Source organism: Rhodococcus sp. 06-1474-1B (assembly GCF_002258885.1).
Taxonomy (GTDB): Bacteria; Actinomycetota; Actinomycetes; order Mycobacteriales; family Mycobacteriaceae; genus Rhodococcoides; species Rhodococcoides fascians.
Genome location: NZ_NOYR01000027.1, coordinates 57,672 through 171,011, shown reverse-complemented (window position 1 = coordinate 171,011; position 113,340 = coordinate 57,672). Strand labels below are relative to the sequence as shown.

Below are 113,340 nucleotides of genomic sequence, written 5' to 3'. Positions count from 1 at the left end.
GAGGCCGACGCCTCCTCGGTATGTAGGAAGATTGCCGACCTGGCACAGACGTACGACATCGCGATCGGCACCGCCGAATCGCTGACCGCCGGAAATCTCGCGGCCATGCTCGGCAAGGCACCGTCCTCGGGGCAGTGGTACCGCGGCGGAATCGTCGCGTACCACGAGAGCGTGAAGCACACTCTGCTCGAGGTCCCCGACGGCCCGGTCGTCAGCGAACAGGCCGCGACGGCGATGGCTCGATCGACGGCGTCGCTGGTCGGCGCACATCTGACGATCGCCGTCACCGGCGAAGCCGGGCCGCAGAGCCAGGAAGACCAACCACCGGGGACGGTGTGGGCAGCGGTGTACGACCGTGGCGACGTGAGCACCGAATGCAAGCACTTCGACGGTGAACCGGAAGAAGTTCTGGCCCGGACCATGGCGTTTTCCCTCGATACCCTGCTGCGCCACGCGCGGAAACGGGCCCACGGGTAGCTGACGCCGGGGGAGTGCAGACAACTGTTCGTCAACGAGATCGGAGCGCAGTATGAGTACCGATTCCAGTATCCGAAGCCGTATTCAGCACGAGCTGGGTGTTCGGCCGTCGATCGATCCCGACGAGGAAATCCGCCGCCGGGTCGGTTTCCTCGCCGATTATTTGAGGGTCAGTGGCACAGCGGGTTTCGTGCTCGGCATCAGCGGGGGACAGGACAGCACCCTGGCCGGAAAGCTCGCTCGGCTGGCCGTTCGCGAGGCCGCGGAACTCGGTAACCAGGCCACATTCGTCGCGGTGCGTCTGCCGTACGGAACTCAGGCGGACGAAGCCGACGCCGTCGTCGCACTCGACTTCATCGAGCCGGACCGGACGGTCACTGTCGATATCCGCGACGCCGTCGACGCCTCGGCGCGCTCGGCCGCCTCGGCGCTGGATACTCCGCGTATCGCGGACTTCGTACGGGGCAACATCAAGGCGCGCGAACGCATGATCGCGCAGTACACGATCGCCGGCCAGGAGAATCTTCTGGTGGTGGGTACCGATCACGCGGCCGAGGCGGTGACGGGCTTCTTCACCAAATACGGTGACGGAGGCGCGGACGTCACTCCGCTGAGCGGTCTCACCAAAAGCCAAGGTGCGCAGCTCTTGCGGCACCTGAACGCACCGGAATCGACGTGGCGTAAAGTGCCGACAGCCGACCTCGAGGACGACCGTCCCGCGCTCCCGGACGAACAAGCACTCGGCGTCACCTACGCACAGATCGACGCATACCTGCAGGGCGGACCCGTCGACGGCGATGCGGTGGACACCATCGAGCGCTGGTTCGACAAGACCCGGCACAAGCGCGCCATGCCGGTGGGGCCGGACGATCGGTGGTGGCGCACGGCCGTCGACTGCCGGCCCTGAGGCACCGTCGACGAGACGTTATCGACGGCGGTGGATCCGGGGCAGTAGGAACCAGAACGCGACGGCCGTCGACGCCACGACAGCGGCCGCGGGGGCTGCGGCGCGCACACCGAGCACTATCTCGAACGTCAGGGCGGCAGCACCCACCAGTGTCACTCCCAACATGGCGAGACCGCTGATGGCGAGTATGTTGCCGACGCGCACTATGACCCCTATTGCACGCTGCCGGAACAGGAGTCGGTGCATGCTGACGGGAGCCACCAACAGGATCGTCGCAAGCATCGACGCCGACACCGTCGTCAGATAGACCACGTGGCCGGCCGTGGACAGCCCGTCGAAGCGGGCCTGGAACGGCAAGGTCAACAAGAACCCGGTCAGAAGTTGTACACCGGTCTGTACGACACGGAGTTCCTGTAGCAACGACGACCAATTGCGATCCAACTGCTGAGTGGGAGTTTCGTTGCGCGCTTTGTCGTTCCACGCACGGTGGTCCTCGTCCTCGTCCTCGTCCTCGTCCTCGTCACCCGTCGTCATCGACCAAGACTAGTGCGATCTCGACGGGTAGGCGGTGGAAATCGGACCGGTTCACGCAGTGTGTACATCTGCGGTCGACGTGCCGGTCGCACACTCTGGACACCCGGCACCGGACTCGGACGAGCCCGATGCTCCGGTTACGGACTTCCTCAGCGACGAACCGACGGACTCCAGGGCCGAATCGATATCGGTGAAAATCGGAATCGCAGCATCGAGTCCGACCAGATGCATCGGCCGCCCCGTGGTCGGCCCGGATGCGACCACCACCAACGAGGTTGAGCAGCATGCCTTTCGGCGAGCTGCGATGAGCACGCTCATGCCGACGGAGGCCAGGAAGGACACCCCCGAAAGATCGACGATCACGGCTGCCGGCGCTGCCGTGACCGCTTGTTCGATGTGGTGGGCGAGATCGGACGCGGTCGCGAGATCCACTTCTCCGTTGACCCGCAGAACAATTGCGTTGTCATGGTGTTCGCTGGCGATGCCGAGCCCGAGCAACTCGTTGTGTTTCATTGGGGGTCACCGTCCTTACCCTGTGCAGTGGCATGTCCGTCGAACAGCGCACTGCGGCGTAACCGAGACCGGCAAGGATTGCAGAACCGAGGCGAACCCGGTGCGAGCGGCGCTGTCGACTGCGGGCAGGGGCTACACCACGCTGTCCGAATCATACCCACTGTTCGTTTCTTCGTGCAGGCCGGTTCGAGAGCTCGAATGTTCGGCAACCGACTCGATCATCGCCGACGCAATCTCGCTGACCTTGATGTTTCTGTTCTGCGACTGCTCGGACAGCAGGGCGAACGCGTCGTCGGCGGAGATTCCGCGCATCGCCATGATGATTCCTTTCGCCTGGTCGATGTCAGCTCTCGTTTTCATCGCTGTCCGCAGGCCGGTGATTTCTCGTTCGGCCGACCGGGCGCGCTCGGTGATCGCGATGACGGTCTCGATCGAGGTGGCGAGCAGGGCCACCGAGACCTCGTCGAGTGGGTCGAAGCCGTCGGCACTCGTCCCGTAGATGTTCAGCGACCCGTGGCGGTGCTCGTCGGGCGTCAGCGGGGCCGACAAATAGCTGTGGACGCCCAGATCGGCCACTGCGGCAGCGAAGCGAGGCCAGCGAGCTACTGCCTCGTGCGCCTGTGCGCGAACCATACGTCCGCTGCGGATGGCGTGCAGGCAGGGGCCTTGACCAGCGCGATACTGGTCGGAATCGATGTCGTGCACAGCGGGGTCGGTGGACGCCACGGTTCGCGGTCGGCCGGTGTCGTCGAGCATGGTGATGCCGACGAGACCCGCGTCGGGAACCACGGCTGCGACCTCGGAGCACACGGCTTGAAGAACGGCATCGACGTCGGCACCGGTCAGTATCTTCCCCTTGATTCGGCGCAACGCTTGGATGTATTGCCCGATCCGGGCGAACGCCGAACCCGAGGCGTCCGGTGCGTCGTGAAGACGGTCGTCTTCGATGGAAAAGTCACTCATCTGGTGGGCTCGTTTCGGTCGGGCCCCCGCATGGACAGAAGGCAGCCACTCGTCAACTCCCGGCCCCGACTCGACCGAACGGGGTCATAATATACAGAGCCTCGCGGGTGCATTCGCACCTGTCCCGAGCCCACGCCAACGGCCCCGCCGAACGCAGGGGTGGTCGCGTCCAGGCCCGAGTCGAGGTATCCTACACAGTGATTGGGTGGAGACCACGCCCGCAGAATCGACTGCGGTACGAACCACGATCTTCCCCTGCCACAGTCTTCGATCTGTGGAGGTCAATGCCCATGATTCCCGAATCCTCGTCGTTTTCGATGTCCGTCGACCGCGGAGACGACGGCCCCATCGTCGTCTCGGTGCAGGGCGCACTCGAGATCCCCGGCAATACCCGCCTGTTGGCAGACTGCCTGGCGGGGTCCGTGCTCGCCGACCGACCGGTGGTGGTCGACCTGGTCGGTGTCACCGAGATCGGTGATGCCGCAACCAAGTACATCGTCGACGCAGCCCATCGGCTGTTGTGCCGTGGGTATCGCCTCACCGTCGTCCTGGCCACCTCCGCTGCCGACCGTAATGTGCGACGGCTCAGCGAACGTGTGCACGTCGAGCGTGCCGGCTCGCTCGGTCGGGTCGTCGGCGCGTCGACGACGCCTTCGCGACCTCGAGTCGCCGCAGTGGACGCACTGCAGGGGACTTACCTGTAGGTCGATCGAACCGCGGCCCTCGTGCGGACGGTGCTGCGGAAAGCCCTGTGTACCGGGATGTTCCGCCGGTGTCCGTCGTCGAGGCGTGGAGAAGTCGCGGTCCCGACCTGTGTATCGAGTTCTAAACCCTTGCAGTGCAAAGTGTTTGCTGGGAATTTCGGCGGGTAGCCGGATCGAGTCACCTGCTCGAACTTCGACCCGAACTGGAGTCCCTATGTTCCGACACACCGACTACCTACAATTCGATGCCAAGCCCGAGAAGCCGGATCCTGTGTACGCACACAAGCTTCAGGAGCTCATCGGTGGTGCATTCGGCGAGATGACCGTGACCATGCAGTATCTGTTCCAAGGCTGGAACTGTCGCATGGAGGGCAAGTACAAGGACCTGATCATGGACATCGCGACCGAAGAAATGGGTCACGTGGAGATGCTGGCCACCATGGTCGCTCGTCTGCTCGAAGGTGCACCGGCCACCGAGTCGACCAAAGCCGCTGCTACCGATCCCGTGGTAGCGGCAGTGATGGGCGGCATGGACCCGCAGCAGGCGATCGTGTCCGGCGGCGGCGCGCTCCCGGCGGATTCCAACGGCTACCCGTGGAACGGTCGGTACATCATCGCCAGTGGCAACCTGCTCGCAGATTTTCGTGCGAACGTTGCCGCCGAGGCGCAGGGGCGGCTGCAGACCGCTCGTCTGTACAACATGACCGACGACCCGGGCGTCAAGGCCATGCTGCAGTTCAATCTCGCTCGCGATACGCACCATCAGAACCTGTGGCTCGCTGCCATCGAGGAGCTGCAAGCCGACGGACTCGAGGACGTCGTAGCACCGAGTGCACTTCTCGACGAGGAGGCATCCGAGCACGCAACCGATCTGTGGCACCTCTCGGACGGTGAGTTCTCCTCGACCGGTGGCTGGGCGAATCGGCTTGCGCCCGACGGCAAACGGCAGATGGGGTTCCTCGCCGATCCGCAGCCTCTGGGCGGGAAGGCATCCGCGCCTGCACCGGATCCGAAGTTGTACGCGACGTACGACGGGGCCAAGGGAGATCCCGCGTCGGCCGCACTGGGTACCGAGAAGGGCGTCATGGGAAAGATCAAGGACGCCCTGGATCCCGACGAGAAGTAGGCCCGAACTCCCTGTGCCGCACAGCAGTTGCGACGCGAATATCGCGTCGCAACTGCTGCGGTCAGCTGACTACGTCCCGCAGAACGTTCGGAACCCCGCGCTGAAGTCGACGGGCGCGGGTCCGGCGTACTGCGACAGCTCGTCCCGACCGTCGAACGGATTCGTCACGACCGACAACAAGCGGTCGAAGGGCGCGAGGTCACCCTCGGTCGCTGCTGCCAGCGCCGCGTCGACCATGTGGTTTCGAGGAATGTACGCGGGGTTCACTCGGTCCATGGCGTCCGAGACGGACCGGAGGTCGTGGCCCCGCTCGAGCACCGCTGCGCGCCATCGTTCGAGCCACGGTGCAGCTGCCTCGTGCGGTACGAGTGACGCAAAATCTGCGTCGTTGTCCCGCAGATTCTCCGCCAACGCGCGGAAGGTCAGGGTCCAGTCGGCACGATGATCCCGCAGAAGCACATGCAGTTCGTCGAGGAGACTGCCGTCCGGTTCGATCGCATCGAGGCCGAGCTTGGCGGCCATCAGGTTCTCGTATTGCTGTCGGTAGCGATCACCGTAGGAGTCCAACACCGTCGTCAGCGCGCTGATGGCGCGGTCCGGAACCGAATCGACCAGCGGCAGTAGTGTTTCGCCGAATCGTGCCAGGTTCCAACCCAGGACGGCGGGTTGGTTGCCGTACGCGTAGCGGCCGCCGTGATCGATCGAGCTGAAGACCGTTGCAGGATCGTAGGCGTCGATGAACGCGCACGGCCCGTAGTCGATCGTCTCACCGGAGATCGTCGTGTTGTCGGTGTTCATGACGCCGTGCACGAAGCCGACGGACATCCACTGCGCCACCAACTGTGCTTGCTTGTCGACGACGGCCTCGAAGAATGCGAGGTATCGACTCTCCGCGCCCTCTGTCGGGAGGTCGGCGAGCTCGGGATAATGACGTGCGATGGCATAGTCGGCGAGGTTCTGCGCGAGACCCTCGCGGCGGGCCGCGAACTCGAAGGTACCTACGCGCAGGTGGCTCGAGGCAACCCGAGCCAGCACTGCGCCGGGCTGCGGACCTGCTTCCCGAACCACCTGCTCACCCGTCGTGACGACGGCCAAAGAGCGGGTGGTCGGGATGTGCAGAGCGTGCATGGCCTCACTGATCAGGTACTCGCGCAGCATCGCACTCACCACCGCGCGCCCGTCTCCGCCGCGGGAGAACGGCGTGGCACCGGAGCCCTTGAGATGCAGATCGACTCGTCGGCCGTGTTCGTCGTGCAGCTCGCCCAAAAGTAGTGCTCGACCGTCGCCCAGCAAAGGCACGAATCCGCCGAACTGATGACCGGCGTACGCCATCGCCGAGGGGGTCGAATCGGCCGGTGCGAGAGCCCCGGACAACACGCCTGCGCCCTGCTCGGAGCGCAGCATCGACGGGTCGAGCCCCAGTGACCTGGCGAGGTTCTCGTTGAGGATCAGCACCCGCGGATTCGGTGCAGGTGCGCCCTGCCATGGCACCGTGAAGCCGGGAACGTCGTCCACCAACGTCGACTCCAGTCCCCATGACGGCGGGACCGATGAAGGCGGATTGTCGGACGCAGCTACCGGTCCCGTCGCGATTTCACTCATACTCCAGGGGTACCACGAGATCGGGTAATCACACCGACCGTGCTCCGCGCATTACGAGCGCGCCGATATGTCGGGCGGGGACAGTGCGCGTTCGATACTCAGGGCGGCGGCCCGCAGCAACGGGGCGAGCATGTACGGGGCTGCGGTATCGGCATCGACGACGACCGAGACGGCCGCGCGGATCGTACGACTGCGGTCGAAGATCGGTGCGGCAACCGATACGGCGTCCGAGGTGATCTGTCTGTCGCTGACGGCGACACCGGTTCTCCGAATATCGGCCAGCGTGCGCCGCAGGATGTCCGGATCGCAGATGGTGTGCTCGGTGAATCTGGTCAACGGTGCCGAGCACACCTCCTCCTGAACGTGGGCGGGCGCGTGGGCCAGCAGCGCCAGACCGACTCCGGTGGGCGGCAACGCGAAACGGCCGCCGACGCGTGTGCGCAGGGCCACCGAGTCGCGGCTGCGAATTCTCTCGACGAACACGACCTCGTGACCGTCGCGTACTCCCAGCTGCACGTTCTCCTGGGTGACGTGGGCGAGATCTTCCATGACCGGTAACGCGCTTTCCCTGAGGACCAGTCCCCGCGGTGCGAGTGACGCGATCTCCCACAGTCGCAGACCGATGTGGAATCTGCCCGTCCGGTCATCGCGCTCGATCGCTCCCCACCCGACGAGATCGAGCGCGAGCCGGTGCGTGGTGGAGAGCGGGAACCCCGATCGTCGAGCGAGCTCGCTCAACGTCAAGGTCGGATGCTCTGGCGTGAACGCCTCCAGCAGTGTCAGCGCGCGTACGGCCACCGGACCGGTGCGAGCGGGGCCCTCGGCCGTCATGGAGTGCTTTCTTCGATTCGTCGGGCTTCGATTCGTAAGGAATGTCGTACAACGAGCTCTACAGTTCGAGAACGAGCCGGGGGCCCGTCGACCGGGACACACAGATCATCATGGTGTCGTTGGCACCGCGTTCCTCCTCGGTCAACAGTGTGTCCCGATGGTCGACGGTGCCGGCGAGAACGGCTGTTTCGCAGGTTCCGCACGTTCCCTCTCTGCACGACGAGAGCACCTGCACTCCCGAGTTCGTCACGGCGTCGAGCACCGATTCGTCCGGATGCACGGTGACGGTTCGTCGGCTCAGCGAAAGTTCGACTTCGAACGACGCACCCGATGTCGGCCGATCGAGTGTGTCGGCACGGAACCGTTCGAGGTGCACGCTTCCTTCGGGCCAGTGCCCCGCCCGTTCGGTCACGGCGTCCAGCAGGGGCCCCGGTCCGCAGCAGTAGACGGCCGTGCCGACGCGCGCAGTCCCGAGCAGATCGTCGAGATCGAGCAGTCCTTTTTCGTCTTGCGGGACCACGGTCGTGTTGCCGGGGTAGCGGGAAACGAGCTCGTCGACGAACGCCATACTGTCGCGGGACCGGCCGCCGTACGCCAGCGACCACCCGGCCCCACGCCGCTCGGCCTCGGCCACCATCGTGATGATGGGTGTGATTCCGATACCGCCGGCGATGAACAGATAGTTCTCGGATTCGGTCAACTCGAAGTGATTGCGCGGTCCACGGACACGGACGGTGTCGCCGACGGCAAGGGTGTCGTGGACATGGAGCGAACCACCGCGGGATGCCGGTTCTCGTAGGACTCCGATGCGCCAGGTGTCGCGGTCGGCCGGGCTTCCGCACAGCGAGTACTGGCGGGTGATGTCGGAAGTCAACTCCAGATCGATATGAGCTCCCGGCGTCCAGCTCGGCAGGTCTGTGCCGTCCGGCTTGCGCAACTGCAGCAGGGCAACGCCATCCGCGCCGCTGCACTTGTCCGAGACGATCAGATTCAGGTCGCACTCGGGGAGGTTTCGCGTCACTCGGCTCTCCCCACGTGACTGACGAGTTCGCCTCGCACCGAGGGCAACTCGGGATGGCCGGGGTCGACGGTCGAGAAGTGCCCGATGGGGTGCGCGAGCAACCACTCCCACAGCAGTGCCGGATCCTCCTCGAGCCGGGACGAGCCACAATGGCAGACGCCGCGCAGCCGGTCGGTACCCGGAACCCACACCACGCGCAGCACGTTGGGACCCTGCAGCATTCGATTCGGTTCCGGTGTCACGACACCACCTCGGCACCTGCTCGCGAGCCCTCGAGGAGCTTGCTCAGAAGCCGACGCGCACCGAGGCCGCCCGCATCGATGTTGATCGACAGTTCCTGGTAGCCGGCCTTTTCGGTGTCCAATGCTTGCTGAAGAATGTTCAGCGCCACCACGTCCTGCATGACCACTGTGCGATTGTTCTCGGCCAGAAACTGGGACACTTCGTTGTCGTCGATCGCGAAATCGCGAGCAACAGCCCAGAAGTCGTGTGTCGAGGTCTCGGTTTCCGGAGTGATCGCGTACACGATCTCGCTGTGGAACGCGTGGGCGTCGGAGCCGTCGTCCGCGGGTAGCGGTGATCCGAGCGGAGCGATGCGGCTGTGCAGTAGGTACAGGCACGGGGGCGTGTATTCGATGTCCTGCCAACGCGAGATGCGCGTGTCGATGCCGGTGGACTTCGAGTAGAACGGTGGGCATTCGGCGTCGTCCATGTGCCGCGAAACGTAGATGACGTTGCGGTCGTCGTCGATCTCGGTGGTGATCGGTGTGTCGGCGACTTCCGGAGTGCCGATGTAACCGCCGTGCAGGTAGGTCTCGTGCGAAAGGTCCATGAGGTTGTCGACGAGCAACCGATAGTTGCACGAGATCGGCTCCATTCCGCTCACCACGGCGTAATCCGGAGAGTCCATCCACGGGGCGCGAGGGATACGAGCGGTGTCACCGTCGATCGGATCGTCCGGGTCGGCAATCCACACCCAGACGAACGAATCCTGCTCGTACACCTGATAGGTGGTGAGCCTGGCCGTCCTCGGCACCCGCTTCTGCCCGGGAACGGAGACGCAGCCACCGTCGCTGCCGTACGTGAACCCGTGGTACCCGCAGACCACGGTGTCGCCATCGAGGTGGCTGGGGGCCGCGGAGAGTGGGTACCGCCGGTGCACACAACGATCGCTCATTGCGGTCACAGCCCCGGACTCGGTGCGCCACAACAGAATGGCCTCGCCGCAAATGGTGCGCGAGAACAGCTCTCGGCCCACTTCTCTGCTGTACGCCGCGACATACCACTGGTTACGGACGATTGTCGTCATCGATTCTCCTGAACACGTAGAAGTCGTTCGGTCGCTTGACGTCTCGTCAGCGCTCGTGACATCGAGTGTGTGGCACGCCACCCCGCCGGTGCGAGCGGACTTCCGGATGCCGGAAGCCCGGTCGGAATCCCGGTCAGAAGAGGAGGACCGGTTTGATCGACGCACCGCTGATCATGTCCGCCACCGCGGAGTTGATGTCGTCGAATCGGTAGTGAGTGATCAAGCGCTGCAGGGGTAATCGACCCGACACGACAAGATCCACCAGCACCGGAATCAGGGTCTGCGTTTCGCTGTCGCCGAGGGTCAGCCCCACGATGCGTCGGCCCGGCAGCATGGCGTTGACGTCGACCGGGACCTCGGTGCCGAAGGGCGGAGCGCCGACGACGACGGCGGTTCCACGAGGGGCCAGGGCATCGATCGCGGTACGCAGCACCCCTACGTTCCCGGTGGTTTCGATGGCTCCGTCGACGCCGGAGCCCTCGGTCAGTTCTGCCAACGCTGCCGCGGTGTCCTCGCGAGTGGCGTCGACGACGTGGGTCGCTCCCAACTCGGTGGCCAGTTCCAGGCGTTCGGCAACCCGATCGACCGCGATGATCTTGGCCGCGGGAGTGAGAGCGGCAGCCATGATGGCCGAAAGACCCACTGCGCCTGCGCCGGTCACCACGACGGTATCTCCCGGGCGTGGTCGCAGCACATTCCACACGGCACCGACTCCGGTCTGCACCCCGCAGCCCAGCGGTGCAAGGATCTCCAGCGGTGCGGAGGAATCGACCCGAACCAGGCTCCGCTCGTCCACGATCGCGTGATTCGCGAACGACGACTGGCCGAAGAAATGGCCTCCGAGCGCAGTGCCGTTGCGCGTGATCGGGCTGGAGCCGTCGGCGCGAGCCCCGCCGATGAGGTTGAGCGGCAACCACGTTGCGCAATAGGCGGGATGACCGGCTCGGCAGTTTCCGCAGGTACCGCACGAGGTGAACGACAGCAGAACGTGGTCACCTTCCTGCACGCCGGTGACTCCGGGACCGATGGCTTCGACGACCCCCGCACCCTCGTGGCCGAGGACGCCGGGAAGCGGAAACGGCAGCCCGCCCGCGGCGACGCCCAGATCGGTGTGGCACAAGCCGGCTGCGACGATGCGCACGCGCACTTCTCCGCTGCGGGGTTCGCCCAGTTCGACCGGGGACAATGTGAACGCGGCTCCGCCCGATTCGACTACTGCCGCTGTGGTTGTGGTCATGGCACTGCCCTTCGATTCGGTCGAGCCTTCGATTCAGTCGAGCGAGATGACGACGGATTTGACCTTGGTGTACGAGTCGAGGCCCTCGGGGCCGTACTCACGGCCGAAGCCGGAGTTCTTGACTCCGCCGAAGGGAACGGCCGGGTCGAGCATCGCCCAGTCGTTGACCCACACGATGCCGGCGTGCAGTCGTGCTGCAACACGATGTGCGCGAGCCACATTCGTCGTCTGCAGACCGGCAGCGAGGCCGTACTCGGTGCCGTTGGCCAGGCGGACCGCGTCGTCCTCGGTGTCGAACGGTTGTACCGTCAGAACGGGTCCGAAGATCTCTTCTCGAACGACCCGCGACGTGGCAGGCAAGTCTGCGATAACGGTGGGGGAGTAGAACGAGCCACCGGCGAGGGGCGTACCGGACAGGTCTGGACGGTGCCCGCCGACGACGATACGGCCGCCGTCGCGGCGGGCGATGTCCACGTACTCCTCGACCTTGTGCACGTGCCGCTCTCCGGCCATGGGTCCGACCACCGTGGCCGGATCGAACGGGTCGCCGACGGGAACACCGGGAACCGCCTGGGCCAGAATTTCCAACACCGTTTCGTATCGAGAGCGCTGGACGAGCAGGCGCGGGCCGCCCATGCAGAACTGCCCGGAGTTGAAGACGAACCCTTTGATGATCGCTCCGATCGCCTTGTCGATGTCGGCGTCCTCGAACACGATGTGCGCGGCGTTGCCACCCAGTTCCATCGTCACCGGTACCAGATTGCGGCCTGCGACCCCGGCAGCGTGCCTGCCCACGGCCGTTGACCCGGTGAATGCGATCTTGTCGACTCCCGGATGCTGCAGAAGTGCCTCTCCCGCAACGGAACCTGTTCCGGTGACAACGTTGATCACGCCTGGCGGTACGCCCGCCTCGGTCAATATTTCAGCCATCAGCAATGCGCTGAGCGGGGTGTCCTCGCTGGGTTTGTGGACCACGGTGTTACCCGCGGCGAGTGCAGGCGCGATCTTCGAACTCGACAAAATCAGCGGAAAGTTGAAGGGGGTGATCGCGGCGACCACACCGAGCGGTTCTCTGCGCGTGTACGCGTGCGCAGACAGCGGAGTGTCGCGATGCGATCCACCGAGCGTCTGAGCCAGTGCGGAGCAGTACTCGTACTGCTCCGCGGAGGTCAGTACGTCCACCGGGCGGCACAACGACACCGGCTTACCCACATCGGCGCTTTCGACGGCAACGATCTCGTCGGCGCGTTCGCGGATGAGCTGACCGGCTCGGTGCAGAATGCGTGCCCGTTCGCGTCCGGGCAGTGACGACCAGCGGCCGTCGTCGAAGGCGGTGCGAGCTGCGGACACTGCTGCGTCGACGTCTACAGCGGACGCCTCGGACACGGAGGTGAGCACCGCTCCCGTCGACGGATCGAGCACGTCGGATCGGCCACCTGCGGCAGCGTCACGCCAGTGACCGTCGACGAAGAGCCGTCCGGGAGTGACGTCGGGTCGGGTGAGAGTGACGCTGTCGTCGGTGATCGTCATGAACGCCTCGCTTCGATGGCCGGCTGTGACCTGATTAACAGGGTTCCTTATATACAACCTCGCGCATGCGCGGAAAGCAATAGGCGATCCAGGTGCCGGTCGGCGGCATTCGGTAATTAGGCTGCAGCCACACGCGAGTTCGGAAAGCGAGGTGGTGAACGTGGCATCGAGGCCGTCGTCGGCAGGCGAGCAGCCGACGCTGCTCTACGCCATCAAGCAGGTCGAGCTGGCGGTGCGGGCCCAGATGGATGCGCTGTTGCGGCCGATGAACATCACTGCCGTGCAGTACACGGCGCTGACGGTGCTACGTCGACGCGACGGGCTGTCGTCCGCGGAGTTGGCACGCAATTCCTTCGTGACGGCTCAGACGATGGGCGAGATGATCGCCGCACTCGAGAAGCGTGGATTGGTCACTCGCCGAACGGATCCGGCCAACAAACGGCGGATGCTCACGAGCTTGACCGAGGAAGCACGACGCTTGCTCGCAGAGTACGACGCGCAGATCGGTGACCTGGAGGACCGCATGGTCGCCGATCTGTCGCCGCGTCAACGAGACGAATTCCGCGGCTTCCTCCGTAGTTGTCGCCTGGCTCTCGGACACACCGGGGCGCACTGAGCCCCGAGGAGCGGAGGGTGCGTCAGCGATTGCCCAGGCGGTGTTGCAGGCCCGTCAGCAGTGCCGACAGTCCCAGCTCGAAGGCGACGTCGGTGGGGTTCGGCTGTTCCTCGGGATCGCCCACCGCAGCAGTCAGGGCCGGGTGCATCTGCGGGTCGGGTGTGTAGAGGTTACCGCCGCTGCCCATGTCGAGGGCCGAGCCGAGAATGAAGTTGTCGAACGCGATGATGATCGGAAGTACCTCGGGCCAAGCGAAGCCCGCATCGTGCAGACCGTCGGCGATTCGCTCGTACTCGGACAGCGATTCGCGGTCGCGGATGCGTGAGGTCGCGAACAAGCGAATGGACCCGGGGTGACGGGCGAACGCCGCTCGATACGACCACGCCAACCTCTTCAATGCCTCGTCCCACGGGCCCGTTCCGAAGCCCGTGTTGTCGATCTTGCGACCGATTCGAGCCCGCATTCGATCGATCACTTCGTCTTTTCCGGACACGTGGTGGTACAGCGAGGATGGATGCACGGCGAGTTTGGAGGCAAGCTGTGCAACTGTGAAATCGCCTGTGGCGTCGGTGATCTGAAGTGCGGCATCGACGATGCGATCGACATCGAGTAGTGCTGTCTTCGGCCTTGCCACGTGTACTCCATTTCGCCGGGGTCTTTCCAAACTGTCTTCTGTGGTCTACGTTACGTCAAAACCAAACATCGTTGGATTAATCACACGGAGCCGGCCATGACCATCCCCCAACATTCCGGGCAGCCGAATGCCCTCGATAGTTCCAGCCTCAACTCACGCGACATCGTCTTCTTCGTCGTCGCGGCAGCGGCACCGCTCACCGTCATGGTGGCCGTTGCTCCGATCGCGTTGCTGATCGGTGGGATCGGCGCTCCCGCCGGATACCTGTGCGCCGGCCTGATCAGCACGGTTTTCGCCATCGGCTTCACCAAGATGGCGCGGCACGTGCACAACAACGGCGCGTTCTACTCGTACATCCGGATGGGTCTGGGCAAAGTTGCCGGTCTCGGTAGCGCTCTGGTGGCCGTGGCGGGGTACACCCTCCTGCAGATCAGCACCTACGGGTTGTTCGGAGCGGTGACCAAGGCGACGATGAACGACTTCGTCGGAGTCGACCTACCCTGGTGGCTGTGGGCGTTGGTCGCTGCGGCGATCGTGTCCGTGCTGGGCTACCGATCGATTCGGGTGGGGGCCAAGGTCCTCGGCGTGCTGCTCGTTCTCGAAGTGCTGGTGCTGCTCGTATTGGCGATCGCAGTGATCGCCAAGGGCGGTGCGAGTGGTCTGAACCTGCAGCCGTTCTATCCCGAGAACGTCTTCACCGGATCGATGGGGGCGGTACTGGCCGTGTCGTTCGCCGCGTTCGTGGGCTTCGAGGCAACCGCCCTGTTCCGCAACGAGGCGGTACGACCGGACCGGACGGTCCCCCGCGCAACCTATGCCGCGGTCATTTTCCTCGCGGTCTTCTACTGCTTCATCGTCTGGGTTGCGGTCATGGCGTTCGGCGCCGAGAACGCGGTCGCCGCGGCTGCATCGGATCCTGCCGGTTTCTTCTTCACCGCCATGCAGACCTACGTCGGTAGTGCGGCAACGGATGTGATGCGCGTGCTGATCGTCTCGAGTGGACTCGCGGCTCTGCTGGCCTTCCACAACGCGATCACCCGGTACGGCTATGCGCTCGGTCGTGAAGGAATCTTCCCGGTGCGGCTCAGCCACGTGCACAGCAAGCACTTGTCTCCGCACATCGCCAGCATCGCGCAGACGGCGACGGCCGTAGTGGCCATCGCGTGTTTCGCCGCGGCCGACGTCGATCCGGTCCTGCAGTTGGCTGCGTGGACGGCGAGTACGGGAACCGTGGGAATCCTTGCGCTGCAATGGCTCACCTCTCTCTCGGTTGCCGTGTTCTTCCTGCGCGGTAGAGAAGTGGCACGGGATCGGGGCGCGGCACTCGCTGGAATCGCCGCGTTCGTCCTGATCGGAATCGCTCTGTACCTCGTCGTCGACAAGATCGAAATCGCCACCCTGACGACCGACCCGGTGGTGAACACCGTCGCCTCCATCGGATCCGTCGTGGTGTTCGCGTTGGGTTCGGCAATGGCCCTGTGGATCCGGGCACGCCGCCCCCAGGTGTACGCACGGCTGGGGACGACCGACATCGATTCCGAGATACTGCCCGATACCCAGGCCGGACCGTCGACCGCACTACCTACCGATGATGCACGAGGAGTGCGACATGACTGATGCGACACTGATTCTGATGAACGCCACGGTGCTCACCCAGGTCGATGGTGCCGAGCCGCAGCAGGCCGTCGCCGTTCGAGACGACCGAGTGATCGCACTCGGGAGCACCGACAACGTCCTGGGTTGCAGTGGTCCCGGAACGAAGATCATCGACCTGGCCGGGAGCACGCTGACGCCCGGATGGGTCGACGCCCACACGCACGTGGTGCAAGGCGCGTTGATGTCACTCGGCGTGGATTTCAGTCGGTGCGAGAATCTGGACGACGTCCGTCGGGTACTGCACGACGCGCACCCGACGGACGGTTGGATTCGCGGCTGGGGCTTGAACCACAACGTATTCGGCGGCCGAGCTCCGAGCTTCGATGCCATCTCCGACTCGGTCACGACCCCTGTTCTCATTCGGTTCTACGACGCGCATTCGTCTCTGGCCAATCGGGCTGCACTCGATATTGCCGGCGTGACCGGCCGAGAGACCTTCGACCACGGCGGTGCCCGAGTGGCGGTGGACAGTGGCGGGAAGACCACCGGTCACCTGATCGAGGAGCCGGCCATCCATCTGGTGGAGGCGGTCATGCCTGCCCAGAACGTCGTCGCGGCGAAGTCTTTGTTACGCACCGTGACCGAGGAGATGGCGTCGGTCGGGCTGACCGGGGTGCACGTCATGGACGACCTCCCCGGGACCGTCGAGATGATCCGGGCGCTCGACGAGGACGACGCCGGACTGCGGTTCTGGGTGTACGGCTGGGTCCAGCCGGATCATCCTGCCGATCGGGTCGCAGAACTGGCTGCGCTGGTGCACGGTACCGCCGGGGCGCGGTGGCGATACGCGGGCGCAAAACTGTTCATGGACGGAACCGTCGAAGGTGGGACGGCGTGGTTGTGTCACCCGGACCTGTACGGCGACGGTACCCGGCCGTCGTGGACCGACCCGGAACGGTATGCGGCCGTGGTGCGCGAGCTCGACCGCCGTGCAGTGTCGACCACTACTCATGCGATCGGTGATGCCGCTGTGCACCACTGCGTACGGACGCTGGCGGCCCTCGGGACGGGGGTTCGGCATCGTCTGGAACATCTCGAAACCGTCCGCCCCGAGGATCTGACCGCGATCGCTGCCGCCGGAATCTCCGCCTCGATGCAGCCGACCCACTGCACCAGGTACACCCGAGCCGACGAGGCCGACGACTGGTCCAGGCGCATGGGCCGCGATCGGATCGACCGCGGCTGGCCGGTTGCGGAGCTTCTCGATCTCGGTGTCACCGTTGCGCTCGGATCCGACTGGCCGGTAGCACATTTCGACCCACGCGTCGTCATGGCCGATGCCCGGCTGCGCCGTCCGGCAGACCGGCCGGAAGATTCTCCTCGTCAACCCCGGCAAGCGATCTCGGCGCGCCAGGCGCTCGACGGGTTCACCAGTCACGCCGCTGCAGCGGCCGGTCTCACCGACGGCACCGGAACCATCGTCGTCGGTGGGCCCGCAGATTTCACCGCAGTGGGCGGCGACCTGATGGGCCCGGCGGATCGAATTCCCGAACTACCGATCATCGCGACGGTCGTCGGTGGCAGGGTTGTCTACGAACGATGATCGGCCTACGTGTGCACGATCTACTGTGCACGGTCTACTGTGCACGGTCTACTGTGCACGGTCTACTGTGCGCGGACGATGGACTGCAGTGACTGCCGCAGCTCTCGGACACCGCGGTCGCCGAGGGCTGAGAGCGTGGCGGATTGGGTCGCCGCGAGCGCGCGCTGTGCGTCCACGCACAGCGCGCGGCCGGCGTCGGTCGCGTAGATGCGCTTGTTTCGTCGATCGCCGGGGTCGACCCGTCGGGTGATCAGCTCGCGGACCTCCAGATCGTCCACCAACGCCACGATCTGACTGGGGTCCAAGCCCAGTTCCTCCGCGAGCTGCCGCTGGCCGAGTCCGTCCGAATGTTCGCAGGCCAGGGCCAGCACGGAGTACGAACGTACGCGCAGCTCGAAGGGTGCCAGTGCCGTTTTGGCGGCGGCCGTCAGCGACGTTCCCGCGCGCGTCAGCAGGAATCCGATGTCGTCGGACAGGGGTGCGATGTCGGTCATGAGGCTCCTCGTATCGGCGGTAATTCTAGCAAACGTAAATCATTGACTTTCTCAATTATTGATGGTTTTGTCAGTCTGGTAACCACGAAGAGGAGAGAGCTATGAATCTCGACAACAAGGTCGCTGTCGTCACCGGAAGCGGCCAGGGGCTCGGACTTGCGTATGCCCAGGACCTCGCGCGCCACGGTGCAGCAGTCTTGATCAACGACGTGAACCAGGCGACAGCCGACGCGGCTGTCTCCTCGATCGTCGACGCGGGTGGACGGGCAGTGGCCGTCGTGGCTCCGGTGGGCAGCACCGAGACCGCACAGAAGTTGGTGGCAGGCGCGGTCGAGGCGTTCGGTCGCCTCGACGTCATGGTCACCAACGCGGGGATCCTGCGCGACAAGGTGTTGTGGAAGATGACCGACGACGACTTCGATGCCGTCGTGAACGTTCATCTCCGCGGCACGTTCACCTGCGCACGCGAAGCAGCCGTTCACTTCCGCGCTCAGGGTGAGGGCGGCCGGATCGTGTGCATCGGCTCTCCTGCCGGTCAGCGCGGAAATTTCGGACAGACCAACTACTCCGGTTCCAAGGCCGGGATCGTCGGGATGGTGCGGACCTGGGCGATGGAACTCCAGCGTGCAGGTGTCACCGTGAACGCGGTGTGCCCGGTGGCGGCCACGGCGATGACCGAGACCATTCCGTTCCTGCAGCCGTACATCGAGGCCATGCACAACGGGGATCCGTTGCCGCCGTTCGCCCGTCGTGAACTCGGGTTCGGGACCCCAGCGGACGCCGCAGGAATCGTCTCTTTCCTGGCAAGCGACGCGAGTGCAGACGTGACCGGTCAGGCATTCGCCGTCGGCGGTGACCGCCTGGCACTGTGGACGCACCCGGACATGATCGCCACGAGCTATCACGACGGCGGCTGGTCGGCCGAGGACATCGCCGCTGTCTGGCCGTCGACGTTCGCGGACAGCCTCGAATCGGTCGGAGAGAACCTCCCCGTCGAGCCGGCGCGATGAGCTCGAAATACCAGTGCGCCATCGACTTCGACTCGATACTGGCACTCGATGTGCACACTCATGTGGAGATCGACGGGTGCGGACACCGCGCACTGGACGACGAATTGATGACCGCGTCGGAGAAGTACTTCAAGTCGGGCGAGGACCGTACTCCAGGGATCGACACCATCGCCGAGTACTACCGGGCCCGCAACATGGCCGCAGTGGTGTTCACCGTCGATGCCGGTGCGGCGTCCGGACATTCACCGAACTCGGTGGAGGAGATCGCCGAGGGGGCGGCACGCCACAACGACGTGTTGATCCCTTTCGGCTCGGTCGACCCGTGGCAGGGTAAGGCCGCCGTGCGGCGGGTGCACCGGCTCGTCGAGGAGTTCGGGGTGCGCGGTTTCAAGTTCCATCCGAGCATGCAGGGCTTCGAGCCGAACGATCGCCGCTTCTATCCGATCTACGAGGCCATCACCGAAGCCGGAGTACCCGCGCTCTTCCACACCGGACAAACCGGTATCGGTGCCGGACTTCCCGGCGGGCACGGCATCAAGTTGCGCTATTCCGATCCGATGCTGCTCGACGACGTCGCCGCGGACTTCCCCCAACTGACGATGATCATGGCGCACCCCGCGGTGCCGTGGGCGGACGCGCAGATCTCGATCGCCACGCACAAATCGAACGTGTACATCGACCTGTCGGGTTGGGCACCGAAATACTTTCCGCCTCAACTGGTGCGGGCGGCGAATTCCATGCTGAAGCGAAAGGTGTTGTTCGGCTCGGACTTTCCGGTTCTGACGCCGGATCGTTGGATGAAGGACTTCGCCGAGCTCGACATCAAGGACGAGATTCGTCCACTCGTGTTCAAGACCAATGCACTGGCCGCACTCGGCCTGTCCGCCAAGGAGACATCATGACCACCCGCGTCGCCACTCTCGCCGAGTTGAAGAACCTCGAAGGCACCGAACTGGGAACCAGCTCGTGGATCGAGGTGCCGCAACAGCGCATCGACACCTTCGCCGACGCCACCGACGACCATCAGTGGATTCACGTCGATCCCGAACGGGCCAAGGCCGAAAGCCCCTTCGGCGGTCCGATAGCGCACGGCTATCTGACTCTGTCGCTGATCATTCCGATGTGGGACGAGCTACTGGTCGTCGACAGCGTCACCACGAAGATCAACTACGGACTGAACAAGGTTCGCTTCACCAACCCGGTCCCCGCCGGCGGCCGAGTGCGCCTGGCCGCCACGCTGAAGGGGTACGAGGAGCTGCCCAAGGGCGGAGCTCAGCTGACCGTCGCCGCGACGATCGAACTCGAAGGCAGCGAGCGCCCCGCGGTCGTCGTCGAGGCCGTCTACCGCATGTTCGACTGAGATCACGGACCCGAGAGGAACAGATTTCAGATGCGTAATCAAGGCGTCGGTTCGTGGATCCGTCGACGTACCAGGCAGTGCCCGCGAGCAACGGCACTCGAGTTTCGCGGCCAGGTCTCGACCTACGAGCAACTGGACGAGCGCACCACCCGGCTCGCGCACGGTCTACGTGAGCTGGGGGTGGGCCCCGGGGACCGGGTCGGGCTGTTGTCCACCAATCATCCCGCCTACCTCGAAGTACTGTTCGCCTGTGGCGTGCTCGGAGCGATCTTCGTGCCACTCAACGCACGGTTGACCGCACCGGAAGTTGCTTTCGCAGTGCAGGACTCGGGGCTGTCGTTGTTGGTGCATTCCGAGGCCTTGCACGACGTCGCGACCTCGGCGGTCGGTGACGGCCCCACGCGTCGCCTCACGCTCGGCGAGGAGTACGAATCGCTGATCGCGGCGGCCCCCTCGACGCGCATCGACGAATCGGTGGAGGGTGCGGATCTGTGTTTTGTCATGTACACCTCCGGTACGACCGGTAAACCCAAAGGCGTCGTGATGACTCACGACAACGTGCTGTTCGCCGTTCTCAACGCAGTCCTCGATCTGGACCTGTGCAGCGACGAGGTAGCCCTGGTCTGCGCTCCGCTGTTTCACACCGCCGCGCTCGACATGGTGGCGTTACCCGTCCTGTTCAAGGGCGGCTCGGTCGTCATCGAGGAAGGGTTCGATGCCGGACGCGTGCTCCATCTGGTCGAATCGCGCTCGGTCACATACACGTTCGGAGTGCCGACGATCCTGGACTCGCTCGTGTCGCATCCCGCGTGGGACGACACGGATCTGACGTCGCTACGCCGGGTGGTGGTGGCCGCGGCGCCGGTGCCGCCGCGCACGCTCCGTACGTATTCCGAACGCGGGATCAAGATGTGTCAGGGCTACGGGCTCACCGAAAGTGGTCCTGGCGCAACGATGCTCGCTGCCGTCGATGCCGAACGAAAAATGGGTACCGCGGGGGTTCCCCATACCTTCTCCGACGTCAGGATCGTCAACGCGATGTCACAGCCGGTGAAACCGGGGGAGCGCGGTGAAATTCAGATCCAGGGCCCCAACGTGATGAAGGAATACTGGGGTCGTCCCGCCGCGACCGCCGACGTGTTCGACGACGGCTGGCTCCGTACCGGCGACATCGGAATTGCCGACGCGGAGGGATTCGTCACGATCGTCGATCGGCTCAAGGACATGATCATCTCGGGCGGAGAGAACATCTATCCGGCCGAGGTCGAAGCGGCACTTCTCGAACTGCCCGGCATCGACAGTTGCGCAGTGTTCGGTGTACCGGACGAAAAATGGGGCGAATCTGCCGTTGCCGCAATCACTGTCGTCGAGGGAGCAGACGTCGACCTCGATGCCATCGCGGACGCGCTCGGCGGTCGGCTCGCGCGGTACAAGATCCCCAAGCGTTACATCCTCGTCGACGAGATCCCGCGCAATCCGACGGGCAAGATCCGCAAGAACGAGTTGCGGGAGCAGTATTCGATACCTGCTCCCGCGTCCACTCAGTCCGTCTGAGCCTGTGGCTGGTTCTGTGTGATGCAGTGAATTCCGCCCCCGCGGGCGAAGAGTGGCCGAGCGTCGACGGTGACGACGGTGCGGCCCGGGTATGCCGCCGACAGAATGGCAGCAGCCTCTTCGTCCGCGGGATCGCCGTAGCTGCAGGCGATCACACCGTCGTTGACGACGTAGTGGTTGATGTAGCTGTAATCGACGAAGCCCTCCTCGTCGCGGAGAATCTCCGGTGCCGGAACTTTCACGATGGTCCACTTCTCACCGCGTGCGTCTGTGCTGTTCTCGAAGATCTCGAACACGGCCTTGCTGATGTCGTGATCGGGGTGTTCGGGATTGCGTTGGTCGTGCACCAGAACGACGCCGGGCGAGGGGATGGCAGCGACGATGTCGACGTGGCCTCGGGTTCCGAACTCGTCCGCGTCACGGGTGAGTCCACGAGGAAGCCAGATCACCGTGGTGGCGCCGATCGTGCGGGCGAGTTCGGCCTCGACATCGGCCTTCGACAGCGTGGGATTGCGACCGGGATCGAGTTGTACCGTCTCGGTGACGAGAACCGTTCCCAGCCCGTCCACCTGAATACCGCCGCCCTCGTTGACGATCGGTGAATCGATCATCTCGGCACCGGACTTCTCGACGACGAGCGCGCCGATCTTCGAGTCCTTGTCCCAGCGCGCCCAATCCTGCGCGCCCCAGCCGTTGAACACCCAGTCGACGCCGCCGACACGGCCGTCCTCGGACAGCACGAACGTGGGCCCGATGTCGCGCATCCAGGCGTCGTTCAACGGTGCCTCGAGGATGTCGATGGGGAAAGCGCTCTCGGAGGTCAGATACGTGCGTGCGACGGCGCTTTCGGCGGGATCGACGACGACGGTGACCGGCTCGAATCGAGCGACCGCCTGCGCGACCTCGGCCCACGTGGTGCGAGCCTCGTGGTGCTCCTCGGGCGTGTCACCGAGCGAATACCCCTCGCACGGGTAGGCCATCCAGGTCCGTTCGTGCCGAACACCTTCGGCCGGCATCGTCCACGTCATCACTGCCTCCCGAGGTTCGAGGCCGCAGCAGCGGGCGAGTTATGTTTTGTGACAGTGCGCATGTGTGTCCTCGGTGCTAGGTGTGGGTCTGCGGTGTGCGATCGAAGATCGGGTGTCAGGAAACGATTCTCGAGACGATGTCCGCGGCGGTGCGGTGACCCATGCGGATTGCGCCGTCGACGTGTTGGTAGCCCTCCGCGGCGATGTCGGAGCAGGAGAAGTGAATCGGGCCGACGGGAGTGCGGCTGTCCTTGCCGTAGCGGTGCAGACCCCCCAGATCGAAGCTGGCCGCGTACGCACCACGGGTCCATTCTTCCGAACCCCAGTCCGACTCGTAGTAGACGACCGGCTCGGTTGCCTTGGGCCCCAGGTAATGTGCGATCGATTCGAGGATCTTCGCGCGGCGCTCCTGCTCGTCGAGCTCGAACATCGCGTCTGCCTTGGCGTCGGACACGAAGCCGACCAGTGTTCCGCGGCTGTCCTGATGGTTGGTGTTGTCGTACACCTCCTGCACGATCTCTGAGGCACCGAAGCCGGTTCCCGACAGCCCGTCCTCGCGCCAGAACGGGGTGTCGTAGACGGCATGGACCTTGATCACCAGTCCGAGGGACTGATGCTGGTGCATCTGGTGCTGGCGACGCGGGAGCGGCGGGTCGTAGGAGATGCGCGAATACAGGTTCGGTGGAACGGCGAGAACGACCCGCTTGGCGTGTACCTCGATGTCACCGTCGGCGAATACTGTTGCGCCGTCGGAGTTCCACCGCACCGTTCGCACCGGCGCGTCGAGGATGACGTCGTCGCCGAGGGCGGCCGCCATACGGATCGACACCTGCTGCATGCCACCGACGACGCGCTTGTCGAGGATGAAGTTCTCGTCCACCAAGTGCGAGAACGATCCCGCCGATGCGGCCATCAAGACTGCTTGCAGTGCCGAGAACGCGTGCGCAGGTTTGGTGAGCATGCCACCGGCGATGAACATGCCGATGTTTCCTCGTGCCTCGGCATCGTCGGACTCACGAATCAGCCACTGCTCGAACGAGATCGTGTCCAGTTCACGCGCCAGCGGGTGCGCCCACGGTTCCTCGGGGCCGACCTGGGCGGCCAAGTCGTCGAGCAGTGTTACGAGTCGGTCCATCTCTTTCTCGGTGGTCTCGTCGACGGGGAACGAGTCACCCGAGTAGCGGGTCCGCTCGCCCGCGGCGGAGATGTAGACGGACTCGCCCTCGCGGTATCGGTCGAACGTCTCGAGGCCGAGCTCACCGATCAGCGCGATGAGAGATTCCTGATCGGGTGAGACCCACTGACCGCCGATTTCGAGGCTCGCACCGTCGATGGTATTCGTCCAGGTACGTCCTCCGACGCGGTCGCGCGCTTCCAGTACGGCGACGGACAATCCTGCTTTGCGGAGCTCGGTTGCTGCGGCCAGGCCGGAAGGGCCGGCCCCGACGATAGCGACGTCACGGTCGAGGGTGGGCACTGTCGAGCTCCTTTGTTCGCGGTCGATCGGCCCGGGGCCGATAGCACCTCGATTCTGTCCGGAATCCACCCGATCCGCACACGACGAAGTGGCCAATCGAGCGCATTCTCGCGCACCGTTTCGGATAACAGGCTGGTGCGCTCGGCGCTGGAAGTCAGTGCGCGAGCGGTGTGATCGCCTCGAGCACGTCGGCAAGGTGATCGTGCATCGCCTTCCGGGCGCGAACCGGATCACGTTCTGCAATAGCGTGATAGATGCTGCGGTGGGCATCGACGGAGCGTTGCATCCGCTGCTCGGTCTGAAAACTCGCCTGCCTCGACGGTGCCATCCACTCGTTGGTCTCGGTCACGAGCCTGGTGAGCATGGAGTTGTGGGCAAGGCCGGCGATCGCGAGATGGAACTGCACGTCGCAGAGTTGCATCACCTGCAGAGACGGCGGCCGATTTACGAGCTCTCGCTCGGACGTTTCGAGTGGAGTGCGTAAGGCATGTAACTCGGACGTGCGGTGGCGGACGGCGGCACGCTCGGCAATGGGTGGTTCGACGACCGTGCGTAGATCCATCACCTCGCGAACGGTGCGTTGGTCACTGCTCATGCTTCCGAAGATGCTTCCTTCGGCCAGAGCGCGCATCTCCAGTGGTGCGACGATGCGGCCGGCGCGGGGCCTGCGCGTCAGATAACCCCGCAATTCGAGATCCTGAAGTGCATGGCGGATCGAGATTCGCGACGCTCCGAGCATCGTCACCAGGGCGCGTTCGCTGGGCAGCTTCGATCCCGCTTCGACGCGACCGCTGTCGATCAGCTGCGCGATCCTGGCGCTGAGCAGCTCGGGGACCGACGCCGCTTCGACGTCTATCTCGGACCACGCTGTCATGGAAAGCCCCGTCCCCGCAGGTTACGAACTGGTCCTACCAAAATACCAGATTCACTCTGTTTCCCCAGTAAAGATCCGTTGACGTGTAAATATCCCACTCTTCACCTTGACGGTCTGGTCCTACCAGTTTTAGATCAAGACATCGTGACAACGGTCACTCATTCTCCTGAACCACTGATTCCCATGGACCCCAGAGGTGGACCAGCATGACAACGGACGGAACACTCCACAAGCCGAACGCGAGCGGAGATCACGGCTCGATCGGCTCGACGTTCCGTGATCAGCCGCGTGGGCTCGTGACGCTGGCCGGCACGGAGTTGTGGGAGCGATTCAGCTTCTACGGCCTACAGGTGATCCTCGCGTATTACCTGTACTACTCGCTCGTCGACGGCGGGCTCGGACTCGACGTCGGAGTGGCAGTCGGTATCGCCGGATCCTACGGCGGCGCAGTCTATATCGCGCAGATGGTCGGAGCGTGGGTCGCGGACCGGCTCGTCGCGCCGCGAACAGTTGTTCTCTACTCCGCCATCTCCATCATCCTCGGCCACGTGGTGCTCGCTCTGGTCACGACGACTGTGGGTATGGGCGCAGGACTGTTGTTGATCGTCATCGGCACCGGCGGACTCAAGGTCAACGTCACCGCGATGGTCGGGATGCTCTATGCGAACGATGATCCCAAACGCGACTCGGGATACTCGCTGTACTACATGGGTATATCGCTCGGTGCATTCCTCGGCCCGCTGCTCACCGGTGCCCTGCAGAGCTCGGCCGGTTTCCACATCGCCTTCGGCGCGGCGGCAGTGGGCATGCTGATCGGCCTGGCCCAGTACGTGGTCGGGTACAAGCATCTGCCCGAGGCCACCCGAACGGTACCCAATCCGCTTCCGCGCTCGCGTCGGGCCGCGGCCGCAGCTCTCGCCGGATCGGTCACCCTGGTCATCGTTGCCGCGGCCGTCAGCGGCCTCCTGAATCTCGACAATCTGGGAACCGTGCTGACCGCGATCATCGTGATCGCCAGCATCGCCTACTTCGCAATGCTGTTGTCCTCGAAGAAAGTCGACGCCACCGAGCATCGACGAGTGCTCGCCTACATTCCGGTGTTCCTCAGTAGCTTGCTGTTCTGGACGTTGCTGTTCCAGTTGTTCACCACCCTGGCGGTGTACATGGACACCCGCGTCGATCTGACGGTCGGCTCGTTGACGATCCCTGCGGCAACCGTGATCACGTTGGAAGGTCTCTTCGCCACTGTCATCGCTCCGATCTATGCCGTCGTCTGGACGCGGATGGGCAGCCGGCAGCCCAGTCCCGGAACGAAAATCGTCGTGGGAATCGGCCTGCTGGCGGTGGCGATGGCCATGTTCGCGGCAATGGCGGGCACATCAGGGGCGACGAATTCCGTTGTGCTGGTTCTCGTTGCGATGTTGCTGTTCGGTGCCGGCGAGATAGCCGTCGTACCGTCCGTCCTGTCGGCCACGGCGCAGCTCGCACCCGCATCGCACAAGGCCGGGATGACGTCGCTGTACTTCCTCACGATGGCAGGAGGATCGACGCTGGCCGGCTTGCTCGCTCAGAAATACTCTGCAACAACCGAACTGACGTTCTTCGGTGCGACGGCGGCGGCGTCGATCGTCGCCGCGGCGGTGCTGTACGGTGCCTATCGCACGCTCATCGCACGAGCGCTCTGACGTGACACTTCCATGACGTGACACTGCTCCAACGCAACACTTTCGGACGAACCCAGAACATGCCCCGACCGATCCTGCTCTCGGATCGGCCGCACTCGAGGAGATATTCATGCCCGAACAGTCGCAACCGGCACCCGGCGTGGCAATCGCCGCGCCGCACACCGCGGCCGTCGACGCTGCCCGCACGATCGTCGAAGCCGGTGGCAACGCCGTCGATGCAGCGGTCGCTGCAGCTGCGGCCCTCACCGTGGTCTACCCGCACATGTGCAGTGTGGGCGGTGACGTCATCGCGTTGCTGCGAACGAGCGACGGCAGCACCACCTGTGTCAACGCATCGGGAGCATACGGTTCGGCCGCATCCGTGGACCAACTGTTCGAGACGATCGAGACCATGCCGATCAACGGTCCGCTGACGGTGTCCGTTCCGGGTGCAGTGTCCGGGTGGGCGGCTCTGCTCGACGCCGGTGGCTCGCTGCCGTTACGCAACGTACTGGCACCAGCAATTTCGCTTGCCACAGAGGGGTTTCCGGCCAGCCCCGGACTCGTCGAGATGATCGAGCTCGACCGTGACGCACTGATCACCGATCCAGGCTTGCGCGCGAAATTCTTCGTCGATGGTCAGCCGATCCCCGTCGGGCACCTCGTCGTGCAGCCCGAGTTGGCCCGGACCCTGACGGACCTGGCGACCGACGGCCTCGGTTCGTTCTATCGCGGTCACACGGCCGACCGATTCGCCGCCGGACTGAAGAAACTCGACGTGCCGGTATCGAGAGAGGATCTCGAACGTCATCGTCCGATCGTCGAAGAACCTCTGGTGCGCGAATTCGACGGATTCTCGGTGGCCACGGCACCACCGAACTCGCAGGGCTACACGCTGATTCGATCTCTCGGTGCCGCCTTGTCCGGGAGTGCGTCTGCGGGGGATGTCGACGCCGGGGTATTGGCCGAGATCTTCTACGATTCCGACGAGCATCGTGATACCTACCTCGCCGACCCACGCTGTGCCACTGTGGATATCCACGATCAGCTGACCCCGGCCGGCTTCGCGGCAATTCACGAGGCGGCGGCAGCCCGGGTGGCAGGAGCCGAACGTCAGACATCGACCGCGTCTCCGCGTCCGGGCGGTGACACCGTCGGAATCGCCGTCGTAGCGAAGGACGGCACAGCAGTGTCGTTGATACAGTCCGTCTTTCACTCGTTCGGAGCGCAGATTCTCGAGCCCGACACCGGACTCGTGCTGCACAACCGAGCTGCGTTCTTCACTCTCGATGCCGCGTCGCCCAATCGCGTCGAGTCCGGAAAGCGGCCCGCGCACACGCTCGTTCCGGTAATCGTGGACTGGGCGGACGGAGCGGTGTCCGCCCACTCGACCATGGGAGGCAAAGCGCAGTCGCAGATTCACACCCAGTTGATCCTGCGGGCGCTGCGTGGATTCGATCCGCAGCAGACCGTCTCCGCGCCCCGATTCATCGTCGGCGGATTGGAAGCCGGCACACCCAACGGTTCGGTACTGGTCGAGCCGACATTGGAGGACTCCGCCGTCGAACAGATCTCGCAGACGGTGTTCACCGTCAAGCATGGCACCGAATTGGACAGTAACGCAGGTCATTCCATGGTGGCCAGGGTTTCAGCCGACGGAACGCTCGGTGCCGGCGCGGACCCACGTAGTGACGGCGGCGTGTGGGTGACCGCATGAGTGTCGACGAGTCGGTATCGGCCGAAGAACATTCCGAAAGCCCCAGCGTGGGGCAACGCATCGACAAGGCCGTGAACGGTCATCTCCGATTGTGGTCGATGATGGTGCTGACGATGGTGACCGGCATGCTCGACGCCGTCGGCTACCTCGGGCTCGACCGCATCTTCACCGGAAACATGACCGGCAACATCGTCATCCTCGGTATGGGGGTGGCAGGTGAGGACGGACTCCCGATCGTCGGCCCGCTGGTAGCGCTGTTCGCCTTCGTGCTCGGTGCCGCGCTGGCTGGGGTGACGCTTCGCTCGGCTGCGCCGGGATGGAACATTCGGGTCATCGCGATCTTCGCAGTGGGAACGCTGGCACTTCTCGCAGCAGGCGTCACGCTGCTGGTGGTCGACGTGCAGGGCAACTCGCCGCTCGGTATCGCGATCGCCAGTGTCATCGCAGTCGACATGGGCGCTCAGGCGCTCGCTGCGCGCTTCCTCGCGGTCAAGGACATGACGACCGTCGTCGTCACGTCGACCATCACCTCGCTCGCCGGCGAGTCGTTCGTCGGCCAGGGCCCCGGTCGGCTGTTCAACCGGCGGCTCTGGGCGATCCTCGTGCTGTTCGTCGGTGCCGTCATCGGTGCGCTGCTACTTCGGGTGGATATCGCGATACCGGTGTTGCTCGGTGCCGCGCTGACCGCCGCCGTCGCGGCCCTGGGTCATTGGGCCTGGGACCGAGCCGCGGGCTGAGCCGCACCGGCGTCGTCGGTGCGGGACCGTTCTGCGCTGTGCTGGCGCCGGAGCATTTCTCGGTGGCCGTACGTAGCGTTGAGGATGTCGCTGCGATCGGACACCGACGAGCCCACTGCTCCGGCGACCGTGCCCAACGACGCCGCCAACCAGGCCAGTGACAGGTAGTCCGCCGTGTTTGCTTCTCGCCCGATCTGAGCGGTGAGAAACTCGGGCGAGATCACCACGGCAGCAGAGAGCAACACGACCGCGAAGAGAACGGCATACATACACAGCACGCCGGCCACGACGGTGCCGAGAGTGGCAGAGTTGTATATCCAGCGATCGGTGGTCGAGGAGCGGAACCGTCGGTGCTCCCAGAGGCCGTGCGGAAAGATCAGCCACACCGTGATGGCCACGATGGCGGCGACGCCGATCAGTGTGAGCCGGGCAGGTGTCATCGAGGCCGCCATCTGCCAGATGCTCGCGTAGAACACACCGAACGCCGATGCGGCGCTCGCGGCCGCGAGCACGCTCGACAGTGCGGGGACGAGACGCCACGGCCGATTGCAGCGAATCATGCCCATGATCATGCGTGTTCGGCCGAACATGCCGGGAGTGAGCAGGATTCGCTCGCCGCCACCGTCGGGGTCGGGGCCCGGAGCCCACTTGGACATCGACCGTCGCAGGTGTGGCCGCGAGGCAGTATCGCTGCGGAGGAGATCGTGCACGATGGCGATGGCCACCGCCACAGCGCGACGCCGTACTCCTATGGTGCCGAACGAGGGTACGTACAACGCACCGGTCGAACCGTCACGCAATTCGGCGACGACGGGGCTGGCCCCGACGCGTCGCGGAACCTCGGAGATGCAGAGCACCAGGTCGAATGTGTTGGTGGCCTGAATGGCCTCCAGCCACTGACCCAACGGCGCAGAACCTGCCTCGGTGGGAGGCAGCGTGACTGCGGGCCGGGCCGTGTCCAGTCGGGCATCGGTTCCGTCGATCGTGATGGTGGGCGGAAGTTCCTGTTCGATGGCGGCCGCTATCGTCGACGCGAATCCCTCGTCGGCCACCAACCCGATCGTGATCGTTCGTTGTCCTTCGCTTTCGGCCCCCGAGCCGTTGTCTGTCTTGTCGAAAACCATCTTGTCGCGGTACCCCGGACCAGGCGCCCTCACACACCGAGCCGGACGTCAGCACACGGGTTCGGGTTCACCCTTCGAGATCTGGAAGCGGCTGTGCAGTGCGTCCAGTTGGCGGTGCAATTCGTACAGCGCCTGCTTCTGAGCGCGGGCCTCGTCGGTGTGCCACTTCGCGCTGCGGGGGTCGCCCACCCGGAAGGCCTTGTGGGCGTAGTTCTCGGAGACCTCGATTCGGCTCGATGTCGACGCAATTTCGGCCGCGAGCATGTGGGCGAACACACGGGCCTGAGCCACATCCGAACTGTCCGGCACGGCAATCCTCTCTGAACGTGGCGTGATACTCGCGATCACCATAACGGACCTGAAAAAGACCGCTGGATCGGTTTTCGCGCACAAACCATGCGACATAGGCGAGACGCCAGTGCCTCTGCCGAAACGGGTAGTAGTCTGCTGTTCGTGCCCGCGACCCCGGACGGATCCGCAGCCCTGCGCGGGTCTGCCGTCGGCGCTCTGACGGCAACGATCACCGCCACCGCGCACGCATTCGGCGGAGGTATGTTCCCCTCCGACGCCGCGATCGTCCTGTTGGCACTGGTGTGCGCGGGACTCGGTTACGCCGCAGGCGCAGTGCCGATCGTCATCGCGCCTCGCCTGCAGCTGATGGCGACGCTGGCCGCTGCGCAGCCAATCGGACACGTGCTGCTGACGATCGTCGACGGCGATCACCACGGTTCGGTGCTGACGCAGCAGATGCTTGCGGCCCACGCGATCGCGATCGTCGTCGGCGCGGTGATCGTGCACGGGGCCGAGCGTGGGATCTCGCACGCAGCCACCGTTGTTCGTCGAATACTCCCGATACTGGCAATTCTCGTCGTCGACGACTCGCAGAGTGCCGCCCCGCTTCCGCTGTATCGCACACCCGGCGTCCACCGGCTCCTCGATCTCTCGGGCTCCGGGAACCGCGGACCGCCTGCCGCGTCGTACTGACCGCAGCCTCCCACCTACCGCTCCTGCACCGCGGGGGCGAGCAGAGCTGCGGCAATTTCTTCACGCGCACAGCACGATTCGCTCGACATCGAGTCGACCCGTGCCCACGGCGCGCGCCCACCCCTGCCTTCACGAAACGAGCTCTCATGTCCACACCGGAAAAGGAACGCGTCGCCGATCCTCCCCCGCCCACCCGTCCGTCCGGCCCGCGCAGCTGGCGTCCGCTGATTCTTCGTCTGCACTTCTACGCGGGCATACTCATCGCACCGTTCATCCTGATCGCCACCGTCAGCGGCGGCCTCTACGCCGTCGCCCCGACCATCGAACAACTCGTCTACCGCGACTATCTGCACGTCGACTCCACCGGACCGGCTGTCCCGGTCGCCCAACAGATCCGAGCCGCTCAGGCCGAGAGGCCGGATCTGACCGTGTCGGCCGTGCGACCCGCCGCCGAAGTCGGCGACACCACCCGAGTGCTGTTCACCGACCCGACCCTCGGCGAATCGCGACGACTGGCCGTCTTCGTCGATCCCGCCACGGCGTCACCGGTGGGTGAACTTGCCGTCTACGGCTCCTCGAGCGCCTTGCCGGCCAGAACGTGGATCTCGGAACTGCACCGACACCTGCACCTCGGTGAACCGGGCCGGATCTACAGCGAACTGGCCGCATCCTGGTTGTGGGTGATCGCGCTCGGCGGCCTGTACCTGTGGATCGATCGCTACCGACGCAACCGAGACCGGGCGACACTGCTCACCTTCGATCGTGAATCGAAGGGCCGCAACCGATCCTTGAACTGGCATGGCGTAGCCGGTGTCTGGATCGCTGTAGGTCTGATCTTCCTCTCCGCCACCGGACTCACGTGGTCCACCTACGCGGGCGCGAACGTCACCGACCTCCGTGCGGCATTGAGCTGGACGACCCCTGCCGTCGCCACGACCATCGGTTCCTCCGACGCGGCGACCATGGGGGATCACTCGGGGGATCACTCGGGCCACGGTGGGCATTCGATGGACATGTCGGCCGATGCGTCGGCGACAGACAGCAATGTCGGCCGCATCGATTCGGTGCTCGATACTGCCGCAGCGAACGGCATCGACGGAGCGGCGGAGGCGTCGATCCCGGCGTCGGACGACGTGGCGTTCGTCGTCGCCGAAACCCGTCAGCCCTGGGTGATGTCGAACAACTCGATCTCGATCGACGGCAGCACCGGCGCGGTGATCGACACCCAATACTTCGCCGATTGGCCGGTGGCAGCCAAGCTGGCGGCCTGGGGAATTCAGTTGCACATGGGGACCCTGTTCGGCGTGGCCAATCAGATTGCCCTGGTTGGGCTTTCACTCGCCTTGGCATCGGTCATCGTGCGCGGCTACATGATGTGGTGGAAGCGTCGCCCCACGAAGAGCGCTGGACTCACCGCAGGCCGGCCGCCTCTGCGTGGGGGACTGCGCCGCATCTCGCCGATCTCCGCGGTGCTCCTCGCCACGGCTGCCGTGGCCGTCGGCTGGTTCCTGCCCTTGTTGGGGCTGAGCCTGGTCGCCTTCCTGGCGGTCGACTTCATGGTCGGATACGTCAGGCGGCCCGCGCACTGACGAAAAGTCCGACTCTCACCGGCGGCGCGTGAGCGCCGCCGGTGTCCAAGGCGGCCAGTGGGTATCGCCGACGACGTCGCCGTCGACGTATCGCGCGGCGATGCGGGTCCTGTCGGGGGCCGAGTTGTCGTACACGGTCGCGTGGTCGGCCAGTTCGATGGCCTTCGCGACCAGTGGCCACAGTCTCGCGTACCTCTCTCGGATCTTGACCTCGGGTACGTGGTGCCCACCCTCCTCGACCCGCACTGCGACGCGGGCAATCGACAGTTCGACCGGAACCATGATCGCGTGGACCACGATCACATAGCCTGCTTGTTTTGCGGCGGTAGCGAATTCGAGTTTCGAGGGATGTGAGAACACAGTCTCGGCGATGAACGATTCGCCGGCGTCCACGAGTGCAGTGCGAAGCTGAGCGGCCACCTTCGCTGCCTCGTAGGAGTGTGCCTCCGAGGATCGCGGCCAGTTCTGCTTGGCGATGACATCCGCGTTGACGAAGGCGCTGAGCGGGAGGAGTGCAAGCAGGCGCTGCTCGACGAACGTCGTTTTGCCGGATCCATTGGGGCCGATGACGAGATCGAGGCGTTTCACAGCACTGTCTGCGTACCGTCCGGAAGATGCTTGACGACCCGTCCGTGCTCGTCGAGGAATACCGACACGCGTCCCTGTGCGGTGCGTTCTTCGAGATGATGTCCGGTAGCCATCGACTCCTCGATGGCTGCGGCAACCTCGGCATTGAACACGACACCCTCCTCGGGTGTGAGTTCGGCAAGGGGCGTGCGACCGAGGAGTGCGGACTCGACGCGGCGGCGTGCGACCGCCCGCTGGCTCGACACCTCACGGCCTACTCTTGCCCAGTGCTCCAATTGTTGCCTGGCAGAGCGATTCTCGCGCTCGCCCTCTGCGGCGGCGTCATCGACGAGGTCCGACGAGAAACGTGTGACGCGATCGGCGACGTTCGTCATGGGCGCTCCTGCTCTCGGTGTGGCCTGATCGAGTGTAGCAATCTGCTACGAGTTCGGGGACGTCCGGAGGTTCAGCCCCGTCGGAGCATCAGCTCGCCCGATTGGTTGTGCCGTCCTCGGGATACTCGGAGTCCATGCCCGAAGGTGACACCGTCCACGCGCTCGCCGCACGATTGCGGCAAGCCTTGGACGGCGTCACGCTACGGGCAGGGCGACTGAACGTGCCCGCACACGCCGTCGAGAATCTCGCCGGGCGAACCGTCGTCGCGCACCGGACGCACGGTAAGCATCTGTTCACCGATTTCGACGACGACACCACGCTGCACACCCACCTCCGCATGACGGGATCGTGGACGGTGGTGCGAGCCGGCCGCTCGATACCGCGGCGGGTGCAGCCCGACGTCCGCGTGCGGCTGGCCGCGGTGGACGGGCCGACCGCGTACGGAATCCTGTTGCCGGTCGTCGACTACGGGTACAAGGCCTCGATGAATGCGCTGGTCGCGCATCTGGGACCGGACCCATTACACGCCGAGTTCGACACCGATCGTGCGGCATCGAACATCCTCGCGCAGGGGTCTCGGCCGATCGTCTCTACCCTCCTGGACCAGCGGGTCATCGCGGGACCCGGGAATCTATGGGCGAACGAGCTGTGTTTTCTGCATGGACTGTGGCCCTGGGCTCCGTCGGCAGGCGTCGACGCGGAGAAATTGGTGACTCTGCTCGAGCGGGCGATGCGGCATTCGGCGAGCACCCCCGGGGCCATGCAGGTCACCACCGGCGACACTCGTCGCGGCCGGACCCACTGGGTTGCCGGTCGGGCCGGTAAACCGTGTCTGCGGTGCGCGACCGTCATTCGTGTCGAGGCCGACGTGCCGAACGACCCCGATCGACGTCGAACATGGTGGTGTCCGCACTGCCAGCCGGAGCCAGGGCTGTGACCGCGGAAGGGTCAGAACGTCGAGTTCGTGGGGTGGTCGGCGTCGACCAGGTTGCGGGCAACGGTGTGCAAGGGAAGGTTCTGTTGCTGCGACAGTTTCGCCAGTAGGTCGAACGCCTGTACCGCGTCGAGGTCGTAGCGTTCCATGATCATGCCTTTTGCCTGGCCGATGATGTCCCGGCTGGCCAAGCCGGTCCGGAATTGCTCGGTGTCGCGGGCACTGAGCATTGCGATGGCAGCATGCGCAGACAAGGCCTCCCCGATCGCTACCGCATCGGCGTCGAACGCTCCGGTGACGTCGCTGTACAACACCAGGGCCCCGAGGTCATCGGCGTTGCTGTAGAGCTGAAAGGCCGAGAGCGACTTGAAACCGGCCTCGATGGCCATCGCAGCGAACTGCGGCCATCGCGGTTCGGTTGCCAGATCGTAGGACACGACGACGTCGAGGTGTCGGACCTCGGTGGGAATCGGACCTTCGTCGAGTTCGTACTGCAACCGACACAGCTTCTCGGCGATCAGGTCCGTCGACGCGACGACTGTGCGCTCACCCTTGTTCACCGTGGTGATGCATCCGGTGGTTGCGCCCGGTATGAGCCGAATCGCCATTCGGAGAATCTCACTCAACGTCTGCGGCATCGACCGATGAGTGTCGCGCAGCGATCGAGCGAACTGCGCGAGCGACAGTGCTTCGGACGTTCGAGACGTGTCTTGCTCGGCCGGTGAATCAGTCATTCACACGATCCTCTCGCGCGGTGGACCGTCGACGTCGTCGCGTCGGCGAGATCCTCGATCGTGCGCCTGCTTCTGGACGCCCTGTCCCGACCTCGAGGCCGGATCAATGGATTTTATACGGTTCGCGATGCGGTGGTCCGGTGAGTATCTCCGCGCATCGTCGCGGGATGCACGAAGGGCCGCCGATCATTCGATCGACGACCCTTCCGGGGCACCGCGTCCTACTTGAAGGTGTCCTTGATGTTCTCGCCGACCTTCTTGACGCCGGCCGAACCCTGATCCTTCTTGCCCTCGGCCTCGAGGTCCTTGTTGTTGGTTGCGTCGCCGACAACTTCCTTCGCCTTGCCGATGGCGTCCTCTGCTGCGTTCTTGGCCTTGTCGATGAAGCTCATGGCGAGTTCCTTTCTCGGTTCGGGTTGTTCTCGAAGGGTTGGTCGGAACTCGACCGACGAAGCGCACGTCCAGATCGTGAGAGCTGGGTCACACCGAAAGCCGGAGCGTCGACGTTTCCGCAGGCTCGTCGCTGGCTACATTCGACCGATGATGGTCGCGAAGGTGGACAACTTCCAGCGTAGGCACCCCTCGGCAGGTTTCCCGCTGGCGGTGCTCTACAAATTCATGGACGACCGGGGCGGTTACCTCGCGGCATTGATCGCCTACTACTCGTTCCTGTCGCTGTTTCCCCTTCTGCTGCTGTTCACCACGCTGCTGGGAATCGTGCTGGCCGGAGACCCGGAGCTGCAGACCCGCATCATCGACTCGGCGATGAGTCAGATCCCGGTCATCGGTGACCAGCTCGGTCAACCGGACCGCCTCAGTGGCGGAACCACGGCCATCGTCATCGGCGTCGTCGGGTCGCTGTACGGCGGACTCGGAGTGTCGCTGGCCGTGCAGTACGCGATGAACACCGCGTGGTCGGTGCCGCGCAACGAGCAACCGGACCCCATCAAGGGTCGGCTGCGCGGATTGTTGCTGCTCAGCACTGTCGGCACGGCGATCATCGGACTGACGGTGCTGAACGGCGTCGCGTCCTCGGGCGTGTTCGGGTTCGCCGGTGGTGCGCTCGCACTCGTCGGAGCGGTGGTGGTCAACGCCGCCGTCTTCACCGCGGCCTTCCGAATCGGCACCGCGCGGGACCTGAGCGTGCGCGACGTACTCCCCGGTGCGGCGATCGCGGCCGTCGTCTGGCAGGCGCTGCAGTCGTTCGGCGGCATCTACATCCGCTACGTCGTGGGCAACGCGAGTGCAAGCAACGGCATCTTCGCCATCGTCCTCGGTCTGCTCGGTTTCCTGTACGTCGCGTCGGTGCTGATCGTGCTGTGCATCGAGATCAACGCCGTGCGCGTAGACCACCTGCATCCCCGGGCTCTGCTGACGCCGTTCACCGACAACGTCGAACTCACCGAGGGTGACAAGAACTCCTACACCGGCCAAGCAGAAGCGCAGCGTAACAAGGGATTCCAAGACATCACCGTCACGTACGACGAGCCGAATTCCGTGGTGGACGAGGACTCGTCGAGCACGCGAGGAGACCGATTCGGCGTGGGCAAACGCGCGCGCATTCGTTGGATGCGCGCGGAATAGCGGGGCGATCGGGCACTATTCAGCGCGCGGATGGCAAACGCGCGCGCGTTTGCGGGAACTGGGGCTGAGCGGCGTGGTGACGAGCTGACGCCGGCCGGTCGGAAAAGTTTTCGGAATTATTTCGCGAAAGCGCATGCGCAAGCGCTTGTATTGGTCGTACGCTCCTGCAATCGAGCGACGCGACCTGCGGAGCGAGGACAAGGGAGTCCAGATGTTCAATCACCGTCGGAAGACCACGCTGACGATCGGAACCGCGTTGATGGCCGGTTCCCTCGTACTCGGACTGACTGCATGCAGCGGTTCGGATTCGGACAGCGTCAAGGTCGGACTCATCACCAAGACGGATTCCAATCCGTACTTCGTGAAGCTTCGTGAGGCAGCTCAGGCCAAGGCGGACTCCAGTGGAGCCGAATTGGTCGCTCTCGCAGGTGCATTCGACGGTGACAACGAGGGTCAGGTCGCGGCGATCGAGAACTTGGTCGGCCAGGGTGTCAAAGGCATTCTGATCACCCCGAACTCCTCCACCGGAGTCCTCGACGCGATCAAGAAGGCACGCGACGCAGGCGTCGTCGTCATCGCCCTCGACACGGCCACCGACCCCGAGGACGCAGTGGACGCGACGTTCGCCACCGACAACAAGGCGGCAGGCGTCAGCCAGGGCGAATGGGTCAAGGGCACGTTGGGAACCACTGCACCCCAGGTCATCATGCTCGACGGCACCGCGGGCGGCACCGTCGACACGTTCCGTCACGACGGCTTCCTCGAAGGAATGGGCTTGACCGACAGCTCTCCCGAGATCGTCGGCCAGGAGAACACCAACGGCGACCAGACCAAGGCGCAGACGGCCATGGAGAACCTGCTGCAGCGCGCTCCGGGTGTCAATGCGCTCTACACGATCAACGAGCCCGCCGCGGCGGGTGCCTACCAGGCGATTCAGTCCGCAGGCCGCGCCGATCAGATCACCATCGGCTCGATCGACGGTAGCTGCACCGGTATCGCGAACGTCAAGTCCGGCATCATCGGTGCGACGGTGCTGCAGTTCCCGGCGAAGATGGCCGAGCAGGGCGTCGACGCTGTGGTCAAGTTCGCCCAGGACGGCACCAAGCCCAGTGGCTTCAACGACACCGGTTCTCAGCTGGTCACCGACAAGCCTGTTGCCGGAATCGAATCCCAGGACACCGCATGGGGCGAAGCGAATTGCTGGGGCTGATCGCAGAAATCCGTCGAGGACCAGGAACTGATTCGTGAGCACCGATACCGCCGCGCCTCCCAAGGCTCCGAGCCGGTTCAACGTGGGAACCATCCTGCGTGAACCGCTGCTCGGGCCCATGGCCGCGCTCGTCATCGCCATCATCGTGTTCAGCTCGATTTCGAGCTCGTTTCTCAACCCGCAGAACGTTTCTCTGATTCTGCAGCAGTCCGTGGTGGTCGGCATTCTGGCCGTCGGCCAGACGCTCATCATCCTCACCTCCGGTATCGATCTGTCGATCGGCGCGGTGGCCGTGATGGGCACCATCGTCATGGCGCAGACCGCTGGTGCCAACGGCCCGGTGGTGGCGCTCGGCTCGACGCTTGCCGTCTGTGTCGCATTCGGCGCGATCAACGGCGGGTTGGTGACGATGCTGCGACTGCCGCCGTTCATCGTCACACTCGGCACGTTCACCGCGATCCAGGCAGCCACCAGGTTGCTGGCCGGCTCCGAGACCTACCAGGTGCCGAGCGGGCCGCTGACACTGCTGGGGACGTCGTTCAAAATCGGCAGTTTTTCCACCACCTACGGCGTGGTGGTGATGCTGCTCGTGTACGCCGTGATGTGGTACGCACTGTCCCAAACATCCTGGGGCAGACACATATACGCGGTGGGTGGTAGCCCGCAGGCCTCGGACCGCTCCGGCATCAAGTCCGGTCGCGTGCTGTTCTCGGTCTACATTGTCACCGGTGTCATCGCCGCGATCGCGGCATGGGCAGCGCTCGGACGAATCCCCAATGCCGACCCGAACGCCTATCAGAACGCCAACCTCGAAACGATCACCGCGGTCGTCATCGGTGGAACCAGCCTGTTCGGTGGCCGCGGCACCGTCATCGGGACTCTCATCGGAACTCTGATCGTCGGGGTGCTGCGCAACGGGCTCACCCAGGCCGGCGTCGACAGCCTGTACCAGAACGTCGCGACCGGCATTCTCGTCATCGTCGCGGTGGCCGTCGATCAATTCGCACGCAGGAGGTCACAGTGACTGCCCCCCTCGCTCTGGAAGCACGTGGTCTGGTCAAGACCTACGGCAGCGTGACGGCCATCAACGGCGCGGATTTCGAGCTGCGGGCCGGTGAGGTACTGGCAGTGATCGGCGACAACGGTGCCGGAAAGTCAAGTCTCATCAAGGCTTTGGCCGGAGCTGTCATTCCGGATTCGGGAGAGATCCTGATGAACGGCTCGCCGGTGTCGTTCAAGAACACCCGCGATGCCCGGGCGGCCGGGATCGAGACGGTCTATCAGGACCTGGCCGTCATTCCTGCGCTCGATATCGCCTCGAATGTCTACCTCGGACGCGAGATCAAGCGCAAAGGCATCAGCGGCAGCATCTTTCGGCGATTGGACATGCCGAGAATGCGCGACGAGTCGTCGAAGCATCTGCAGGACCTCAAGATCGGGATCAAGTCGGTCAACCAGGCCGTCGAGACGTTGTCCGGTGGGCAGCGTCAGGGCGTCGCAGTGGCTCGAGCAGCGGCATTCGGCCGCGGGGTGATCATCATGGACGAGCCGACCGCAGCTCTGGGCGTGCGGGAATCGGGCATGGTGATCGACCTGATCCGAACGATTCGCGACCGTGGGATACCCGTGGTGCTCATCAGTCACGACATGCCGCACGTGTTCGAGGTCGCCGACCGCATCCACATCCACCGCCTCGGCAAACGCGCAGGCGTCGTGGATCCGAAGAAGCGCACCATGTCCGAGGTCGTCGCGCTCATGACCGGCGCGGAGGAGCCGACCGATGAGGAACGCGCCGGCCTCTGATGTGTCTCGCCCGGTCGGCGTTTTCGTCGGGCTGGCGACACTCGATGTGATTCATCGAGTGTCGTCGCCGCCGGCGTCGAACCAGAAGATCACGTCGAACGCGCAGTTCGTTGCGGCCGGCGGTCCTGCCGCCAACGCCGCCGTCACGTTCGCCGCACTGGGTGGTACGGCCGTTCTCGTCACTGCGCTCGGGGACGATCCGGTGGCTGCCTTGGTCAAGGCAGAGCTTGCGGAATGCGGTGTGCGCGTGGTCGACTCGATCGCGGGCACCGTGAGAGCAGTACCCGTCTCGGCCGTGACGGTGATCGAGTCGACGGGAGACCGGTCGGTCGTCTCGGCCGACGCCGTGCACTCCGACGCCGCGCCGCCGAACGATCTCGATGCCGTGCTCGCCGGTGCCGACGTCGTACTCGTCGACGGCCACCACCCCCTGATCGCCCGCGCCGCCGTGGAACATGCGGCGGCGCGGGATACCACGTCGGTCGTCGACGCCGGACGCTGGAAACCCGTGATGAGCGAGCTGATTCCGTTCGTCACGGACATGGTGTGCTCGGCGGACTTTCGCACGCCCGGAGCGTCGGACACAGCTGCCACCGCAGCGACGTTGGTGCGCTCGGGCGTACGCACGGTCGTCACCACCCACGGCGGAGAGCCCGTCGAATTCTGGTCCGAGGGCAACTCCGGCTCCGTGGCCGTCGAGGCGGTCACCGTGGTCGATACACTGGGAGCCGGCGACGTCTTCCACGGCGCGTACGCGTACTACTCGACGCAGTTCGGCTCCGTGCAGGAACGTATCCGACGGTCGGCTCGCGTTGCGGCGCTGCGCTGTTCGGTCATCGGCCCCAGAGCGTGGCTACGCGAACTTCCCACCCACGTACTCGAAAGCGACAACAGTGAGCAATGACCGACAGGTGCAGGAAGCATCCCTCGACGAACTCGTGGAGCTGGCCGGGCGGCTCGCCGTGCCGGGAGAGCGGCACATACTCGGCCTGACCGGTGCACCGGGTGCCGGAAAGTCCACCGTGGCACAGCAGTTGGTGGATGCACTGGGCCCCGAGCTTTCGGTGCTGGTTCCGATGGACGGATTCCACCTGGCCAACGAGGTGTTGATCGAACTGGGCCGGCTCGATCGCAAGGGCGCACACGATACCTTCGACGACGGCGGCTATGCGCGTCTCGTCGCCGCGATTCACGATCAACGCCCCGGCGATCCGCTGGTGTACGCACCGAAGTTCAGGCGAGAGATCGAGGAATCGATCGGGTCCGCCGTACCGGTCCCGTCGGACGTTCCGCTGGTGATCACCGAGGGCAACTACCTGCTGATGCAATCCGACGCATGGCCTGCTGCACGGGAGATGATCGACGAGGTGTGGTTCCTGGCTCCGCACACGGCCGTTCGGCACGAGCGTCTCGTCGCGCGGCACGAGGCGTACGGGAAATCACCCGAGGAAGCGCAGTTCTGGGCATTGGGTTCGGACGAACGCAACGCCGAGCTCATCGGGTCGACCGCCCAGCGCGCCGATCGAATCCTGCGATTGACATGAGACCGCCGGCGTCCGATACCCACGGAGACGACTGACATGCCCACCATGGACGACGTCGCTCGGATCGCCGGAGTGTCGGTGTCGACGGTCTCGCACGTGCTCAACGGAACTCGTAAGGTCAACCCGGCGACCCGGCAACGCGTCGACGCTGCCATCGTCGAGATCGGATACCGGCGTAACGTCGTGGCGCGTTCTCTCGCGGCCGGTCGAACCCACACGGTGGGACTGTCGATCGCGGCGCTGACCAATCCGTACTTCGGCAGCCTCGTCTATGCCGTCGAGCAGCGGTTGTCGGAGGCCGGCTACGTGTTGATTCTCGGTGACTCGCACGACGAGCCGACGTCGGAGCGGCGCGTCACCGATTCTCTGCTGGACCGTCAGGTCGACGGCATGATCCTTGCGCCTGCGGCCGGCTCGGAGGAGTCGACGATTCCCGAGATCATGCGCAGCGGAACACCTCTCGTGCTGATCGACCGTATGCTGGATATCCCGTGCGATCAGGTGGGCCCGGAGAACGAGCAATCCGCGTACGAGCTGACGGTCCATCTGCTCGACGCCGGTCACGAGCGAATTGCGATCGTCCGCGGCATCGACGGAATCTCGTCGACCACAGAGCGTTTCGCAGGTTATGCCAGGGCGCTCGCCGACCGGGGAATCGATGTCGACCCTCGGTTGATTCTCGAGGGAAGGTCCAACGTCGAGGTGGCCGAGACGGAGGTACGTCGACTGCTGACGGGTTCGGACCGGCCTTCGGCTCTGGTGTCGATGAACAACTCGATGACCATCGGTTCCCTCAAAGCAGTTCGCGGCCTTGGTTTGTCGATTCCCGACGACCTGGCGTTCGTGTGCTACGACGATTTCGAGTGGTCCGATCTGTTCGAGCCGCGCCTGACGGCCGCCGCGCAGGACGTGCAGACCATCGGCAGAACCGCTGCCGACCTGTTGATCGGTCGAATCGAAGGCCGTGACGACGCGCCGCGGTCCATTTCGGTACCGACTACGTTCACCCACCGCAATTCGTGCGGCTGCGCTGCAGCAACACGCTGAAGACCAGCCGCACCCGAAAGAGAGAACAGCCCATGCCGATTGCCAGTCCGGAACAGTACGTCGCCATGTTGGACCGCGCGAAGGAGGGCGGGTTCGCGTACCCGTCGATCAACGTCACCAGCTCACAGACGCTCAACGCGGCGCTGCAGGGATTCGCCGAAGCCGAGAGCGACGGCATCATCCAGGTGTCGGTCGGTACCGCGCTGTACCTGTCCGGCAATGCCGTGCAGAACCGCTTCGCCGGCTCCAAGGCGCTCGCGCAGTACGCCCACGAAGTGGCGCAACACTATTCGATCTCGGTGGCCCTGCACACCGATCACTGCCCCGCAGAGAACCTCGACGATTGGGTGCGCCCACTGCTGTCCGACGCGATCGAACGACGCTCGCGCGGCCTGGCACCGCTGTACCAATCACACATGTGGGACGGCTCCGCCGTGCCGCTCGACGAGAACCTGCGTATCGCAAGGGAACTGCTCGATCTGTCGGTCCAGGCCGACACCATTCTCGAGATCGAGGTGGGAGTGATCGGCGGGGAAGAAGACGGGGTGTCTCACGAGATCAACGAGCAGTTGTACTCCACCGTCGACGACGCCCGCGCCACGATCGCTGCGCTCGGTGCAGGCGAGCGTGGTCGCTACATGACGGCGCTGACCTTCGGCAATGTCCACGGTGTCTACAACCCGGACTCGGTACATCTACGTCCCGAGATTCTCGACGAGATCCAGTCGGTCGTCGGTGCCGAAACCGGAAAGGACAAGCCGTTCGATCTCGTCTTCCACGGTGGATCGGGCTCGAGTGCCGCCGATATCGCGTCGGCAGTGGCGAGCGGGGTGATCAAGATGAACATCGACACCGACACCCAGTACGCGTTCACACGGTCCATCGCCGGTCACATGATCGGCAAGTACGACCAGGTTCTCAAGATCGACGGCGAGTACGGCAACAAGAAGGCCTACGACCCCCGATCGTGGGGCAAGCCGGCCGAGTCGGCCATGGCAGCACGCGTGGTCGAGGCAACCCAGATGCTCGGCTCGGTCGGACGCACGATGCGGTGAAGTTTCTCGGTCGAGTGTGTAGAAATCGGCCGACCGGCTCCGTCCCAGGGGCGAATGCAGAAAGAATGACTGCATCCGACGCTAGGAGACATCATGGCCAAGTACCTCATGCTCAAGCATTACCGCGGGGCCCCCGAGCCTGCCGGCTGGATTCCGATGGACCGGTGGACTCCGGCCGAAGTGCACGACCATATCCAGTTCATGCAAGACTTCGCCGCCGAGCTCGAGAAGACGGGCGAGTTCGTCGACGCGCAGGCCCTGGCCCCCGAGGGAACATGGGTGCGGTCGGACGGGGCCGGAAAGCCCCCGGTCACCGACGGTCCGTTCGCGGAGACCAAGGACTTGATCGCAGGTTGGATGGTCATCGACGTCGAGTCCTACGACCGCGCACTCGAACTCGCGGGGCAGCTCTCGGCAGCACCCGGCGCCGGTGGTGAGCCGATCAACGAGTGGCTGGAGCTGCGTCCGTTCATGGAGGCCCCTGCCACGATCGAAGACTGAATAGGTCGCCGTGGACCCCCACCTGCTGCGGGAGCTGACTCCGTCCGTGATCGGCGTTCTCGTCCACCGCGGAGCAGATTTCGCCGCGGCCGAGGACGCCGTCCAGGAGGCGTTGGTGCAGGCGGCCTCGGTGTGGGGAGCGTCGGCAGAGGCGGGTGACGCGCCGTCTGACCCGAAGGGATGGCTCGTCACCGTGGCGTGGCGCAAGTTTCTCGACTCCCAGCGGTCGGAGAAGGCTCGACGGGATCGAGAGAACCGGGTTGCGGCCGAGCCGGAACCGGGCAGTGTCCACGGCGTCGACGACACACTGCAGTTGTTCTTCCTCTGCGCGCACCCGGTGCTGACACGCGCAGCAGCGGTAGCGCTGACGTTGCGTGCCGTCGGGGGTCTGACGACGCGGCAGATCGCGCAGGCGTATCTGCTGCCGGAGAAAACCATGGCCCAGCGCATCAGCCGAGCCAAACGGGCGGTGCGCGACGTCCGTTTCGACGCTCCGGGCGACCTCACGACGGTTCGGCGGGTGCTGTACCTGGTGTTCAACGAGGGGTATACCGGGGACGTGGATCTCGCGGCCGAGGCGATCAGGTTGACCAGGCAGCTCGCGACCCTGTCCGACGACGCGGAGACCGCTGGACTGTTGGCGTTGATGGTGTTGCACCACGCCCGGCGCGCTGCGAGAACCGGATCCGACGGCCGGCTGATTCCCTTGGCCGAGCAGGATCGGTCGAGCTGGGACACCGTCTCGATAGCCGAGGGAGTTCGGATTCTGCAGGCGGCGCTCACTCGGGATCGGCTGGGCGAGTTCCAGATACAAGCCGCCATTGCCGCCCTGCATGCCGATGCACAACGGGTCGAGGACACGGACTGGGTACAGATCGTCGAGTGGTACGACGAGTTGCTCGCGATCACCGACAGTCCGGTAGTACGGCTCAACAGAGCTGTCGCGGTGGGGGAAGCGGACGGCCCGGCCGCCGGTCTCGCGGCGCTCGCCGCCGTCGATTCCGCAGTACCGCGGTACCACGCGGTTGCTGCGCATCTGCACGAGAAGGCCGGCGATCTCCGGTTGGCGGCCGAGCTGTTCGTGCGGGCGGCCGAGTCGGCGTCCTCGGTGGCCGAGCGGCATCATCTGACGCTGCGCGCCACTCGAATTCGTACCGCAGGTTCGTAGAGTTACCGGGAAACAGCGAACGGACCGGGCGGTTTTGTAATCGGATCGTTAGCGGTCGAAAGCGGAATTCGTGCAACCCTCGTATGGTGCTGATGTTGCGTGTGGGACAGATAAGAAAGAAGCTGACTCGATCCACCGCGGTGGTGACGGCGGCCGTACTGGCGTCGATAGTGTTGGCCGGAAACCCGGCGCAGGCGCTGCCGGGCACGACCGGATCGGCCGATGCAGCAGTCGGGGCCGTCGGAATCCACCAGGTGTCGGCAACGCGCGCGGTGCTGAACGTGTTCTCTCCGTCCATGAATCGGGTCATCTCCAACGAGGTGCTGCACTCGCCCGGAGGTGGGCCCGCTCCCACGCTGGTTCTGCTCAACGGTGCCCTCGGCAACGAGGACGGGGTCGGCTGGCTCAACAACTCCGGCGTCGAACAGTTCTTTCTCGACAAGAACGTCACCGTCGTCGCACCGATCGGCGGTCGGTTCAGCTTCTACACCGATTGGCAGACAACCGATCCGGTGCTGGGGACCAACCTCTGGCAGACCTATCTGAGCCGTGAACTACCCGCGGCCGTGGACGCCGCTTACGGCTCGACGGGCAAGCGCGGCGTCGCGGGGCTGTCGATGAGCGGTGGCCCGGCGCTGGATCTGGCGATCCAGGCCCCGGATGTGTTCGACGCCGCCGCGTCGTTCAGTGGATGCCCGGCACCGTCCAATCTGCTTGCCACCGCAGGCATCTCGGCCATGATCGCCGGCGGACTCAACAACCCGTTCAACATGTGGGGGTTGCCGGGAAGTCAGGGATGGCGAGACCACGACCCGTCGCTCAATGTCGAACGACTTCGTGGAACGGCGGTGTACGTGAGCTCGTCACGCGGTGCGCCCGGCGCCGTGGATCGCATTCCCGACGGTGCCGTTCCACCGTTCGGCGGCATGGCGGTCGAAGCGATGGTCAACTACTGCACGTCCATCTTCGTCGACGCCTTGCGTCGGGCCGACGTTCCGGCGACGGTATCCATGCGCGACGAAGGTGCGCATACCTGGCCGCTGTTCGAGGACCAGTTGCGAGAGGCCTGGTTCACCACACTGGCTCCGGCTCTGGGAACCAGCTGATTGCGCCGACGCGCTCGTGGGTAAGTGTCGATGGACAGACCACCGACGAAGGGATCACCGGAACATGTCGAAGGACGATTTGCACAAGGGCGACAAGGTCGAATGGCAGACCCACGGAACTACCACCGAGGGAACGGTGCAGGAGAAGATCACCTCCGAGACCGAAGCCGCCGGCCGCAAGGTCAAGGCCTCGAAAGACGATCCGCAGTACCGCGTCGAAAGTGACAAGTCCGGAAAGGACGCAGTGCACAAGCCCGAATCGCTCGACAAGAAGGACTGATCTCGCTCCGTAAGCTTCTCGACAGTTGCTCCTGCTGACGATCTGTACCCTCGGCTGGGACGGATCGTCACTTTGGAGGCAACGATGGGGACGACCCCGATGCGGATTGTTCGTGCACGTTCGCGTCTCGGTCGGTGGGGTAGTGGTTGCCGCACGGGGAGGACTCTCCCCGCTTCGGGGACGCTGGCGATCGTGTCCGTACTCGTCGTGGGCTGCGGCGTGTTCTCCGGGGACTCGACCACGGACACGGACACACCGTCTGCAGTGACCTTCACCGGGCAGATCGAGTCTCCCGACAAGCTCTGCCTCGATGGAAGTGACACCGACACCATCCGTCTCGCAACGTGCAACGGAACGCCGGCGCAGCAAGTAGTCGCCGAGGCCGACGGCACGGTTCGGTCGCAATCGCAGTGCCTGGTGCCGAAGAACAGCGAGACCGCAGCCGGTGTACCTGTTGTCCTCGGTAGTTGCGACGACAGTGCGGTCGCCGGTTGGACCGCGGGCGAATCCGGTGCGATCGCCCTGACGGGCACCGGCCTCTGTCTCGCGGACGACGCACGGCAGACCTCTCGGCGTGTGGCCGTGCTGGCCGAATGCGACGGCTCGTCGGTGCAGACGTGGACACCGGTAGCGGCCGCAGAACCGACCGCCGACAACCCCGGCGGAATTGCTGCACCCACCGGGGATCTGCCCGGCTGGAAGCAGATATTCGTCGACGAGTTCACCGCCCCGTCCGCCACCGGCAGTTGGTCCAATCAGTGCGACCCCTCGAAGGTCGTCTACACCGGAGCCGAGGGCCAGCGGTGGCGCACGTATCCGTCGTGCTATCCCGACACCTACGACAAACGGCCGTATCGGCCCGATGCAGTGCTGTCCACTGCCGACGGCGCTCTGCAGTACCACCTCGGTCAGGTCGACGGCGTTCCGGCCGGAGCGAGTATCTCCCCACTGATCGGTGCCGACCAGTATCAGACGTACGGACGATATTCGGCGCGTCTGAAAGTCGATTCACCGGATCTGTCCGAGTACTACGCGGCATGGTTGCTCTGGCCGCAATCCGAGAATTGGCCGTACGACGGCGAGTTCGATTTTCCGGAAGGTGCGCTGTCGGGCAACGTCGGTGGGTTCCACCATTTCTCGGGCGAGGGCTCGTGCGCCGACGGGTGCAAAACGCCCGCCCTCGACATCGGCGCGCAGTTCACCGACTGGCACACCTACACCATGGAATGGTCACCGGGAAGGATCCGGTACCTCCTCGACGACACGGTCGTGTTGGACTCGACCGACTTCGTGCCGTCCACGCCGATGCGATGGGAGCTGCAGACCGAAACCAAGGGAGACGGAAACAGCGAGGGCAATCTGATCCTGGACTGGGTCTCGGTCTACTCCTGGAACGGCTGATACGCAGCCCGCGCCGAACGCTCGGCACCCCAACTGCGTTCGATGTAACCGACGATCGTGTCGATGTCCGCGTTCGGAATCTTCTCCGGCTCACCCTTTTCCAACGGATCCGTGTGGAAGATGTACAGGCGAGACGCGAATTGCTCGAACGGTAGCGAGCCTTCGCCCGCGCGTTCGCCGTTCCCTGCCGTTCCGACGACGACTCCGTCACCCCAATCCTGCCCACTGTCGTTGTTGGGATTGAAGAAGTAGACCCGCATGACGCCGTCGGGATCGGGGGCAACCCGCAGAATGGCGATGGCGTGCCACCCCACATACCGTGCAGCGCTGTCGGTTACGGCCACCCCGGCGGGTTGCGGGTGGATCAGCGGCTGATGGCCATTGTACTCGGGGTGATAAGCGGCATGGAACTGCCGCAGGAAACCATCGAGATCGACCAGATTTCCGGTCGCGACGTCCACGTCGATATGGAACTCGCGGGCCGACCACCACCCGTGGAATTCGGGATTGACCCAGCGATGCGGATCGCCCGGTCTGTCGGCGCAGCGTCGGACCATCTCGGCGTAGATCCGGTCCAGGTGCGGAACCAGAATCAGCGATGCCGGGTCCAGATCGACCGGATCCGAGGTCGCGACACCACTTTCGCTGTCGACGGACGAGATCGACTGGCCCTCGAAGTGCATGACGATCTCTTCGTCTCGTGCCGCCCACACCACCATCTGCAGCAGGTAGTCGGGATCGTTGTACGCCCACATCGACAGCGCGCGCGCCGACTGGCACGTGGGATTGTCGCCCTGGCCGACACCGAGCGGTTGTCCGAGCATGGAGAGCAACCCACCGAGCAATCGCGACTCCGGTGCCGGAACCGGACCGAAAGTGGTGATCAAGCGTTCTCGCACTGCGGGCGCGAGGGTGAGCGATAGTTGACGCCACAGGGACGGCACGATCGGCGGCTGATGCAGGATTCCGCGGTCGAGGAGCAGTGCCAATCCGTAGAGACTTTGCGCCGTCTCGGGATACACGGTTTCTTCGATCAGACGGTGGACCAATTCCGGGTAGCGAGTGAGGCACGTACGCCCGGTGTCGGACAGCCCCAAGGCCTCGGGTAGGACATACGAGTAGTGGTCGACGAGATATTGCGTGAGTGTGGCGTGGTACGGCGAAACGAGACCGGTGTCGTGCATCGCCCGTGCGAAACCGCGGGCCTCGAACTGCAGTGCCTCGACGTCCATGGCCTCGAGGCGGTTCCGGTAGACCTCCACGCCCGGGTCCTCGCGGCACGCGTCGGTGGTGCCGAACAACGCCGTGGTCAACCGATCGAGTCCTTGACCGGACGTGCCGAGATCGACGGTCGGGTCGTCGCGATAGATCGCAATGCGCGTGACCATGGACTTGATGGTGTCGACCTGGATCGGACGCTGACGCAGAATCCGCCAGATCTCCTCGAGCAACTCGTCCAGCACACTGTCGTAGCCGATTTCCCCGGCAACGTAGCCGAAGAGATCGCGGATCAGGTGTGCTGTCCGCCCCGAACGGACTCGCTCCGATTCCGAGGGCGGGGTGAACAACACCTCGAGGTTCAACGCGAGTACCTGGGAGAGGAAGCGTCGCGCATCGTCGGCGGTGACTGCGGGATGCTCGTACTCACCGGCGACGATCGCGACCATCCGCAACTCGCTGGCTGCTTCGAGAACCACGGTGTCGTCGTTGCCACTGCGCAGGCTCGGACTCACGAACGCGGGAACGAGAATGTCCGGCTGCGCCCAGTCCGTACCGGCGAACAGCCCGGCGTTCTCCAGCGCCGCGGCGCGTTCGCGTACCGCGCCACAACCGCCGGGCTGCAACAACACTCGGTGCACAGAATCCAGAACCCGTCGCACCTTGGTGCTCTTGCTGAACTCCGGTGCGGCGGCCAGCGCGTCGACGGCGTGATCGAGTTGCGCCAGCCGCGACATCAGAGCCTTGTCGATCGGTGCAGCGTCGTTCATCGTCTGCGTTGTGGGTTCGTGGTCGTTGCCGAGTTGCTGCTTCACACGTAGAAGTCCAGTTCTTCCTGTTGCTTGAGCAGGTCGCGCATCCGGTACGGATCATCGCCGAAGAAGTACAGCAAGCCCCAGTGGGTACCGAAAGCCGTTCTCTTGGTGACGGTTTCCTCGACCGGTGCCGACAGGTCGTTGGTCTCGTAGTAGTCGTCGTCGGCGGTCGCGTCGGGGATGACGAGATCGCTCACGACGCGTCGCCGTGGGTACACCCCGAAGCATCCCGCGTGACCGGTGGCATCGACTACCTCGCGCGGAAAGAAGGCGTCGATCTCTTCCTCGGTGGTCTTCGGGTCGAAGGCGAGAGCCAGGCCCTGGTACGCGTTGAAGCCGTACGCCCGCTCGAGGAGCTCGAACACCTTGAAACCTGGTGGACGATAGGCGACTTCGCCGAAATACATTTCTCCGTCGCTGGTGACGAAGTACTCCGGATGGATGAACCCGAACTCGATGTCGAACGCCTTGATGAGCTTCTCGATCTGCACCGTGATCTGCTCGCGGTACTTCTCGAGCTCCGGCGTCGCGGGAACGAAGACGGAGTATCCGAGCGTGACGTACTCGGAGATGTTGAGGAACTTGATCTTTCCGTTGTGGATCCACGCCTCGACAGCGAACTCCCAGCCGTCGAGATGCGACTCCATCAGTACCGGGAACTCCTCGTCCGGGATGGAGTCGACTTCGTCGGGAGTCCGAATGACGCGGTGGCCCAGGCATCCTGCCTTGTCGAAGGCCTTGAGGTGGATGGGGTCGTTCGGGTCACCGTCGAGTTTGAGCAGCGTCTGGTTCACCCGACGCAGAAAGCGGATGACGTCCTCACGATCGTGTGCTTCCTCGAAGATGCCGACACGAATGCCACCGAGCTGTGCGCGGCGCTTCATCAGTGCCTTGTCTCGGAGCAGCATCGCCTGGCCGAACAACCTCGGATTGCCCAGCAGCACGGAATTGATGGCACCGGCCCACTCGACTGTCTCCTCGTACAGCGGTATCGCTACATCGACGCCTTTGTCTCGGAGAGTCTCCGCGATCTCGAGCGACCTGTCGTTGAGTCGCTCGAAGTTCCACGGTAGGTACGGAATGTCATGCTCGGTGCAGTACGCCTCGGCCCACTCGGGCGCGACGACGACGTAGCGTCGATCGAACGCGTCCAGGGCTTCCACTGCGGCCAAACTCCAGCCCAGCAGCGCTACGAAGCCTTTGTTCGGGTCTTTCTCCAGCCTCTGTGGCCGATCCATGAAGTTCCTTTCCCTTGTGATGCGCGGTCGAGGTCCTTCTCTCCACCGTACAGAGGGTGTTCGGTGCCGCTTTCCGGACCCGGTGCTCGGGAAGCCGCGATGCTGTGCGCACCGTCCCTCGAATTGTCGCGCCGGATCCTGCACGGTGCTGGCGATTCGCTCGTTTGCCAGCGAAATGATCGATATGACGTCGTAAAAAGTCCAGATGCACGATTTGCTCGACAATTCGATTCGCGTGAATAGATTTTCGATCCGGAGCAACTAGTTTAATATTTAATCTCTAATTCGTACCGGTCGTATTTCTTTCAATTACGCCTCTGAGCAGGCGTTTTAGGGTGAATGCGAATTCACTGCGCAATGTCTGAATCATCCCTATGATTCGAGATGCCGGCAATCAATTGTATTTATCCGCCGTGTATCCAATGCGATGTTCGGTCTCTCGAAGGATGAAACCATGACTGTTTCGGGCCGTGCTGTTCTGAAGCGTTCCTTGGTGACGCTCGGAACCACCGTATTACTTTCGGCTTTCGTAGTTCACGCGCCACAGGCCGCGGCCGCCACCTCGGGACAGATCAAGACGCCCGCAGGGTTCTGCCTGGACAACAAGGGCGGCCTCACCGGACAGAACAATCCCGTCCAGATCTGGGATTGCAACGGTACCGGCGCGCAGACGTGGACCGGTACCGAGGACGCCACGATTCGAGTGCAGGGCCGATGCTTGTCGCCGGCATCGGGCTACGCGGCGGCCGGCGTCTCGTTGACGACGTGGGCGTGCAACGGCAAGCCTGCGCAGCAATGGTCGATCCGTGGGGACGGTTCGATCTCGTTGCTGCAGAAGACCGGCCTGTGCATTCAGAATTCGCGTGAGGTCAACGGAAACCGACCGGTGTTGGCGAAATGCAACGGGTCTGCTGCTCAGAAGTGGATCACCGCGACCACGCCGTTTCCGACGACGCCCCCGACGACGCCACCCCCCACGACGCCACCGACCACTCCGTCCACCACGCCCAGTGGGGTAGCCGCGCCGGTGGGCGACCTACCCGGTTGGAAGCAGATCTTCGTCGACGACTTCGCGAAGCCTTCCGCCGTCGGCAGTTGGGCCAACGACTGCGATCCCACCAAGATCGTCTACGTCGGTGCGCAGAATCAGAAGTGGCGCACGTACCCCAAGTGCTACAAGGACACCTATCAGAAGCGCCCGTACCGAGCGGACGCCGTGCTGTCCACGCACGACGGCCTGCTCGATTACGGATTGCACAATGTCGACGGTGTCCCGGCCGGTGCCAGCGTCTCGCCGGTGATCAACGCGGCAGGGCAGAACCAGACATACGGAAGATACACAGCGCGATTCAAGGTCGATTCGGCAACTCTGGCCGAGTACTACGTCGCGTGGCTGCTGTGGCCGCAGTCCGAAAGATGGCCTGCGGACGGTGAAATGGACTTCCCCGAAGGAAGTCTCGCGGGGCAGGTCGGCGGCTTCCATCACTACTCGGGTGCCGGTTCGTGCGTCGGCGGCTGCCAGGACGTCGCCCAGAACATCGGTGCGAACTTCACCGATTGGCACACGTACACCATCGAGTGGTCCCCGGGCCGCGTGCGCTACATCCTCGACAACACCGTGGTTCTGGACAGCACCAAGTGGGTTCCCTCGGGTCCGATGCGCTGGGAACTGCAGACCGAGACCAACGGCACCGGAAACAGCAACGGGCATCTGTTGCTGGACTGGGTTTCGGTGTACAGCTGGGTAGGCTGACCCGACCGCGTACCCAACCGACTGGGGCGTGCCATCGAGAGAAGGGGAGCGTCGATGACGGTCGACAAAACCGGTGCCGAAGTCGAGATCGCCCAGCAGGCAGACAGGTTCACGATTTCGGTCGAGGGCACACAGGTCGGCTTCACCGAGTTCGCCGACGACGAGCAGGGCAGGCGCGTCTTCTTCCACACCGAAGTGGATGCGGCCTACGGCGGACGTGGTCTGGCCACGATCGTCGTTCGGCACGCGCTCGACGCGACGCGTTCCGAGAACAAGCACGCCGTTCCGATCTGTCCGTTGGTGGCCGCGTTCGTCGGCGAACATCACGAGTACGACGACATGGTCGAGCCCGTCACGGACGATATTCGGCAGTGGCTGGCCGACCAGCAGGGATGATTCGTCGACCGATCGCCGGCCACGTGGGACGATCTGCAGCATGACCGATCCCGGACACCGCCCCGGCGGCACCCATCTCTACCGTCGGTTGGTCACCCGGTCCGACGGCCCCTTGTCGCCCGTTCGGGCGGCCAGGAGGCTCTCGGCGTACATCTACGGCAACATCCTGGTCCTCGCCGCGGTTGCCGCCTCCACTCCGAGTTCCATCGGGCACGGGACGGCGGCCGTTCTCGTAGCGGCCACTGCGGCAACGACTTTTCTCGCGCATGTGTTCGCAGATTTCGTCGCCGGGAGCCAGATACCGGAGGCGCACGGTGATGCAACGGACGAACAGCGCACTTTCGAGGCCATCGAGGAATTCCGGGATGCAGTCCCCATTCTGAGCTCCGGGACGTTTCCGGCGGCGATGCTGGCGCTCGGGTGGCTGTCGGTGCTTCCGGCACAATGGGCCGAACTGCTGGCCGGTGCGGTGATCGTCGTACGAATCGCCACCATACCGATTGTCACGGAACGAGTTCGCGGGAACCGTCCGACGTTTCGGGCCCTGGTGATCGGGCTTGCCACTGCCGTCGTCGCGGCGCTCATCGTGCTGGCGAAAGTCTTCTTGGGTCACTAGCTGCCCCTCGTGGACGGATCAACCGCCGAACTCTGCGTGCAGCTCCGGCAGAAACCCTGCGAGGTGGTTCATCTCCTGTCCGCAGTGCAGCAGCAGATCTCGGGCGAGGTCGAGTCCGAGAACGAGGTCGCTCGGATCCACGGACGTACCCCGGCGAACTGCGCACACGGCCTGCTTCGGATCGGGAACGTGCAATCCTCGTAGGTTCAGATAGAAGCGGCTGCGCATCTCGGCACCGCCCTGTACCGGCCGAACCTGATGGGCGAGCCAGCCCAGATCCACCGGTGCGATGGAACTTCCCACTCGGCCGAAGACGACCGTCTGGTCTGCGGGAACGTCGAAACCGTGTGCAACAGGGTCACGGAAGCCGATACCCAGCTGCTGAAGCTTCGGGCCGACGTACTCGTCCACGAACGATGTGTTGCCGATGTACTTCGCCCTGTCCGGAATCGCGTGGGCCGTCCGGTCCTCGGCGAGCGCGGCGTGGAGGTGGGCATCGGGGTGCCACAGTTTGTAGCGGGCCGCCTCGGCGGAATGCCAACCGAACCACCAATCCCACATCGCTGCCGTGACCCGGGGCATCGCGGTGCGCACCGCCACGAACGTCATGCCGTCGGCGCGTCGTCCGTAGCCGGTTTCGATCGCCGAATATCCCGTGGGCGCGAGATCGGTTGTGATGGAATCGAAGTGCGGGACCCACTCCGGCGCTATCGGCGGCCCGCCGACTGCGTCGGTCACGACGGCCGGTGCCGGTGTCGTCAGTGCGGCGAAGAAATGGGCATAGGGCCGTCCTCGGTCGATGTCGCGGTAGCCCTGGTACCGCTCGCCGCAGTCTTCACTCGAACCGGTGCCGGGAGTTGCGACCGCTCGTGCCGCGGGACCGAACACAGCCGTGGCTGCAGCCGCGGCGGCACCCACCATTATTTGTCGTCGCGACGGGCCGCGGCTCATCGGGCGGGGTTCCTCAACATCGGTTGAGACTATGACGTGACTTCGGCAACTGTCAATGGTGGGGCACTAGACTCCGTGGTATGAGTCCTGCCCGTCCCAAGGACGACGAGTCGAGAGTGCGTCGGCGCGACGAAATCGCCGCGGCAGCAATCGAAGTGTTGGCAACGCAAGGTTTTCGCGGCTTGACGCACCGGGCGGTCGACGCTGCAGCAGGATTGAGCCCCGGGTCGGTCAACTACCACGCGCCCACTCGCGGACGACTGTTGCACCTGGCGCTCGAGCTGTTGTTCGCCCGCGACTACGACACTGCCGGCGCGACCTTCGGTGGTCTGGTCGACGTCAAACCACTCACCGTGGACATGGTCGTGAACCGCATCATCGACTTCATCGAGGCGATGACCACCGGAGAAGCAACGAAAAGAGTGATCGCGCGCAGCATCCTGCTCGGTGAAGCGCAACATGATCGGGAAATCCGCGATCTGTTCGACTCCCAGCGGGCCGCGTTCGTCGCGTACACCCAGTGGATAGTCGCGTCGTTGGAATCCGAAGACCCCCAGGGGGATGCGGAGATGCTCGTCGTCATGATCGAGGGTCTTGTGGGGAGGCAGGTGCTGATCGGATCGCGGCTGCCACGTCCCGTCGTCGACCGAATGCTGCGCACGATCGTCGGCGCATCCCCGATGGTCACCGATTAGCCGATCAGCCACCGATCAGCCGAGCAACGAGTTCCGTTCGGTGTGGGTGAACGTGAAGATCGTTGCACCGAAGCTGATGAGCGCAGTGAGCAGTAGCACCTGCGGCCCGGTGATCACGACGCCGATGAACGCACCGACAGCACCTCCCGCCGCGAAGGAGCCCAGAAGCGTTGCGTAGCAGAGCCAGTCGTAGTGTGTTCCGCCGCCGAAGAGGTGACGCTCGATTCCCTGGCCGAGCTTGACCACCGTTCCGGTGACGTAACTGAGCGGGATGTACGTCTCCTCCTTCTTCGTGAACGCGGTGTTCAACGCGCCCAGCGCGAAGGCGACGAGGAGGATCGGGTAGAAGTTCACATTTGCCGACGACCACCCAGAGACGGCGATGTCGATAAGACCCGCCGCTCCCAGCGCAACGGTGGTCAACACCGTCGCTCCATGGGGGTGGTTGGACCAGTAGCGGCGCCGACAGATCGACGAGACGATCACGCCGCCGAGAAACGCGGCCATGAGGGCCAATGCGGCCCAGGGTGACGCCCCAGGCGCCACCTCCTTGCCCTCCGGATGGCCGAAGTGTCCGACGACGGCTCGTTCGGTGTTGCCGGTCATGAAGGTCACGAAGTAGCCGGCGGAATGCAGGAACGCGACCGCACCCACCATGCCTGCCAGTCCGGACAGGATCCAGGACAGACGAGCTTCGGCGCCGACGGCTGTTTCGCGGCTGATCGCCAAGGGGGAAGTCATGACTCGATTCTCCGGGCGTGAGCCGCGGCGGCAAATCTTTGAGTCATCGATCACACAGAGGCAGTCGGGTGGGTGCTCGCCACCATCCCGCGGTGCATCACCCGGTTGCCGACCACCCCGCTGTGATCGGCGCGGTGCATCACACACCTGTTGTCCCACATCACCATGTCGTCGGGGGACCAGTTGTGCCGCAGCAGGTTGTCCTCCCTCGTCGAATGCTCCACGAGGTAGCGAACGGTGTCTCGTGCTTCGTCTTCGGTCAGTCCGCTGATCGCGACACAGCGAGCGGGCGCGGACAGCGACAGCGCGGTGCGTCCCGATATCGGGTGAACGGCGAAGAGGGGATGGTCGGCGGAAGAATCGGAATCCGACGCCACGCCGGTCACTCGGTGCGTCACCGTGCGCCCGGCCAAATGCTCCTTCACTTCCGCTGGAAGCGTCTCGTATGCGGCGTATTGGTCGCTGAACAACGTACTGCCTCCGGCCGCGGGAACTTCGACCGCGCGTAACGCGGTGTAGGCGGGTGGATTCGGAATGTAGGTGGTGTCGACGTGGAACGTGGACTTCGGCGGCGTGGAGCGGCCGACGTTGCTGATGACGTTCAGATCCGGACAGTCGGGAACAGGCGTCTCGCCTTCGGTGAACATCAACTCTCCGAACCGGCGCAGGAACGCCAGGAAGCGATGATCGTCGACGGGCTGGTTCGGCAGAATCAACACCCCGTGTTCGGCGAGGAGCTCTCGAAGTTGCTCTACCGAAACCGATTCCAAGTTCAGATCGGCCATCTCGATTCCCAACGTCATGACGACGACTCCTTCACCGGCAGTTCTTCGAGCGCGAATGCGAACAAATCTTCGACGGTGATGCCCGCGGCCGCGGCCATCACCGCCAACACGCTGGACGGCGAATAGGAGCAGTAGAGACTGGCTTCGAGAAACCACGGCTCCCCGTCCGGGTCGATGCGAAAGTCGAACAGGCCGTAGTGCCGACATCCCAGTGCGATGTGACTCGATCGTGCTGCTGCCCAGACTTTTTCGGTGATCGGATCCGAGACGTCGACCGTCCAGGCTCTGGTCTGCTCTTTCGCAACCAGGTAGAGATCGCCGTCGGATGTGCGATTCAACTTGTCCGCACTACTGCGGACGGAGTCGACGGCGTACTCCTCGAGGGGCAAGCACACGAGTTCGCCGTCTCGGACGATGATCCCGCACCGAACTTCACGACCCAGTGGAACGTACGTCTCCACCAGTGCAGCAGGCGAATACGTCAGAGCCTCTCGAATCGCGGGTGCCAGCCCGTCGGACCCGTGGACCAGCGAGACACCCATCGAGTTGTCCGAATCCACGGGCTTGACCACGACCGGCAGGGCGAGGTCCATCACGTCGTCGGCGGATCGGACGACCACGCCGTCGGGAACACGGACGCCGGCCGCCGCGACGACGGCGCGGGCGCGGGCCTTGTTCGCCGTCAACGCCATCAGGTCCGGACCGTTGCCGGGGTAGGGCACGCCCAGTAGATCGAACAGGCTGCGGTACGTCGTCATACCCGGCATGCAGAACATCTGCGGAACCATGACGTCGAAGTCTCGCACCGCAATGTGCTTCACCGCCTGTGCCAACGGCATCTGCTGCGCCGCAGCAATACTCGAATCCTCGAGATCGGTGGGGAAACTCCAGAGGCCGCCGGGAGAGACGAACGCGATCTCGAAACCGTACGCGGGGTCGTTACCGAGGGCGCCCAGGAAGCCTCCGGCGTAGACCCGAGAGAGATCACTGTGAAAGCGGTCCACCGAGGACCCGACGAGCACCACGACCGACAACGTCATCAGTCGCCTCCGTTTTCCACGAGTTTGCCGATGTTGAAATCGATTCGGGACCAGCCACGCCGCTCGCGGAGGTTCCGGATCAGCAACGACGGAATCTGAAGATGATGTACCAACAGATACGGCAGGGGATCCCAACCGGTGAGGATGGCGTCCTTGCCTCGAAAGATGGTGCGGAGCCGCGATACTCGATCACCCTCGGTGATCAGACGCCACAGCTCGTGGTAGATCCAGTACGTCGGCCGGGCCGTCGCACGCGGCACGATCTCGGCATGCCCGTCGTCGAGGTACGCGGCAGCCAGGTCGGGGTGGTCGTAGAACATCGTGATGGCCGAGTGGGTGCGCGGGTTGCATTCGATGGCGTAGACCCGGCCGTCGGCGGCGGACTCGATGAAGTCGAACGACAGCTGCCCGGTGGTGTCGAGCGAGGAGACGAATGTCTCTACCCAGCGCAGGATTTCGGGCTTGTCCACCATCTCGTAGTTCACCTGGAAGGCGGACGACACGCAGCAGCCGTACACCTGCAGGCGACCCTCGCGCGCCGTGCCGTGCGTGCAGTACTCCTGTCCGGCGATGAATTCCTGCAGGATCCACGGGTCGTTCTCGGTGATGTGCAGGCTCCGGGCGAACGAGGAGTTGCGTTCCGGCGTGTGCGCCGTCAACCGCGTCAGATCCATCCGGCCGACCGGGTTGTACGAGATCCGTTTGAGGATGTACTCACGGCCCGGCGCGAAGTCGAATTCGTCGATCTGGGCGGGGTCGGTGATGCGCCTGAAGTCGGGAACACGGAGTCCCAATGACGCTGCGTGCTCGGAGAATCGGGACTTGTCGTCGACCATCCGTACGGTATCCGCGTCGCCGTGGATCACCTCGCAGTGCGCATCGAGGAGTGCACGCGCGTCGGCGTCGTGAATACTCGCAGCCGGGCTTGCCACGGGCACGAAGACGTCGACGCCCTCGCGGCGCACGATGTCCAGCAGAGCCCGCGCATATCCCGAATCACCCGGGTCGGGAATGCAATGGAAGCGGTCGACAGCGCGGGAGAAACGATGTCCGGTCCAGCGGTACTTCGCCGATTCCACGAGGATCACCCGATGGCCGGCGAGATGGAAGGACCGTGCGAGTTGCAAGGCTTTGGTCATCTTGCCGCCACTGATCAGAATCGTTCTGGGCGAATCGGTTCGATGGGCAACGGGCCGGATACCGCGCAGCGCGGCCACCCCCACCGCCGCGAGGTCGACGGGGAGGGTGACCGTGAGGCCGATCAGCGCCGCAACGGTGCGGATCATGTGCGCCGGATCAGTGTCACACCGTCGCGCAACGGAATCAGAACTTGCTCCACGCGAGGGTCGTTCGCGACATAGTCGTTGAACTCGGCGATGGCCCGGCCGTTCTCGTTCGGCTGCGGAGCGTAGGGCTGACCCTGCAACAGGGTGTTGTCGACGGCGATCACGGCACCGTCCGAGAGCAGATCGCTCTCGAGCAGGTACTCCACGTACCCGCGGTATCCGCTCTTGTCGGCGTCGACGAACACCAGGTCGAACTTCCCGTCGAGCCCGTGAAGAGTGTCGAGCGCAGGCCCTACCTGCACCGAGATGGCAGATCCTGCAGTCGATTCCGCGAAGCAGGACTGCGCGAACTCGGCCACGTACGGATCCACCTCGCAGGCGACGACCTCGCCGCCCGCGGGCAGCGCCTCGGCCATCGCCAACGCCGAGTAACCGGTGAACATACCGATCTCGAGCACCCGAGTCGCCCGCGTCATGTGCACGAGAAACGCCAGGAAGCGTCCCTCCACATGGCCGGAGAGCATTTCCATCTCCAGGGGCCCGGAACCGGAGACCACGTCGCGTGATCCCCAATCCGCAGAGCGGGTCCGCGACGCCAACGTGGCCAGTGCCGCAGATTCGGAGGTGGTGCAGGTGTCGAGATACGGGTCGAGTCCCGCGGCGAGATCGCGGGCCCGATGAACACGGGTGGTCAGCTCGTCGGTCACCCCGGCGTCGGCGTCGAGTAGCGCGGCTATCTCGCTGAGCTCGCGCGCCAGGATCGTCGTCGGGGTGACCGGACGCGGCGTCATGGCTGCATCGGTCACGGCGTGGGTGCGGTGAACATGTCGAGACCCTCGCCCGCCCGTGGGAAGTCCAGACAGATCTTCTTGTGCAACGACAGGACGTCGGCCAGTTCGCGAGGTTCCAGGTCGTTGAGGAAGCGGCAGGTGCCGATCGGGTCGGGCACCGCGGCGCGCAGAATCCCGTCCCGAGTCTTGAGGATGGATGCTGTTGCCTCGGTCAGCAACTCGGGTGTCAGGTACGGGCTGTCCAATGCCAATCCGATGCTGCTCATGACTCCGAGCACGCGGTCTCTATCGGCCGTCGACAGGTGGCCGCGTTGTTCGGCGACCGTCGTCGACAGGGCCATGTCGATGTTGATCGCGTGGCCGTGGAAGAACGGCGCGGGCGGCGTCAGCTCGAGCGTGGGACTCCACGTGTGCCCGAATGCAATGACTCGGTCGAGGTCGATCTCGTGCAGGTTGGGTGCCTCGAGCTCGAGCATCGTCGCGATTGCCGAGTACGTCAAACGGTCTGCGACCGAACGCAACTCAGGAGTTCCGTCGAGGTGGCCGAACCGGGTGCGTAGCAGTTCCGGGCCGTACTGCTCGAGCAACTCGAAGATCTCGAGGTTGCCGACCACGGAGATCTTGATGAGCTCCGCCATCCCGTTGCGGACCTGATCCTCGGGCAGTGTGCCGAGGAAGGAGAAGTCCAACAGCACCTTCTGCGAGGCGTGGTAGGCCCCCAAACGATTCTTGTGCTTGCCGTAGTTGACGGCCACCTTGATCGAGACGCTCGCATCGATCAGGCCGATCAACGTGGTGGGAATGCGGATGTAGGGAGTGTTTCGGCGGTAACTCGCGCACGCGAAACCGGCTACGTCCGTGGTCAATCCACCACCCACCACGAGGACCGGCTCGGTTCGCACGAGACCGAACGCGTCGAACTCGCCGACGATGCGCTCGAACGTCTCGAGTGATTTCGCGGTCTCCGCAATGTGCACCGGCACCACTGTCAGGGCGATGCCGTGGTGATCGAAGTATGCACTGATCCGGTCGCCGTAGATGGCGTGCACCGATTCGTCGACAACCATCAGGGCGCGCCCGTACGGACGGTAGCTGTCGGCCAATTCGGTGTTCTCGATCGCGAACACTCCGTCGACGTAGATCAAGTCGTATTCGATCCGCTCGTATCCCTCGACACGAAACGATCTGTCGCCGGCGACCACCTGGGCCTGAAGATTACTCACTTGTTGCTCCTGAGATGGATGAAGGATCGGGCAAAATGCTCACTCCGCAGGCTCCGCTCAGGCTGAAATCAGGGCGCGGACGCGCTCGGGATCGAGTGCATCGACGGTGTCGGTGGCCGAGCCGAAATCGGTACCGGCAGTGTTCTCGTTCGGGAACGCGACACAGGTGACGCCCGCTGCCGCTGCCGCCTTGACTCCGCCGGCGTTGTCCTCGATGGCCACACTGTCGGACGCGTTCTCGCCCAACGTCTTCAAGGCGAATTCGTACGACGCGGGGTCGGGCTTGCCTGCGTCGACCGAGGAGGCGTCGACGATGATGTCGAACGAATCGGCAGTGAGCTCGGGAGACAGGGCAGCGAGCAGTGCGTCGATGTTCTCTCGCGAGGTCGTGGTCACGAAGCCGACCTTCAACCCGTTCGCTTTCGCGGAGTCGATCGTGTCGGCCACGCCCGGTCGCGTCTTGACGTCGGATTCGCCGATCAATCGCTGGAAGATCTCGGACTTGGTGGCGTGCACTGCGGCCGCGTCCACCTCGGTTCCGGTGCTCGACGCGTATTCGCTGATGCGGTCGGCACCGCCGTTCGATCCGAGCATGGACCGGTAGTCGTCCTGCGACCAGTTCCAGTTCAGATCGTGGGCGGCGAAGGCCTCGTTGAACGAGCGTCGCTGTAGCTCGGAGGTGTCGACGAGAGTGCTGATGGAGCCGAACAGAATTGCGGGCATGGGTGCCTTTCGGAGCGAGAGACGTTGTACCAGCAAATGTCTCGCGCCAGCGCGATGGGTGGGTTGGTTCGGGGGGTATGCCCCATCGGCACCGAAAGGGAAACCTTCGAATTTTCTACCGCGTGCTCGCCTGTTCGCCGCGCAGTATCGGAGCCGCCAGAACCGTCGGTGCGGATCGCCCGCGAAGGGTCACGGACCGACCCGATTCCCACAGTTGCCGCTCGTCCGAGGTTGCGTGTTCGAGCACCGTCGACGATGTGAGCACGTCGGTGTCGGGGTCGTCTTTTGCGAGATCGGTGAGCCGCGCAGCCTGATTCACCGTGTCGCCGATGACGGTGTACTCGAAACGGGACTCGGCCCCGATGTTGCCGGCGATCACCGGCCCGTACGTGACGCCGATACCGATCTCGAATCCGCCGTCGGCTCGAAGCGCGGCGGCGAGCGTGCGTGCAGTGCGTAGTGCCGCGGTGGCCGGGTCGGGATGATCGACCGGAGCGCCGAAGATCAGCAGGGCGGCATCGCCCTCGAACTTGTTGACGAAGCCGCCGTTGCGCTCGCCGTGTTCGACGACCACTGCGAAGAATCGATTGAGCAGGTCCACTACCGTCGCGGCGGATTCGCGCTCGGCCAGTGCGGTGGAGCCGACCAGGTCGATGAACAGGACGGCGACGGTTCGGTTTTCACCGCCGAGACGGGGCGCGCTGGCCAACGCGCGCTGGGCGACGTCGTGGCCCACGTGCCGGCCGAACAGCGAGCGGAGTCGCTCCCGCTCGTCGAGACCGACGACCATCTTGTTGAACCCGTTCTGCAGTCTTCCGATCTCGGACGCGTCGTAGACGTCGACGCGGGTATCGGTGGCACCGGCCTCCACTCGCTGCATGGCAGAGCTCACCTGCTGCAGCGGATCGGACACCGAGCGGCCGACGAGGAACATGCCGCCGAAGCCGACGACGAGGGCGATGGCAGACAGCGAGACCATCGCGGGGGACAGGTCGACGTCCGGGGGTATGACGGTATCGATCAGTCGGCCGAGTCCGATCAGCCCCAGCCCCAGGATGGGAATGGCCGTGCTCAGTACCCAGATCAGGACGACGCGCAGTTTCACGCCGAGTGCCGCGGCGTCGGTGACCTCGCTGACCTCCATCACGGCCGCGGTGATCGGCCGCAGGGTGCGTTCGGCCACCAGGTAGCCCAGTGAGCACGTCGCCAGTCCGCCGAAACTGACGGCGATGGCCACGATGATCGACAGTGCAGCCCCGGCCGAGGCGTTGACGCCGACGAACACCGCAACACCGAGCGCCCACAACAGAACGTGCACGCCGAGTTGCCGGAGGGGTAGCCGGATCACGGCGATCGTGGTCTCGTCCGACGGCGTGCCGCCGGTGTGCAGCCACTCGACGAGCGGTCTCGCGACGCGAAGTCCGAGCGCGATCCCGATGCCGATCGCGACCGGTAGGTAGACGAAGAACGCCAGGTAATTGCGGTCAGGAGCGCAGCCTGCGGAGTGACCTCCAGAGCAGAACAGGATCTCCTCCGATCCGACCGGCAGCGGCAGGATGAACCGCGCCAACACGAAGACGATGACCGCCCCGATGGCGTTGGCCGACACCATTCCCGCCGCGTAGAGGCGCATCGGGGTGCGGGCGAGGGCGGACCTCAGTGCTGCGATCACTGGCGCTTCTTCGTTCTCTGCACGCTCGAACTCTAGGTGCCCCGACGAAAATAATTTGGGCGATTCTGCCCGAGTGACTATCTGTGTCGACAAGTACCTGGTAATCTCCGTAACAGCTAACCACTCCTGTTCGACGATGAAAGGAACGACGGCGATGACCAGCACACTCTCCAGGAACGATGTCCTCGAGCCCGAGGATGTTTCCGCACGTTTGCTCGATTCCGCCGCCCAGCTGTCGTACGACCCGGCCGAAGAGGTCGACTGGGAGGCCGATCTCGATCCGTCCCTCTACGGTCTCAATCCGGAGTGGAGCACGCTCTACGGCACGAAGTTGTGGGACGAGATGAGCGAAGAACAGCGCATCACGCTCACTCGCCACGAGGTCTGCTCGATCATGAGCACCGGCATCTGGTTCGAGATGATCCTGCAGCAGATGGTGTTGCGCGATCAGTACTGCAAGGACTCGTCCAACTCGGATTTCCAGTTCGCGCTCACCGAGATCGCCGACGAGTGCCGTCACTCGATCATGTTCGCTCGGGCCTGCCAGAAGATGGGCATCAAGGCGTACCTGCCGCGCCGGTCGAGCATCGAACTCGGCCGCGGATTCAAGGCCCTGGCCTCCGCCGAGGTCGCCTACGGCGGCATCCTCGTCGCCGAAGAAGTTCTCGACGTCATGCAGCGCGACTGGATGCGCGGCGAGAACGTACTGCCCCTCGTGCGCACCACCAGCAAGATCCACGTCGTCGAGGAATCGCGACACATGACCTTCGCGCGCGCGCAGATGCGTGAAGACATCGAAGGCAAGAGTCCGGCTCGCCGCAAGGCCAGTGCGCTCGTCGTCGCGATCGCCGCTCGACTGATCGTGTCCAACATGGTCAACAAGGAGGTCTACGCAGCAGCGGGCCTCGACGTCGACCGTGCGGTGAAGGAAGCGAAGAACAACGCCCACCACCACACGATGATGCGCACCTCGAGCGAGCATCTGATGGCATTTCTTCTCGACTGCGGTTTGATCACCAAGCCGGCGGAGATGATCTACCGTCGTCTGCACATGCTCTGACCACTCTTTTCGAGGCCGTGAAGGACATCCGATAACCCATGCCGTTCGCGATCACGCAGAACTGTTGCAACGACGCATCCTGTCTGTCGGTGTGCCCGGTCAACTGCATTCATCCGACCCCCGACGAGCCGGATTTCGGTAAGACCGAGCTGCTCTACATCGATCCACGATCGTGCATCGACTGCGGTGCGTGTGCGGATGCGTGCCCGGTCGACGCGATCACCCGGGTGTCCCGGTTGACTCCGGACCAGCAGATCTATGCCGAGATCAACGCGGATTACTACCGCGACAAGCCGGCGGTTGCGGAGTGGGGTGAGCCGCGCTTTCCGGTGGCGACGGTCAACGAGCTGCCTCCGGTCAGCATCGCCATCGTGGGCACCGGTCCGGCGGCCTGCTACACCGCGCAAGCCCTGCTGCGCGTGCCGGGAACCACGATCACGTTCTACGACCGGCTGCCGACCGCAGGCGGTTTGGCGCGCTACGGCGTGGCACCGGACCACCTCGGCACTCGACGCATCAGCGAGCACTTTCGTGGAATCTTCGCGCACCCACGCGTGACGATGAAGCTCGGCATCGAGGTGGGCAAGGACGTCGATCACGTCGAGTTGGCTCGAAAGTTCGACTCCGTTGTCTATGCCGTCGGTGCCGACAAGGACCGAGCGCTCGAGATTCCCGGTGTCGATCTCGACAATTCGGTCAGCGCGCGCACCCTGGTCGGCTGGTACACCGGGCATCCCGACGTCCCCGCCGACGCCATCGATCTCACGGGCGTCGACCGCGTCACCATCATCGGCAACGGCAACGTCGCCCTCGACGCCGCGCGCATTCTCACGGCCGATCCCGATTCTCTGAACGGAACCGAGATCGCCCCACACGCGTTGGCAGAGCTCCGTCGCAATCGCGTGCGAGAGGTGGTCGTCCTGGCTCGACGAGGACCGGAGTTCGCGGCATTCACACGATCGGAGTGCAAGGCGCTCGTCGATCGCGCCGGAGTCGACGTCGTCGTGGCGGGACCGGACGGAATTTTCGACGCGATCGACCGGCTGCCGTTGTCCGCTCCCGCATCGGCGCTGGCCGGCGCGGCCCGGGTCGATCTCGGATCCGGCGCGCACGGGCGTCGCATCGTGTTCGCCTTCGGGCGGGCACCTTCTGCTGTGCATGGGCAGGGCTCGGTGGAGTCCATCGAGGTGGGAGTGGGTGAACACGCGGTCGCGCCAGGAGTGGAGCCTGCGGAACGACCCATTGTGATGTCGACGGAGCTGGTGCTGCTCGCGATCGGTTATCGCGGAACACCGTCGCCGGGCGTCCCGTTCGACGACATCACCGGCACCATCCGTAACGAGGGCGGCCGCGTCACCGCGGCCGACGGCACTCCGGTGCCCGGGTGTTACGTGGTGGGGTGGGCCAAGCGCGGGGCGACCGGTGGCATCGGCGACAACAAGATCGATGCCGAGGAAACAGCCGAGGCGTTGTTGGCGGATGTACCCACTCGAGGTACCCGGCCGCTGGGCTGGTATGGCAAGGTCAGTGCCGCCTTGGGAGACCGAGTGTCGCGAGCACGCTGACCGGTCGGTATTTCCCGGTTCTGTTCGTGTTGTGTAGCAGTCTCATTCGAGTCTGAGCAATTCCGGCGCGCGGCAGGCCGCCCGGGGTTACCGTTGAGTATGGCTGAACGGGGGGCCAAGCCCCAGGTTTCTTTTGTGAGACGGACGATGCTGCGCGCAGTCCGGTCGTTGTTCAATCCGCTCCGGCCCGACGACTATCTGTCGATGATCAATCCGCTGTGGACCACTCGTGAGCTCCGCGGCAAGGTCGAACGTGTGGTTGCCGAGGGATCCGAGGCCGTGTCGGTGTACATCCGTCCCGGTTTCGAGTGGCAGGGTCACACGCCGGGCCAGTACGTACGGCTCGGGGTGTTGATCGACGGCCGCTATCACTGGCGGGCGTACTCGTTGACGTCCGATCCGGACCCGGAGGACGGGTTGGTCAGCGTCAGTCCCAAGCTCGTGCCGTCCGGCACGGTGTCGCCGTATCTGGTGGGTACCATCAGAACCGGCGATATCGTCCGGCTCAGCGAGGTCGAGGGTGAGTTCACGATTCCGAGTCCGGTTCCGGACAAGATGGTGTTCATCAGCGCCGGTAGTGGCATCACTCCGATCATCAGCATGTTGCGATCCCTGGATCATCACGACCAGGTCCGCGACGTGGTCGTGGTGCACTCGGTGCACAACCGTGAACAGTTGATGTTCGCGGATACGCTCGAGCAACTGGAAGCCAAGCACGACGGGCTGACGGTGAAGCTACGCATCACCAGTGACGAAGGTCGAATGAAGGCGTCGGAACTGGACGAACTGGTCCCGGATTGGCGTGAGCGAGAAGCATTCTGCTCTGGTCCGGGCGAGCATCTCGACGATCTGCGCTCGTACTGGAAAGACCAGGGCGAGTCGGAACGCTTCCATTACGAGAGTTTCCAGCCCGTCATCGGCGGTGGAGACGATGCTGGTGAGGGCGGAACCGTGCGCTTCGTCAACAGCGAGAAGGACGTCGAGTGCGACGGCGGCACAACGATTCTCGCCGCGGGCGAGGAAGCCGGCCTGGATCTGACGTACGGCTGCCGAATCGGCATCTGCCATACGTGCGTAGGTACCCTGAGGAAGGGGCGTTTACGTGACCTACGTAACGGGGATATCTCCGAACCTACGGGGCAAGCGGTTCGGATCTGTGTCAACACCGCTGAGGGCGACATCGAAATCGAACTCTGATCTTCCATTCGAACAGGGGAATGTATGTCTATCGACGAAACCACCAGGCGCGTCACCGACACCGATGAGCCGGTGAACCCGCTGGCGCACCTGAGTGACGAGACGATCGCCGAACTCGCCAAGGAGTTCGACGCCATTCACGACGAGGTGTACTCCAGCCTCGGTGACAAGGACCGCAAGTACATCACCTCGGTGATCGCAGCCCAGCGTCAGCTGCTGGTTGCCGGCCGCGTGCTGTTGCTCGGCTCCACCAGCAAGCCGGCGTGGCTGGCCGGCACCGCATGCCTCGGCATTGCGAAGATCCTCGAGAACATGGAGATCGGCCACAACGTCATGCACGGCCAGTGGGACTGGATGAACGATCCGGAAATCCACTCCTCGGTGTGGGACTGGGACACCGCGTCCACCGCCAACTCGTGGAAGCACTCCCACAACTACGTGCACCACACGTATACGAACATTCGCGGCAAGGACAAGGATCTCGGCTACGAGATCATGCGTATCGATCCACGTCAGAAGTGGAGCCCCGTCTATCTGGCCCAGCCGTTCTACAACGTGCTGCTGATGGCGTTCTTCGAGTGGGGCGTCGCCCTGCACGATCTCGACATCGAGGCTATCCGTCGCGGAGAGAAGCCCGTCAAGGAGCTCGTCGAGGACCTCAAGGGCATCGGCGTCAAGGCACGGAAGCAGTTCGTCAAGGACTACGTGGGCTGGCCGCTGATCAGTGCCGGGGCATTCGCGCTGGCGCAGCTCGCCTCGGGTGGTCGTCTACCCGAGAGCAAGAGGTCTCGCCTCGCGTCCAAGCTGCGGGGATCCGCGCGTTTCGGCAAGAACCGCCGGACGGCCGCCCTGTTGGACAGTCGGGTCAGTGGTGTCGAGAGCACGTTCCTCTCGACGGTGGCCGCCAACTTCACCGCCAACATCATTCGCAATGTCTGGTCGAACGCGATCATCTTCTGCGGTCACTTCCCGGACCAGGCATACACGTTCAGCCAGGAAGAGGTCGAGAACGAGACCCGCGGCGGATGGTACGTTCGCCAGCTCGTCGGCGCCGCCAACATCGACGGCGGACCGCTGTTCCACCTGATGAGCGGCAACCTGAGCTACCAGGTGGAACACCACCTGTACCCGGACATGCCCAGCACTCGGTACTCGGACGTCGCGCCGAAGATCAAGGACATCTGCGAGCGCTACGAATTGCCCTACAACACCGGGCCGTTCTTTCAGCAGTGGGGCATGGTCCAGCGGACCATCGCGCGATTGGCCTTCCCGGGTGGCAAGGTTCGGCCGAAGCCGGGCCCCTACCGTCCCGAGGAGAGCTGGCGTCGCAAGTTCGCCGAGGGTGCCACCAAGGACAGTGAGGCCGCCAAGACTCGCGGTCGCGTACCGGCCGAGCACCCCGCGGCGGGACCGGAGCACAACTCCGGTGGCGTCGACGTTCAGCCGCCGCCCCGTGGCGACGACTGAGTCTCGTTCCAGGACAGCTGGTAAGAACCGCGGCCACCCGACTTCCGGGTGGCCGCGGTTCTTTTGTGTGTCGGTTGTGGGCCCCTACGCCATGTCGACATCCTTGGTCTCGATCAGTCTCTTGGTGCAGACCAGACTCAGCACCGACAGCAGAGCCAGCATCACGCCGATCGAGATACTGCCGAACGCGGCCGTGAGCGGTGCGGCAAGCATCGGCGGAATCGCGCCACCGAGAACGCCGGCGAGGTTGTAGCCCAAACCTGCTCCGGTGTAACGGAATCGGGTCTGGAAGAGCTCCGGAAGCAGAGCTCCGGTCGGGCCGTACGCAACACCGAAGATCGCGAGCGTCACGCACATGCCGATCACGAACGCGACCGGTGAGCCCGAGTCCAGCAATGGGAACAGTGCTATCGACCACGGCACCGCGACGATGCACGCCGCCATGATGACCCGGCGTCGGCCGACGCGATCGGAATAGGTTGCCGAGGTGGCGATGGCGATACCGAAGATCACCGCAGCGCCTATCCCGGTGACCAACACGAACGGGCGGTCGAACCCGAGGGTTTTGGTGCCGTAGCTCGTCAGGTATGCGGTCCCCATGTAGAAGAAGGCGAAGAGGGATGCCAATGCGCCTGCCGCAGTGATGATTTCGCGCTTCTGGATGCGCCAAGCGTCGAAGATCGGCAGTTTGGTCGGTGCCGAGTTCGCCGGAGCGTGCTCCTCGGCGAGCTTGTTGGCTCGAAAGACCGGGGTCTCTTCGATGGCCAATCGCATGTAGAGGCCGATGAGGACCAGAACAGCGCTGAGCAGGAACGGAATTCGCCACCCGTAGTTGAGGAAGGTCTCGTTCGTATCGCCGAACAGCAGGCCGGTGGCGAGGAAGGTCGCACTGGAGAAGATGAACGCGGCCGAGGGTCCCAGCTGTGGGAACATCGCATAGAACCCACGCTTGCCGGCCGGTGCGTACTCGGCCGTGAGCAGCGTGGCACCCGCCCACTCTCCGCCGACGGCAAATCCCTGCCCGAATCTGAGCAGTACCAGAATGATCGGGGCTGCGACTCCGATGGTCGCTGCGCCGGGCAGTAGACCGATCGCGAAGGTGGACACCCCCATCAACAGCAGGGTCGAGATCAGGGTCTTCTTACGGCCGATGCGGTCGCCGAAGTGGCCGAACAGCACCGCACCGACGGGCCTGGCGATGAACGCGACGGCGAACGTCGCGAACGACGCCACGGTGCCCGCGGTCGATCCGAGCGCCGGGAAGAAAATCGTGGGGAAGACGAGCGCGGCGGCAGTGCCGTAGATGAAGAAGTCGTAGAACTCGATCGTGGTGCCGATACCACTGGCAACCGCAACTCGGCGGACGCTCGTCTTCGTCTGCACCGCCGGTGGGGTCGGAGTGGCGACGCCCGGATCCTCGGGCGAGACAGCGGTCATGGTTCCTCCGTTTTTGTCGGGTATCGGGTATATGTGCGATACCGAATGCGACGAACGGTAGTGATCCGGGTCACCCGTGGGATACCCCCGAATGGGGGGAACGATGACCGCCCCACCCGAGCTAGTCCCAGTGGGCGGTCTCGACGGCAGCGCGGTAGGTGTTCTCGAGAAAGGCGAGCAGAAGTGCGTCGGGGTCCTCGGCGGTGCGGACGGACTCGTACGGAAGTACGTACTCGCCGAGATCACGATCGAAGTACGCGGGGGCGGTGACGGCCGGATGACTGTCGTACCCGTCCGGGTTCGGGTAGGCGTACGCGTAGAACGCGCCCTCCGCGGCCCCGCCCGGCCAGAACCCGGCGCTCGACACCTCGTCGCTGTATGCCTCGTGCATCACCCAGTCGGGACAGTTGGGAACACCACCGGGATGTTGTGGTGCAGGCCTTCCGGAGAATCGTGTGACCGCGAGATCGAAAGCGCCCCAGAAGAAGTGGACCGGGCTGGATTTGCCGCGGAAGCCGGCTCGAAACTCCGAGAACACCCGATCAGCGCTGACGAGCGCTCGCCAGAACTTCTGGACGGCATCGGCGTCGTACGACGCGTGCTCGACGTCCTCGGCGAACGGTGTCGCGTGTGGCAGTTCGACCGGCACTGCCACGATCGGAGCCTCCACGCCGAGCCCGGAGAGCAGATCGGTGTACTCGGCGTAGAAGTCCGCAACGGTTCGAGGCTCGAGCTTCATGGTTCGGCGCTCGCCATCGGTGGTGGCGAGGATCAACTGGTGTGCGAGAAAGTCGAAGCGAATCTCGAGGCCTCGATCCCCGAGTGGCATCAGCGACGTCGTCAGGCCCGACGCGTCGACGTACAGCGCAACTCCCCACCAGTGGTTGAGCGGGGGAGACAACGCCATTCGGGTCTTGCCGACTATCTGGGTCCACAGTTGCACCGTGTCGCGCGTGTCCGCCCAGCTGTCGACTCGAAGTTCGGGCCACGCGTCGTACGAATTCGTCATATGTCGATGATGCACGGACGAGGGGAACCAGACCATACCTGTGCCGAGATGCCGGGGCAGCACCTCAGGCGCGCCTCAGGGTTCGTCGGTACGGTCGTCGGCAGTTGCGGTACGTCCGCAGCTCGTCAACGTGGAGGTGTCCGAGTTGTCCACCGACTCCAACCGGGGTGTTTTCGACGATGCTCGGGTCGCCGCCACGTACGTGGAATTCATGGGACCCACCGACGGATTTCTCGATCGCGGTGAGGCCGCAGCCTTGGTCGCCGCCGCAGACCTGGCCCGCGGGGTACCGGTGTTGGACGTGGGTGTGGGGAGCGGCCGCACCACGCCGCTGCTGCGATTGCTGTCCGACCGCTACGTGGCAATCGACTACGCCCCCAACATGATCGACGTTTTCCGGAAGAATTTTCCCGATCTGCCTGCGCACGTCGCCGACGCTCGTGACCTGGCGGCGTTCGAGGACGGTGAGTTCGGCTTGGTCGTCTTCAGCAACAACGGACTCGATAGCGTGACCCACGAGCAACGCCGCCGCGTACTGGCCGAATTCGCGCGGGTGACCGACGAGACAGGCGTCGTGGTCTTCTCGACGCTCAATCGAGGTGGCCGGTCGTATCTGGAGAGCCCGTTTCAGTTACGGCGACCGACGACTCGGCCACAGTTCTCGCTGCGAGCACTTCTCGTCGCCGTCGGACGTCGTCTGCTCGATCCGTCTGCGCAGGTGCGCGGTGTGCGGAACTGGCTCGTCAATCGGTCGAAAGCCGAGGATCATCGATCGTGGGCTCTGGCCCCGTTGCAAGCCCACGAATTCGCACTCGTCATGCACTTCTCGACCCTCGACGACGTCCGCACTCTGGTGGCCGGCGCGGGCCTCGAACTGATCGCCGTCTACGGCGACGACGGCGAACGCATCGCGCCGGACCGACACGAGTCCGCGGCCGACAACTTCACCGTCCTCGCGAAAAAGCCCGCGCTGGAACGAAAGTGACTTCGAGGTCCTGAGCTCGGAAGCGTCGAGGTCACAGTCTTTCCAGCGCGGCGGTCATCTTCTCCACGGTCTCCGGAGCGACCTTTGCCTCGAAGCCCGCCTTCAGGAACGGGCCCGCAACCTTTGCCGCACCGTTGAATTCGACGTGCGCGTGGTAGTCGATCCGGGTCGACCCGGGGCCCTCGGCTGTCAGCGTGATGTCGTCGACGCTGGTTGCCGTCTTGTTCTTCCCCTCGAGCACGACGTGATCGGGCTCGTTGGTGACCAACGTATACGTCAGTTCGGTAGTGACTCCGAACAACTTCGAGACGTTGTGCCACTGCGTTCCGACGGCCACCGGGCCGTCGGAGACCTGGGTGCAGCTCTCGGTTCCCGGATCCCACGCCGACGCATTGGAGAAGTCGCGCAGGAATGCCGCGGCCTTGTCGAGCGCGACAGCGGCGGTGAAGGTTCGGGTGACGTCGACCATGAGGTTCTCTCTTTCGATGGATCAGTTCTGGACGGTGACGCCGAGGTGTTCTGCGAGACGGCGCATCGTGCCGACGATCTGTTCTTCGGTCACCCTCGGAAAGCCGGCCATCTTTCGGAACTCCGGATCGGTGACGCGGGACCAGTCGTAGACCTGCGTCAGTGCTGTCCTGTCGTGGGCGACCTCCTCGAGTTCCCAGGACCACCGCGTGCCACGGGGTTCCATGCCCTGGCGATTGGGAATCCAACCGATGCGTCGGTCCTGCTCGAACACGAACACGGTGTTCTCCATGACGTACTCGCCCAGTTCCGGTTGATACATGTCCATCGCGAAGGTGTCGCCCACCGCGTTCAGCGGCGTCGGATCGATCGCGCCGCGCAGCATGTCCGAGCCGTCGACCGCGGCCTGAACCTCGGGATTGGCGAGCGCGGTGAAGACGGAGGCGGGAGGAGCGTCGATCACGCGGCGGACGGTCAGTTCGTATGTCATGGGGCCACGCTTTCCGGTTGATTACGCTGGCTACGCAGTTACCCTCGTCTGCGTGGAAGGAAACTCCTGCCTTCCGACGGTTTTGCATTGCAGTGGACACAGCGACGAAACACCACCGCCACGAGGCATTCGTACAGTCGCCGAGTCGGACTCCGCACACACCAGGTGCGGAGCGCACCTTGCCAAGGGGTAGCCATGAGTGGAAATACCGTCCGCCTGCAGGCGATCAAAGACGTCGAGGCGTACGTGCCGCCTGCGGTCAGCTTCGTCGGAGACGAGAAGCCGGGCGAGATATTCGGTGAGAACGTCTTCAGCAAGGTCGTCATGCAGAAGCGACTACCCAAGTCGGTCTTCAAGTCGGTGATGGCCACGATCGACAAGGGCAAGAAGCTCGACCCCATGGTGGCCGACGCGGTGGCGTCGGCAATGAAGGACTGGGCTCTGGAGAAGGGCGCAACGCACTACGCGCACGTCTTCTACCCGCTCACGGGGTTGACGGCCGAGAAGCACGACAGCTTCTTCGATCCCGTCGGTGACGGCAGTGCGCTCGCCGAATTCGCAGGCAAGACGCTGATTCAGGGCGAGCCCGACGCGTCGAGCTTCCCCAACGGCGGCCTACGCAACACGTTCGAGGCACGCGGATACACCGGCTGGGACGTCACCAGCCCGGCGTACGTCCTCGAGAACCCGAACGGCAACACCCTGTGCATCCCGACGGTGTTCGTCTCGATGACCGGTGAAGCCCTCGACCACAAGACTCCGCTGTTGCGTTCGCAGCAGGCGATGGGCGGACATGCCGAGCGCATCCTGAAGCTGTTCGGGCACGAGAACATCGAGAACATCGTCTCGTTCTGTGGCCCGGAGCAGGAGTACTTCCTCGTCGACCGGCACTTCTTCCTGGCCCGTCCCGACCTGCTCAATGCAGGTCGCACCCTGTTCGGCTCGAAGCCGCCCAAGGGCCAGGAATTCGACGACCACTACTTCGGTGCCATCCCCGAGCGCGTGCTCGGCTTCATGATGGACACCGAGCGTGAGCTGTTCAAGCTCGGCATTCCTGCCAAGACCAGGCACAACGAGGTAGCACCCGGACAGTTCGAGATCGCGCCGATGTTCGAGCGCGGCAACATCGCGGCCGATCACCAGCAACTGTTGATGACGACGTTCAAGACCATTGCCAAGAAGCACGGCATGGAGTGCCTGTTCCACGAGAAGCCCTTCGAGGGTGTCAACGGCTCGGGCAAGCACGTCAACTTCTCGCTCGGCAACTCCGACCTGGGATCGCTGTTGGTGCCCGGCGACAATCCGCACGACAACGCGCAGTTCCTCGTCTTCTGTGCCGCCGTCATCCGCGCGGTACACAAGTACGGCGGTCTGCTGCGCGCATCCGTGGCGTCGGCGACCAACGATCACCGCCTCGGTGCCAACGAGGCACCGCCGGCAATCATCTCGATCTTCCTCGGCGACCAGCTCGCCGACGTGTTCGACCAGATCGCCAAGGGCGCAGCCACATCCTCGAAAGGCAAGGGCACCATGATGATCGGTGCCGACACCCTGCCCGTACTGCCGACCGATCCCGGCGACCGCAACCGAACCAGCCCGTTCGCCTTCACCGGCAACAGGTTCGAGTTCCGCGCCCCCGGTTCGATGCAGACCGTCAACGGCCCGATGGTCACGATCAACACGATCATGGCCGAGGCGCTCGACTACATGGCGACCAACCTCGAAGCGGCCGTCGCCGACGGCACCGATTTCGACACCGCCGTGCAGAATCTGCTGACCGAGATCATCACCGAACACGGCGCGGTGGTGTTCAACGGCGACGGCTACTCCGACAACTGGCAGATCGAGGCCGAGGCACGCGGCCTACCGAACCTGCGTACGACGCTCGACGCGTTGCCTGAGTTGATTTCCGAGTCGGCGATGGAACTGTTCGAGAAGTACAAGGTGTTCAACCACCGAGAGATGCACTCGCGCTACGAAATCGGGCTCGAGCAGTACGCGTTGACGGTGTTCGTCGAGGCGCGGTTGACGCTGGAGATGGGTCAGACATCGATCCTGCCCGCTGCCGTGCGCTACCAGACGGAATTGGCGCAGAACGTCAGTGCGCTCAAGGGCGCGGGCGTCGACGACGTGGACATGACTGCGCTGCACGCAGTCTCGGCTCCACTGTCGGAGCTGCGCGCAGCGTTGGCGACATTGAAGGCCGCCCTCGAAGCGGATCCGGGCGGCGACGCTCTGGCCGAGGCCACCCACGCCAAGGACGAACTGTTGCCTGCGATGGCGGCTGTCCGTTCTGCAGCCGACACCCTCGAGACAATGGTGGCCGACGATCTCTGGCCGCTGCCGACGTACCAGGAGATGCTGTACATCCTGTGAGCGCTGGCGTGAGCAATGTCTCGAGGTGGAATAGCTTCGTGGACCTCTTCGGTTCGGGTGAAGGACGCATGTAATGCACGCCCCTATGAGGAGTAGAGATCCATGAAGCTGTTTTCCCCCTTGACGCTCGGTGATCTGACATTGGAGAACCGTCTGGTGATGGCCCCGTTGACGCGGACGCGCTCCGGCCGGGACGGTGTGCCGGGACCCCTGGTGGTCGAGCACTACAAGCAGCGTGCGTCGCTGGGCCTCATCGTCAGCGAGGGCACCTACCCGAGCCACGCTGGTCAAGGCTTTCCCGGTCAGCCCGGGCTGGTGACCGACGAACAGGTCGAGGGATGGCGCAATGTGGCCGACGCAGTGCACGCCGACGACGGGCTGATCTTCGCTCAGGTGATGCATGCCGGGCGCGTGACCCACGAGGCGACGACGGGTGGCCGTGAGGTCGTCGGGCCCAGTGCCATCGCCATCGACGGTGAGACTCACACCTACGAGGGCAAGAAGGCGTACCCCACCCCGCGCGCTCTGCGCGAGGACGAGCTGCCCTCGGTGATCGCCGATTTCGTGCAGGCGTCGAAGAACGCGATTGCCGCAGGCATGGACGGGGTCGAGATTCACGGTGCCAACGGGTACCTGCTGCACGAATTCCTCTCGCCGGCATCGAACCAGCGGGACGACAAGTACGGCGGCTCGCCCGAGAACCGTGCGCGCTTCGTGGCCGAGGTGGTCGAGGCCGTGGCCGCGGCGCTCGGAGCCGGCAAGGTCGGCATCCGCATCTCGCCCGAGCACAACATTCAGGATGCGCTCGAGACGGACTCCGACGACGTGCGTGCCACCTACCGCGCGCTGGTCGAGCGGCTCGCGCCGCTCGGTCTGGCGTACCTCAGTGTGCTGCACAAGGATCCGTCGGGCGAGCTGGTACAGGATCTGCGGCAGGCGTTCGGTGGTGCCGTGCTCGTCAACAGCGGCTTCGGTGAGATCACCACTCGCGACGAAGCGCTGTCGCTGCTCGACGACAACGTCGGCGACGCCGTCGTGGTCGGACGCCCGGCAATCGCGAACCCCGATCTCGCGTACCGCTGGCGTGAGGATCTGCCGCTGAACGAGCCGGACCAGAGCACGTTCTACACCGACGGTGCCAAGGGCTACACGGATTACCCGGCTCTGCAGCACTGAGTGCTTCGCAGTGGTGTGGTTATGCGCCTGCGGGCGCGCAGGAGTGGAGCCTGCGGAACGACCCGGGAACAGAGCCACACCACTGCGCGGGGCGTACTCAGAAGTCGGCGGTCTTGCGGGCGCGGATCTTGCTGACGATCGAGAACACCACGGCGATGATCATCAATGCGTAGAGCACGATGGTGATGCCGCTACTGACCAGAATCGACGGGTCGCCCTCGCTGACGGCCAGTGCGCGGCGAAGTGATTCCTCGGCGAGTGGGCCGAGGATCACGGCGATCAACACCGGTGCGAGCGGAATGTCGTAGCGCCGCATCATGAATCCGACGATGCCGAGCCCGAGCATGAAGATCAGATCCACGATCGACGCACTGGACGCATAGACGCCGAGGGCGGCGAACACCGAGATACCCGCGTACAGGTAGTTCTTCGGGATCTTCAGCAGCTGCGCCCACAACGGTGCGAACGGCAGGTTGAGGATCAGCAGCACGATCATGGCCACGAACAGGCTCGCCAGTAGGGCCCAGACGATGTCGCCGCTGCGCTCGAACAACAGCGGTCCGGGCTGCATGCCGTACTGCTGGAATGCAGCCAACATGATGGCCGCAGTCGCCGACGTCGGCAGCCCCAGCGCCAGTAGCGCTCCCATTGCCGTTCCGGCTGTGGAGTTTCCAGCGGCCTCCGGTCCGGCGACACCGCGAATGGCACCCTTGCCGAACATCGGCTTCTCGCGCTTGCGGTCGAGCCTGCGCTCGGTGCCGTACGCGAGGAAACTCGGCACCTCCGCACCTCCGGCAGGAATGACACCGAACGGCACACCGAATGCCGTGCCTCGCAGCCAGGCCGGCAGTGCGTCGCGGAACTCGGCCCTGCTCAGCCAGGGGCGGCCCTGCGATTTGATCAACGACCGGTCCTCGGGACGACCGATCTTCGAAGCGATGTGGATGACCTCGCCGAGCGCGAGCATCGCGACGGTGATGACGACGATGTGAATGCCGTCGAACAAGGCAGGTACTTCGAAGGTGAATCGTGAAGCGCCCGACGGACCGTCGATGCCGATCACGGCCAGGGTGAGACCGATCAGCAGTGCGGTCAATCCCTTGAGAGCGGAGTCGGAGACCACCGCGGAGGTAGCGATGAAGGCGAACACTGCCAGCGCGAGGTACTCGGCCGGACCGAAGTTGGTCGCCAACGATGCGAGCGTCGGGGCGAAGAACACCACCAGGGTCGTCGCGACGATTCCGCCGATGAACGCGCCGATGGCCGAGGTGGCCAAAGCTTGTGGGGCTCTGCCGTTCTTGGCCATCCGGTGGCCCTCGAACGTTCCGGCGATGGCGGTGCTGTTGCCGGGGGTGTTCATCAGGATGCCGGAGATGGAATCGCCGAACAGGCCGCCGAAGTAGACACCCGCGAACATGATCAGCGCCGCGGTGGGGTCGAGAGTGAACGTGACCGGCAGCAGAAGCGCCACCGCCATGGCAGAACCGAGTCCGGGTAGCACGCCCACGGCGGTGCCGAGCAGTGCGCCTACGAACACCCACACCAGGTTCATCGGAGTCAGCGCAGTGCCGAACCCGTCGAGAAGATTGCTCAATGAATCCATCGAAAATTCAGCTCCGTCAGAAGATCTGGGCGAGAACGCCGCCGGGCAAGGTCAGGCCGAGGCCTGCGGAGAATGCGATCTGGACGGCGCTCGAGACCAGCAGCGCGACGGCCGCGTCGAACACGTAACGGCGACCACCCAATCCGACCGAGACACCCCAGAAGAGGATGGCACCGGCGAGAACCCAGCCGAGCGGGTCGAGGAGAGCGATGAACACTGCCACCGATCCGACGGTGATCGACAGGGTTCGCCAGTTGCTCACGGTGCCGGTGTGCGGCACGCCGTCGGCGTCGACGCCGCGATCGATGACGTCGGGCTTGACCATGAGTTGGATGGTGACCAACACGGCGACCACGAAGCAACCGCCGGCGACGATGGCCGGAAAGACCTGCGGGCCAGGGGAGGTGGCGGTGGGAGGCACATCCATCGTGATGGTCCCGTAGACCAGGAATGCGCCCAGTGCGGCGAGCAGTGCCGGAACGATCAGGCCGCTACGGCCCGTCCAGAAGGAGCGGGAGGTTGTGGTGTCGGGAGTCGTCGTTGTCATACCAGCCCCAGCTCTTCCAGAATTCCGGTGATGCGTGCCTGCTCGACCTCGAGGAATTCCCCGAATTCGTCTCCTGTGACGACCGATTCCTTCCAGCGGTTTCGTTCGACGGCCGTCGCCCACTGCTCGGTCTCGACCATCTCGGTGACGATGTCGACGAGCGTCTGCCGGTCCTCGTCCGAAATCCCGGGCGGCGCAACGATTCCGCGCCAGTTCACGAGGTCGACGTTGTAGCCCTGTTCGATGAACGTGTCCACGTCGAATCCTTCGAGCGGCTCGGGCGCGGCCACGGCTAGGGCACGCACGTTGCCGGCTTCGATCTGGTCCCGGAAGTCGTTGAATCCACTGACCGCGACGCCGACGGTGTTGGACAGCAGCGACGTGAGTACCTCACCGCCGCCGGAGTAGGCGATGTAATTGATTGCGGCCGGATCGATGTCGGCTTCCTGTGCCAATTGGCCCGCGACGATGTGGTCGATTCCGCCGAGGGAGCCGCCGCCGATCGGAAGCCCGCCGGGATTGGCCCGCCACGCCTCGATCATGTCGTCGAGGTTCTGGATCGGCGAGTCCTTGGGAACGACGAAGACCTCGAAGTCCTCGGCGAGCTTGGCGATCGGCACAGTGTCGGCCAAGGTGGTGTCGGAGTTGTTGATCGCGATGCCGCCGAGCATGACGGTGCCGGTGATCATCACCGTGGTGGGCTGACCGCTGAGGTTCTCGAGTTGGCTCAGGCCGATGGTGCCGCCGGCCCCTGGAACGTTGACCACCTGCGCGTTGTTGACGATGCCGTCGCTGCGCAGCGCCTGCTGCGACTCGCGCGCGACCAAGTCCCAGCCGCCGCCGGCGGCAGCAGGTGCTATCAGTGTCAATTTGGCTCGGGCGTCGGAGCCGCTGGCACTGCGAGCGGCGTCGATCCCGGCGACGGTGACTGCTCCCACCACCACCAGGGCTCCGGCCGTTCGTAGCAGGGTGGGCGATATCGCCATCAGAGACCTTTCGTGTGGTGTGTCACAGCGTCAGGTTAGATACAGTTTGTCTGATTAGTCCAGTTCACAACATCGAGGTCGATCTTCGGTGGATTCGAGCAACGGGAGAGATCGTGTCGGTAGGCAGCGCAGTGGCAGTAGCGATGAGCAACACCCCCGAGGGCCAGGAAGCGTTGCGACGTGGTGCCGCGGAGGCAGAGCTGCGTCGGACCGAGCTGATCGTATTGTCCGTGGTGGACCGCGATTCCGTATCGGCGGAAGACCGTAGCGCGGCGCAGGCCGAGGTGGAGCGGACTCTCCCCGGAACTGCGACGACTGTGCGCGTCGAACCGGACGGCGGAGACCCGGCCGGCGCACTGGTCGATCTCGTCGCCGACGTCGGTGCGGGGATGCTCGTCATCGGGTCCAAGCGCAGATCGGCGGTCGGCAAATTCCTGATGGGCAGCACGGTGCAGCGCGTTCTGTTGGACAGCCCGGTCCCCGTCCTCGTCGTGAAAGCGCCGTGACCCGGTAGTATCGGACAAATCTCCCACCACTCGACCTCGAGGAATCATGGACAGCGATAAACCCGGGCCGGACACGGCTCCCCGCACTACAGCTACTACGTGCGAGGCGGTGTCCGGCGAATGAGCGTTCTGCTCACTCTTCTGCTCGGCCTGCTCGTCGTTTTTCTCATCACCGTCGCAACCGGTTACTTCGTTGCGCAGGAATTCGCGTACATGACCGTCGACCGGTCCCGGCTCAAGGCGCGTGCCGAGGCCGGCGACGCCGTCGCAGCTCGCACGCTGACCGTCACCAAGCGGACCTCGTTCATGCTCTCGGGTGCACAGCTGGGTATCACGGTCACCGGCCTGCTGGTCGGCTACGTCGCCGAACCGCTGATCGGGCAGTCGTTCGGAGCGATACTGGGCGGCGTCGGTGTTCCGACAGCAGTCGGTGTCGGCCTCGGTGCCGTTCTGGCGATCACGTTCGCGACGTTCGTACAGATGCTCTTCGGTGAACTGTTTCCGAAGAACTTCGCCATCGCCCGCCCCGAGCCGGTGGCCCGCTGGCTGTCGTTGTCGACGACCGTCTACCTCAAGCTCTTCGGTTGGCTGATCACCATTTTCGACCAGTCGTCGAACCTGTTGCTCAAAGCGCTGAAGATCGAGCCCGTGCACGATGTGGAACATTCGGCCAGCCCACGCGACCTCGAGCACATCGTGTCGGACTCGCGGGAGACCGGGGATCTGCCCGACGAGCTGTCGACGCTGCTCGATCGCATTCTCGACTTCCCCACGCGCAACGTCGAACACGCCATGATCCCGCGTTCACGTGCGGCGACGGTCCGCGACACCGACACCCTCGGTGAGGTGAAAACACTGATGGGCCAAGAACATTCTCGATACCCCGTGCTCGACGAGGACGACGGAATCGTGGGTGTGGTGCATCTGCACGACGTGTTGGCCTCCACCGCTCCGGATTCGACCCCCATCGCAGACCTCACCCGCGATGCGCTGATCCTTCCCGAGATGCAGAGCCTGCCCGACGCGATGCGCGAGCTGCGGGCGACACGGAACCAATTGGCCTGTGTCATCGACGAATACGGTGGTCTCACCGGAGTGATCACCATCGAGGACCTGGCCGAAGAGCTCGTCGGCGAGATCACCGACGAGCACGACGACGGCGTACTCGACCCGAGCCCGGTCAGCGCCGACGACGGCAGCTGGACGATGGCAGGGGAGGTGCACGTCGACGAGGTCGAGCGCCCCATCGGCGTCGACCTACCCGACGGTGACTACGAGACCATCGCGGGATTCGCCATCGCCCATCATGGTTCGCTACCCGATATCGGGACCCGAATCGAGGTCGATCTTCCGCCGGACAACGCGGACCTCGCCAACGACGACGAAACGCCGATTCGATTCGTCACGATCGAGGTGCAGGAGATCGACAGTCACGTGCCGTCACTACTGACCCTCACCATCGACGAGCGGACAACCGAGCACGACGAGAATTCGGCCGAGTCCGATACTGCAGGAGCGCACCGATGAGCAACCTCTGGGTCTTTCTGGCCGTCACCATCGGTCTGATCGCTGCGAGCGCCTTCTTCGTTGCCGTGGAGTTCGCACTTCTTGCGGCCAAACGGCATCGCCTCGAGGACGCTGCCCCCAACTCGCGGGCGGCGCGGGCTGCTCTGCGCAGCTCCTCGGAACTGACGGTGCTACTCGCCGGATCGCAGCTCGGTATCACCGTCTGCACCCTCGCGCTCGGCGCGACCACCAAGCCGGCCGTGCACTACTGGCTCACGCCGCTGTTCGAGAGCATCGGCCTGCCCTACTGGTTCGCGGACGTCCTCGGCTTCGTCCTGGCCCTGATCATCGTCACGTTCCTGCACTTGGTCGTCGGCGAGATGGCTCCTAAGTCCTGGGCCATCGCGCATCCCGAGAAGTCGGCAACGATGCTCGCAATCCCCATGCGCGCGTTCATGTTTCTCACGCGTCCGGTGCTGACGGCCTTGAACAACATGGCGAACTGGTGCCTACGCAAGGTGGGCGTCGAGCCGGCCGACACCGTCGGCACCGGGCAGAACGCAGACGACCTGCGTCAGCTCGTCGAGCACTCGGTCAACGTGGGAGCCCTGGACGCGAGTTACCAGGCGCAGATATCCGGGGCATTGGAATTGCAGGATCTCACCGTCGGTGACCTGGTGGCCGGAAGTGGCGCGCCGACGTCGGTACCGTCGTCGGCGTCGATCGACGACGTGCGGGAGGCGTCTCGGGTCAGCGGCCATCTGCGCATACTCGTCAGTGACGACGAGGTAGTGAAAGGTGTTGTACACGTGAGGGATACGTTGACCGAGCCGGAGTATCTCGCCGAGATCACCCGCCCGGCCTACACGCTGGATCGGACGACACCGGTCTACGTCGCCCTGCAGTCGATGCGCGAGACCCGACATCATCTGGCGCTGGTCGTCGAACCGTCGGCCGAGGCGGGTGACAGTGCGCGCACGATCGGCGTTGTCACCCTGTCGGATGTGTTGACGCGGCTGCTGCCCGAGCCCGTCTGATCTTCGGTCACCCCATACGAATCATCCCCGCCCGGCCAACGCGGCCGAGCGGGGATTTTTCGTACGCACCGGGTCCGAATGTCAGATCGGGGCGATGACCAGAAGGTGTGCCCAATACGACGCGACATCGTGGCCGAGTTGGGGGAGCAGAACGTCGTAGAGCAGGTAGGACATCATTGCCGTCGAACTCCTTGTTCAGCGGGCCGTCACCGGCTCGCGTACCGAGACTGTAGTCAGTGAGACTGTAGATCAACCTGGGCCCGGCGGCACTGATATGGCCTGCGCAAGTCGTGTTTCACCCCGACGACGACGGGCATCAGCCGATGCAGCCCTGCAGGGTGGTGAAGCTTCCGGCGAAGCCGGCACCGTTGCAGACGGCACCCTCGGGGGTGAGGGTGATCGTCGAGCCCGGCGCAGCCACGGCGATCGACAGTCCGAGGCCGGCCGCAGTGTTCTGTGCGATGGCACCGGGACCGAAGGCGATCGCAGCAGGCGCGCCGCCGAAACCGGCGTTGCTGACGGCAGTTCCGCCGTTGAGACCGAGGGCCAGTGCCGCCGCGTTGTTCATCGCCTCCGCCGAGCCCCATCCCTCGAGGCCGACTCCTGCTGCGGCACTTGCGCCGTCTGCGGAGCTGTCGCACTGTGAACCTCCGACGAGCGCGGCGACGTCGGCCTCTCCGGGTGCCGTGGTGCAGGCAACCGGTGCGGCCGAGGCCGTGCCGGGCACCAGGGCCGCGAAGGTACAGGCGAATCCGAATGCTGCCGCTCCGCCGAGAATTCTCTTGGTATGGAACATGGTCGATGCCTCCAAGATTTGGCGCAGGCACCGGGCGTGCCGCGCTCCTGCGGTTGCCGGATCGACATGCTCGTGCGCCCCGACGACCTTCCTCGAGTGTTACCCCGTAGCGACGCGCTCAGAGATCCGCATGGTCACGAGTGCATCTCGGTATGATCACAGCTCGGTAAACAGCGTTCCCCCACCCTCGGTGCTTACGATGGCTCCATGATCGGACGTATCGACGAGGTCGTATTCGACTGCACGGAACCGGCTGTGCTGGCCCGATTCTGGGCGGGTGTGCTCGGTGGTCAGCCCGTCGTGCGCGACGACTCGTGGCATTTCGTCGATGTTCCCGGGTTCACCCGGATGGCGTTCCAGCGAGTGCCCGAGGGTAAGTCCGGCAAGAATCGACTACATCTCGACGTGGACGTTCCCAGCATCGACGTTGCCGTCGAGCAGGCAGTAGGTCTGGGTGCGACGGCGGTGGGGGACCGGCACACCACTGCGGCCGGGTCGTTCCAGGTGCTACTCGACCCCGAGGGCAACGAATGGTGTCTGGTGACGCCCCTCAGCTGATTAGCGGGCGTCGTGCTCGGCGCGTGCTTCGAGCACGGCAGGCATCGAGCCCTCGATCAGTTCGATGAGGTCGGTCAACCGTGATCCGACCTCACGTCCGAGCGGGGTGAGGCTGTATTCGACCTTGGGTGGGATGGTCTCGTGCACGGTGCGCACGATGAGGCCGTCGCGTTCGAGGGTCTGCAGCGTCTGTGCCAACATTCGCTCGCTGACGCCGTCGACGCGTCGGCGCAGGGCATTGAATCGGTAGTCGCTCTCGGTGAGGGCCGCCAGGACGAGCACTCCCCACCTGCTCGTCGCGTTCTGCAGCGTCTGCCGTGACCCGCATTCCCGTGCGAAGACGGATGCTTCGAGAGATTCGACGGCCTCGGACATTTCTCCATGTTAGCGCAGGCCGTACCGGCAGCGCTAAATTTCGATGTTGCACTGCACGAAAAGTAAGTGCATGATGAAACGGAACTTGATACTTCAACCTCGGGAGCGTTTTCCATGACCACAGCCATCACCGGAGCGACAGGCAATCTCGGCGGGCTCGTCGTCGCCGCACTCATCGATCGCGGCGTCGCGCCTGCCGACATCGTCGCCGTCGTACGCAACGCCGACAAGGCGGCCGCACTCGCCGAGCGCGGTGTGGTGGTGCGGGTGGCCGACTACAGCGACACCGACGCGCTGACGTCTGCGTTCGCAGGTGTCGAGAAGGTGCTGTTGATCTCGGGATCGGAGGTCGGCCAGCGAATTGCCCAGCACAACAACGTCATCGACGCCGCCGAGGCGGCCGGGGTGAGCCTCGTTGCGTACACGAGCGTGCTCGCTGCCGACACCTCCGGCATCAGCCTTGCGCCGGAGCACAAGGCCACCGAAGAGCGATTGACGGCCTCTTCGATTCCCGCTGTGTTTCTGCGTAACGGCTGGTACTGGGAGAACTACCTGGGCTCGCTCGGCCAGGCCATCGGCAGTGGAGTGTGGCTGGGTGCAGGCGGGAACGGCAGGATCGCCGCTGCCTCTCGCGCCGATTACGCCGCCGCTGCCGCGGCTGTGCTGACTCTCGAGAACCAGGGCGGGAAGATCTACGAGCTCGGCGGGGACGAGCGCCTGACCTATGCCGAACTCGCGGACGTTCTCGCCGGCATCTCCGGGAAGCCGGTCGTCTACAAGGATGTCACCGAGTCGGAGTACGCCTCGATTCTGCAGGGCGCAGGACTGCCCGATTTCGTGGCGACCATGCTGGCGAGCGCGGATGCCGGTATCTCCCGCGGGGAACTCGACACCGATTCCGGTGACCTGCAGGCATTGATCGGCCGCGCGTCCACCCCGGTCGCCGAGGTGTTCCGCTCCGCGATCTGATGGGATACACGGGGCCCCGTGTGCCACTTGTAGCGTGGGCCCCGTGAAACTCACCTCGACTCGCACCCTGTTCCTGGCCGCCACCACCTCACTCGTCCTGTTGACGGGTGCATGCAGTTCCGACTCGGATTCTGGGACGTCGCAGACGACGTCCTCGGCGACGTCCTCCACCGATGCGACGGCTTCGAGTAGCTGCCCCACGGGCACACCCGACCCGTCGGCCACCCCGGAGTGGACACTGGCAGGCGACACCGGCAGCACCGCCGTCACCGGATCGACGGATACAGCGGCCCCGGCCGTCGACGTCGAAGCCCCGTTCAGCGTCGCCGAGACGCAGGTGAAAACGCTGAAGGCCGGGGACGGCCCGATCGTCGCCGACGACGCGAACGTGTCCGTCTGCTACCTGGGCGTCAACGGACGCGACGGATCGACGTTCGACAGCAGTTTCGAGCGCGGCGCACCGGTCGAGTTCCCACTGACCGGCGTGGTGGCGGGCTTCCAGAAAGCCATCGCCGGACAGACCGTCGGCTCGACCGTCGCCGTAGCGGTGACGTCGGCCGACGGTTACGCGACCGGCAATCCGGCAGCCGGAATCGAGCAGGGCGACAGCCTGATCTTCGCTATCTCGATCCTGTCCGCGAGCTGAGTGCCTCCGGCAGTGGCGTGGTTATAAGCCCTCTCTCTGCGGCACATAACCACGCCACTGCGGCTCCGCCGCACTACACGGTCGAGAGCTGCTGAATCGTCGTCGCGCCGCCTGGGGTGGGCGTCGTGGTGATGAAGTTGGAGTCGTAACCCAGCGATTCGACGACGCTGCGGATCTCGCGGAACTGCTCGACGCTGACGTCGGGCGTGCGCTTGAGCACGAATCCGGACGTGCGGCTGGGGCTTCCGACGAACGCCCACGAGTAGTCGTCTGCGATGTAGGCCACGATGTAGTTGGTCGGCCCCTCCTGGCTCTCCTGCGTGGGGACGCCCGGGAAGCTCACGTGCAGTTGGGCTTTGGTGACCGTGTCGTTGACCCGAGCATTGCCGACGATGCGGTTCTCACCACCGGTCCAGGTGGTGCAGGTGTTCTCGACGCGAATGTTGGATTCGTCGATCATCTGGTAGTTCGCCTGCGTGTCACGGGCGCAGATCAAGTTGAACGGCTGCGGCACCGCGGCAACCTGGTTCCAGGTGCCCAGGTACCGCTCGACATCGAGTGACGGGATCGGTGCCAGCGGCTCGAGACCGACCGACCCGAAAGGGCCGACCGGTTGTGCTTGCGCCGGGGCCGCGGCGAGCAGGGCACCTGCTGCGACTGCTCCTGCAATTGCGGTGCGGCTCAACATCGTACGTACCTTCATGAATTTCGCTCCTTGGTTGCGGTCGTCTCGTTGTCGATCGTGCTCGGCCACCAAATCCCCGGGCCGATGAGGGTGAACAGGGCGGGAATCACGACGGTGCGTACCACGAAGGTGTCGAGCAGAATGCCGAGGCCGACGATGATTCCCAACTGGGTGAGGGTGATCAGCGGGAGGACGCCGAGGACGCAGAACACTGCTGCCAGAACGATTCCCGCGCTGGTGATGACGCCGCCGGTGGCCGAGACCGCCCGCACGATCGCAGATCTGGTGCCGTGCCGAACCGTCTCCTCCCGGGTCCGGGTGACCAGAAAGATGGTGTAGTCGACACCGAGGGCGACGAGAAACAGGAACGCGAACAGGGGAGTGTTGTCGTCGAGCGCGGGAAAGCCGAAGACGTGCAGGCTCACCCAGCTACCGATACCGATGGCGGCCACGGCACTCAGGACCGTGGTGGCGACGAGAATCAACGGTGCGACGACGGCGCGAAGCAGTATCAACAGCACGAGTAGGACGACCGCCAGGATCGCCGGGATCACCACGAGCCGATCGCGGGCGGCAGCGTCGGTGGTGTCGAGTGCTTTGGCGTCGCTGCCGCCGACTCGTGCGTCGTCGACACCCGCAAGGGCGGACCGAAGGTTCTCGACGACGGTGAACGATTCGTCGGAGGCGGGGGCAGCGTCGGTGACCACCGACAGCCGGGTCAGTCCGGTATCGGAATCAGCGACCCGATCCACCGAGACGACGCCGTCGACGTCCCGGACGGTGGCGACGACGCCGTCGATATCCGAGGTGGGTGCGAGAACCGTGATCGGGTCGGCGGATCCGGCCGGAAAGTGTTGCGAGAGAGTGTCGAATCCTTCGACGGATTCGGCGGTCACCCGGAATTGCTCGGTCTGCGACAGCCCGATCTGTGTGCCGACCAAGGCCGCGCAGCAGGCGAGCAATACGGCGATGGTGATGGACGCGGTCGCCACCGGACGACGAGCGACACCGGCGGCAACCGAATGCCAGACGCCCTCGGTGGTGGTATCGCGATCGGACGGCTTGGGGACGAAGGGCCAGAACAACTTCGGGCCGCACAGTGCCAACAACGGAGGCAGTACGAACAGCACGAACACCGATGCGACGACGAGGCCGGCCGCGGCCAGCGCTCCCAAGCTGCGAGTGCTGGGGAGGATGGCCAGCAACAGAGTCAGCAGTGCGAGGACAACGGTGGCATTGCTGGCGAGGATGGCCGGTCCCGCGTTCCGGACGGCATGGCGCAACGCGAGCCGGTGATCGGACTCGCGGCGGAGCTCCTCGCGGTAACGAGAGATCAGCAGCAGGGCGTAATTGGTGCCTGCGCCGAAGACGAGCACGCTGGTGATCCCCGAGGTCGAGCCGTCGAACGACAGCCCGGTCGCCTCGGCGAGGGCCGTGCCGACGGTGGAGGCGAACCGATCTGCGAAACCGATGACGGCAAGCGGAACCAACCACAGAATGGGCGATCGATAAGTGGCGATGAGGAGCACTGCCACCACGAGTGCGGTGACGGCCAGCAACGTGAAATTGGCCCCGGAGAACGAGTTGGCGATGTCCGCTCCGAATGCCGGCCCGCCGGTGACCTGGGCGTTGAGATCGGACGGTAGGCCGACCGTCGCCGCGGATCGGAGGCTTGTGATCAGGTCGTTCAGGGTGAAGCCGGACAGTTCCGAGTTCACCTGAACGAACGCGATTGCGGCCTTCCCGTCCGGTGCGACGATCGGAGGGGGTCCAGGTTCGTCGGTCACCGACCGATCGACGGTGAGCAGCCTGGCCTGCGCGGCACCGGCTGCCTCGATATCGGCCGGGGTCAGGTCACCGCCATCGACGCGGCTCAGAACGAGGATCACCGGTGCGGTGTCGGAGTCCGGGAACTGAGAGAGCAGCTCGTCCACCTGGTAGGACTCGGCGGAGGTCGGCAGAGAGTTCGGCGACTGACCAGCAGAATCGTTGCTACCGACGAGCCCGATCACGGCAATCGAGAGAATCAGAATGGCGAGGGCGAGCGCCCACGATCGACGATGCGTCACGGCCGCGGCGATGCGGTCCCAAGCTGCGGTGGTCTCGGTACGGGTGCTGTCCACGAAGAAACAATCTCATTTACTTAGATATTAAGCAACTGAATCTCTTGCGGGCAGTAGTCTGACCATGACCGCAGCGAAGGAGTTACCACCGCCATGACCGACCGAAACCACCTCGAATCCGCGATATCGGCGGACCTTCGGGCGCTGTCATCGGTGTCGGAACAGATCGGTCAGGTATTCGGTGCGTTACACAGCTTGCGGCCCAACGACTTTCGCGCTCTGCTGCATGTGATGGTCGCCGACGTCGAGGGCGCGCCCCTCACCGCGGGTGAGCTCGGCACGATGCTCGGACTGTCGTCCGCGGCGATGACGTATCTGGTGGAGCGAATGATCGCGTCCGGTCATATTCGACGCGAATCCGACGCGTCGGACCGACGCAAAGTCATACTTCGCTACGACGAGCACGGTATGGAGGTTGCTCGCGGGTTCTTCGGACCACTGGGAGCGCGCACCAGCGCGGCGCTCGCGGACCTACCGGATTCGGATCTCGACGCTGCCCACCGAGTGTTCGAAGCACTCATCGGAGCCATGCGCGAGCATCACGCCGACCTGGGAAACAGCACCCGCACGTAGCCCGCGTTGGCATCGGGATGTTCGAACCGCTGGTGGGGGCCCGCATTGTGTCAATGCTGGACTCCGAGCGTGCCGGTGCCGTAGGGTTGGCCGTGGTTGAGCTAACAGCCGGTCACGGGGAAACGCAGCGAAGTGTGCGCCCGGGTCAGGCGAAGAATTCTGCTCCCGTTGCGTAGATCGGTTTCCCCTTCAGTTCGACCGATCGATGGGATCTGCCATGAGTGTTGAATCACGAGGCAACAAAGTTCGAACCACTTCGGTGAGCGTCGCGGAGAAGTCCGTGTCCGTTGCAGCAACCGGAGCCATCTTCACCGCGCACGACGGCACCGACGGTTCACTCGTCGTCGCCGTCCACGGCGACATCGACATGCTCAGCGCGCCGATGTTCTCCGATTTCGTCTGCAGTCGCGTGTCCAGCAAACGGCATCTGACTCTCGACCTGTCCAATGTCGAGTTCTTCGGCATCGCCGGACTCTCCGTCTTCGATGCAGTTCGTGAATACACGGCTGGTATCGGTGCTTCGTGGTCGATCGTGGCAAGCCGATCGGTGACCCGCCTCCTGCAGGTTGCCGACCTCGAGTCGACGATTCCGACCTCCCGACCGACGACCGACCAATAGAACTGGCGGCGACATCGCCGCGACAAGAGGTGGGCAGCTCCTGCACAGGGGCTGCCCACTGTCGTTTGCCGTCCCCCGCACAACGATCGGGCGGTCCCGCGAATCACTGGGACCGCCCGATCGTCGTGTGAATGCACAAGGTCTAGTCCTTGGTGCCTTCCGAGTCACTGAAGAATGCCCAGTCGCCGTCGTGCTCGACTTCGAGGCGCCAGCCCAGCTCCTCGTTGTCGGCGCGGCTGTCCTTGAACCAGGCGTGCGCGTCCTCGGAACTGGTGATGTCCTTGGTGGCGACGACGGTTCCGTGCGGGTCGATAACTCTGTAATTTGCCATGCGGTGAGGGTGCCCCGATGTTGCGCAACCTAACCCAGCCGCATCACCGGCACCGGCCGCTAAGAGAAGCGGAAGCCAATGCCGCGCACTCCGGATAGAGCTGGGCAGAAGCCGGGGCTGGGTAGTAAGGCCGGGTTGTGTTGGAGGGCCGGGCTGTGTGGGAGGCGAGGCTGTGTTGAAGGCAGAGCTGTGCCGTGGTGGTGGTGTGGGTCGTCATGCGGGTTGTCGTGGTTCTTCGTCGCCGGTGTCGCCTGTGTCGCCTGTGTCGCGGGTGTTGTCGTTGTGGTGGTCGGGTGGGTAGAGGACTTCTTCGGGGTGGTGGGCGTGGTTGATCAGCCCACGGCGTGTGGGGTCCATTCCGGTCGGTGGGTGCCACAGGGTTCTGCCCGGATAGCGATGTCCTGCTGTGGTTTTGGTGGTGGCCCACTTTCCGGGACCGGTGCCGACGAGTGCGTGGTGCATGTCGCAGGCGAAGGTCAGGGAGTCGATGTCGGTGGGTCCGCCCTCGACCCAGTCGTCGACGTGATGGGACTGGCACCAGGTTGCAGGTCGGGTGCAGGAGGGGAAGCTGCAGCCGCGGTTTCGGGCGATGAGCAGGATGCGTTGGTCGGCGGAGGCGATGCGTTTGGATCGGCCCAAGTACAGGGCTCTGCCGTTGTCGTCGAAGATGGTCAGGTAGTGGTGGGCGTGCGAAGCCATGCGGATGGCGTCGCGGATCGAGACGCGGGATCCGGTGGCGGTCATGGCGTAGCCGCAGCCTGATTCGAGGTCTTTGAGGCTCATGGTGACGATGGCGGTGACGGGCAGCCCGCGGTGGGTGCCGAGCGTCCCGGAGGCGAGGGTGTGCCGGAGCGCCATCTTCAGGGCGTCGTGACGGCGTTCGTTCTGGGTGCGTCGATCACGTGCGGCGGCAGCGTCGCGAGCAGCGGTGTCCGGTGGCACGTCGTTGTCGTCGTTGTCGTCGGTAGTTGATTCGAAGTGGCCACCGGGTTCAGCAGCGTCCTCGCAACCAGAATCGTCCTGCTTTGTGCCGCAACCACAATCGGCATCATCGCCGCAGTCGGTCTCACCGCAGTCGGTCTCACCGCAGTTGGTCTCACCGCAGTTGGTCTCGCCGCAGTTGCGCTCACAGCCCGCGACGCAGGCGTGAGCGTCCGGGCATTCGTCGTTCCCGTTGCAGTCCGTTCCATCCCACAGGCCTGCATCGCTCGACCCGGCATCGTTCGATCCGGCGTTGCGGGCAGTGGGGTCCGGTGTCGGCGCAGCGGCAGTCGCGCTCCCGTCATCACTGGTCTCATCCTCGTGGACGATCGATGTCGGGTCTGCAGGATTGTTCACCCCCGGCTTCGCGGCTTTCGAGAACAGGGCTTCGAGGTAGGCCCGAAGCTCCGAGTCGACGCAGAACTTCCCCTCGGACATACCGTCGGAACCCTGCTCACCGAGATAGAAGAACGCATCCCGTCGTTTGCGTGGCTTGGCCTTACCGTCTTCGTTCTCGTCGTGATCGCCGTCGGGGTCGAGGATCGAGTCCAGGTGCGCGACCAACGGCGCGAAGTCGTCGGGCCGCCTCGTCGAGGCGAGACCCACCAACTGCTGTTCGGCCCGCTCCCGCGTCTGCGGATCGACACTGGCCGGCAGATGCTTGAAGAATTCGCGGATCATCTGCACATGCTGGGCATCGAGCAGTCCCGCCCGCAACGCTTCCGCGGTGTGCGGCAACAACGCAGGCAGGGCTTCGCCGGACAATGCGGTGCGATCACCCAACTCCGCCGCCAGACGCACCCGCGCACCGGCCGCACGTGGGGTGATCCGCAGCATCCACGCCACCGAGCACGGCACCGAACCCGGATACACATCGAGGCCATGTTGAGCGATCAACTCGTTGAGCCAGGTGTGCGAATACGCCGTCACAGACCGCGACACAGTTTCCATGCGTTGGATCACCGCACGCCGGTCGGCATTCGACCACGCCGCCGACGCCTGCCCCACCAACTCCGCGACCGCCGACTCCACCGCCTCGACCAACCCAGCCAAGACAGGGTCGGACACGACGGGGGCAGGCGGCACCGTCTCGATGCCGTCCACCCCTGATCCGCCGTCCCCCGAAAGCATGAACAGAATCTACCGCGACCCACCGACACACTTTCGAACACACGTTCGCCGATGAGAGTGAAGTCAGTTGCGTGAAGCCAGTGACCGCGCGAAGAACATCAGGTTGGCCGGCCGCTCTGCGAGTCTGCGCATGAAGTAGCCGTACCACTGCTCTCCGTAGGGCACATAGACACGCACGTGCTTTCCGGCGTCGACCAGTCGCCGTTGTTCCTGGTCGCGAATTCCGAACAGCATCTGGAACTCGAAGTCGGCTGCGGACCGTCCGGCGTTCGCGGCGAGTCGCTCCGCCGCCTCGATCATCTCGGGATCGTGGGAGGCGACCATGGGGTAGCCGCTGCCGTTCATCAGCACTTCCAGGCACCGTAGGTAGGAGTCCGACACATCCCGTGCACCCTGGAACGCCACCGACGCCGGCTCGTTGTACGCGCCCTTGCACAGGCGGATGCGAGATCTCGGTCCGGACAGCTCCCTGCAGTCGGCCTCGGTTCGTTTCAGGTACGCCTGCAGCACCGTGCCGAGATCGGGAAAGTCGTGCCGCAGTTCGCGCACGATGGACAGGGTCGAGTCGGTGGTGGTGTGGTCCTCGGCGTCGACGGTCACCCACACTCCCGCCGCTGCTGCGGCGGTACAGATCTCGCGCGCGTTCTCGAGCGCGAGCGTCCGGTCGATTCCCTGACCGAGGGCCGAGAGTTTGAGCGATACCTCGAGCGCGGTGCTGGCGGTACTACGCGTCGAAAAGCGTTGTATCAGTGACAGATACGACTGCACGGTGGCCGTCGCCTGCGCGCGGTCGGTGGTGTCCTCGCCCAGATAGTCCACCGAGACGAATCGTCCCGACGCCAGCAGGGCATCGACGGCGGTGACCACGGCGGGCTCCGATTCACCGGCGACGAAGCGGTCGACGAGCGATCGGGTGGCACGCAGCCGCGTCACGGTGGCCTGCAATTTCGGTGAGCGTGCGGCCGCCAGCAGAGCCGGCCGCAGTGGGTTGCTCAGCACTGTGGTCATCGTGTGCCCTCGCCTTCCTGATGGGGGTAGCCGTGTGCGGTCGGCGGGACGAACGTTTCCTTGACCGTGCGTGCCGATGCCCAGCGCAACAGGTTCTGCGGTGAGCCGGCCTTGTCGTTGGTACCCGACGCACGCGCTCCGCCGAACGGTTGCTGACCGACGACCGCGCCGGTGGGCTTGTCGTTGACGTAGAAGTTTCCGGCGGCGAATCGCAGTGCCGAATGGGCCTGCTCGACGGCCGTGCGATCGGTGGCGATGACGGCACCGGTCAGTGCGTACTTCGATCCGGTGTCGACGGTGCGCAGTACGTCGGCATAGGCGTCGGGCCGGTTGTCGTCGTAGACGTGCACGGCCAGAATGGGGCCGAAGTACTCGGTGGTGAAGGCTTCGTCGGTGGGGTCGTCGCCGAGAAGAACTGTGGGAGAGACGAAGTATCCTTCCGTGTCGTCGCACGTTCCACCGGCGGCAATGGTCAGGCCCGTCACGGATTTCGCGCGGTCGAGCGCTGCTGCGTTGCGGTCGAACGCTTTTCGGTCGATGACGGCACCGCCGTAGTTCGACAGGTCGGTGACGTCGCCGTACTTCAGGGCCGACACCTGCTCGATGAACGTCTCACCCATGCGAGCCCACAGCGACTTCGGTACGAATGCCCGCGAAGCGGCCGAACACTTCTGCCCCTGGAAGTCGAAGGCACCGCGAATCATGGCTGTGGTCAACACGTCCGGATCGGCCGAGCTGTGCGCGACGACGAAATCCTTGCCGCCGGTCTCGCCGACGAGCCGCGGGTAGGAGTGGTAGTTCGAGATGTTGTTGCCGACCTCGCGCCACAGCGTCTGGAAGGTCGCAGTGGATCCGGTGAAGTGGATGCCCGCCAGGCGTGGATCGGCCAGAGCTACCTCGGAGACCATCGGACCGTCGCCGAGGACGAGGTTGATCACTCCCGGCGGCAGACCTGCCGCCTCGAGCAACTGCAGCGTCAGGTACGCGGCGACTGCCTGGGTGGGCGACGGCTTCCACAGCACCGTGTTGCCCATCAGTGCAGGCGCCGTGGGGAGGTTGCCGGCAATGGCGGTGAAGTTGAACGGTGTGATCGCGTAGACGAAACCCTCGAGCGGGCGGTACTCGACGCGATTCCACACGCCCGGGGCCGACACCGGCTGATCGGCGAGGATCTGTCGTGCGAACGCGACGTTGAACCGCCAGAAGTCGATCAGCTCGCACGGTGCGTCGATCTCGGCCTGGTAGGCCGACTTGGACTGCCCGAGCATGGTTGCAGCAGCAATCCTTTCGCGCCACGGACCCGACAGCAGATCGGCCGCGCGCAGGAACACTGCAGCTCGCTCGTCGAACGGAAGATCGCGCCAGGCCGGTGCGGCCGCGGTCGCCGCGGAGATCGCGTCCTGCACGTCCCGGTGCGTTGCCTCGGCGAAGCTACCGATGACCGACGCGTGCTTGTGGGGTTCGACCACATCGGTATCGGTGCCGGCGGCGTCGCGGTGGACACCGCCGATCACCTGATGGATGCGGACCGGATTCGCGCGCAGTTCGTCCAAGCGGATGCGCAGCCTGGCGCGCTCGGCGCTTCCGGGGGCATAGGTGTTGACCGGCTCGTTGACCGGGGTGGGAACTGATGTGACCGCGTCCATGGTGACTCCTCGCACTCGGGTGTGTGCAGCTCATTGAAGTCGCCTCGACGTCCCGTTCAATCAGCTCATCGGCCAAAGAATTCGTGATGTACTTGTCCGCATGGCCAATACTGTGACGCTGCGTTCTCTGCTGACGTCGCTGCACAGCGCGGTGGTCGAGCTCGTGGTCGCGCCGGCGGGAACCGAGATCACCGTCGAGTCCGTGGCCCTGCTCGACGGCGACGACCTTCGTCGACCACCGGGAACGGCAGCCGATCTGACCCTGCTGGTCGGCGTCACCGAGACCGATGCGCTGCGGTGGTTCGACGATCTGGCGTTGCGTCCGGTGGTCGACAGGCCCCTCGCGGTGCTGACCAAGGTGGCCGACTCGACCGCGTTGGCCCACGCCGCCCGAGAGACCGGAATCGCCTTGGTCGCGGTACACCACCAGACCCGCTGGGAACTGCTGCTGTCGACGATGCGCGGAGTCCTGGACCAGTCCCGCGCACCGGCCTCGGAGGACGGGCTGTTCGGAGCGGACACCGATCTGTACGAGCTGGCGCAGACGGTTGCGTCCTTGACCAAGGGCATGGTGAGCATCGAGGACGAGCGCTCGCACGTATTGGCGTACTCGGCATCGGACGACTCGGCCGACGAGTTGCGGACCCTGTCGATCCTGGGGCGAGAGGGACCGGCCGACTACCTTCGCCGTCTGCACGAGCGTGGGGTGTTCGATCGACTCCGCCGTACCGACGACGTCATCGACGTACCGGCCGACGCCGAACTCGGTATTCGTCGACGCCTTGCCGTCGGGATACGTCGAATAAGCGGCGCAGCAACGACTCTGGGAACGATCTGGGTTCAGGAAGGCGCGCGTCCGCTGTCGGTGGACGCCGATGCGGTGTTGCGCGGAGCATCGGCGGTCGCCGCCCGGCTGATCACCCGCATCGCGAACGCCCCGACCAACGAGGCGCTGCAGATTCAGCGACTGCTGGGCGCGCGGGGTGGCGGCGTGGACATTCCGTCGCTGGCCGCGGCGCTGTCGATTCCGACCACGGGGACGGCCGCGGTCGTCGGATTCGCCGCCTGTGGTGAATTCGACATCACTGGTCTGGCTCCGTCGATCCGGTTGCACGCCAGCGCATTCAGGCGAGACTCGCTGGTGACCGTCATCGGCGAGAGGATCTACGTACTGTTCTCCGGAGCTGCGTCGGGGACGGCGATTCCGGTGTGGACCGCAGATGCCGTGTCGCGCATCGAGACTCGAACCGGACTGTGCTTGCGCGCTGCGGTGGCCGCGCCGATCGCCGATCTCGACGGGGTGGCCGCAGCCCGGTTCGAGGTCGACCGAGTATTGGACGCGACCACGGGCGACGTTCGGGTCACCACGCTCGCAGAGTCGAGAACGTCTGTGCTGCTGGGCGAGATCGTCGACATCATCTCGAATCACGAGCAGTTACGGGACCCGCGGATCGCGGCGCTGGATCGGTACGACGCCACCCACGACGGCGCGATGCGAGAGAGTCTCGAGACGTACCTGGCCTGCTTCGGTGACGTCCGTGCCGCAGCGGAGAGGCTGCACATCCACCCGAACACGGTGCGTTACCGCATCCGACGCGTCGAGCAGATTCTGGAGTTGGATGTGTCGGATCCGGACGCGCGGTTGTTGGTGGAGATTCAGCTACGGATGTGAGCGTCACGGGCCTCGGCAGTGCTGGACCGGATCACCAGGCTCGGCTCGATGCGCGAGCGCCGGGTGCTGCGGTTGCCGGAATCGATTTGGGCCAACAGTATTTCGACACTGCGGATGCCGACCTCGCTGAATTCCTGACGGATCGTCGTCAGGGGAGGGGAGAAGAACTCCGCGTCGGGAACGTCGTCGAAACCGACCACGCTGACGTCCGTCGGAACTTTTCGGCCGTGCACTTCGAGGGCGCGCAACACCCCGAGAGCCATCGCATCGTTTCCGGCGAACACCGCTGTGACATCCGGGTTCTCGGCCAATCGGCAGCCGGCCTCGAAGCCGGACTTCGCGGTCCAGTCGCCGGCGAGAACGAGTGGCGGTTCGACACCGGCCTGCTCGTGGGCCGAGCGCCACCCGATGACTCGATCGGCCGCCTCGTACCACCCCGAGGGGCCTGCGACGTGCCAGACGGCGCGGTGACCGAGTGAGAGCAGATGTGTGGTGGCGGATTGCGCGCCGGCGACCTGATCGACCGAGACAACCGCCAGATCGCCTTCCGGCGATCCTTCGACGGCCACCAGTGGCAGTTCGGCGGCCAACTCGGCGATGTCGCCGCCGTCGGTGCTCAACGGCGCGATGACGACGACGCCGTCGACGCCCTGTTTTTGCAACCTGCGCACGCAGGTGCTGATCGCCACCTCGTCGAACGAGGTGGGGACGCCGACGACGACGGAGTATCCGGCCTGTCGTGCGGCCTGTTCGACGCTGTAGAGCGTCGACACCGGCCCGTACAGAGCGTTGCCGGTGCCGACGATCCCGATGGTGCTGCTGCGGCCGGTGACCAGAGCGCGAGCTGCGGTGTTCGGCCGGTAGCCGAGCTCCGCGATGGCCTGCTCGACCCTCGTTCTGGTCGCCTCGGTGACGTTGGGATGGCCGTTGATGACCCGTGAGACGGTCTGGTGGGACACACCCGCGAGCCGAGCGACGTCGGTCATGGCCGGTCCGCGGGTCGGCGTCATCGCACGCATCCTCCTTCGCTGGTCGAACACCATCTCAGCATGCCCGGACCGGATCGGCGCGTCACCGCCCGGATCACGTCGTTTTCGTCATCGATGCAGAGGTCGGCGGTGCGGGCTTTCCGGGCTCGCCGGGGGAGAACATCTCGGCGGGTACCGGTACGCCCAGGTAACTGGTGGGGGACGCGGCTTTGTCTCCCTTGCCGCCCTTACCGCTCGCCGCACGACGCTTGGTCCAGATGTCGAACGCCACGGCTGCGAGCAGCACCAGGCCCTTGACCAATTGCACTCTTTCGCTGGGTGATCCGATCAGCGACATACCGCTGTTGATCACGGCGATGATGAGTCCACCGGTCAGCGCGCCGACGATGCGGCCGACGCCGCCCTGTACGGCTGCGCCACCGATGAACGCCGCCGCGATGGCGTCGAGCTCGAAGCCGTTGCCCGCAGTAGGACCGGCCTGGTTGAGGCGTCCGGCGAAGATGATTCCGGCCAGAGCCGAGAGAACACCCATGTTGACGAAGATCCAGAACGTGACCGGCTTGACCTTGATACCGGACAGGGACGCGGCGTGAATGTTGCCGCCGATGGCGTACACGTGCCGACCGAATACGGTCTTGCCGGCCAACGTCGAGTAACCCATGACCAACACGGCGAGCAGGATCAGCACGTACGGCAGGTTCTTGAAGCGAGCCAACTGGACGGCAATCGCAAGCACGAGAGCGGCAGCGAATGCCATCTTGATCAGGAACAGCGGCATCGCGTCCACGGTCTGGCCGTACTTCTGCCGGCCCGTTCGAGAACGCCACTGGCTGAACACGATTCCGGCGACCGCGAGAATCGCGACGAGCAACGTGAAGATATCCGCCCCACCCAATGGCCCGAGTCCCACATTGCCCATGAAGCCGGGCAGGAAGCCGTTGGACAGTGTGCGTACCGGTCCGGGGAACGGCCCGATGCCCTGGTTGCCGAGGACGATGAGAGTCACCGCGCGGAAGACGAGCATTCCTGCGAGGGTGACGATGAAAGCGGGAATGCCGAAGTACGCGACCCAATAACCCTGCCAGGCACCGATCAGGCCGCCGACGATCAACGTTATCAGCACCGCCAGTGGCCACGGCACGTTCTGTTGGACCATGAGGACACCGGCGATGGCTCCGGTGGCCGCCACCACCGATCCGACGGACAGGTCGATATGGCCGGCGATGATGATCACGACCATGCCGATGGCCAGAATGAGAATGTACGAGTTCTGCACCACCATGTTGCTGATGTTCTGCGGCACCAACAGCTGACCTCCGGTCAGCACGGTGAAGAGCACGATGATCAGCGCGAACGCGATGAAGATTCCGCTCTGTCGGAGGTTTCGCGTGAGCAGCCCCCGAACGGTCGACAGCTGGTTCATCGAAGTACTCCTGTTCCACGGGTCATGAGATGCATGAGAGATTCCTGGGTTGCGTCCTCGCGGTCGACCTCACCGGTGATCCGGCCGGCGGACAGCGCGTAGATCCGGTCGCACAGACCGAGAAGTTCCGGAAGTTCGGACGAGATCACCAGCACTGCTTTTCCGGCGTCGGCGAGTTGGTTGATGATCGAATAGATTTCGAATTTCGCGCCGACGTCGATTCCTCGCGTCGGTTCGTCGAGGATGAGCACGTCGGGATCGCTGAAGATCCATTTGCTCAGCACGACTTTCTGCTGATTGCCGCCGGAGAGTTTGCCGACCACGGCGGAGACGTTCGGTGCCTTGATGTTCATGCTCTTGCGGAAGCCCTCGGCGACTTTGTATTCCTGGTTGGCGTCGACGAAGCCTCCCGTCACCAACTTGTCCAGCGCCGCGGTGGAAATGTTGCGCTTGATGTCGTCGATCAGGTTCAGCCCGTACCGTTTCCGATCCTCGGTGGCGTACGCGATGCCGTGATGGATGGCATCGTTGACGGACTTGACGTGAATTTCCTTGCCGTACTTGTAGAGCCGTCCCGAGATGTCGATCCCGTAGCTTCGGCCGAAGACGCTCATGGCCAACTCGGTACGGCCGGCACCCATCAATCCGGCGAGGCCGACGATCTCACCGCGCCGCAGCGTGAGGTTCGCCTTGTCGACGACGGTTCGGCCCTGCTGGGTCGGACTGTGCACGGTCCAGTCCTCGATGCGCAGAACTTCTTCTCCCACAGTCGATTCGTGGGGCGGAAACCGGTGCTCGAGATCGCGGCCGACCATCAGCGAGATGATGCGATCCTCGGTGACGTCCGGGTCTCGCATGTCCAGCGTCTTGATGGTCTTGCCGTCCCGGATGATCGTGGTCCGGTCGGCAATGGCCGCGATCTCGTTGAGCTTGTGCGAGATGATCACGCACGTGATGCCCTCGTCCCGTAGACCGCGCAACAGATCCAGCAGATGTGCGGAGTCGGAATCGTTGAGTGCCGCAGTGGGTTCGTCGAGAATCAGCAGGGTCACGTCCTTGGACAGTGCCTTGGCGATCTCGACGAGTTGCTGCTTGCCGACGCCGAGGTCGCTCACGACGTTGACGGGATTCTCCCGCAGCCCTACCCGGTTCAGAAGGGCTGCGGCCTCGGAATTGGTTCGGTTCCAGTCGATGAACCCGCGCTTGGACCGCTCGTTGCCGAGAAAGATGTTCTCGGCAATGGAGAGATGCGGACTCAGTGCGAGTTCCTGATGGATGATGACGATGCCCTCGGCCTCGCTACTTCGGATGTCGGAGAACGAGCACTCTCGACCGTCGAACACGATGTCGCCGTCGAATGTGTCGTGTGCGTACACACCCGACAACACCTTCATGAGCGTCGACTTGCCTGCTCCGTTCTCGCCGCAGATCGCGTGGATCTCGCCGCGATTCACCGAGAGAGTGACATCCTGTAGCGCCTTGACGCCGGGAAATGTTTTGGTGATGCCGCGCATCTCCAGAATCGGGCTCGTCATCGCCGAACTCACTTCAACTGATCCTCGGTGTAGTAGCCACCCTCGACGAGCAGCTTCTCGTAGTTGTCCTTGTAGACGATCTCGGGCTGCAGCAGGTACGCCGGAACGACCTTCTCGCCGTTGTCGTAATCGGTGGTGTTGTTGGTCTCGGGAGTCTGACCGTTGAGCATGGCCTGAGCCATCTGGATCGTGACCTCGGCGAGCTGGCGCGTGTCCTTGTAGATCGTGGAGTACTGCTCACCGGCGATGATCGACTTGACCGACGGGACCTCGGCGTCCTGTCCGGTGACGACCGGGTAGGGCTGACCGGCGGTTCCGTAGCCGTTGCTCTTGAGCGCGGACAGAATTCCGATCGACAGACCGTCGTACGGGGAGAGCACGCCCTGAACCTTCTGGCCCGAGGAGTACGTCTTGGTCAGCAGGTCTTCCATGCGCTTCTGTGCCGTCGCCGGATCCCAGCGCAGGGTGGCAGCGGTTCCGAAGTCGGACTCGCCACTACCGATCTTCAGAGTTCCCTTGTCCAGGTACGGCTTCAGGGTCTCCATGGCACCGTCGAAGAAGAAGGTGGCGTTGTTGTCGTCGGGCGAACCGGCGAAAACCTCGATGTTGAGCGGGCCGGCGGGCGCGTCGGCCTTGTCGGTGCCGTCCTCGTTCTTCAGCCCGAGGCCGACCAACAGTGAGGTGGCCTGGTCGACGCCGACCTTGTAGTTGTCGAACGTCGCGTAGTAGTCGACGTCCGGGGAGTTGCGGATGAGCCGGTCGTAGGCGATGACACCGATGCCGTTGTCCTTGGCTTCCTGCAGCTGGGTGGTGATGGCGGTGCCGTCCACCGAGGCCACGATCAGCAGCTTCGCGCCCTGGGTGATCTGATTCTCGATCTGGTTGACCTGGGTGGGAATGTCGTTCTCCGCGTACTGCAGGTCGACCTTGTATCCCTGGCCCTCCAACGCGCTCTTGAGGTTGTCGCCGTCGGCGATCCAACGGGCGGAGGACTTCGTCGGCATGGTGACGCCGATCAACGCACCTGCGGTGCTGCCGCCCTCGGCCGGAGCCTCGTCTGCGGTCTTGGTACTCGATCCGCACGCACCGAGCGTGAGGGTGAGGGCCACCGCGGCCGTAGCCATGGATAGCTTTCGAAACTTCATCGTTTCTCCCTGTGTTGTGAGGTAGACCGTGAAGCGGAGGCCGTCGGGTGGTCCCGTGTGGTTCGCATCACATCAAAACGAAAGTGTGAGCGATAACATCGGCATTGTCAAAGATTTCTTTTTGCACCGCGCGTGAGCAGTGTGAGCGCTAACATCTGCCGCCGACGACTCTCGGCGAAGCGCCGAAGTTGCGGCCCGTCAGTGCAGCTCGTGCACCGACTGCTTACCGCTCTTGAGCCAGCGGCTCGGCAGCCGTCCGACCAGCTCGCCGAGTGGATGCACCGCCGCCGAGAGGATCTCCACGGAATCCTGCAGGATGTCGATCGAGATACTCATACGCTCGATGTTCGGAGCCACGGACGTCAGCGTCTCGGAGAGTTTGACCAACTGGTCCAGCGGCCCGCCCTTGGCCGTCAGACGCTCGACGGCACCGTCCTCGGCCAGCATCGTCTCGAGAATGCCGTTCTCCGCGATGGCCCGTTCGATCAGACCGTCCTGACGCGTCAGCACCTCGAGCGGACCGTCCTTCGCCGTCAGGCGTTCGAGGGGGCCGTTGGTGGCGGTGATCCTGTCCAGAAGACCGCCTTCGGCGAGCAACCGCTCGAGCGGTCCGTCCTCGGCGAGCAGTCGGTCCAGCGGTCCGCCGGGAGCGAGAATGCGTTCGACCGGCCCACCCGGAGACAGCAGACGCTCGAGCGTGCCGTCCTCGGACGTGAGTCGATCGACGACGCCGCCCTGGGCAAGTAGGCGGTCGAGTGGCCCGCCCTCTTTCAGGGCGTTGCCCAACGCGCGATCGTCGGAGGTGAGCTGGCCGAGCTGGGTGAGCAGCTGCATAGTGCCGCCGCGCGGATTGGCGAGCGACGCCACACCGGCCGTGCCGGACGCGCCGGTGGCCAACGCCATCCTGGTGGTCGCCAACGCGACCTCTGCGACGCCGATCGCCTGCTCGGCGATGGCCAAGCCGGCCCGTGCGGGCAGTGTGATCGCTGACACCCAGTTCATCGTTTTACTGTAACTGCTTGTAGCCGGGAAAATCAGTGAAGAACCTTCAGTCCCACAACGCAGCCGACGATGCCGACCAGAAGTACGACTTTGAGGAACGACGCTGCTTCGGCACCGGTGATCATCGCGTACGCCACGGTCAAGGTGGCACCGATTCCCACCCACACCGCATACGCGGTTCCGGTGGGCAACGACCGCATCGCCACCGCGAGACCGATCATGCTGAGCACCACCGCGACACCGAAAACTACCGATGGTCCGAGCTTGGAGAAGCCCTCGGACTTACCGAGCGCAGTCGCCCAGATCGCTTCGAGAACGCCGGAAACGACGAGAATCAGCCATGCCATGAGAAATCACCTCTCGGCACCGTCTTGTCGCTGTTCGGGTACGGCGCGCCTCGTCCGATTGTCGGAAGTGACCTGTACGACGGTACCAATTCTTCCTCGGCGGGGACGCGAATTTTCCGGTGTCAGTACGCGTACGTGTTCGTCGGCGGGTCGATGCGCCGGGCCGTCGAGACCGTCATCGTGGGGGTGAAGGCGGTGGCTTCGGTCGCGGTCGATGCGTCGACGGTGCCGGTGAGCTGCAGCCAGGTTCCGTCCGGAACATTTTCGAGCACAGTCGAATTGGAGTCCAGGTGAATTCGGATGGATCGTGCGTCGGCCGCGCAGCAGATGATCAGGACGCGGGCGAGGTCGACACCGCCGGTCGTGCCGTCGACGCGCGGCGACCCGCCGTTCGCCGTCGCCACGGCGAATCCGGTGACACTGATCTCCCGGCCGTCGAGGCTGCCCTCGGAATCTCGGACCGCCCGCTGTACGACGTCGAGCAACGGGACGTCCGGTGCCTGCCCGTCGGGTAACGGCGGGAAGGGTGTCTTCTCGTGGGTCGAGACGGCGTCCACGGATCGGTCGCCGACCGCCGAGACACCGAGCGCGGGCGGGGCGACGAGGAGGATCACCGCAATCGGCACGAGCAGCAGCCAATACGGGCGTGCGTCGTGATCGTGGCCGTCCGTCGGCCCACCGCGCAGGATGTCGGCGACGATCGAGGCTGCCGCGAGGACGACGATCAGCACGCCCGCGATCAGCAGATACGGATGCAGCGACGGTTTGACGTATCGAACGAAGCTGCCGTCGAGCGAGATCTTCACGATCGCTCCGCCGAAGAGGAACAGCAGGACGTTCTGCACCTCGCGTTTCATCGCGCGCCGATCAGGAATCCGCCGACGACCGAGGCGCACACGATCGCCACGACGAAGGTCAGTGGTGCGAAGCGGACGACGAAACCGCGCCCGAAGCTGCCTGCCTGCATCGCCATCAACTTCAGATCGACGGCCGGGCCGACCACCAGGAAGACCAGGCGCGGGAGCAGCGGCAGCATCGACATACTGGCCGCGACGAACGCGTCGGCCTCCGAACACAGCGCCAACAGAACCGCCAGTACGGCCATCACCACGATGGCCAGCAGAAGCTGACCGGCCAGGTGCTCGTACACCCGATCGGGAATCACCAGGTGCAGGGCCGCGGCCGCCGCGGCACCGAACACCAGAAACGCCCCGGCCTGCAGCAGGTCTGCACGAGCCGACTCGCGGAACGTCTCCCACTTCGAGCCTTCGTGATCGTGACCACGATCCGCCAGCCGCGCGGTGATCCACTCGGCCTTACCGAATCGCGTCCACAGCCAGCCCATCACTACGGCGGTGGCGAGCGAGGCGAGGAACCGGGCGAGAACCATTGCCGGCTCACCAGGAAAGGCCACCGCAGTCGACACGAGAACGACGGGGTTGATCGCCGGTGCCGACAGCAGAAATGCCAGAGCGGCCGACGTCGGCATTCCCTGGTCCATCAACCGCCGGGAGACGGGAACAGCACCGCACTCGCACCCGGGCAATGCCATCCCGGCGAGTCCGCTCACACCGACGGCCGCGGGCTCGTTCTTCGGGACCACACGTCGAAGCACGGCCGGGGAGACGAACGCGGCGATGCCGCCGCTGACGAGCACACCCAGCACCAGGAACGGCGTCGCCTGCACGAAGATCCCGGTGAAGACGGTGGCTCCGGTTCGCAGGGCAGGGGAGGCGGCGACCCACTCGGCGAGGTACGGACCTGTCACGATGCCCAACACGAGCAGAGTTGCGAATACGTGCATGGAAGTGACCGTCGGCCTGCGCCTCGTGCGGCGATCGGTGTTCGCAGGGAGCATCGCGCTCCATCATGCCCTCTCTTGGGGCCCCTCTCTGTCGGGGCTCACAGCAACCTCACAGCGAGAGTCCAGCGGACGAGCAGCAACGCGCGCGATGATGACACCGTGAGCGAAACCCCCGAAGCGCGTGTACTGATCGTCGACGACGAACCGACAATCGTCGAGCTGTTGGCGGTCAGTCTCAAGTTCCAGGGATTCGAGGTCGCGACGGCGTCCTCCGGCCCCGAGGCCCTGGACAAGTCGCGTACCTTTCGGCCCGAGGCACTGATCCTCGACGTCATGATGCCGGGCATGGACGGCTTCGGTCTGCTGCGCAGGCTGCGTGCAGACGGAGTGGATGCTCCGGCGTTGTTCCTGACGGCGCGAGATTCCGTGGAAGACAAGGTGACCGGTCTGACGCTCGGCGCGGACGACTACGTCACCAAGCCGTTCAGTCTCGAGGAGGTGGTGGCTCGGCTCCGAGTGATTCTGCGCCGGTCCGGTCGGACCGAGGAGACGGAATCGTCGCGAGTTGCGTTCGCGGACATCGAACTCGACGACGACACCCACGAGGTGTGGAAGGCAGGCAAGCCGGTCTCGCTCTCGCCGACCGAGTTCACGCTGCTGCGGTACTTCATGGTCAATGCCGGAACAGTGCTGAGCAAGCCCCGCATTCTGGATCACGTGTGGCACTACGACTTCGGCGGTGAGGTGGGAGTGGTGGAGTCGTACGTGTCGTATCTGCGTCGTAAGGTCGACACGGGCGATACCCGATTGATCCACACGTTGCGGGGCGTCGGCTACGTCATGCGGCAGCCGCGGTGACCGGCCTCCGCTCACGGCTGGGGGACATCCCGCTGCGCTTCACTCTGGTTGCGGCCCTGCTGCTGTTGGTCGGGCTCGGACTGCTGGCATCGGGTGTCGCGGTGACGTCCTCGTTGGAGACGTCGTTGATGCGTCGCCTCGATCAGCAGTTGGTCGAGGCATCTCGGGGTTGGGCGCAACCGGACTCCCGCCCACTTCCACCCATCGGCGAGCCCAATCCTGGTCGCCCGCCGTCGAATTTCTACGTCCGGTCCGTGGCGAACGACGGCACCGTACGGGGTCCCATCAACGATGTGGCAGAAAGTGTTCCGGATCTCTCCGGTGTCACCGCCGATCGCCCGACGACGGTCGGCTCCGAGAGCGACCCAGGGAAACAGTGGCGAGTGTTGACGGTGACCAACAGTGACGGATCCACCACGGTGGGTATACCGCTCGGTCCCAATCAGCAGACCGTCAGCCGACTGATGGTGCTCCAGTTGTACATCGGGGCAGCGGTATTGGTGGTGTTGGGTGTGGTGGCGTACTTCGTGGTGCGGCGCAGTCTGCGGCCGTTGCGTGAGGTGGAGACGACGGCAGCTGCGATTGCCGCAGGCGATCTGCACCGGCGGGTGCCCCACCGCAGCGAGAGAACGGAAGTCGGTCGACTGTCGGCGGCATTGAACGGAATGCTCTCGCAGATACAGCGGGCGTTCGCAGCGACCGCCGCCTCGGAAGAAGCGGCGCGGGCGTCCGAGGATCGGATGCGCCGGTTCGTCGCCGACGCCAGCCACGAACTGCGGACTCCGCTGACGACCATCCGGGGATTCGCCGAGCTGTACCGGCAGGGGGCGATGAGCGACATCGCATTGTTGATGACGCGGATCGAGGGCGAATCGGCGCGCATGGGACTGCTCGTCGAGGATCTGCTCATGCTCGCGCGACTCGATGCCCAGCGTCCCCTCGAGGTACGTCGAGTCGACGTGCTCACCATCGCCGCCGATGCCGTGCACGATGCGAAAGCAGTCTCGCCCGCACGCGACATCTCGTTGAAGGTATCGGCAGGACCGGGTATTCCGGAGGTCGCCGGCGACGATGCCCGGCTGCGTCAGGTGTTGGCCAACCTCGTGGGGAACGCAGTGCGGCACACGCCCGAGTCCGCGTCGATCACGGTGTGCGTGGGCACCACCGAGGAGTCGGTGGTGCTCGAGGTGCAAGACACCGGCCCTGGGCTGGGTGAGGAGGAAGCAGCTCACGTCTTCGAGCGCTTCTATCGCACCGACTCGTCCCGGACCCGTGAGAGCGGGGGCAGTGGGCTCGGCCTGTCCATAGTCGCAGCCCTGGTCGCCGCCCACAACGGGACCGTGGACGTGCGAAGTAGCCCGGGACAGGGCGCAACTTTTCGGGTCGAACTACCCCGAACCGACGGTTGATTCACTGGCTGCGCGTGCATTCTTGCGTTCGGCGATCCTGGTGTACGCGGCAGCAGCGAGGGGCGCGGCCACGAGCATCGACACCAGCCGGATCACCTGAACGCAGGCGACGAACGTGACGTCAGATCCCGTCGTCGCGGACACGGCGAGCACTGCGGCCAGTCCGCCGGGCGTCGTCGCGAGATAACCGGTCAACATGCTGACTCCGGTGACGGCGGACAGCGCCCAGCCCAGGAGTGCGCAGATCAGACCGATCGTGAGTACGAGCAGCGCGGCCCACGGGAAGATGCGACCGATGGCCCGCAGGCTGGCGACGGTGAAGGCAAGTCCCGCCTGCCATCCGATGACGATGAACGCCAACGGCAGCAGTACTTCCGGGACGGAGATGTCGACGGGCCAGCCGAAAAGCTCGCAGGCTCCGGCGACGATCAGCGGTCCGAGCGTGGCGGGGGCGGGGAGTCGGATCGTCTTCGCGAGCAGGATTCCGACGACGACGGCACCGACCAGAAAGGCCGTGCCGATGTACCACGGTGTCGTCGACGCCTCGTCGGAACCGGACGTTCCACCGGTGTCGGTGTGAAAGGCGAAGGTGACGATCAACGGCATCGTGACGACCACCAACGCCACGCGGAGATACTGGACCACGGCGACGATGCGCTCGTCACCACCGAGCTCGCGGGCGACCGAGACAAGACCTGTTGCGCCACCGGCAATCAGCGACAGTGCTCCGGTCACCGGATCGACGTCGCGGTGCAGTGCCAGCAGAGCGCCGCAGCCGGCGCTGACGATCAGGGTCGCCAATCCGACGGTGACCGCGGGAATCCAGTTCTCACCCAGCGCAGCGAGGGTGTCGGTGTCGAGCATGAGTCCGATCGTCACCGCCAGCGTGCCCTGCGCAGCCATGGACGCAGGCCGGGGCACGGCGGCCGGCCCCAACCCCGTCAGTGCGAACACCACGGCGACGACGAGTGCGGCGAACAGCGACGGCGCGGTGAGGCCCAGACTCGCGAAAAGGGCCCAGCCCCCGACGGATACGGCCGCGAGGCCGATCCATCGGAGGCTGTGCCGCACTACGGTCGTCACCTTGTCGGCAACATTCACGCTCCGGACTTGACCAGTAGAACCGGAACCGGAATTTCGAGCAGCAGGCGCTGAATCGTCTGTCCCATCAGGAACTTGCCGACTGCCGAGCGGTGCCGGGAGCCGACCACGAGGATCTCGGACTTCTGCTCCTCCACCAGAGTCAGCAGAGTGTTCACCGCGTCGGGATCGGGGCGACCTACCGCCACGGTCCAGGCCACGGCCTCTGCGTTGTCGATGTCGGCGAGGGCGGTCTCCACTGAGGTGGAGACCGCAGCGGTTTCGCCTGCCTCGGCGGACGGCTCGGCCGATCCCGACAGTGCGTGCAGGACGACCAGATCGGTCTCTCTGATCCGAGCTTCTCGAACGGCGGCCGCGAGTGCTGCGCGGCCCTCGGGTGAATTGTTGTGCAGTACGCCAACAGTCATGACGGTGTCTCCTTCAGGAAGGTGGGGGTGAGGGATCAGCCGAACGGAATCTGACCGAGGACGATGCCGACCGCCAGCATTGCAAGGGAGACGACCACCGCTCGCCACAACACCTTCTTGTGGTGATCGGCCAGCGAGACTCCGGCCAGGGTCACCAGGAGCAGGATGGCCGGAACCAGCGGGCTCTGCAGGTGGACGGGCTGACCGGTGATCGAGGCACGGGCCATCTCGACCGGGTCGATGCCGTACTTCTCGGCGGTCTCGGTGAGCACCGGCAGGATGCCGAAGTAGAACGCGTCGTTGGTCATGAAGAACGTCAGCGGGATGCTCAGGATGCCGGTGATGACGGCCAGGTACGGGCCCATTCCCGGCGGGATGACGTTGAGCAGCCACTCGGCCATGGCCTCGACCATGCCGGTGCCCTGGAAGACGCCCGTCAGGATTGCTGCGGCGAGCACCATGGCGACGACGGAGACGATGGAGGACGAGTGCCGAGCGATCGCGTCGCCCTGCTCCTTGACCTTCGGGAAGTTGACCGTCAGCGCGATCGAGGCAGCGATCATGAACAGCACCGGGATGGGAAGAATGTCCATGACCAGGATGACGAGGAGAACGACCGTCAGAGCAGCGTTGAACCAGAGCAACTTCGGGCGCAGCGTGTCGCGATTGGGGTCGAGACCGTCGAAGAACTGACCCGATTCGCCGGAGCCGTCCGATCCGCCGGTTCCCGCTCCGCCGGTTCCCTTGCCGCCCTTACGGATGCTTCCGCCGCCGCCCGAGGAAACAAGTTCGGGTTCGTAGATCAGCTTGCCGATGCGTCGACGCTCCATGATGCCGAGGTGAACGGCGAAGAGCAGCACGATGATCAGGCCGACGATCATCGACGGAACCATCGGAACGAACACGTCGGACGGGGAGATTCCCAGAGCGGATGCAGCGCGAACCGTCGGGCCGCCCCACGGGATGATGTTCATCGTGCCGTTGGCGAGTCCGGCGACGACCGTCAGAATGACCGGGCTGACACCGAGTTTCAGGTAGAGCGGCAGCAGTGCGGACGTGACGATGATGAAGGTGGTCGAGCCGTCGCCGTCGAGCGAGACGACCATGGCCAGAATGGCCGTTCCGACAACAAGTTTCATCGGGTCGTTGCGTACGAGACGCAGGATGCCGCGCACCAGTGGGTCGAACAGTCCGACGTCGATCATGATTCCGAAGAAGATGATGGCGAAGAACAGCAGGGCCGCGGTGGGAGCGAGGGACTTGATGCCGTCGGTGATCATGTCACCGATGCCGAGTCCCGCGCCGGCCAGCAGACCGAAGATGACGGGGACGAGGGTGAGTGCGACGACGGGCGTGGCTCTCTTGGTCAAGATCAAGAACATGAAGGCGGCTACCATGAGGAAGCCGAGTATCACCAACATCGTGCACTCCTTCTCGAAATGTGTGAGGTGGGTCCGGTTGGACTACGTGTTGTGACTGAAGTTACGTAACCGGCATCACATGTTCGCCGTTGTGCGCACTACCCGCGCAAGCAACGTAAAGAGCCTTTTGCGCATTGTGCTCGAGAAGCTCTCGCTCTAGCCTTGGCTGGTGCGATTGAGGACTCAAGTGCTGCTGCTGCAGGCCGCGTTGGTTGCGGTGGCGCTGGCAGTGGCGTTCGGAGTGTTCGCGATCAGCAGTGGCGAACAGGCCAACGAGGAGTACGGCGAGCGCGCCCTCGCGGTGGCGCGGACGGTGGCCTCCGACCCCGAGGTTCGTTCGCTCGTGGGGCAGTTCTCGGCCGCGGACACCGCGGGCACCGATGCTGCGCCGGCGGGAGTGCTGGCAGGCGGCGCGCTGCAGCGGACGGGCGAAAGTGCCCGGGAGCGCACCGATGCTCTGTTCGTCGTCATCACCGACGACCGGGGACTGCGCCTGGCGCATCCGGATCCGACCGTCCTGGGGCAACGGGTGAGCACCGATCCGTCCGGTGCGTTGGCAGGCAACGAGGTCGTCGAATCCCAACGCGGCACGCTGGGCGACTCCGTCCGTGCCAAAGTGCCCATCCTGGCTCTCGGCTCGGCAGACGTCGTGATCGGCGAAGTGAGCGTCGGTATCTCCACGACGGCAGTGCGAACCGAGCTGGTGAAGGATCTGATCAACGGCGCACTGGTCACCGGAGCAGTCCTGCTGTTGGGTGTGCTGGGCTCGATTCTGCTGGCGCGCAGGTGGAAGCGGCTGACCCTGGGCCTCGAACCCGAGGAACTCGCCGAGCTCGTGCGCGAGCAGGAGGCGGTGCTGCACGGCATCGGCGAAGGCGTGGTGGCCATCGACCCGGACGGCATCGTCACCGTCGTCAACGACGAGGCGCGCACCTTGCTCTCGATCGAGGGGAAGCCGGGAATGCGCGTGGAGGACATCGGTCTGACGCCCAGATTGCTCGAGGTCATCGAGATCCCTACGGGCGAGCCGGTACTCGCCGCCGTCGACGAGGTCGTCGTCATCGCGGCTGCACGAAAGGTGTTGCGTGACAATCGAGATCTGGGAACGGTACTCACCGTGCGCGATCGAACGGACGTGGAGGCGCTGACGCGTCAACTCGACGCGGTGCAGTCGATGTCCGCGGTGCTGCGCGCTCAGCGACACGAGTTCGCGAACCGGATGCATCTGGTCAGCGGACTGCTACACGAAGGCCACCCCGATCGTGCGTCGGAGTACATCGACGAGATTCTCGGTGTCGGACCGAGGTCGGAGGCGGTCGAGGGGATCGACGCTGTGTCCGACGCCTACCTACGTTCCTTCCTGACCGCCAAGGCTGCACACGCGCGCGAGAGTGGTGTACGGCTGGTGCTGGGGGAGAACACCTGGGTCGGTGGGGAACTGGTCGGACCGGTGGACGTCACCACCGTGCTGGGGAATCTGGTCGACAACGCGATCGACGCGGCCCGGCTCGGTGCACGTCGACCTGCCGAGGTGGAAGTGGAACTGGTGCAGGAAGATTCGACCCTGCATATCGTCGTCGTCGATTCGGGTGACGGCGTCGCGTTGGCGCCCGAGCAGGTTTTCGTCGAGGGAGTCTCGACCAAATCGACGGCGGACACGCCGGGTGGCCGAGGTGTGGGACTGGCACTGAGCCGACAGATCGCGCGAACCCGTGGCGGAGAGGTGACGTTGGCCGATGCCGGCGGGCAGATCACCGCCGACAACGACCGCGGGGGCGCAGTGTTCATCGCCTCGATTCCCGACGCACTACTGATCGAAGAGGTGACGCAATGAAAGTTCTCGTCGTCGACGACGACTTCCGGGTCGCAGATCTGCATGCCGCACTGGTGAATTCGCTCGACCAGTACGAGGTGGCCGCAGTGGCGACGAGTATCGCCCAGGCGCGCGAGCTGCTGACGACACAGTCGTTCGACCTGGCACTGGTGGACGTCTATCTGCCGGACGGATCCGGTATCGACCTGGTGCGAGAGCTGCCGTGTGACGCGGTGGTGCTCTCCGCTGCTGCGGATCAGCACACGGTGCGATCGGCGATGACCGCGGGCGCATGGACGTATCTGATCAAGCCGTTTCCACGCTCGGCGCTGGTCGATCGCCTCACCGGGTATCTCGCATACCGCGGCGCGCTCGATCGTACGGACGAACTGACTCAGGCGGACATCGACGGTGGGCTCGACGCCCTCCGCCCGCGCGCTGCGGCTCCGTTACCGGCCTCGCAGTCGGTC

General features: G+C 64.5%; 112 protein-coding genes and 1 riboswitch (2 of these 113 running past the window's edge). Of the genes, 54 read left to right on the top strand and 58 right to left on the bottom strand.

Features of this window, described 5'->3' with window-relative positions:
• Both CH266_RS16030 and nadE read left to right on the top strand, forming a co-directional pair.
• On the top strand, positions 1-477 hold the 3' portion of the coding sequence (locus CH266_RS16030) for a CinA family protein (protein ID WP_032407235.1). Its footprint begins 33 nt before the window's first position; 477 of the gene's 510 nt are visible here — the last part of the coding sequence; the start codon falls outside the window, past its left edge; its stop codon occupies positions 475-477.
• A gap of 52 nt (positions 478-529) precedes the next feature.
• Entirely contained in the window at positions 530-1,384 is an 855-nt protein-coding gene (gene nadE, locus CH266_RS16025; RefSeq protein ID WP_094715693.1) for an ammonia-dependent NAD(+) synthetase, read from the top strand.
• 18 nt (positions 1,385-1,402) lie between these two features.
• Here nadE and CH266_RS16020 read toward each other — a convergent pair whose 3' ends face one another.
• The 3 genes from CH266_RS16020 to CH266_RS16010 form a co-directional block, all read right to left on the bottom strand.
• A complete protein-coding gene (locus CH266_RS16020; RefSeq protein ID WP_094715692.1) occupies positions 1,403-1,918 on the bottom strand; it encodes a DUF6328 family protein in 516 nt (171 codons plus the stop codon).
• Positions 1,919-1,969: 51 nt separating this feature from the next.
• A complete protein-coding gene (locus CH266_RS16015; RefSeq protein WP_052053449.1) occupies positions 1,970-2,431 on the bottom strand; it encodes an STAS domain-containing protein in 462 nt (153 codons plus the stop codon).
• Positions 2,432-2,563: 132 nt separating this feature from the next.
• The gene (locus CH266_RS16010; protein ID WP_094715691.1) at positions 2,564-3,394 is read right to left on the bottom strand and encodes a GAF and ANTAR domain-containing protein; all 831 of its coding nucleotides are present in this window, start codon (positions 3,392-3,394) and stop codon (positions 2,564-2,566) included.
• A 290-nt stretch (positions 3,395-3,684) separates the two neighbouring features.
• On the opposite strand from CH266_RS16010, the gene CH266_RS16005 reads away from it, so the two are divergent.
• Both CH266_RS16005 and CH266_RS16000 read left to right on the top strand, forming a co-directional pair.
• Positions 3,685-4,098, top strand: a complete 414-nt coding sequence (locus tag CH266_RS16005) for a hypothetical protein (RefSeq protein WP_094715690.1) — start codon at positions 3,685-3,687, stop codon at positions 4,096-4,098.
• 214 nt (positions 4,099-4,312) lie between these two features.
• Positions 4,313-5,224, top strand: coding sequence for a manganese catalase family protein (locus CH266_RS16000; RefSeq protein ID WP_032369153.1), 912 nt, complete (start codon positions 4,313-4,315; stop codon positions 5,222-5,224).
• Between the two features lie 69 nt (positions 5,225-5,293).
• On the opposite strand, the gene CH266_RS15995 is transcribed toward CH266_RS16000, so the two are convergent.
• The 7 genes from CH266_RS15995 to CH266_RS15965 all read right to left on the bottom strand — a co-directional run bounded on the left by CH266_RS15995 (position 5,294) and on the right by CH266_RS15965 (position 12,754).
• Positions 5,294-6,826, bottom strand: coding sequence for a protein adenylyltransferase SelO (locus CH266_RS15995; RefSeq protein ID WP_094715689.1), 1,533 nt, complete (start codon positions 6,824-6,826; stop codon positions 5,294-5,296).
• Between the two features lie 51 nt (positions 6,827-6,877).
• Entirely contained in the window at positions 6,878-7,657 is a 780-nt protein-coding gene (locus CH266_RS15990) for an IclR family transcriptional regulator (RefSeq protein ID WP_094715688.1), read from the bottom strand.
• Between the two features lie 58 nt (positions 7,658-7,715).
• Positions 7,716-8,678, bottom strand: a complete 963-nt coding sequence (locus tag CH266_RS15985) for a PDR/VanB family oxidoreductase (protein ID WP_094715687.1) — start codon at positions 8,676-8,678, stop codon at positions 7,716-7,718.
• Positions 8,675-8,920 (bottom strand): hypothetical protein, encoded by a 246-nt coding sequence (locus CH266_RS15980; protein ID WP_201245408.1) that lies wholly within the window; start codon positions 8,918-8,920, stop codon positions 8,675-8,677. The genes CH266_RS15985 and CH266_RS15980 overlap by 4 nt, the downstream gene beginning before the upstream one ends.
• A complete protein-coding gene (locus CH266_RS15975; RefSeq protein WP_094715686.1) occupies positions 8,917-9,987 on the bottom strand; it encodes an aromatic ring-hydroxylating dioxygenase subunit alpha in 1,071 nt (356 codons plus the stop codon). The genes CH266_RS15980 and CH266_RS15975 overlap by 4 nt, the downstream gene beginning before the upstream one ends.
• A gap of 133 nt (positions 9,988-10,120) precedes the next feature.
• Positions 10,121-11,224, bottom strand: coding sequence for an NAD(P)-dependent alcohol dehydrogenase (locus CH266_RS15970; RefSeq protein ID WP_048317416.1), 1,104 nt, complete (start codon positions 11,222-11,224; stop codon positions 10,121-10,123).
• A gap of 33 nt (positions 11,225-11,257) precedes the next feature.
• Positions 11,258-12,754 (bottom strand): aldehyde dehydrogenase family protein, encoded by a 1,497-nt coding sequence (locus CH266_RS15965; RefSeq protein ID WP_094715685.1) that lies wholly within the window; start codon positions 12,752-12,754, stop codon positions 11,258-11,260.
• A 160-nt stretch (positions 12,755-12,914) separates the two neighbouring features.
• Here CH266_RS15965 and CH266_RS15960 point away from each other — a divergent pair, with 160 nt between their 5' ends.
• On the top strand, positions 12,915-13,370 hold the full coding sequence (locus CH266_RS15960) for a MarR family winged helix-turn-helix transcriptional regulator (RefSeq protein ID WP_032369239.1): 456 nt from the start codon (positions 12,915-12,917) through the stop codon (positions 13,368-13,370).
• A gap of 22 nt (positions 13,371-13,392) precedes the next feature.
• Here the strand turns inward: CH266_RS15960 and CH266_RS15955 are convergent, their stop codons facing one another.
• Positions 13,393-14,004, bottom strand: coding sequence for a TetR/AcrR family transcriptional regulator (locus CH266_RS15955; RefSeq protein ID WP_032366821.1), 612 nt, complete (start codon positions 14,002-14,004; stop codon positions 13,393-13,395).
• 96 nt (positions 14,005-14,100) lie between these two features.
• Between CH266_RS15955 and CH266_RS15950 the strand changes: the two genes are divergently transcribed.
• Both CH266_RS15950 and CH266_RS15945 read left to right on the top strand, forming a co-directional pair.
• Positions 14,101-15,621 (top strand): APC family permease, encoded by a 1,521-nt coding sequence (locus tag CH266_RS15950; protein ID WP_094715684.1) that lies wholly within the window; start codon positions 14,101-14,103, stop codon positions 15,619-15,621.
• Complete coding sequence (locus CH266_RS15945) at positions 15,614-17,203, top strand: amidohydrolase (RefSeq protein WP_094715789.1); 1,590 nt, start codon at positions 15,614-15,616, stop codon at positions 17,201-17,203. The genes CH266_RS15950 and CH266_RS15945 overlap by 8 nt, the downstream gene beginning before the upstream one ends.
• Positions 17,204-17,265: 62 nt before the next feature.
• Here CH266_RS15945 and CH266_RS15940 read toward each other — a convergent pair whose 3' ends face one another.
• On the bottom strand, positions 17,266-17,697 hold the full coding sequence (locus CH266_RS15940) for a MarR family winged helix-turn-helix transcriptional regulator (RefSeq protein WP_032369146.1): 432 nt from the start codon (positions 17,695-17,697) through the stop codon (positions 17,266-17,268).
• Positions 17,698-17,798: 101 nt separating this feature from the next.
• On the opposite strand from CH266_RS15940, the gene couN reads away from it, so the two are divergent.
• From couN to CH266_RS15920, 4 genes are read left to right on the top strand one after another with little or no spacing between them, the layout of a single operon-like run.
• A complete protein-coding gene (gene couN / locus CH266_RS15935) occupies positions 17,799-18,707 on the top strand; it encodes a 4-hydroxyphenyl-beta-hydroxyacyl-CoA dehydrogenase (RefSeq protein WP_032369145.1) in 909 nt (302 codons plus the stop codon).
• On the top strand, positions 18,704-19,609 hold the full coding sequence (couO, locus tag CH266_RS15930) for a 4-hydroxyphenyl-beta-ketoacyl-CoA hydrolase (RefSeq protein ID WP_032369144.1): 906 nt from the start codon (positions 18,704-18,706) through the stop codon (positions 19,607-19,609). The genes couN and couO overlap by 4 nt, the downstream gene beginning before the upstream one ends.
• Positions 19,606-20,067, top strand: coding sequence for a p-hydroxycinnamoyl-CoA hydratase (gene couM, locus CH266_RS15925; protein ID WP_032366817.1), 462 nt, complete (start codon positions 19,606-19,608; stop codon positions 20,065-20,067). Before couO ends, couM begins: the two co-directional genes overlap by 4 nt.
• Before the next feature lie 30 nt (positions 20,068-20,097).
• Complete coding sequence (locus CH266_RS15920; protein WP_032369143.1) at positions 20,098-21,621, top strand: acyl-CoA synthetase; 1,524 nt, start codon at positions 20,098-20,100, stop codon at positions 21,619-21,621.
• Here the strand turns inward: CH266_RS15920 and CH266_RS15915 are convergent.
• From CH266_RS15915 to CH266_RS15905, 3 genes are all read right to left on the bottom strand, one after another.
• On the bottom strand, positions 21,609-22,649 hold the full coding sequence (locus CH266_RS15915) for an agmatine deiminase family protein (RefSeq protein ID WP_027495713.1): 1,041 nt from the start codon (positions 22,647-22,649) through the stop codon (positions 21,609-21,611). The two genes, CH266_RS15920 and CH266_RS15915, sit on opposite strands and share 13 nt — an antisense overlap.
• Before the next feature lie 115 nt (positions 22,650-22,764).
• A complete protein-coding gene (locus CH266_RS15910) occupies positions 22,765-24,126 on the bottom strand; it encodes a flavin monoamine oxidase family protein (protein ID WP_032369236.1) in 1,362 nt (453 codons plus the stop codon).
• A gap of 154 nt (positions 24,127-24,280) precedes the next feature.
• Positions 24,281-25,000 carry a FadR/GntR family transcriptional regulator gene (locus tag CH266_RS15905; RefSeq protein WP_032369142.1) on the bottom strand — a complete coding sequence of 240 codons (720 nt, stop codon included), beginning with the start codon at positions 24,998-25,000 and terminating at the stop codon, positions 24,281-24,283.
• Between the two features lie 206 nt (positions 25,001-25,206).
• Here CH266_RS15905 and CH266_RS15900 point away from each other — a divergent pair, with 206 nt between their 5' ends.
• From CH266_RS15900 to CH266_RS15890, 3 genes are all read left to right on the top strand, one after another.
• Positions 25,207-26,685: a peptide MFS transporter gene (locus tag CH266_RS15900; protein ID WP_052066510.1), complete on the top strand. Its 1,479-nt coding sequence runs from the start codon at positions 25,207-25,209 to the stop codon at positions 26,683-26,685.
• 109 nt (positions 26,686-26,794) lie between these two features.
• A complete protein-coding gene (locus CH266_RS15895; protein ID WP_032369141.1) occupies positions 26,795-28,381 on the top strand; it encodes a gamma-glutamyltransferase family protein in 1,587 nt (528 codons plus the stop codon).
• Complete coding sequence (locus CH266_RS15890; protein WP_230592887.1) at positions 28,378-29,118, top strand: YoaK family protein; 741 nt, start codon at positions 28,378-28,380, stop codon at positions 29,116-29,118. Before CH266_RS15895 ends, CH266_RS15890 begins: the two co-directional genes overlap by 4 nt.
• Here the strand turns inward: CH266_RS15890 and CH266_RS15885 are convergent.
• Positions 29,088-30,242 (bottom strand): hypothetical protein, encoded by a 1,155-nt coding sequence (locus CH266_RS15885; protein ID WP_080729090.1) that lies wholly within the window; start codon positions 30,240-30,242, stop codon positions 29,088-29,090. The genes CH266_RS15890 and CH266_RS15885 overlap by 31 nt on opposite strands.
• A gap of 48 nt (positions 30,243-30,290) precedes the next feature.
• Positions 30,291-30,551: a hypothetical protein gene (locus CH266_RS15880; protein WP_141214541.1), complete on the bottom strand. Its 261-nt coding sequence runs from the start codon at positions 30,549-30,551 to the stop codon at positions 30,291-30,293.
• 144 nt (positions 30,552-30,695) lie between these two features.
• Between CH266_RS15880 and CH266_RS15875 the strand changes: the two genes are divergently transcribed.
• Positions 30,696-31,226: a hypothetical protein gene (locus tag CH266_RS15875; RefSeq protein ID WP_052068684.1), complete on the top strand. Its 531-nt coding sequence runs from the start codon at positions 30,696-30,698 to the stop codon at positions 31,224-31,226.
• 146 nt (positions 31,227-31,372) lie between these two features.
• The gene (locus CH266_RS15870; RefSeq protein WP_032369140.1) at positions 31,373-32,815 is read left to right on the top strand and encodes a PepSY-associated TM helix domain-containing protein; all 1,443 of its coding nucleotides are present in this window, start codon (positions 31,373-31,375) and stop codon (positions 32,813-32,815) included.
• Between the two features lie 15 nt (positions 32,816-32,830).
• Here CH266_RS15870 and CH266_RS15865 read toward each other — a convergent pair whose 3' ends face one another.
• Positions 32,831-33,403: a zeta toxin family protein gene (locus CH266_RS15865; protein WP_032369139.1), complete on the bottom strand. Its 573-nt coding sequence runs from the start codon at positions 33,401-33,403 to the stop codon at positions 32,831-32,833.
• Positions 33,400-33,777, bottom strand: coding sequence for a TA system antitoxin ParD family protein (locus CH266_RS15860; protein WP_032369138.1), 378 nt, complete (start codon positions 33,775-33,777; stop codon positions 33,400-33,402). The genes CH266_RS15865 and CH266_RS15860 overlap by 4 nt, the downstream gene beginning before the upstream one ends.
• 134 nt (positions 33,778-33,911) lie before the next feature.
• Here CH266_RS15860 and CH266_RS15855 point away from each other — a divergent pair, with 134 nt between their 5' ends.
• The gene (locus CH266_RS15855) at positions 33,912-34,715 is read left to right on the top strand and encodes a DNA-formamidopyrimidine glycosylase family protein (RefSeq protein WP_032369137.1); all 804 of its coding nucleotides are present in this window, start codon (positions 33,912-33,914) and stop codon (positions 34,713-34,715) included.
• Between the two features lie 11 nt (positions 34,716-34,726).
• Here the strand turns inward: CH266_RS15855 and CH266_RS15850 are convergent, their stop codons facing one another.
• Entirely contained in the window at positions 34,727-35,446 is a 720-nt protein-coding gene (locus CH266_RS15850; RefSeq protein ID WP_032369136.1) for a GAF and ANTAR domain-containing protein, read from the bottom strand.
• Between the two features lie 221 nt (positions 35,447-35,667).
• A complete protein-coding gene (locus CH266_RS15845) occupies positions 35,668-35,838 on the bottom strand; it encodes a CsbD family protein (protein ID WP_027495724.1) in 171 nt (56 codons plus the stop codon).
• 151 nt (positions 35,839-35,989) lie between these two features.
• On the opposite strand from CH266_RS15845, the gene CH266_RS15840 reads away from it, so the two are divergent.
• From CH266_RS15840 to CH266_RS15780, 13 genes are all read left to right on the top strand, one after another.
• Positions 35,990-37,030: a YihY/virulence factor BrkB family protein gene (locus tag CH266_RS15840; protein WP_255175943.1), complete on the top strand. Its 1,041-nt coding sequence runs from the start codon at positions 35,990-35,992 to the stop codon at positions 37,028-37,030.
• A gap of 211 nt (positions 37,031-37,241) precedes the next feature.
• A complete protein-coding gene (locus CH266_RS15835; RefSeq protein WP_027495727.1) occupies positions 37,242-38,240 on the top strand; it encodes a substrate-binding domain-containing protein in 999 nt (332 codons plus the stop codon).
• A 34-nt stretch (positions 38,241-38,274) separates the two neighbouring features.
• Positions 38,275-39,264, top strand: a complete 990-nt coding sequence (locus tag CH266_RS15830) for an ABC transporter permease (RefSeq protein WP_027495728.1) — start codon at positions 38,275-38,277, stop codon at positions 39,262-39,264.
• On the top strand, positions 39,261-40,043 hold the full coding sequence (locus tag CH266_RS15825) for an ATP-binding cassette domain-containing protein (protein ID WP_027495729.1): 783 nt from the start codon (positions 39,261-39,263) through the stop codon (positions 40,041-40,043). The genes CH266_RS15830 and CH266_RS15825 overlap by 4 nt, the downstream gene beginning before the upstream one ends.
• Positions 40,021-40,947, top strand: coding sequence for a PfkB family carbohydrate kinase (locus tag CH266_RS15820; protein WP_032381577.1), 927 nt, complete (start codon positions 40,021-40,023; stop codon positions 40,945-40,947). The genes CH266_RS15825 and CH266_RS15820 overlap by 23 nt, the downstream gene beginning before the upstream one ends.
• Positions 40,937-41,587, top strand: a complete 651-nt coding sequence (locus CH266_RS15815; protein ID WP_032366808.1) for a nucleoside/nucleotide kinase family protein — start codon at positions 40,937-40,939, stop codon at positions 41,585-41,587. The genes CH266_RS15820 and CH266_RS15815 overlap by 11 nt, the downstream gene beginning before the upstream one ends.
• A 36-nt stretch (positions 41,588-41,623) precedes the next feature.
• Complete coding sequence (locus CH266_RS15810; RefSeq protein ID WP_032381578.1) at positions 41,624-42,634, top strand: LacI family DNA-binding transcriptional regulator; 1,011 nt, start codon at positions 41,624-41,626, stop codon at positions 42,632-42,634.
• 32 nt (positions 42,635-42,666) lie between these two features.
• A complete protein-coding gene (fbaA, locus tag CH266_RS15805) occupies positions 42,667-43,689 on the top strand; it encodes a class II fructose-bisphosphate aldolase (protein ID WP_032367298.1) in 1,023 nt (340 codons plus the stop codon).
• Positions 43,690-43,782: 93 nt separating this feature from the next.
• A complete protein-coding gene (locus CH266_RS15800) occupies positions 43,783-44,190 on the top strand; it encodes a YciI family protein (RefSeq protein ID WP_032381579.1) in 408 nt (135 codons plus the stop codon).
• A gap of 10 nt (positions 44,191-44,200) precedes the next feature.
• Complete coding sequence (locus CH266_RS15795; RefSeq protein WP_032381580.1) at positions 44,201-45,358, top strand: RNA polymerase sigma factor; 1,158 nt, start codon at positions 44,201-44,203, stop codon at positions 45,356-45,358.
• Between the two features lie 92 nt (positions 45,359-45,450).
• Entirely contained in the window at positions 45,451-46,464 is a 1,014-nt protein-coding gene (locus CH266_RS15790) for an alpha/beta hydrolase (RefSeq protein ID WP_255175936.1), read from the top strand.
• A gap of 64 nt (positions 46,465-46,528) precedes the next feature.
• Positions 46,529-46,744 (top strand): DUF2945 domain-containing protein, encoded by a 216-nt coding sequence (locus CH266_RS15785; RefSeq protein ID WP_027495736.1) that lies wholly within the window; start codon positions 46,529-46,531, stop codon positions 46,742-46,744.
• A gap of 192 nt (positions 46,745-46,936) precedes the next feature.
• Positions 46,937-48,145 (top strand): ricin-type beta-trefoil lectin domain protein, encoded by a 1,209-nt coding sequence (locus tag CH266_RS15780; protein WP_255175935.1) that lies wholly within the window; start codon positions 46,937-46,939, stop codon positions 48,143-48,145.
• On the opposite strand, the gene CH266_RS15775 is transcribed toward CH266_RS15780, so the two are convergent.
• Both CH266_RS15775 and CH266_RS15770 read right to left on the bottom strand, forming a co-directional pair.
• Complete coding sequence (locus tag CH266_RS15775) at positions 48,127-50,133, bottom strand: hypothetical protein (RefSeq protein WP_094715788.1); 2,007 nt, start codon at positions 50,131-50,133, stop codon at positions 48,127-48,129. The genes CH266_RS15780 and CH266_RS15775 overlap by 19 nt on opposite strands.
• 41 nt (positions 50,134-50,174) lie before the next feature.
• Positions 50,175-51,416 carry an ATP-grasp domain-containing protein gene (locus tag CH266_RS15770; RefSeq protein ID WP_032399260.1) on the bottom strand — a complete coding sequence of 414 codons (1,242 nt, stop codon included), beginning with the start codon at positions 51,414-51,416 and terminating at the stop codon, positions 50,175-50,177.
• A 454-nt stretch (positions 51,417-51,870) separates the two neighbouring features.
• Here CH266_RS15770 and CH266_RS15765 point away from each other — a divergent pair, with 454 nt between their 5' ends.
• From CH266_RS15765 to CH266_RS15755, 3 genes are read left to right on the top strand one after another with little or no spacing between them, the layout of a single operon-like run.
• A complete protein-coding gene (locus CH266_RS15765) occupies positions 51,871-53,169 on the top strand; it encodes a glycoside hydrolase family 16 protein (RefSeq protein ID WP_094715787.1) in 1,299 nt (432 codons plus the stop codon).
• A 54-nt stretch (positions 53,170-53,223) separates the two neighbouring features.
• A complete protein-coding gene (locus CH266_RS15760) occupies positions 53,224-53,565 on the top strand; it encodes a GNAT family N-acetyltransferase (protein WP_032366803.1) in 342 nt (113 codons plus the stop codon).
• 40 nt (positions 53,566-53,605) lie between these two features.
• The gene (locus CH266_RS15755) at positions 53,606-54,181 is read left to right on the top strand and encodes a hypothetical protein (RefSeq protein ID WP_094715682.1); all 576 of its coding nucleotides are present in this window, start codon (positions 53,606-53,608) and stop codon (positions 54,179-54,181) included.
• An 18-nt stretch (positions 54,182-54,199) separates the two neighbouring features.
• Here the strand turns inward: CH266_RS15755 and CH266_RS15750 are convergent, their stop codons facing one another.
• Positions 54,200-55,132 carry a DAPG hydrolase family protein gene (locus tag CH266_RS15750; protein WP_255175934.1) on the bottom strand — a complete coding sequence of 311 codons (933 nt, stop codon included), beginning with the start codon at positions 55,130-55,132 and terminating at the stop codon, positions 54,200-54,202.
• A gap of 80 nt (positions 55,133-55,212) precedes the next feature.
• On the opposite strand from CH266_RS15750, the gene CH266_RS15745 reads away from it, so the two are divergent.
• Entirely contained in the window at positions 55,213-55,827 is a 615-nt protein-coding gene (locus tag CH266_RS15745) for a TetR/AcrR family transcriptional regulator (RefSeq protein ID WP_217901003.1), read from the top strand.
• Between the two features lie 15 nt (positions 55,828-55,842).
• Here the strand turns inward: CH266_RS15745 and CH266_RS15740 are convergent, their stop codons facing one another.
• From CH266_RS15740 to CH266_RS15705, 8 genes are all read right to left on the bottom strand, one after another.
• Complete coding sequence (locus tag CH266_RS15740) at positions 55,843-56,568, bottom strand: YoaK family protein (RefSeq protein ID WP_045842079.1); 726 nt, start codon at positions 56,566-56,568, stop codon at positions 55,843-55,845.
• 50 nt (positions 56,569-56,618) lie between these two features.
• Positions 56,619-57,371: a TauD/TfdA dioxygenase family protein gene (locus tag CH266_RS15735; RefSeq protein ID WP_094715681.1), complete on the bottom strand. Its 753-nt coding sequence runs from the start codon at positions 57,369-57,371 to the stop codon at positions 56,619-56,621.
• Entirely contained in the window at positions 57,368-58,393 is a 1,026-nt protein-coding gene (locus tag CH266_RS15730; RefSeq protein ID WP_094715680.1) for a D-alanine--D-alanine ligase family protein, read from the bottom strand. Before CH266_RS15730 ends, CH266_RS15735 begins: the two co-directional genes overlap by 4 nt.
• Positions 58,393-59,679, bottom strand: coding sequence for an ATP-grasp enzyme (locus tag CH266_RS15725; RefSeq protein WP_094715679.1), 1,287 nt, complete (start codon positions 59,677-59,679; stop codon positions 58,393-58,395). The genes CH266_RS15730 and CH266_RS15725 overlap by 1 nt, the downstream gene beginning before the upstream one ends.
• The gene (locus CH266_RS15720) at positions 59,676-60,470 is read right to left on the bottom strand and encodes an O-methyltransferase (RefSeq protein WP_032386753.1); all 795 of its coding nucleotides are present in this window, start codon (positions 60,468-60,470) and stop codon (positions 59,676-59,678) included. The genes CH266_RS15725 and CH266_RS15720 overlap by 4 nt, the downstream gene beginning before the upstream one ends.
• An 11-nt stretch (positions 60,471-60,481) precedes the next feature.
• A complete protein-coding gene (locus tag CH266_RS15715) occupies positions 60,482-61,693 on the bottom strand; it encodes a sedoheptulose 7-phosphate cyclase (protein WP_027495749.1) in 1,212 nt (403 codons plus the stop codon).
• Between the two features lie 57 nt (positions 61,694-61,750).
• Positions 61,751-62,416 (bottom strand): HAD-IA family hydrolase, encoded by a 666-nt coding sequence (locus CH266_RS15710; RefSeq protein ID WP_094662161.1) that lies wholly within the window; start codon positions 62,414-62,416, stop codon positions 61,751-61,753.
• Positions 62,417-62,531: 115 nt separating this feature from the next.
• Entirely contained in the window at positions 62,532-64,088 is a 1,557-nt protein-coding gene (locus CH266_RS15705; RefSeq protein ID WP_051365041.1) for an adenylate/guanylate cyclase domain-containing protein, read from the bottom strand.
• Between the two features lie 154 nt (positions 64,089-64,242).
• On the opposite strand from CH266_RS15705, the gene CH266_RS15700 reads away from it, so the two are divergent.
• The 4 genes from CH266_RS15700 (at position 64,243) to CH266_RS15685 (ending at position 69,377) form a co-directional block, all read left to right on the top strand.
• Complete coding sequence (locus CH266_RS15700; RefSeq protein ID WP_027495752.1) at positions 64,243-65,148, top strand: AurF N-oxygenase family protein; 906 nt, start codon at positions 64,243-64,245, stop codon at positions 65,146-65,148.
• A 38-nt stretch (positions 65,149-65,186) separates the two neighbouring features.
• The gene (locus CH266_RS15695; protein WP_094715678.1) at positions 65,187-66,713 is read left to right on the top strand and encodes an FAD-dependent oxidoreductase; all 1,527 of its coding nucleotides are present in this window, start codon (positions 65,187-65,189) and stop codon (positions 66,711-66,713) included.
• A 99-nt stretch (positions 66,714-66,812) separates the two neighbouring features.
• Entirely contained in the window at positions 66,813-67,910 is a 1,098-nt protein-coding gene (locus CH266_RS15690) for a ferredoxin reductase (RefSeq protein WP_032369127.1), read from the top strand.
• 24 nt (positions 67,911-67,934) lie between these two features.
• A complete protein-coding gene (locus CH266_RS15685) occupies positions 67,935-69,377 on the top strand; it encodes a fatty acid desaturase family protein (RefSeq protein ID WP_027495754.1) in 1,443 nt (480 codons plus the stop codon).
• An 84-nt stretch (positions 69,378-69,461) separates the two neighbouring features.
• On the opposite strand, the gene CH266_RS15680 is transcribed toward CH266_RS15685, so the two are convergent.
• A complete protein-coding gene (locus CH266_RS15680; protein WP_027495755.1) occupies positions 69,462-70,814 on the bottom strand; it encodes an MFS transporter in 1,353 nt (450 codons plus the stop codon).
• A 121-nt stretch (positions 70,815-70,935) separates the two neighbouring features.
• The gene (locus CH266_RS15675; protein ID WP_032407212.1) at positions 70,936-71,823 is read right to left on the bottom strand and encodes a DUF5996 family protein; all 888 of its coding nucleotides are present in this window, start codon (positions 71,821-71,823) and stop codon (positions 70,936-70,938) included.
• Positions 71,824-71,968: 145 nt separating this feature from the next.
• On the opposite strand from CH266_RS15675, the gene CH266_RS15670 reads away from it, so the two are divergent.
• Positions 71,969-72,808: a class I SAM-dependent methyltransferase gene (locus tag CH266_RS15670; RefSeq protein WP_094715785.1), complete on the top strand. Its 840-nt coding sequence runs from the start codon at positions 71,969-71,971 to the stop codon at positions 72,806-72,808.
• A 31-nt stretch (positions 72,809-72,839) separates the two neighbouring features.
• Here the strand turns inward: CH266_RS15670 and CH266_RS15665 are convergent, their stop codons facing one another.
• Entirely contained in the window at positions 72,840-73,277 is a 438-nt protein-coding gene (locus CH266_RS15665; RefSeq protein WP_094715677.1) for an SRPBCC family protein, read from the bottom strand.
• A gap of 21 nt (positions 73,278-73,298) precedes the next feature.
• Positions 73,299-73,766: an SRPBCC domain-containing protein gene (locus tag CH266_RS15660; RefSeq protein ID WP_094715676.1), complete on the bottom strand. Its 468-nt coding sequence runs from the start codon at positions 73,764-73,766 to the stop codon at positions 73,299-73,301.
• 195 nt (positions 73,767-73,961) lie between these two features.
• Between CH266_RS15660 and CH266_RS15655 the strand changes: the two genes are divergently transcribed.
• Positions 73,962-76,142 (top strand): glutamine synthetase III family protein, encoded by a 2,181-nt coding sequence (locus CH266_RS15655; RefSeq protein ID WP_094715675.1) that lies wholly within the window; start codon positions 73,962-73,964, stop codon positions 76,140-76,142.
• A gap of 102 nt (positions 76,143-76,244) precedes the next feature.
• Positions 76,245-77,318, top strand: coding sequence for an alkene reductase (locus CH266_RS15650; protein ID WP_094715674.1), 1,074 nt, complete (start codon positions 76,245-76,247; stop codon positions 77,316-77,318).
• Between the two features lie 97 nt (positions 77,319-77,415).
• Here CH266_RS15650 and CH266_RS15645 read toward each other — a convergent pair whose 3' ends face one another.
• Genes CH266_RS15645 through CH266_RS15635 form a run of 3 tightly spaced genes read right to left on the bottom strand, consistent with a single transcriptional unit; the run spans position 77,416 to position 80,454 of the window.
• Positions 77,416-78,921, bottom strand: a complete 1,506-nt coding sequence (locus CH266_RS15645; protein WP_032374843.1) for a tripartite tricarboxylate transporter permease — start codon at positions 78,919-78,921, stop codon at positions 77,416-77,418.
• 16 nt (positions 78,922-78,937) lie between these two features.
• Entirely contained in the window at positions 78,938-79,468 is a 531-nt protein-coding gene (locus CH266_RS15640) for a tripartite tricarboxylate transporter TctB family protein (RefSeq protein WP_094715673.1), read from the bottom strand.
• Positions 79,465-80,454, bottom strand: a complete 990-nt coding sequence (locus CH266_RS15635) for a Bug family tripartite tricarboxylate transporter substrate binding protein (RefSeq protein ID WP_027495764.1) — start codon at positions 80,452-80,454, stop codon at positions 79,465-79,467. Before CH266_RS15635 ends, CH266_RS15640 begins: the two co-directional genes overlap by 4 nt.
• A gap of 113 nt (positions 80,455-80,567) precedes the next feature.
• Between CH266_RS15635 and CH266_RS15630 the strand changes: the two genes are divergently transcribed.
• From CH266_RS15630 to CH266_RS15620, 3 genes are all read left to right on the top strand, one after another.
• A complete protein-coding gene (locus CH266_RS15630; RefSeq protein ID WP_230598305.1) occupies positions 80,568-80,960 on the top strand; it encodes a universal stress protein in 393 nt (130 codons plus the stop codon).
• A gap of 120 nt (positions 80,961-81,080) precedes the next feature.
• Positions 81,081-82,487, top strand: a complete 1,407-nt coding sequence (locus tag CH266_RS15625) for a hemolysin family protein (protein WP_094715672.1) — start codon at positions 81,081-81,083, stop codon at positions 82,485-82,487.
• Positions 82,484-83,503, top strand: a complete 1,020-nt coding sequence (locus CH266_RS15620) for a hemolysin family protein (protein ID WP_027495767.1) — start codon at positions 82,484-82,486, stop codon at positions 83,501-83,503. Before CH266_RS15625 ends, CH266_RS15620 begins: the two co-directional genes overlap by 4 nt.
• Before the next feature lie 316 nt (positions 83,504-83,819).
• Here the strand turns inward: CH266_RS15620 and CH266_RS15615 are convergent, their stop codons facing one another.
• Positions 83,820-84,299 (bottom strand): DUF6764 family protein, encoded by a 480-nt coding sequence (locus CH266_RS15615; protein ID WP_094715671.1) that lies wholly within the window; start codon positions 84,297-84,299, stop codon positions 83,820-83,822.
• Between the two features lie 207 nt (positions 84,300-84,506).
• Between CH266_RS15615 and CH266_RS15610 the strand changes: the two genes are divergently transcribed.
• Complete coding sequence (locus CH266_RS15610; protein WP_027495769.1) at positions 84,507-84,857, top strand: VOC family protein; 351 nt, start codon at positions 84,507-84,509, stop codon at positions 84,855-84,857.
• On the opposite strand, the gene CH266_RS15605 is transcribed toward CH266_RS15610, so the two are convergent.
• A complete protein-coding gene (locus CH266_RS15605; RefSeq protein ID WP_032389077.1) occupies positions 84,858-85,232 on the bottom strand; it encodes a winged helix-turn-helix transcriptional regulator in 375 nt (124 codons plus the stop codon).
• 114 nt (positions 85,233-85,346) lie between these two features.
• On the opposite strand from CH266_RS15605, the gene CH266_RS15600 reads away from it, so the two are divergent.
• A complete protein-coding gene (locus CH266_RS15600; RefSeq protein WP_094715670.1) occupies positions 85,347-86,201 on the top strand; it encodes an SDR family oxidoreductase in 855 nt (284 codons plus the stop codon).
• 34 nt (positions 86,202-86,235) lie between these two features.
• Positions 86,236-86,847, top strand: a complete 612-nt coding sequence (locus CH266_RS15595; RefSeq protein WP_094715669.1) for an FKBP-type peptidyl-prolyl cis-trans isomerase — start codon at positions 86,236-86,238, stop codon at positions 86,845-86,847.
• A 73-nt stretch (positions 86,848-86,920) separates the two neighbouring features.
• Here the strand turns inward: CH266_RS15595 and CH266_RS15590 are convergent, their stop codons facing one another.
• Together CH266_RS15590 and CH266_RS15585 are read right to left on the bottom strand one after the other, a co-directional pair.
• Entirely contained in the window at positions 86,921-87,550 is a 630-nt protein-coding gene (locus CH266_RS15590) for a lipocalin family protein (RefSeq protein ID WP_094715668.1), read from the bottom strand.
• On the bottom strand, positions 87,547-89,601 hold the full coding sequence (locus CH266_RS15585; protein WP_255175941.1) for an MMPL family transporter: 2,055 nt from the start codon (positions 89,599-89,601) through the stop codon (positions 87,547-87,549). The genes CH266_RS15590 and CH266_RS15585 overlap by 4 nt, the downstream gene beginning before the upstream one ends.
• A 147-nt stretch (positions 89,602-89,748) precedes the next feature.
• On the opposite strand from CH266_RS15585, the gene CH266_RS15580 reads away from it, so the two are divergent.
• Positions 89,749-90,228, top strand: a complete 480-nt coding sequence (locus CH266_RS15580) for a MarR family winged helix-turn-helix transcriptional regulator (RefSeq protein WP_094662494.1) — start codon at positions 89,749-89,751, stop codon at positions 90,226-90,228.
• A gap of 280 nt (positions 90,229-90,508) precedes the next feature.
• The gene (locus CH266_RS15575; protein ID WP_230073692.1) at positions 90,509-90,847 is read left to right on the top strand and encodes an STAS domain-containing protein; all 339 of its coding nucleotides are present in this window, start codon (positions 90,509-90,511) and stop codon (positions 90,845-90,847) included.
• 142 nt (positions 90,848-90,989) lie between these two features.
• On the opposite strand, the gene CH266_RS15570 is transcribed toward CH266_RS15575, so the two are convergent.
• The 4 genes from CH266_RS15570 to pruA form a co-directional block, all read right to left on the bottom strand.
• Positions 90,990-91,178, bottom strand: coding sequence for a hypothetical protein (locus CH266_RS15570; protein WP_027495777.1), 189 nt, complete (start codon positions 91,176-91,178; stop codon positions 90,990-90,992).
• A gap of 213 nt (positions 91,179-91,391) precedes the next feature.
• On the bottom strand, positions 91,392-93,290 hold the full coding sequence (locus CH266_RS15565; protein WP_094715667.1) for a DUF222 domain-containing protein: 1,899 nt from the start codon (positions 93,288-93,290) through the stop codon (positions 91,392-91,394).
• Positions 93,291-93,353: 63 nt separating this feature from the next.
• Positions 93,354-94,298 (bottom strand): proline dehydrogenase family protein, encoded by a 945-nt coding sequence (locus tag CH266_RS15560; RefSeq protein WP_094715666.1) that lies wholly within the window; start codon positions 94,296-94,298, stop codon positions 93,354-93,356.
• Complete coding sequence (gene pruA, locus CH266_RS15555) at positions 94,295-95,944, bottom strand: L-glutamate gamma-semialdehyde dehydrogenase (protein WP_032371593.1); 1,650 nt, start codon at positions 95,942-95,944, stop codon at positions 94,295-94,297. Before pruA ends, CH266_RS15560 begins: the two co-directional genes overlap by 4 nt.
• 100 nt (positions 95,945-96,044) lie before the next feature.
• Here pruA and CH266_RS15550 point away from each other — a divergent pair, with 100 nt between their 5' ends.
• Positions 96,045-97,616, top strand: a complete 1,572-nt coding sequence (locus CH266_RS15550; protein WP_094715665.1) for a PucR family transcriptional regulator — start codon at positions 96,045-96,047, stop codon at positions 97,614-97,616.
• Here CH266_RS15550 and CH266_RS15545 read toward each other — a convergent pair.
• The 8 genes from CH266_RS15545 to CH266_RS15510 form a co-directional block, all read right to left on the bottom strand.
• A complete protein-coding gene (locus CH266_RS15545) occupies positions 97,601-98,626 on the bottom strand; it encodes a LacI family DNA-binding transcriptional regulator (RefSeq protein ID WP_032367931.1) in 1,026 nt (341 codons plus the stop codon). The genes CH266_RS15550 and CH266_RS15545 overlap by 16 nt on opposite strands.
• A 73-nt stretch (positions 98,627-98,699) precedes the next feature.
• Positions 98,700-100,028, bottom strand: a complete 1,329-nt coding sequence (gene mmsB, locus CH266_RS15540; RefSeq protein ID WP_027495782.1) for a multiple monosaccharide ABC transporter permease — start codon at positions 100,026-100,028, stop codon at positions 98,700-98,702.
• Positions 100,025-101,563, bottom strand: coding sequence for a multiple monosaccharide ABC transporter ATP-binding protein (mmsA, locus tag CH266_RS15535; RefSeq protein WP_032367932.1), 1,539 nt, complete (start codon positions 101,561-101,563; stop codon positions 100,025-100,027). Before mmsA ends, mmsB begins: the two co-directional genes overlap by 4 nt.
• A gap of 8 nt (positions 101,564-101,571) precedes the next feature.
• Positions 101,572-102,708, bottom strand: coding sequence for a multiple monosaccharide ABC transporter substrate-binding protein (chvE, locus tag CH266_RS15530; RefSeq protein ID WP_027495784.1), 1,137 nt, complete (start codon positions 102,706-102,708; stop codon positions 101,572-101,574).
• Between the two features lie 198 nt (positions 102,709-102,906).
• Entirely contained in the window at positions 102,907-103,710 is an 804-nt protein-coding gene (locus tag CH266_RS15525; RefSeq protein ID WP_027495785.1) for a hypothetical protein, read from the bottom strand.
• 32 nt (positions 103,711-103,742) lie between these two features.
• Positions 103,743-104,057: a DMT family transporter gene (locus CH266_RS15520; RefSeq protein ID WP_027495786.1), complete on the bottom strand. Its 315-nt coding sequence runs from the start codon at positions 104,055-104,057 to the stop codon at positions 103,743-103,745.
• 13 nt (positions 104,058-104,070) lie between these two features.
• Positions 104,071-104,134, bottom strand: a riboswitch (guanidine-III (ykkC-III) riboswitch).
• A gap of 45 nt (positions 104,135-104,179) precedes the next feature.
• Positions 104,180-104,914: a TIGR03943 family putative permease subunit gene (locus CH266_RS15515; protein ID WP_094715664.1), complete on the bottom strand. Its 735-nt coding sequence runs from the start codon at positions 104,912-104,914 to the stop codon at positions 104,180-104,182.
• Positions 104,911-105,915 carry a permease gene (locus CH266_RS15510; RefSeq protein WP_094715663.1) on the bottom strand — a complete coding sequence of 335 codons (1,005 nt, stop codon included), beginning with the start codon at positions 105,913-105,915 and terminating at the stop codon, positions 104,911-104,913. Before CH266_RS15510 ends, CH266_RS15515 begins: the two co-directional genes overlap by 4 nt.
• Before the next feature lie 105 nt (positions 105,916-106,020).
• On the opposite strand from CH266_RS15510, the gene CH266_RS15505 reads away from it, so the two are divergent.
• Positions 106,021-106,719, top strand: coding sequence for a response regulator transcription factor (locus CH266_RS15505; RefSeq protein ID WP_094715662.1), 699 nt, complete (start codon positions 106,021-106,023; stop codon positions 106,717-106,719).
• Positions 106,716-108,128: a sensor histidine kinase gene (locus tag CH266_RS15500; RefSeq protein WP_255175932.1), complete on the top strand. Its 1,413-nt coding sequence runs from the start codon at positions 106,716-106,718 to the stop codon at positions 108,126-108,128. The genes CH266_RS15505 and CH266_RS15500 overlap by 4 nt, the downstream gene beginning before the upstream one ends.
• Here the strand turns inward: CH266_RS15500 and CH266_RS15495 are convergent.
• From CH266_RS15495 to CH266_RS15485, 3 genes are read right to left on the bottom strand one after another with little or no spacing between them, the layout of a single operon-like run.
• Entirely contained in the window at positions 108,108-109,229 is a 1,122-nt protein-coding gene (locus tag CH266_RS15495; protein ID WP_094715661.1) for an AbrB family transcriptional regulator, read from the bottom strand. The two genes, CH266_RS15500 and CH266_RS15495, sit on opposite strands and share 21 nt — an antisense overlap.
• Entirely contained in the window at positions 109,226-109,636 is a 411-nt protein-coding gene (locus CH266_RS15490; protein ID WP_027495792.1) for a universal stress protein, read from the bottom strand. Before CH266_RS15490 ends, CH266_RS15495 begins: the two co-directional genes overlap by 4 nt.
• Before the next feature lie 35 nt (positions 109,637-109,671).
• Entirely contained in the window at positions 109,672-111,057 is a 1,386-nt protein-coding gene (locus tag CH266_RS15485; protein WP_094715660.1) for a CitMHS family transporter, read from the bottom strand.
• Between the two features lie 169 nt (positions 111,058-111,226).
• Here CH266_RS15485 and CH266_RS15480 point away from each other — a divergent pair, with 169 nt between their 5' ends.
• Together CH266_RS15480 and CH266_RS15475 are read left to right on the top strand one after the other, a co-directional pair.
• A complete protein-coding gene (locus CH266_RS15480; protein WP_094715659.1) occupies positions 111,227-112,891 on the top strand; it encodes a sensor histidine kinase in 1,665 nt (554 codons plus the stop codon).
• Positions 112,888-113,340: the 5' portion of a response regulator gene (locus CH266_RS15475; protein ID WP_094715658.1), read on the top strand. 204 nt of this gene lie beyond the right edge of the window; 453 of the gene's 657 nt are visible here — the first part of the coding sequence; the start codon lies at positions 112,888-112,890; its stop codon lies off the right edge, out of view. The genes CH266_RS15480 and CH266_RS15475 overlap by 4 nt, the downstream gene beginning before the upstream one ends.

What these genes read in the sequence shown, in the direction of transcription:
- CH266_RS15590 (WP_094715668.1), bottom strand. Translation starts at nt 87,550, where the DNA reads ATGAAGGTACGTACGATGTTGAGCCGCACCGCAATTGCAGGAGCAGTC.
- CH266_RS15680 (WP_027495755.1), bottom strand. Translation starts at nt 70,814, where the DNA reads ATGACCGCTGTCTCGCCCGAGGATCCGGGCGTCGCCACTCCGACCCCA.
- CH266_RS15695 (WP_094715678.1), top strand. Translation starts at nt 65,187, where the DNA reads ATGCCGTTCGCGATCACGCAGAACTGTTGCAACGACGCATCCTGTCTG.
- CH266_RS15920 (WP_032369143.1), top strand. Translation starts at nt 20,098, where the DNA reads ATGCGTAATCAAGGCGTCGGTTCGTGGATCCGTCGACGTACCAGGCAG.
- CH266_RS15725 (WP_094715679.1), bottom strand. Translation starts at nt 59,679, where the DNA reads ATGATCCGCACCGTTGCGGCGCTGATCGGCCTCACGGTCACCCTCCCC.
- CH266_RS15800 (WP_032381579.1), top strand. Translation starts at nt 43,783, where the DNA reads ATGGCCAAGTACCTCATGCTCAAGCATTACCGCGGGGCCCCCGAGCCT.
- nadE (WP_094715693.1), top strand. Translation starts at nt 530, where the DNA reads ATGAGTACCGATTCCAGTATCCGAAGCCGTATTCAGCACGAGCTGGGT.
- chvE (WP_027495784.1), bottom strand. Translation starts at nt 102,708, where the DNA reads ATGAAGTTTCGAAAGCTATCCATGGCTACGGCCGCGGTGGCCCTCACC.
- CH266_RS15635 (WP_027495764.1), bottom strand. Translation starts at nt 80,454, where the DNA reads ATGGCGATATCGCCCACCCTGCTACGAACGGCCGGAGCCCTGGTGGTG.
- CH266_RS15605 (WP_032389077.1), bottom strand. Translation starts at nt 85,232, where the DNA reads ATGTCCGAGGCCGTCGAATCTCTCGAAGCATCCGTCTTCGCACGGGAA.
- CH266_RS15970 (WP_048317416.1), bottom strand. Translation starts at nt 11,224, where the DNA reads ATGACCACAACCACAGCGGCAGTAGTCGAATCGGGCGGAGCCGCGTTC.
- couO (WP_032369144.1), top strand. Translation starts at nt 18,704, where the DNA reads ATGAGCTCGAAATACCAGTGCGCCATCGACTTCGACTCGATACTGGCA.
- CH266_RS15995 (WP_094715689.1), bottom strand. Translation starts at nt 6,826, where the DNA reads ATGAGTGAAATCGCGACGGGACCGGTAGCTGCGTCCGACAATCCGCCT.
- CH266_RS15770 (WP_032399260.1), bottom strand. Translation starts at nt 51,416, where the DNA reads ATGGATCGGCCACAGAGGCTGGAGAAAGACCCGAACAAAGGCTTCGTA.
- CH266_RS15515 (WP_094715664.1), bottom strand. Translation starts at nt 104,914, where the DNA reads ATGAAACGCGAGGTGCAGAACGTCCTGCTGTTCCTCTTCGGCGGAGCG.
- CH266_RS15735 (WP_094715681.1), bottom strand. Translation starts at nt 57,371, where the DNA reads ATGACGTTGGGAATCGAGATGGCCGATCTGAACTTGGAATCGGTTTCG.
- CH266_RS15655 (WP_094715675.1), top strand. Translation starts at nt 73,962, where the DNA reads ATGAGTGGAAATACCGTCCGCCTGCAGGCGATCAAAGACGTCGAGGCG.
- CH266_RS15840 (WP_255175943.1), top strand. Translation starts at nt 35,990, where the DNA reads ATGGTCGCGAAGGTGGACAACTTCCAGCGTAGGCACCCCTCGGCAGGT.
- CH266_RS16015 (WP_052053449.1), bottom strand. Translation starts at nt 2,431, where the DNA reads ATGAAACACAACGAGTTGCTCGGGCTCGGCATCGCCAGCGAACACCAT.
- CH266_RS15685 (WP_027495754.1), top strand. Translation starts at nt 67,935, where the DNA reads ATGTCTATCGACGAAACCACCAGGCGCGTCACCGACACCGATGAGCCG.
- CH266_RS15775 (WP_094715788.1), bottom strand. Translation starts at nt 50,133, where the DNA reads ATGAACGACGCTGCACCGATCGACAAGGCTCTGATGTCGCGGCTGGCG.
- CH266_RS15700 (WP_027495752.1), top strand. Translation starts at nt 64,243, where the DNA reads ATGACCAGCACACTCTCCAGGAACGATGTCCTCGAGCCCGAGGATGTT.
- CH266_RS15565 (WP_094715667.1), bottom strand. Translation starts at nt 93,290, where the DNA reads ATGCTTTCGGGGGACGGCGGATCAGGGGTGGACGGCATCGAGACGGTG.
- CH266_RS15945 (WP_094715789.1), top strand. Translation starts at nt 15,614, where the DNA reads ATGACTGATGCGACACTGATTCTGATGAACGCCACGGTGCTCACCCAG.
- CH266_RS15600 (WP_094715670.1), top strand. Translation starts at nt 85,347, where the DNA reads ATGACCACAGCCATCACCGGAGCGACAGGCAATCTCGGCGGGCTCGTC.
- pruA (WP_032371593.1), bottom strand. Translation starts at nt 95,944, where the DNA reads ATGGACGCGGTCACATCAGTTCCCACCCCGGTCAACGAGCCGGTCAAC.
- CH266_RS15965 (WP_094715685.1), bottom strand. Translation starts at nt 12,754, where the DNA reads ATGACGATCACCGACGACAGCGTCACTCTCACCCGACCCGACGTCACT.
- CH266_RS15750 (WP_255175934.1), bottom strand. Translation starts at nt 55,132, where the DNA reads ATGAGCCGCGGCCCGTCGCGACGACAAATAATGGTGGGTGCCGCCGCG.
- CH266_RS15915 (WP_027495713.1), bottom strand. Translation starts at nt 22,649, where the DNA reads ATGACGTGGACGATGCCGGCCGAAGGTGTTCGGCACGAACGGACCTGG.
- couN (WP_032369145.1), top strand. Translation starts at nt 17,799, where the DNA reads ATGAATCTCGACAACAAGGTCGCTGTCGTCACCGGAAGCGGCCAGGGG.
- CH266_RS15560 (WP_094715666.1), bottom strand. Translation starts at nt 94,298, where the DNA reads ATGACCACAGTGCTGAGCAACCCACTGCGGCCGGCTCTGCTGGCGGCC.
- mmsA (WP_032367932.1), bottom strand. Translation starts at nt 101,563, where the DNA reads ATGACGAGCCCGATTCTGGAGATGCGCGGCATCACCAAAACATTTCCC.
- CH266_RS15610 (WP_027495769.1), top strand. Translation starts at nt 84,507, where the DNA reads ATGATCGGACGTATCGACGAGGTCGTATTCGACTGCACGGAACCGGCT.
- CH266_RS15810 (WP_032381578.1), top strand. Translation starts at nt 41,624, where the DNA reads ATGCCCACCATGGACGACGTCGCTCGGATCGCCGGAGTGTCGGTGTCG.
- CH266_RS15990 (WP_094715688.1), bottom strand. Translation starts at nt 7,657, where the DNA reads ATGACGGCCGAGGGCCCCGCTCGCACCGGTCCGGTGGCCGTACGCGCG.
- CH266_RS15580 (WP_094662494.1), top strand. Translation starts at nt 89,749, where the DNA reads ATGACCGACCGAAACCACCTCGAATCCGCGATATCGGCGGACCTTCGG.
- CH266_RS15855 (WP_032369137.1), top strand. Translation starts at nt 33,912, where the DNA reads ATGCCCGAAGGTGACACCGTCCACGCGCTCGCCGCACGATTGCGGCAA.
- CH266_RS15950 (WP_094715684.1), top strand. Translation starts at nt 14,101, where the DNA reads ATGACCATCCCCCAACATTCCGGGCAGCCGAATGCCCTCGATAGTTCC.
- CH266_RS15745 (WP_217901003.1), top strand. Translation starts at nt 55,213, where the DNA reads ATGAGTCCTGCCCGTCCCAAGGACGACGAGTCGAGAGTGCGTCGGCGC.
- CH266_RS15665 (WP_094715677.1), bottom strand. Translation starts at nt 73,277, where the DNA reads ATGGTCGACGTCACCCGAACCTTCACCGCCGCTGTCGCGCTCGACAAG.
- CH266_RS15625 (WP_094715672.1), top strand. Translation starts at nt 81,081, where the DNA reads ATGAGCGTTCTGCTCACTCTTCTGCTCGGCCTGCTCGTCGTTTTTCTC.
- CH266_RS15760 (WP_032366803.1), top strand. Translation starts at nt 53,224, where the DNA reads ATGACGGTCGACAAAACCGGTGCCGAAGTCGAGATCGCCCAGCAGGCA.
- couM (WP_032366817.1), top strand. Translation starts at nt 19,606, where the DNA reads ATGACCACCCGCGTCGCCACTCTCGCCGAGTTGAAGAACCTCGAAGGC.
- CH266_RS15895 (WP_032369141.1), top strand. Translation starts at nt 26,795, where the DNA reads ATGCCCGAACAGTCGCAACCGGCACCCGGCGTGGCAATCGCCGCGCCG.
- CH266_RS15975 (WP_094715686.1), bottom strand. Translation starts at nt 9,987, where the DNA reads ATGACGACAATCGTCCGTAACCAGTGGTATGTCGCGGCGTACAGCAGA.
- CH266_RS15870 (WP_032369140.1), top strand. Translation starts at nt 31,373, where the DNA reads ATGTCCACACCGGAAAAGGAACGCGTCGCCGATCCTCCCCCGCCCACC.
- CH266_RS16010 (WP_094715691.1), bottom strand. Translation starts at nt 3,394, where the DNA reads ATGAGTGACTTTTCCATCGAAGACGACCGTCTTCACGACGCACCGGAC.
- CH266_RS15485 (WP_094715660.1), bottom strand. Translation starts at nt 111,057, where the DNA reads ATGTTGGTGATACTCGGCTTCCTCATGGTAGCCGCCTTCATGTTCTTG.
- CH266_RS15740 (WP_045842079.1), bottom strand. Translation starts at nt 56,568, where the DNA reads ATGACTTCCCCCTTGGCGATCAGCCGCGAAACAGCCGTCGGCGCCGAA.
- CH266_RS15620 (WP_027495767.1), top strand. Translation starts at nt 82,484, where the DNA reads ATGAGCAACCTCTGGGTCTTTCTGGCCGTCACCATCGGTCTGATCGCT.
- CH266_RS15570 (WP_027495777.1), bottom strand. Translation starts at nt 91,178, where the DNA reads ATGGCAAATTACAGAGTTATCGACCCGCACGGAACCGTCGTCGCCACC.
- CH266_RS15710 (WP_094662161.1), bottom strand. Translation starts at nt 62,416, where the DNA reads ATGCCCGCAATTCTGTTCGGCTCCATCAGCACTCTCGTCGACACCTCC.
- CH266_RS15650 (WP_094715674.1), top strand. Translation starts at nt 76,245, where the DNA reads ATGAAGCTGTTTTCCCCCTTGACGCTCGGTGATCTGACATTGGAGAAC.
- CH266_RS15640 (WP_094715673.1), bottom strand. Translation starts at nt 79,468, where the DNA reads ATGACAACGACGACTCCCGACACCACAACCTCCCGCTCCTTCTGGACG.
- CH266_RS15900 (WP_052066510.1), top strand. Translation starts at nt 25,207, where the DNA reads ATGACAACGGACGGAACACTCCACAAGCCGAACGCGAGCGGAGATCAC.
- CH266_RS15850 (WP_032369136.1), bottom strand. Translation starts at nt 35,446, where the DNA reads ATGACTGATTCACCGGCCGAGCAAGACACGTCTCGAACGTCCGAAGCA.
- CH266_RS15940 (WP_032369146.1), bottom strand. Translation starts at nt 17,697, where the DNA reads ATGACCGACATCGCACCCCTGTCCGACGACATCGGATTCCTGCTGACG.
- CH266_RS15675 (WP_032407212.1), bottom strand. Translation starts at nt 71,823, where the DNA reads ATGACGAATTCGTACGACGCGTGGCCCGAACTTCGAGTCGACAGCTGG.
- CH266_RS15890 (WP_230592887.1), top strand. Translation starts at nt 28,378, where the DNA reads ATGAGTGTCGACGAGTCGGTATCGGCCGAAGAACATTCCGAAAGCCCC.
- CH266_RS16020 (WP_094715692.1), bottom strand. Translation starts at nt 1,918, where the DNA reads ATGACGACGGGTGACGAGGACGAGGACGAGGACGAGGACGAGGACCAC.
- CH266_RS16005 (WP_094715690.1), top strand. Translation starts at nt 3,685, where the DNA reads ATGATTCCCGAATCCTCGTCGTTTTCGATGTCCGTCGACCGCGGAGAC.
- CH266_RS15885 (WP_080729090.1), bottom strand. Translation starts at nt 30,242, where the DNA reads ATGGTTTTCGACAAGACAGACAACGGCTCGGGGGCCGAAAGCGAAGGA.
- CH266_RS15690 (WP_032369127.1), top strand. Translation starts at nt 66,813, where the DNA reads ATGGCTGAACGGGGGGCCAAGCCCCAGGTTTCTTTTGTGAGACGGACG.
- CH266_RS15645 (WP_032374843.1), bottom strand. Translation starts at nt 78,921, where the DNA reads ATGGATTCATTGAGCAATCTTCTCGACGGGTTCGGCACTGCGCTGACT.
- CH266_RS15720 (WP_032386753.1), bottom strand. Translation starts at nt 60,470, where the DNA reads ATGACGCCGCGTCCGGTCACCCCGACGACGATCCTGGCGCGCGAGCTC.
- CH266_RS15860 (WP_032369138.1), bottom strand. Translation starts at nt 33,777, where the DNA reads ATGACGAACGTCGCCGATCGCGTCACACGTTTCTCGTCGGACCTCGTC.
- CH266_RS15765 (WP_094715787.1), top strand. Translation starts at nt 51,871, where the DNA reads ATGACTGTTTCGGGCCGTGCTGTTCTGAAGCGTTCCTTGGTGACGCTC.
- CH266_RS15820 (WP_032381577.1), top strand. Translation starts at nt 40,021, where the DNA reads ATGAGGAACGCGCCGGCCTCTGATGTGTCTCGCCCGGTCGGCGTTTTC.
- CH266_RS15510 (WP_094715663.1), bottom strand. Translation starts at nt 105,915, where the DNA reads ATGCTCCCTGCGAACACCGATCGCCGCACGAGGCGCAGGCCGACGGTC.
- fbaA (WP_032367298.1), top strand. Translation starts at nt 42,667, where the DNA reads ATGCCGATTGCCAGTCCGGAACAGTACGTCGCCATGTTGGACCGCGCG.
- CH266_RS15835 (WP_027495727.1), top strand. Translation starts at nt 37,242, where the DNA reads ATGTTCAATCACCGTCGGAAGACCACGCTGACGATCGGAACCGCGTTG.
- CH266_RS15550 (WP_094715665.1), top strand. Translation starts at nt 96,045, where the DNA reads ATGGCCAATACTGTGACGCTGCGTTCTCTGCTGACGTCGCTGCACAGC.
- CH266_RS15520 (WP_027495786.1), bottom strand. Translation starts at nt 104,057, where the DNA reads ATGGCATGGCTGATTCTCGTCGTTTCCGGCGTTCTCGAAGCGATCTGG.
- CH266_RS15615 (WP_094715671.1), bottom strand. Translation starts at nt 84,299, where the DNA reads ATGTTCCATACCAAGAGAATTCTCGGCGGAGCGGCAGCATTCGGATTC.
- CH266_RS16000 (WP_032369153.1), top strand. Translation starts at nt 4,313, where the DNA reads ATGTTCCGACACACCGACTACCTACAATTCGATGCCAAGCCCGAGAAG.
- CH266_RS15755 (WP_094715682.1), top strand. Translation starts at nt 53,606, where the DNA reads ATGACCGATCCCGGACACCGCCCCGGCGGCACCCATCTCTACCGTCGG.
- CH266_RS15845 (WP_027495724.1), bottom strand. Translation starts at nt 35,838, where the DNA reads ATGAGCTTCATCGACAAGGCCAAGAACGCAGCAGAGGACGCCATCGGC.
- CH266_RS15490 (WP_027495792.1), bottom strand. Translation starts at nt 109,636, where the DNA reads ATGACTGTTGGCGTACTGCACAACAATTCACCCGAGGGCCGCGCAGCA.
- CH266_RS15660 (WP_094715676.1), bottom strand. Translation starts at nt 73,766, where the DNA reads ATGACATACGAACTGACCGTCCGCCGCGTGATCGACGCTCCTCCCGCC.
- CH266_RS15545 (WP_032367931.1), bottom strand. Translation starts at nt 98,626, where the DNA reads ATGACGCCGACCCGCGGACCGGCCATGACCGACGTCGCTCGGCTCGCG.
- CH266_RS15905 (WP_032369142.1), bottom strand. Translation starts at nt 25,000, where the DNA reads ATGACAGCGTGGTCCGAGATAGACGTCGAAGCGGCGTCGGTCCCCGAG.
- CH266_RS15730 (WP_094715680.1), bottom strand. Translation starts at nt 58,393, where the DNA reads ATGACGTTGTCGGTCGTGGTGCTCGTCGGGTCCTCGGTGGACCGCTTT.
- CH266_RS15785 (WP_027495736.1), top strand. Translation starts at nt 46,529, where the DNA reads ATGTCGAAGGACGATTTGCACAAGGGCGACAAGGTCGAATGGCAGACC.
- mmsB (WP_027495782.1), bottom strand. Translation starts at nt 100,028, where the DNA reads ATGAACCAGCTGTCGACCGTTCGGGGGCTGCTCACGCGAAACCTCCGA.
- CH266_RS15525 (WP_027495785.1), bottom strand. Translation starts at nt 103,710, where the DNA reads ATGAACTGGGTGTCAGCGATCACACTGCCCGCACGGGCCGGCTTGGCC.
- CH266_RS15790 (WP_255175936.1), top strand. Translation starts at nt 45,451, where the DNA reads ATGTTGCGTGTGGGACAGATAAGAAAGAAGCTGACTCGATCCACCGCG.